The organism is Cellulomonas sp. H30R-01 (assembly GCF_010119915.1).
GTDB classification, from domain to species: Bacteria; Actinomycetota; Actinomycetes; order Actinomycetales; family Cellulomonadaceae; genus Cellulomonas; species Cellulomonas algicola.
Window position 1 is genome coordinate 2,248,897 of sequence record NZ_CP048210.1, and the last position, 112,833, is coordinate 2,361,729.

Sequence of the window (112,833 nt, forward strand, 5' to 3'; positions counted from 1 at the left end):
CGTCGCGGAGCTCGAGCCCGAGCCGCTGCGCGACCGCGCGGGCGGCGTGCAGCTTGCGCTCGGACGGCACGTGGTCGACGGGCCCGAGGACGAGGCCGACGCGGGTGTGGCCGAGCGACGCGAGGTGGCCGACCGCCTGCTCGATCGCGACCTCGTCGTCGCACGACACGCGCGGGAACGGCAGGTCCTCGATCGACGCGTTGATGAGCACGACGGGCAGGTGCCGGCCGGTGAGCCGCTCGTAGTGCTCGTGCGTGGCGTCGCGCTGCGCGTAGTGCCCGCCCGCGAACACGATGCCCGAGACCTGCTGGCCGAGCAGCAGCTCGACGTAGTCGGCCTCGGAGACGCCGCCCGCGGTCTGGGTGCACAGCACGGGCGTGAACCCCTGCTGCGCGAGCGCACCGCCGACGACCTCGGCGAACGCGGGGAAGATGGGGTTCTGCAGCTCCGGCAGGACGAGTCCCACGAGGCGTGCGCGCTCGCCGCGGAGCTTGGTGGGGCGTTCGTACCCGAGGACGTCGAGCGCGGTGAGCACGGCCTCGCGCGTCTGGTCGGAGACGCCGGGCTTGCCGTTGAGCACGCGGCTGACCGTCGCCTCGGAGACGCCGACCTTGCGTGCCACCTCTGCGAGTCGCCGTGACATGCGGACCACTCTAGCGACTTCTCGCGCAAGTGACTTGCAGGATCGCGCAAGCGGCTGTCATCTCGGCCTGGTCACGATGGGGTGAAGAGGCGCGCTCGACGTGCGGCGCCCGGGGCAGGCTCCTAGCGTCGTGGTGCGGCGGACGCGCCGCCGACCCGTCGAGAGCATCCCCGAAGGACCGTCCCGTGCCACTCACCGACCTGCGCAGCCCGGCCGGCGCCACGCTCGGGCGACGGTACCGCCTGGGCGAGGCGCTCGGGCACGGCGGCTCGGGTGCGGTCTTCCGGGCGACCGACCGTCGGCTGGACCGCGAGGTCGCCGTCAAGCTCTTCGACCTCGGCTCGGCCGACGGCGACGAGATCCGCCGCTACGCCGCCGAGGCGCGCGTCCTCGCGGGCCTGTCGCACCCCAACCTCGTCGCGCTGCTCGACGTGGGCGCCGACCAGGTCGACGGCGTCGGACCCGTCGCGTACCTCGTCATGGAGCTCGTCGACGGCCGCACGCTGCGCGAGTGCGTGAACGACGGCCCGCTCCCCCGCGGCATCACGGCCGACGTCGGACGGCAGCTCGCGCTCGCGCTCGGCCACGCCCACGCCGCCGGGATCGTGCACCGCGACGTCAAGCCGTCCAACGTGCTCGTCTCCGACTCCGCCGCACCCCCCGGACGCCAGGACGCGCCGACGCTGCCCGTGGTGCTCGCGGACTTCGGGATCGCCGTGAGCGCCGTCCGCGCGGCGGGGACGGACCGCCGCAGCTCCTCCGGGACGGCGAGCTACCAGAGCCCGGAGCAGGCGCTCGGCCGCGGCGTCGGGCCCGCGAGCGACGTCTACTCGCTGGGTCTCGTCCTGCTCGAGTGCCTCACCGGCGAACGCGCGTACCCCGGCGACCCGCTGACGAGCTCGCTCGCCCGACTGCTGCGTCCCGTCGACGTGCCCGAGGACCTCGGGCGGGACTGGGTGCGGCTGCTCGGCGCGATGACGACCGCCGAGCCGGGCGACCGGCCCTCGCCGACCGCGGTCGCCGCGGAGCTGCGCGCGCTGCGCGACACCGACCCGCGCTAGGACGTCTCAGACGTGCGCGGGCGCAAGCGCGTCCGCGATCTCGCCCGCCCACCGCGCCACCGCCGCCATGTCCCGGTGGTCGCCCTCGCGGGCCCGCGCGGCGGAGATCGTCGCGCGCTCGGCGAACGACAGGACCGACCGGTCCAGCCGGCCGTGGAAGCTGCGGTGCCCGCGCGCGCCGACGCGCTCCGCGAGGGCCCGGATCTCGTGCGGGGAGTTCGCGTTCGCCGCGGGCTGGGTCGCGAGACCCGACGACAGCAGCCAGACGGGTCGCGTCGCGAGCTCGTCGGCCAGCCGGTCGGCGAGGTCGCGGGCCGCGGGCATCCAGTGGGCGACGTAGACGGCGGAGCCCAGGACGACGGCGTCGACACCCTCGAGGTCGGCGACGTCGTCGGGCGGCGTCATGGTCACGTCGTGACCCCGCTCGCGCAGCGTCTGCGCGACGACCTCGCCGATTCCCCACGTGCCCCCGTGCCGCGAGGCGATGGTGACCAGGATCCGCATGCCCGCTCCCTCCCTGCCGCCGTCCGGCTCTCGGACCGCTCGTCCATCGTCGCCCGGCGCTGGCCTGGACGGATGGGCCCGAGGTCCTGAGAGACGAGGGTCACGACGGGTCCGGGATGCCCGGTTGCGCGGCGCGCAGCTTGTCGGTGAGGCGGCGCAGCTCGGCGAGCTCGTCGGCGTCGAGAGCACCGCCGACGAGACGCCGGATCGAGCGCACGTGCCGGCGCCCGATCTCGCGCTGCACGCGCTCGCCCTCGGGGGTCAGGGTCACCGCGACCCCGCGCGCGTCGCCCCGCACCGGGCCGCGCACCACGAGGCCCGCGGCCTCGAGCCGCTCGACCATCCGGGACAGGCTCGGCTGGGTCAGCAGGCTGCTCTCGCCGAGCTCCTTGAGCCGCGCCGTGAAGCCCGGGCAGCGGGACAGCGTGAAGAGCACGTCGTACTCGCGGATCGTCAGCGGGTCCCACACGTCGTCGCGCTGGAACCGGCGCATGAGCGCCACCTGCGCGCGGAACAGCGCCTCCCACGCCTCGGCCGCCTCACGCGTGCTCGCGGCGCGCCCGACCGGTCCCTCGACCATCGACTCCCCCTCCGGCGATCGCAACGCCGACGCTATCGAAACTGCAGGCCACGACGTGCCGAAATGATTCAGCACCTCCCCGGCGAACGCATGCCACGAGCAGTGTGCACGCGGCACTCGCACCATGAGGAGGACTCCATGCCCACCACACCACCCGCACCTTGCCGTACGACCCGCCGTTCCCGCACGACGTTGCGCACGTCGGTCGCCGCAGCCGCCGCGACGCTCGTCCTCGGGACGGCGGTGGCGCTGCCCGCGCACGCCGCCACGACGATCAAGGAGGCGGCCGACGCCGCCGGCAAGGACATCGGCTTCGCGCTCGACCCGAACCGCCTGTCCGAGTCCGCGTACAAGTCGATCGCCGACACCGAGTTCAACCTCGTCGTCGCCGAGAACGCGATGAAGTGGGACGCGACCGAACCGTCGCAGAACAGCTTCAGCTTCGGCTCCGGCGACCAGGTCGCGAGCTACGCGGCCGCGACCGGCAAGGAGCTGTACGGCCACACGCTGGTCTGGCACTCGCAGCTGCCCGACTGGGCGAAGAACCTCAACGGCAGCGCCCTCGAGAGCGCGATGGTCAACCACGTGACGAAGGTCGCCGACCACTTCGAGGGCAAGGTCGCGTCGTGGGACGTCGTCAACGAGGCGTTCGCCGACGGCGGCGGCCGGCGACAGGACTCGCCGTTCCAGCAGAAGCTCGGCAACGGCTACATCGAGACGGCGTTCCGGGCCGCGCGTGCGGCCGACCCGACCGCGAAGCTCTGCATCAACGACTACAACGTCGAGGGTGTCAACGCGAAGAGCAACTCGCTCTACGACCTCGTGAAGGACTTCAAGGCGCGCGGCGTGCCGATCGACTGCGTCGGCTTCCAGTCGCACCTCATCGTCGGGCAGGTCCCGGGTGACTTCCGGCAGAACCTGCAGCGGTTCGCCGACCTGGGCGTCGACGTGCGCATCACCGAGCTCGACATCCGCATGCGCACGCCCGCGGACTCCTCGAAGCTCGCGACGCAGGCCGCCGACTACAAGAAGGTCGTCCAGGCCTGCCTCCAGGTGACCCGCTGCCAGGGCGTGACCATCTGGGGCATCACGGACCGGTACTCGTGGGTCCCGGACGTCTTCCCCGGCGAGGGCGCCGCCCTGGTGTGGGACGACGGCTACGCGAAGAAGCCCGCGTACGCGGCCGTCCTGGAGGCGTTCGGCGCGACCCCGACGCCCACCCCCACGACGCCCACCCCGACGCCGACGACGCCGACCCCCTCGCCGACGACACCGACGCCGACCCCGACGACCACCCCCACGACGCCCGTCGGCGCGTGCCGCGTCGTCTACGGCGTGAACCAGTGGAACACCGGGTTCACCGCCAACGTCACGATCACGAACACGTCGTCGTCGGCGCTCGACGGCTGGGCCCTGACGTTCGCGTTCCCGTCCGGCCAGACGATCACGCAGGCCTGGTCGTCGGTGTCGTCGCAGTCCGGCTCGCAGGTCACGCTGCGCAACGCCGCGTGGAACGGGTCGCTCGCGCCCGGCGGCAGCACGCAGATCGGCTTCAACGGTGCCCACAACGGCACCAACACCGCGCCGGGCGCCTTCGCGCTCAACGGCACGCCCTGCTCGGTCGCCTGACCCAGCGGCACGCCACGACCGCACCGGTGCCCGCCGCTCACGCGGGCACCGGTGCGCGTCCGTGCCACGGCCCCGCCCGTCGCTACGCTGACGCGATGAGCACCGACGCGGCAGCCCGCACCACCTACCTGCTGGTCGACGGCGAGAACATCGACGCGACCCTCGGGTCGTCGATCCTCGGCGGGCGGCCGACGCCCGACCAGCGCCCGCGCTGGGAGCGGGTGCTCGGGTTCGCGGAGCAGACGTGGGGACAGCCCGTGAAGGGCCTCTTCTTCCTCAACGCCTCGAACGGCAACCTGCCGATGTCGTTCGTCCAGGCGCTGCTCGCGATCGGGTTCCAGCCCATCCCGCTGTCCGGGGAGTCGTACGAGAAGGTCGTCGACATCGGCATCAAGCGCACGCTGCAGGCGATCGCGTCGCGCGGCGGCGACGTGCTGCTCGCGAGCCACGACGGCGACTTCGCACCCGAGGTCGAGACGCTGGTCGACGAGGAGGACCGCCGCGTCGGGCTGCTCGCGTTCCGCGAGTTCACGTCCACCGCGCTCGCCGGCCTCACCGCGCGCGGCCTGCAGGTGTTCGACCTCGAGTCCGACGTCGCGGCGTTCAACGTCCAGCTGCCGCGGCTGCGGATCATCCCGCTCGACGAGTTCGACCCGCTGCGCTACCTCTGACGCGGCCGCTCGCGGGCGCCGCCTGCGTGATCGGGGTCACAGACCCATAACAGTTCGGTCGCATGTCCGGTTCGTCCGCTTCTGGCGGTCGTGCGAGCACCGTCCCGACTGGTAGACAGTCCCCCGCGCGCCCTCCCGGCCGGGGCCGCCGTGCTCGACGTCAACGGCGACGTCGGGTGCGGCGGCCTCCCGGGAGGGCCTTGTCGTCCAGCCGCCGGGCTCCCGCGTGCCGCCGTCGGCCGCGGAACACCCACGCGGCGTCGTTCAGCCGCCGAACCCCTGCGCGAGCACCCCGTCGACCGCGGCCTGCACCTGGTCGCGGTGCGCGGTCGCGAACAGCTCGACGCCGTGCGCGCCGCCCGGCAGCTCGAGGAACGTCGTCGGGTCGTCGAGCCGCGACACCCAGCGCGACGAGCCGACCGCGACGTCCCCGTCGTTCGTCGACGCCACGACCAGGAGGGGCCCGTCGTACGTGCTCGTCTCGGCGCGCGCGTCGACGCCGTCGAAGTCGGCGGGGGGCCCCAGAGCGACGACGGCGACCGCGTCCACCTCGTCGGCGAGCGCCGCGACGTACGTGCCGCCCTTGGACGCCCCGACGAGCGCGACCTGCTCCGCGCCGACCGACCGGAGGACGGCGACCGCTCCGAGCAGCGACGCCGCGGAGTCGGAACCCCACGAGAACGACGCGACGAGGTAGCCCGCGTCGGACAGGCGCGTCAGCTGGTCGGCCCACTGGCACGGCCCGCCCTGGTTCTGCGGCGCGAGGACGACGGCCCGCGTGCCGGAGCCCCGCCAGGCGACGAGCGTCGGGTCGTCCTCCGGGCCGATCGCGGCGGCCGTGGTGCCGTCGGGGAGGCACGGCGGCGCCTCCGCAGGGCGCGACGACGGCGACGGTCCGCCGGCGGCCGCGGCCGAGGGGCCGTCGCTCGCCGGCTCACCACCGCCCGTGCACGCCCCGAGCAGCAGCAGGCCCGCCAGCCCGACGCCCGCGGCACGCACGCCGCCGCGGACGCTCACCCCGTGAAGCCCTGCGCGAGGACGCCGTCGATCGCGACCTGGACGTGCGACGCGTGCTCGCCGTCGAGCAGCGCGACGCCGTGCGCTCCCCCGCTCAGCTCCATGAAGGTGCTCGGGTCGTCGGCGCGCGCGACCTCGCGCGACCCGTCGACGCTCACCTGGCTGTCGTCGGTCGAGGCGATCACGAGCAGCGGACCGTCGTACGTGCTGGCCTCGGACGACGCGTCGATGCCGTCGAACGTCGCGGGCGGCCCGAGCGCGACGACCGCGACCGCGTCGGCCTCGTCCGCGAGCGCGGCCGAGAACGCCCCGCCCTTCGACGCGCCGACGAGCGCGACGTCCTGCGCGCCGACCGACCGCAGCGCGTCGACCGCACCGAGCAGCGACGCCGCCGAGTCGTCGGCCCACGAGAAGGACGCGACGAGGTAGCCCTCGCCCGCGAGGCGGGTCATCTCGTTCGTCCACTGGCAGTAGTCCGCCTGGTCCTGCGGCGCGAGCACGACGCCCTTGCTGCCGGCGCCGGTCCACACGACGACGGTCGGGTCGTCCTCGGGGCCGGTCGCGGCGGCGGCCGAGCCCTCGGGCGCGCAGTCGGGGACGTCGACGGGCCGGATCGCGGGCGACGGCCCGACCGAGACGGTCTCCTCGGGTGCGGCGTCGGGCTCGGGCTCGTCGCCGCCGCTCGTGCACCCGGCGAGCAGGAGCGCTCCCACACCGACGGCGAGCACGCCCGCCCTGACCTTCACGACACTGTGCATGCGGGCATTCCTAGGGGTCGCCCGGACGGCGCACAACCCCGTGTCCACCTGCTGGTTCGTCCCCGCACGGGGCGTGGGCGGGTCGCGTCAGGCCGTCGCGACGCCGTCGGGCACGGCGTCCGCGGCGACGGCGTCGTACCGGTCGAGCACGATCTCCGCGAGGCGGGGGTCCGGTGCGAGCGGGACGCTCACGACGTCGGCGCCGGCCTCCCGCACGCGGTCGTAGAAGTAGCCGGGGGCGAGCAGGTAGGACGCGACGACGACGCGACCGCCCGGACCGAGGTCGGCACGCGCGGCGGCGACGGCGGCGGGCACGCGTGGCTCGGCGCCGGCGCCGTACCCGATCGTGACCGGCTGCGTCAGGCGGTCGGCGAGGCCCGCGGCGACGGCCTCGACCGCGAGCGCGGCCGACGGGTCCGTCGAGCCGGCCGCGGCGAGCACGACCGAGTCGCCCGAGGCCAGCCCGGCGTCGTGCAGCCGTTCGACGAGGACGTCGACGAGGCGCGGGTCGGGGCCGAGCGGCCCGGACGCGACGGCACCGGGCCGGTCGACCGCGGCGGCGATGTCGACCTTCACGTGGAAGCCGACCGACAGGAGCAGCGGCACCACGACGACGCCGCCGCGCTGCTCGGCGAGCGCGTCGGCGACGACGGCTGCGACCTCGGGCACCTGCACGTCGACGAACGCCTCGCGCACGCGCAGCCCGGGACGGGTCGCGGCGACGTCGGCGAGGATCGACCGGATCGCCTCCCGGCCGCCGAGGTCGTCGGTGCCGTGCGAGCACCCGACGAGCACCGGGCCGGTCACCGCCGCTGGCGTCCCCTCGGCGTGCAGCGCGCTGGTCATCGTGCCTCCTCGAGCTCCAGCCGGTAGCCCCGCTTGACCACCGTGCGGATCAGGGCGCGGCTGCCCGACGCCTCGCGCAGCCGCGCGATCGCGACCTCCGCGGCGTGCGGGTCGGTCGAGTCGCCCGGCAGGACCGCGAGCACCTGGTCCCGCGGGACGACGGAGCCGCGCGCGCCGGCGAGCAGCCGGAGCACCTCCAGGCCGCTCGGGGTGAGCGGCAGGACGTGCCCGTCGAGCACCGCCGCCCCACGGTAGACCCGCAGCGGGCCGGCGACGGTCGCGAGGTCCTGCATGCCGCCGTAGTAGGAGACGACGGCGCGGACGAGCGAGCCGAGCCGGCCGCGGTCCGGGACCAACGGCTCGACGCCGCGCTCGAGGAGCGGGCGGGCCGTCACGGGGCCGACGGCGGCCATCACGACGGTGCCCGCGCGGCAGTGGTGCACGATCTCGTCGGCGACGCCCTCGGCCTCGGCGGCCTGCCACCACGCCTCCGCACCCGGGGCCGACGTGAAGACGACCGCGTCGACCTCGCCCGCGGCGACCGCGCGCACGGACGCGGTGACGACGGCCGGGTCAGGCGGCGGACCCCAGCGGTAGACGACGAGGCTCCGTACGCGCGCGCCTGCCGCGGCGAACGCCTCGTCGAGCCCGTCGGCGCCCGCTCCGTGGTGCTGCACCGCGATGTCGTGGCCCGCGACGCCCTCGTCGAGCAGGACCTCGGCGATCTCCGCGCTGGTCTCCGACTCGGCGACCCAGTCGGCCGTGAGCCCCGCGGCCTGGATCGCGCCGCGTGCCTTGGGGCCGCGCGCGACGATGCGGGTGCCGCGGAGCGTCTCGACGAGCGGCTCCGCGAGCCCTGCCGCGTCGGCGGCCTCGATCCAGCCGCGGAAGCCGATGCCCGTCGTGACGACGACCGTGTCCGGGGGGTCGGCGAGCAGCGACCGGGTGCCGGCCAGCAGGGCCGCGTCGTCGATGTGCGGGACCATGCCGAGGGCGGGCGCGTGCCGGACCGCGGCGCCGCGCCGGCCCAGGGCGGCGGCGAGCTCCGCGGACCGGCGGTCCGCGGTGATCAGGACGACGCAGCCGGCGAGGGTCTGGTCGATCGGCTCGCTCACGAGGTCATTGTGTCGCGTGCGGGGACCGCGCCCGTCGGCCGGTCCGCCGTCGGCGCGTCGCCGCGCGCGTCCGGCGCGGCCGCGTCGAGCAGCCCCTCGGCGGCGACGGCGCCGACGACGAGCACGGCGGGTGCGCGGACACCGACCTCGGCCGCACGGGCGGCGACGTCGACGAGCGCGGCGCGCGTGACGCGCTGCGTCGGCAGCGTGCCGTCCTCGACGACCGCGACCGGTGTGAGCGGGTCGACGCCCGCCGCGACGGCCTGCGCGGCGAGATCGGCCAGGACGGTGACGCCCATGAGCACGACGACCGTGCACGACGCGTCGCGCAGCCCGGTGAGCGCCGCGGACGACCAGCCGTCGTGGCCGTTCATCACGTGCACGGCGCCGACGGTCCCGCGGTGCGTGAGCGGGATGCCCGCCGCCGCGGGCGCCGCGAGCGCGCTCGACACGCCCGGCACGACGTCGACGTCCACGCCGGCCTCGCGGCAGGCCAGGACCTCCTCGCCGCCGCGCCCGTAGAGGAACGGGTCGCCGCCCTTGAGCCGCACGACGACGCGGCCCCGCTGCGCCTGCTCGACCAGGATGCGGTTGATCTCGTGCTGCGGCACGGGGTGGTGGCCGGGCGACTTGCCGACGTCGATCACCTCGACCTCGGGGGCGAGCTCGTCGAGCACGCCGACGGGTCCGAGGCGGTCGGTGACGACGACGTCGGCCTGGGCCAGCGCGCGACGCGCGGCGAGGGTCATCAGGTCGACGCGGCCCGGCCCACCCCCGACGAGCACGACGCGCCCGCCGCCGGGGCGCCGCCGTCGGAGGTCGATGCGCCCCTCGCGCAGGTGCGCGTCGACGGCGTCGCGGACCGCGGCGGTGCGGCGCGGGTCGGGGGCACCGGTCGACACGACGCCGACAAGGACCTCGTCGTGCCGGGTCGTCGCGGGCGTGCGGGCCGAGCCACGTGTGCCCGTGCCCGCGTCGACGCAGAACGTCGCGCGCTCGGCGGCCCAGGCGACCACGGCGTCGTCGGTCGCGCGGTCGCCCGTCGCGGTGTGCACGAGCCACGCGCCGTCGAGGTCGCGCGCCTCGACCTCCCGCGACCGCCACTCGACGAGCCCCCAGCGGTGCATGTCGGCGAGCACCTCGCACAGCGCGGGCGCGACGACCACGACCGACGCGGCGTCGGCGAGCAGACCCTGGACGCGGCGGGCGGCGACCGGTCCCCCGCCGACGACGACGACGCGCCGGCCGGCCAGGTCGACGCCCAGCATCGTCGTCACGGGGCCACCGGGATCTCGACCTCGACCACGTCGTCGACGACGCGCACCGGGAAGGTCCGCAGGTCGGCGGGCAGGTCGCGCACGGGCGTCTTGCCGACGCTGTCGAGGCATCGGCCCGTCGTCAGGTCGAACACCTGCTTGTACATGGGCGACGCGACCGTCGGGACCTCGACGTCGTCGACCCAGCGGGACCCGACGATGCCGCGCGACATGACGAAGGCGTCCGAGAACGGGTCGTGCTGGTCGACCGCGAGCACGCGGTCGTCGACGAGCCGGAACAGCGCGACCTGGTGCCCGCCGAGCAGCGCCGCGGCGCCGCGCTCGGGCGCGAGGTGCCGGAGCGCGCAGACGGGCTGCCAGCCGGTCTGGTCGAGCTCGGGCAGCGTGGGGGTCTCGGAGACGGTCATGCGCGCACCTCCAGGGTCGTGCCGGCGACGAGGACGGGTTCGCCGCGGAGCGCGGCGTCACGCTCGTCCGCGGTGGCGGGGCGGGCCTGACCGCGCTCGGGCACGTACGCGAGCGACGGGTCGGGCGTGGCGGGCGCGTTGACGAACGACGCGAACCGGCGCAGCTTCTCGGGGTCCTCGAGGGTCGCGCGCCACTCGTCCTCGTAGGTGTCGACGTGCTGGGCCATCTGCGCGTCGAGGTCCGCCGCGATGCCGAGCGTGTCGTCGATCACGACGCCGCGCAGGGCGTCGACGCCGCCCTCCAGGTCCTCGAGCCAGGGCGCGGTGCGCTGCAGGCGGTCGGCGGTGCGGATGTAGTAGAGGAGGAAGCGGTCGATCGTGCGGATGAGGTCCTCGGTCGACAGGTCCTCGGCGAGCAGCACCGCGTGCTTCGGGGTGAAGCCGCCGTTGCCGCCGACGTAGACGTTCCAGCCCTTGTCGGTCGCGATGACGCCGACGTCCTTGCCGCGGGCCTCGGCGCACTCACGCGCGCACCCCGAGACGCCCATCTTCAGCTTGTGCGGCGAGCGAAGGCCGCGGTAGCGCAGCTCGAGCAGCACCGCGAGCGCCACCGAGTCCTGCACGCCGAACCGGCACCACGTCGACCCGACGCACGACTTCACGGTGCGCAGCGACTTGCCGTACGCGTGCCCCGACTCGAACCCGGCGTCGACGAGGCGCTGCCAGATGACGGGCAGCTGGTCGATGCGCGCGCCGAACAGGTCGATGCGCTGCCCGCCGGTGATCTTCGTGTAGAGCCCGAAGTCCTTCGCGACCTCGCCGATCGCGATGAGCCCCTCGGGCGTGACCTCGCCGCCGGGGATGCGCGGGACCACCGAGTACGAGCCGTCCTTCTGGAGGTTCGCCATCACGTGGTCGTTGGTGTCCTGCAGCGCGGCGCGCTCGCCCTCGAGGACGTGCGCGGGCGCGGTCGTCGCGAGGATCGACGCGACGGCCGGCTTGCAGATGTCGCAGCCGCGGCCCTCGGCACGCGTCCCGAACCGCTCGACGACCTCGGTGAAGGACCGCACGCCCGAGACGCGGACGGCGTCGTAGAGCTGCGCACGGGACAGCGCGAAGTGCTCGCAGAGCGCGTTGCTCACGGTGATGCCCTGCTTGGAGAGCTCGGTCGTGACGAGCTTCTTGACGAGCGGGAGGCACGAGCCGCACGACGTGCCGGCCTTCGTGCACGCCTTCACCGCGCCGACGTCGGTGCAGCCGTGCTCGGTGACCGCGCCGCGGATCGTCCCGGCGGACACGTTGTTGCACGAGCAGACGCCCGCGTCGTCGGGCAGCTCCAGGTCGGGGACGCCGCCCCCGCCGCCCTCGGGCAGCAGGAACGCGGCCGGATCACCGGGGAGCTCGCGGCCGAGCATCGGGCGCAGGCTCGCGTACGCCGACGCGTCGCCGACGAGGACGCCGCCGAGCAGGGTGCGCGCGTCGTCGGACATGACCAGCTTCTTGTAGACGCCCGCGACCGGGTCGGCCCAGACCAGCTCGAGCGCGCCCTCGGTCCGGCCGAACGCGTCGCCGAAGCTCGCGACGTCGACGCCCGACAGCTTGAGCTTGGTCGCGGTGTCCGCGCCCGGGAACTCCGCCGCGCCGCCCAGCAGGCGGTCCGCGGTGACCTCGGCCATCGCGTAGCCGGGGGCGACCAGGCCGATGCACGCGCCCTGGATGCAGGCGACCTCGCCGACCGCGGAGACGTCCGGGTCGGACGAGACGCAGGTGTCGTCGACGACGACGCCGCCGCGCGGTCCGACCTCGAGGCCCGCCGCGCGGGCCAGCTCGTCGCGCGGCCGCACCCCCGCGGCCACGACGACGACGTCGGCGTCGACCCGGCCGCCGTCCGCGAGGTCGAGACGGCCCACCCCGCCGCGGCGGTGCGGGCGGATCCTCACGGTCATCGCGTTGACCCGGACGCCGACACCGATCGTGTTGATGAGCCGACGCAGCGCCTCGCCGCCGCCCAGGTCGAGCTGCGTGTCCATGAGGTGCGAGCCGACCTGCAGCACCGTCGCCTGGGCACCGAGCGCGTGCAGCGCACCCGCCGCCTCGAGGCCGAGCAGGCCGCCGCCGAGCACCGCGCCCCGCACCGGGCGGACCAGGTCCTGCTGGAGCTTCTCGACGTACCCGCGCAGCGCCGCGACGTCGTCGACCGTGCGGTAGACGAACACGCCCGGCAGGTCCGCGCCCTCGGTCGGCGGCACCCACGCGTAGGAGCCCGTCGCGAGGACGAGGTGGTCGTAGGCGTACGTGCGGCCCGACGCGGCGGTCACCGTGCGCGCCGCGCGGTCGATCGCCGTCACGGCGTCGTCGCGGACGAGCGTGACGAGCGGGTCGTCCCACAGCGCGGGGTCGCCGAGCTCGAGCTCCTCGGGCCTGCGGCCCGAGAAGTAGCTCGTGAGCGCGACACGGTCGTACGGGCGGCGCGGCTCCTCCGCGAGGACCGTGATGCGCCAGGCGCCCGCGGTGTCGCGGTCGCGCAGCGCCTCGACGAGCCGCTGGGCGACCATGCCGCCGCCGACGACGACGAGGTGACGTGAGTTCATGGGGGGCTCCGTCGGGTAGGGACGAGGGCGTGCTCCGACGGTAGGAACCGCGTGTTTCGTCCACGGGTGCGCGCGCGTTACCTCGGCGGAACGGTTCTCTCACTCGGACGCGCCCCGGGCTGTGAGCCCGCCCGACGTCGGACGTCGGTGCCAGGCTGTGCGGCATGAGCGCCGTCATCGCCCTGCTGCGGGCCGTCAACGTCGGAGGGCGGACCATGAAGGCCGCCCAGCTGAAGGCCGTCGCCGAGGGCCTGGGTCACGAGCAGGTCGCCACGTACGTGAACAGCGGGAACGTCGTGCTGGTCCCCGCGGGCGGCCAGTCGGCGTCCGACGTCGCCGCCGGGCTGTCGCACGCGCTCGCGCAGGAGGTCGGGTTCGACGTGCCCGTCGTCGCGCGCACGACGGCCGAGTGGGACCGCGTCGTCGGCGTGCTGCCCTTCCCTGCGCAGGCGCGCGAGGACCCGTCGCACCTCGCCGTCGTCTGCTGGGACGACGTGCCCGACGTGGCGTCCGTCCGCGAGTTCGACGCGTCGCGGTACGGCGACGAGGTCGTCGTCTGGCACGGCCGCGAGACCTACGCCTACTACCCGCACGGGCAGGGCCGCTCGAAGCTCACGATCGACGTGCTGTCGCGCGCCGCGGGCCGCGTCGGGACCGCGCGCAACTGGAGAACGGTCCTCGCGCTGCAGCGGCTCGCGCACGAGCGGGACGGCTGATCTCCACCCGAAGACGGAGGGAGCGCCGCGGACGCTCTGCTTGGATCGGTGGGTGGCCACCCTCGCGTTCGACGCGCTGACCAAGGCGTACGGCGACGTCCAGGCCCTGCGGGGCATGACGTTCGACGTGCGCGCCGGCGAGATCTTCGGGTTCGTCGGCTCCAACGGCGCCGGCAAGTCCACGACGATGCGCATCGCGGTCGGCGTGCTCGCCGCCGACTCGGGCACCGTGACGTGGGACGGCCGGCCCGTCGACCACGCCGTGCGGCGGCGCATCGGGTACATGCCGGAGGAACGCGGGCTGTACCCGCGCATGAAGGTCGGCGAGCAGCTCGTCTACCTCGCGCGGCTGCACGGCCTCGACCCCGCCGCGGCGCGCGCGTCGATGGAGCACTGGACCGACGTGCTGGGCGTCGCCGGGCGCCGCGACGACGAGGTGCTCAAGCTGTCGCTCGGCAACCAGCAGCGCGTGCAGCTCGCCGCCGCGCTCGTGCACCGCCCCGAGATCCTGGTGCTCGACGAGCCGTTCTCCGGCCTCGACCCCGTCGCCGTCGACGTCATGAGCACGGTGCTGCGCGAGCAGGCCGCGTCCGGGGTGCCCGTGATCTTCTCGTCGCACCAGCTCGAGCTCGTCGAGCGCCTGTCCGACCGCGTCGGGATCGTGCGTGCGGGCTCGATGGTCGCGGTGGGCGGGATCGACGAGCTGCGCAGCACCGGTGACCGGCGGTGGGTCGTCGACGGACCGCCCGCGGCCGTGTGGCTGCCCGCCGTCCCCGCCGCACGGCTCGGCGACGGCGGCACCGGGACCGACGAGCGCCGCCGCGCGGGAGGCGACGCCGCGGCTGCCGACGGGCGTGTCGTCGTCGAGGCCGTCGCCGGCGCACCCGCGGACCTCGACCAGCAGCTGCTGCGCGCCGCGCTCGCCGCCGGTCCCGTGCGCGAGTTCGCGGTCGTCCGGCCCACGCTCACCGAGCTCTACCGGCACGTGGTGACGGCGGAGACCCCCGAGCAGGCAGGAGCCCGCGCATGACCACGACGCACGACACCGACCTCACCCCGGGTGCCGCGGTGCGGCTCGTCGCGGGCCGCGAGATCAGCACACGCCTGCGCTCGAAGCCGTTCCTGTGGACCACGCTCGCGCTCGTCGCCGCCGTGGTGCTCGCGGGCGTGGTCGCGGGCCTCGTCGGCAACCGCGAGCCCGAGCCGCAGGTCGTCGGCGTCGTCGCCGACGCGTCGGCCGTCGCGGACCCGCTCGTCGCGACCGCGCAGGCGGCGGGCGTACCGGTCGAGGTGCGCGACGTCGACGGGACCGACGAGGGCGAGGACCTCGTGACGTCCGGTGACGTCGACGTGCTCGTCACGGGCGTCGACCCCGCGCTCACCGTGGTCGTGCAGGACTCCGTGCCCGAGCCGCTCCAGCCCGTGCTCGCGTCGCTCGCGCAGCAGGTCGCGCTGGCCGGTGCGGTGACCGACCTCGGGGGTGACCCGGCGGAGGTCGCGGTCGAGGTCGCCGGTGCGACGCCCTCCGTGACGACGCTGGGCTCGCCGCCCGAGGTCGACGGCGCGCAGATCATCGCGGGTTACCTCGCCGGCATCCTGCTGTTCATCGGCCTCATGACGGCCGGGCAGCTCGTCGCGCAGGGCGTCGTCGAGGAGAAGACCAGCCGCGTCGTCGAGCTGCTGCTCGCGACCGTCCGGCCCTGGCACCTCATGGCGGGCAAGGTGCTCGGCATCGGCATCATCGGGCTCGCGCAGGTCGCGCTCGTCGTGCTCGCGGGCGGCGGGACCGCCTGGGCGTTCGGCCTGCTCGACACGACGACGCTCGACCTCGGGGCCACCGCGGCGTGGGCGCTCGTGTGGTTCGTCATCGGCTTCCTCATGTACGCGCTGCTGCTCGCGGCGCTCGCCGCCCTGGTGTCGCGGCAGGAGGACGTCGGCTCCGTGATCTCGCCGGTCCTGTTCGTCATGGGCATCCCCTACGTGCTGGCGATCTCGGTGACGCCGTGGGACCCCGACAACGCGCTCGTGACCGCGCTGTCGTTCGTGCCGTTCTGCGCGCCGATGATCATGCCCGTGCGCGTCGCGCTCGGCGCCGTCGAGACGTGGGAGGTCCTGCTCGCCGCCGGGCTGTCCCTCGCGCTCGTGCCGTTCCTCGTGTGGTTCGCCGGGCGCGTCTACGCGAACGCGGTCCTGCACTCGGGCGGCCGGATGAAGCTCACGGACGCCCTCCGCGGGACGCCCACCGCGGTCTGATCCGGTGCGGTCGTCCGAGATCGCCCGCGAGCGCTTAGCGTGGCCCCATGACGACGCTCTTCACCCAGATCATCGAGGGCGAGATCCCCGGCCGGTTCGTGTGGGCGGACGACGTCGCCGTCGCGTTCACGACGATCGCGCCGATCACCGACGGGCACACGCTCGTCGTGCCGCGTGACGAGGTGGTCGAGCTCACGCAGGCGTCCGACGACCTGCTCGCGCACCTCACGCGCGTCGCGAAGGTCGTCGGTCAGGCGCAGCAGGCCGCGTGGTCGGCACCGCGCGTCGCACTGCTCGTCGCGGGCTTCGAGGTGCCGCACCTGCACCTGCACGTCCTGCCCGCCTGGGACGAGTCGTCGCTGACCTTCGCCAACGCCCGGCACGACGTGCCCGCCGAGGACCTCGACGCCGCCGCCGAGCGGGTGCGCGCGGCGCTGCGTGACGCCGGGCACGGCGCGCACGTCCCCGCCGCGCTCGCGTCGCCCGCGCTCTGACGGCTCGCGCGCCGTCCGTCCGGACCGCTCGCCGGCCCGCCCGTCCTGCCCTGACCCTCGATCCCGCCCCCGCGGGCCGACCGCCTGGAGGCACCCGTGCGACGCAGCGACGGTGCGGCCGCCCTCGCCGGGCTGGCCTCCGGCGTCGTCACACTGGGCGTCGGCTCGCTGGCCGCGGCGCTCACCGGTCCGTCGACCGACCCGCTGATCGCCGTCGGCGCCGCGTTCGTCGACGCGACGCCCGGGTGGCTCAAGGACTGGGCCGCGTCCACGTTCGGGACCGCCGACAAGGTCGTGCTGGGGATCGGCGAGGTGCTCGTGCTCGCGGCGCTCGCCGCGCTCGCCGGGGTGCTCGCCCACCGGCGCTGGGCGTGGGGTGCGACCGTCGTCGTCGCGCTGGGCGCGGTCGCCGGTCTCGCCGCCATGGGGCGTCCGGACGCGGGTGTGCTCGCTCCCCTGCCGGCGGTGCTCGGTGCGGCCGCCGGGCTGCTCGTGCTGCGCGCTCTGCTGCGCCGGATCCCCGCGGGACCGCCCGCCGTCGCCGCGCGCACGCCGGCGGCGACGACCACGGACGTGGACCTGGACGAGGCACGCGACGCCCCGGGCGTCCACGCCTCCGCACCGGCGGCACCGCTCGCGTCCGGCCCGACCGTGGGGTCGCCGTTCCCGCCCGTCCCGCTCGCGGACGGTGACGGGTCCGCGCGCGGCGCGTCGCGGCGCGGGTTCCTCGTCGGAGCCGGTGTCGCCACCGCTGCCGGCCTCGTCGCCGTCGCCGTCGGGCGCGCGCTCACCGGGACGCGGCGGGGCGTGCAGGCGGCGCGCGACGCGATCCGCCTGCCCACGCCCGTGCGGTCGGCGGCGCCGGTGCCGGCGGACGTGCAGGTCGACGTCGCGGGCGTCGGGCCGTGGCGGACACCCGCCGGCGAGTTCTACCGGATCGACACCGCGCTGGTCGTGCCGCAGGTGGACCCCGAGTCGTGGGTGCTGCGCGTGCACGGGCTCGTCGAGCAGGAGGTCGAGCTCACGTGGGCCGAGCTGCTCGCCTCCGACCTCGTCGAGGCGTGGGTGACGCTCGCGTGCGTGTCGAACCCCGTCGGCGGCGACCTGGTCGGCAACCAGCGGTGGCTCGGGCTGCCGATCCGGGAGGTGCTGGCCCGCGCGCGCCCCACGGCGGACGCCGACATGGTGCTGTCGCGCAGCGCCGACGGGTTCACCGCGTCGACGCCGCTCGAGGCGCTGACCGACGACCGGGACGCGCTGCTCGCGATCGCGATGGACGGTGAGCCGCTGCCGCCCGAGCACGGGTTCCCCGTGCGGATGGTCGTGCCCGGGCTGTACGGCTACGTGTCCGCGACCAAGTGGGTCGTCGACCTCGAGGTCACGCGGTTCGACGCCGCGACGGCGTACTGGACGGACCGCGGCTGGTCGGAGCGCGGGCCGGTCAAGACGCAGTCGCGCATCGAGGTGCCGCGGCCGTCCGCGCAGGTCGAGGCGGGTGACGTCGTCGTCGCCGGGACGGCGTGGGCGCAGCACCGCGGGATCGTGCGCGTGCAGGTCCGGGTCGACGACGGTGACTGGCAGGACGCGGACCTCGCGGGCGACGGCGGCGTCGACTCGTGGCGGCAGTGGCGCTGGACCTGGCCGGCCGAGCCGGGCGAGCACCAGCTGTTCGTCCGGGCGTTCGACCCCGACGGCCCGCAGACCGGCGCGCAGCAGGGCGAGATCCCCGACGGCGCGACGGGCTACGACTCGGTCCGCGTGACGGTCGGCTGACGTCACGCCGGGTCGGCACGGCGCACGCCGATCGACGAACGCGCCATCAGCACCGCACGAGCGGGTCAGGCGGACGTGAGGGCGCGTTCGCCGACGGATGGCTGCGCGAGGGCGTCAGTAGACGTCGCGCGCGTACCGGCGCTCGGACGACAGCCGCTTGACGTAGGCGGCCGCGTCGTCGGCGTCGAGCCCGCCGTGCACCGCCACGACCTCGCGCAGCGCCGCGTCGACGTCCTTCGCCATGCGGGACGCGTCGCCGCACACGTACACGTGCGCGCCGCGCTCGAGCCACGCCCACAGCTGCGGACCGTTCTCGCGCATGCGGTCCTGCACGTAGACCTTCGACCGCTGGTCGCGCGAGAACGCCGTGTCGAGCCGCGTGAGGAGGCCGTCGGAGCGCATCGCGTCGAGCTCGTCGCGGTAGTAGAAGTCCGTCGCCGCGTGCTGCTCGCCGAAGAACAACCAGTTGTCGCCCGTGTGCCCGAGCGCGCGTCGCTCCTGCAGGAACCCGAGGAACGGCGCGACGCCGGTACCCGGACCGACCATGACCATCGGCGTGGTCGGGTCGGCCGGAGGGTGGAAGTGCGCGGACGGCTGGACGTACGCGGAGACCGACAGGCCCGGGCCGGCGTCGGCGAGGAACGTCGAGCACACCCCGCCGCGTGCCGCGCCCGACGGCCCCTCGTACCGCACGACGGACATCGTCAGGCGGACGCGGTGCGGGTCGACGAGGGGCGACGACGAGATCGAGTACTGCCGGGGCTGGAGGCGGCGCAGCACGTCCACCCACTCCTGGGCCGTCGCGTCGACCCGCAGCTCCGCGACCACGTCGACGGCCTGCCGGCCCCACAGCCACTTCGCGAGGTCGTTGCGGTTCTCGGAGCGCAGCAGGCGGCGCAGCCGCTCGCTGCCGGAGCGCTCGTGCACGAACCGCAGGAGGTCCTGCGACGGGCGCGTGGCGTCGAGCTCGTCGCGCAGCGCGACCGCGAACGGGACGGTGCCGACGCCCTCGACGGTGACCGGCGCGTCGGCGGCGACACCCGTCACGGCGAGCCACTCCTCGACCACCGACACGGCGTTGACGGGCCGGACCGCGAGCGCGTCACCGGCCGCGTACGGCATCGGCAGCGGCGACTGCGACGTGTCGAACCAGACCTCGCGGACCTCCTTCGCGGAGCCCGGCAGGCTGAGCAGCCGGTTCCCGACGAGGCGCGCGACGCCGGGACGCGCGCGCGTCGCGCGTGCGGGAACGGCCGTGGCCCGCCCGGTCGGGGCGAGGGGGCGCTCGACGACGGTCGCAGCGCCGACGAGCGGCTCACCCGGGCCGCGCGCGTCGAGCGGGTCGCCCGTGGGCCTGACGTCCGGACCCGCTCCCGGGATCGCGCCGGCGCCGGTCACCGCTCCGTCGGCGGGCGGGGCGTCGTCGGCGGGCGCGGCGGGCGCCGCGGGTCCACCGGTGAGGACCGCGACGACGTGCTCGGTCCACCGCTCGGCGGTCTCCTCGTCGCCCGGCTCGCACTCGCCGCGGTCGACGAGCCGCTGCGCGCCCAGCTCCTCGAGCCGCCGGTCGACGCGTCGCCCGTGCCCGCAGAACTGGTCGTAGCTGGAGTCGCCGAGCGCGAGGACGGCGAACCGTGACCCGTCGAGCCGCTGCGCCTCGGGGTCGGCCAGGGCCTCCCAGAACGCGGTCCCGTTGTCGGGTGCGTCGCCGTCCCCGAACGTGCTGGTCACGACGACGAGGTCGGCCCGCCGCGGCAGCGCGCCGACGGCGTCGTCCATCGCGAGGACCTCGGGCGTGCGCCCGCCGTCGGCCAGGCGGGCGGCCACGCGCACCGCGATCTCCTCCGACGTGCCGGTCTGCGACGCCCACAGCACGACGAGCGGCCGGACGGGTGCCGCCTCGCGGACCGGTCCGGCGGTCGCGGCGCCGCGCGACGACGACTGCGGTGCGCGCGAGAACATCCCGGCGAGCAGCCCGTCGACCCAGAGCGCGGACGTGCCGTCGAGCGGTGCGGTCGGCGGCAGGACGGGGGTTCCGGTGACGTCGCCGCCGCCGAGCCCGGCCAGGAAGCCCGCGAGGTAGCGGCGCTCGTCGTCGCCCAGCACGGGGGGTCCGAAGTCCTCCAGCCCGAGCGCGCCCGCGAGCGCGCGCATCGCCCGCGCACCGTCGGTCACGGCGTCGTCGCCCGTCGACCCGTCGGGGCCGTCAGGACCGTCGGGAGCGTGCGAGAAGCGGGCCGGTGTCGTGCCCGCGACGGGCGCACCGGTCGTCGCCGGGGTGGTCGCCGTGGGTGCGGGCGGCGGCGCGACGAGCGTGACGGACACCGCGCACACCTTGAGCTCGGGCTGGTACGACAGCGGGTCGACGGCGTCGTTCGTGACGGCGTTGACGGACAGGTACTCGCCGAACAGGTCGTTCCAGTGGAACGGCGCGAACAGCGACCCGGGCCGCACGCGGTCCGTGACCGCGGCGGGCAGGACGGCCCGGCCGCGGCGGGACGCGACCTCGACGGTCGCGCCGTCGAGCACCCCGAGCCGCGACGCGTCGTCGGGGTGCAGCTCGACGAACGGGCCCGGGTTCAGCTTGCTCAGCTTGGCGACGCGGCCCGTCTTGGTGAGCGTGTGCCACTGGTGCTGGAGGCGGCCCGTGTTGAGCAGGAACGGGTAGTCGTCGTCCGGCATCTCCTTCGCCGGCAGGTGCGGGCGCGGGTGGAAGACGGCCCGACCCGACGGGGTCGCGAACCGCAGCCGCGGGACGGTGCCGTCGTCGCGCACGAGGAGCGGCTGGTGGACCCCGTCGTTGAGGTAGCGGACGGGGTTGCGGGCCGGCCCGTCGGGCGACGCCGACGGCCACTGCACGGGCGCGGCGCGCAGCCGGTCGTACGTCACGCCGCGCAGGTCGTAGCCGGTGCGCGGGTTCGTGGTGCGCCGGATCTCCTCGAACACCTCCTCCGAGGAGGCGTACGCGAAGCCCGGGTACCCCATCGCGGTCGCGACGCGCGCGATCAGCACCCAGTCGGGCAGCGCGTCGCCGGGCGGGTCGAGCGCGCGCCGGGCGAGCGTCATGCTGCGCTCGCTGTTCACCATGACGCCGTCACCCTCGGTCCACATCGCCGCGGGGAGCACGACGTCGGCGTACGCGTTGGTCTCGGTCTCGGCGTACACGTCCTGCGTGACGACGAGCTCGGCGTTCTCCAGGCCCTCGATGACCGTGCGCCGGTTGGCGACGGACGCGACGGGGTTGGTGCAGATCACCCAGCACGCCGTGATCTCGCCGTCGGCCATGCGCTCGAACATCTCGATCGTGCCGCGCCCGACGCCGTCGGACCGGATCGTGCCCGCGGGCAGGTCCCAGAGGTCCTCGACGAACGCCCGGTCCGCGGGGTCGAGCACCGTGCGCTGGCCGGGGAGGCCGGGGCCCATGTAGCCCATCTCGCGGCCGCCCATGGCGTTCGGCTGGCCCGTCAGGGAGAAGGGCCCGCTCCCCTGCCGGCAGATCGCGCCCGTGGCGAGATGGAGGTTGACCAGCGCGTTCGTGTTCCACGTGCCGTGCGTCGACTGGTTGAGCCCCATCGTCCAGCACGACACCCAGTTCTCGGCCCCCGCGATCAGCGCCGCCGCAGCCCGCAGGTCCGCCTCCGGGACACCGGTGATCCCCGCGACGACGTCCGGCGGGTAGTCCGCGAGGAACGACGGCATCGCGTCCCAGCCCTCGGTGTGCGCGGCGACGAAGTCCTCGTCGACCGCGCCCGCCTCGACCAGCAGGTGCAGGAGGCCGTTGAGCAGCGCGATGTCGGTGCCGGACCGCACCTGGAGGAACAGGTCGGCCTTGTCGGCGGTCGCCGTGCGCCGCGGGTCGACGACGATCAGCTTGGCGCCCGCCTTGACGCGGTCGAGCAGCCGGAGGAACAGGATCGGGTGGCAGTCGGCCATGTTCGCGCCGATCACGAGGAAGACGTCCGCGTGGTCGAGGTCGTCGTACGACCCGGGCGGCCCGTCCGAGCCGAGCGAGAGCTTGTACCCGGTGCCCGCGCTCGCCATGCACAGCCGCGAGTTCGACTCGATCTGGTTCGTCCGCAGGTACCCCTTGGCGAGCTTGTTCGCCAGGTACTGCGCCTCGATGCTCATCTGCCCCGACACGTACAGCGCGACGGCGTCGGGCCCGTCCCGGTCGACGATCTCCCGCAACCGCCGCGCGACCGTCGCGATCGCCTCGTCCACGTCTGTCGGGACGGGCTCCGACCCGCGCTCGGGGCGGACGAGCGCGGTCGACAGCCGCCCGCCCGCCGCGAGCAGGTCGGCCGTCGTCGCGCCCTTCGTGCAGAGCCGCCCGTGGTTCGCCGGGTGCGTCTTGTCCCCGCTCGCCCTGCGGACCGTGCGGCCCGCGCCGTCGTCGACGACGTCGAGCAGCACGCCGCAGCCCACACCGCAGTACGAGCACACGGTCGCGACCTGGGTCGTCGCCGTGTGCTCGTGCTGCGCGGTCGCGATCGCCGTCACGCTGGGATGTCCTCCGGGGCCGGGGGCGGGGTCAGATGACGGTCGAGCCGAAGGCCGAGCCGCGACGCCGGTAGACCGCCCACGTGGTGAGGGCCATGACCGCGTACGTCCCGACGATCACCCAGAGTGCGGCCTGGATGTTCCCGGTCAGTGACGTCGAGACGGCGAACCCGCGGGGCACGAGGAACCCGCCGATCGCGCCGACGGCGCCGGCGATGCCGATGCAGCCCGCCGCGGCCTTGGCGCGGCTCGCGCGCGTCTCGTCGGTCGCTCCGAACCGGAACACCGCGGGGATCATCCGGTAGACCGAGCCGTTGCCCGCGCCCGTCGCGACGAAGAGCAGCAGGAACGACAGGAAGAAGCCGAGGAAGTGGTGCGCCCGCAGCGCGACGATCGCGCCGACCGTCCCGGCGGCCATGACCGCGAAGGCGGCGATCGTGACGGTCGAGCCGCCGAACCGGTCCGCGAGGATGCCGCCGACTGGCCGCGCGACCGAGCCGACGAGCGCCCCGGCGAACGCGATCGACAGCGTCACCTCGGGGAACTGGGCCTGGAGCAGCGTGGGGAACGCCCCGGAGAACCCGATGAACGAGCCGAACGTCCCGATGTAGATGAACGAGATGATCCACGTGTGCTTGTCGCGCGTCGCGACCCCGTACGCCCGCGGGTCGGCCTTGGCGTTCGACAGGTTGTCCATGAACCGCCAGGCCAGGAACGCGGCCAGGATCGCGAGCGGGATGAACATGAGCCCCGCGCGCTCGAGCTGCAGCCCGGCCGCGCCGACGACGACGAGCGGGACCGCGAGCTGCACCGCGGCCGTGCCGATGTTGCCGCCCGCGGCGTTGAGGCCGAGCGCCCGGCCCTTCTCCGCCTCCGGGTAGAAGAACGAGATGTTCGCCATCGACGACGCGAAGTTGCCGCCGCCGACGCCCGCGAGCGCCGCGATGCCGAGCAGCGCGCCGAACGACGTCTCGGGGTTCTGCACCGCGATCGCGAGCGCGCTGGTCGGCACGAGGAGCAGGAGCGCGGACACGATGGTCCAGTTGCGCCCGCCGAACAGCGGGACCGCGAACGTGTAGGGGATGCGCAGCGACGCACCGACGAGGCTCGGCACGGCGATCAGCCAGAACATCTGGTCGACGGTCAGGTCGAAGCCGGCGGCGGGCAGCCGCGGCACCACGATGCTCCACAGCGCCCAGACGGCGAACCCGAGGAACTCGGCGAAGATCGACAGGCCGAGGTTCCGCGCGGCGATCGCCTTGCCGACCGAGCGCCACTGGGCGGTGTCCTCGGGGTTCCAGCCGTCGATCCAGCGGCCGGGGCGGACGGTGAGCGGCGCGCCGGTCGCGACGGGGGTCGCTCCGGTGGTGGTCGTGGTCGACGCCTCGGCGTCGGGGGTCGCGAGCGGTGTCGCCATGAGGACCTCCGGGAGGGATGGGGGCTCGGACGCAGGCGACGCTACGAACGGCATGTTTCGTCCCACCCACCGGGTGCGTTGCGCGCCGGGAACAGTTCCCGCACGGGGTGCCGGACGCGGCTGTGAGGTCGCGGCCGCGTCAGGGCAGCGGGCGGAGGCGCTGCTGGGTGTGCGGCACGGTCAGCACGAGCGGTGCACCGACCCGCAGGTCGAGCACGGCGAGGTCGGCCGGGCGGACGTCGACCAGGACGTCCCCGCTGGTCCGGACCCGCACGCCCGTCGTCCCCGGCTCGAGGTCGACGACGCGGGTCTCCCAGCGTGCGACGCCCGTCGCGGGGACGTCCGCCCGCGCGGCCCTGTGCACCTCCACCGCGGACGGCGCGAAGGTCAGCCGGGCGGGTGTCCCGGCGACGAGGCCCGGCGGGCACGGGACGCGCAGCCCGTCGGCGGTGACGAGCACCGGGCCGGACCTGTCGTCCGCGACGGCCCCGAGCAGGAGGTTCGTGCCGCCCAGCGCCGCGGTGAACGGGTGCGCGGGGTCGGCGAGCACGTCGACGGGCCGGCCGCGCTCCACGAGCGTGCCGTCGACGAGGACCAGCACCTCGTCGGCGAGCGTGAGCGCGTCGACCGCGTCGTGCGTGACGAGCACCGTCGCGGTCCCGGTGGCGCGGACCTGCTGCCGGACGACGTCCCGCAGCGCCGCGGCGGTCCGGACGTCGAGCTGCGCGAACGGCTCGTCGAGCAGCAGCGCCGCAGGGCGGGCGGCGAGCGCACGCGCGAGCGCGACGCGCTGACGCTGCCCACCGGAGAGCGCGGCCGGTCGTCGGTCCGCGAGCCCGCCGAGGTCGACGCGGGCGAGCCACGCGTCCGCCTCCGTCCGTGCCGACCGGGCGTTCCCGCCGCCGCGCGCCCGCGCCGCGAAGGCGACGTTCTCGCGCGCGGTGAGGTGCGGGAAGACGAGCGGGTCCTGGCCGAGCAGCCCGACGGACCGGCGCTCGGGACGCACGACGGTCGCGCGGCCCCCCGCGGGGACGTCGGTGAGGACCCGGTCCCCCGTCCGGACGGTGCCGTCGTCCGGGACGAGCAGGCCCGCGAGGACGTCGAGCAGCGTCGACTTTCCCGCACCGTTCGGGCCGAGCACCGCGACGACCGTCCCGGGCTCGACGTGCAGGGCGGCGTCGAGCGTGAACCGTCCGCGGCGGACCCGGACGTCCGCGACGAGCGCACCCGGTGCCTCCGGCCGCCCGCTCACGCCGCCCGCCCGGGTCGCCACGCGCGCGCCGCGAGCAGCACCGCGACCGCGGCGGCGACGAGCAGGAGCGACAGGGCGACGGCGGTGCCCTGCGAGACGCCCGCGCCGTTGAACGCGGCGTAGATCGCGAGCGGCATGGTCCGGGTGACGCCCGCGGTGCTGCCCGCGAACAGGGCGGTCGCGCCGAACTCGCCGAGCGCGCGTGCGAAGCACAGCACCGTGCCGCTGACCAGGCCCGGCGCGACGAGCGGCAGCGTCACGCGGCGCAGCACCGTCCACCGGCCCGCGCCGAGCGTCGCCGCGACCGTCTCGTAGCGGGTGCCGATCGTGCGCAGCGCCCCCTCGACGCCCAGGACGAGGAAGGGCATCGCGACGAACGTCTGCGCGATGACGACGGCGAGCGTCGTGAACGGGACGGTCACGCCGAACCACGTGTCGAGCGCCTGCCCGAGCAGCCCTCGTCGGCCCAGGAGGAACAGCAGCGCGATGCCGCCGACCGTCGGCGGGAGGACGAGCGGGAGGGTCACGAGCGCGCGCAGCACGTCGGCCGTCCACCCGCGGGACCGGGCGAGCACCACGGCGAGCGGCACCCCCAGCAGCAGGCACGCGACGGTCGACACGGTCGACGTCGCGAGGGACAGGCCGAGCGCGGACAGCGCCTCCGGCGACGTGACGTCGGCGGGCAGCGACCCCCAGTCGGCGCGCACGACGAGCGCGACGACCGGCAGCACGAGGAGCGCGAGCGCGAGCGCCGCGGGCAGCCGCAGCAGCAGCGGGGTCACGCCGACCGGACGGTCCGCGGGCCGCGACGCCGGCACGTCCCCGGCCGTCGCGGCCGAGGTGCCGGGGGGTGGCGCCACGGTCGTCACGGCGCGACGAACCCCCGGTCGGCGAGGACCCGCTGCCCGGTGTCCGAGAGCACGAGGTCGACGAACGCCTGCGCGACCGCGGCGTCCTGCGACGCGCGGTCGCCCGTGCCGAGGACGGCGATCGGGTAGCGGTTGACGACGTCCGCGGCCTCGTCGACGTCGACCCCCTCGACGTCGTCACCGGCCGCGAGCACGTCGGTGCGGTAGACGAGCCCGGCGTCGGCCTCCCCCGCCGCGACCTTGGTGAGGACGGCGGTGACGTTCTGCTCCTCGCTCGCGGGTGTCAGGCTCACACCGGCGGACTCCACGACCTTCTGCGACGCGGCGCCGCACGGCACCTGGGCGGCGCACAGCACGACGCGGCCGCCCGACGACGCGAGCGCCGCGAGGTCGGCGACGGACGCGACCCGGTCCGGGTTGCCGGCCGGGACGACGATCTGGAGCGTGTTCGTCGTGAAGACCGTCGGTGCACCCTCCACGAGGCCCGCGTCGTCGACGGTCGCCATGGTGTCCTCGTCCGCGGACGCGAACACGTCGGCGCGGGCGCCCTCCACGAGCTGCGTCGCGAGCGTCGAGGAGCCGTCGTAGGTGACCGGCTGCACGTCGACGCCGGGGTGCTCGGCCGCGAAGCGGGCGGTGAGCTCGTCGAAGGCGCCCGTGAGCGACGCGGCCGCGAAGACCGTCAGGGTGCCGGTGAGGTCGTCGCCCGTCCGGCTCGCCGACGAGGCGCGCGTCGGGCCGGCGTCGGGCGACGAGGTCGCGCACCCGGCGAGCACGACGAGCCCGACGACGGCGCCGACGACGGCTCCGACGAGCGTGCGGGCGGCCTGACGACGACCGGTCATCGGCCGCCTCGCGACGTCTCGACGACGACGTTCGTCGCCTTCACCACCGCGACCGCGAGGGACCCGACCTCGAGGCCGAGCTCCCGCACCGCCTCGGTCGACATGAGCGACACCACGCGGAACGGGCCGCACTGCATCTCGACCTGCGCCATGACCGTGTCGGTGACGACCCGCGTCACGAGCCCGGGCAGCCGGTTGCGCGCGGACGTGCCGCGCGACGTGGGGTCGGCGGGCGCGTGGGCGCGCTCGACCGCGACGACGGCGAGCGCGGCACCGTCGACGGTCGCGCGGCCGGCGTCGTCGGGCGCGGCGTCGAGCACACCCGCGTCGACCCAGCGGCGGACGGTGTCGTCGCTCACGCCGAGCAGCTCCGCAGCCTCGCTGATCCGGAAACGCGTCACGAGCAGCGATCGTAGTCCGCATCTGCGGCTCGAAGGGCGTCAGCGTCCCGCATGGGCGGAGATCGTGGGATCGAGCCGCGCGGAGCCCCGACCAGCAGTAGCGTCCGGTCATGGCGAAGAAGGGCAAGGGCGCCAAGCGCCACGACGGGAAGATCTCGAACGACGTCTACGAGGCCGAGCTGTTCCGCCTCCAGGCCGAGCTCGTCAAGGTCCAGCAGTGGGTGCGGCACACCGGGGCACGCGTCGTCGTGATCTTCGAGGGACGCGACGCGGCCGGCAAGGGCGGCACCATCAAGCGGATCAGCGAGTACCTCTCCCCCCGCGTCGTGCGCATCGCGGCGCTGCCCACGCCGACCGAGCGTGAGAAGGGCCAGTGGTACTACCAGCGCTACGTCGCACAGCTGCCCGCCGCGGGCGAGGTCGTGCTGTTCGACCGGTCCTGGTACAACCGCGCGGGCGTCGAGAAGGTCATGGGCTTCTGCACGCCGCAGGAGTACTCGCGGTTCATGCGGCAGACGCCGATCTTCGAGCAGATGCTCGTCGAGGACGGGATCCTGCTGCGCAAGTACTGGTTCTCGGTGTCCGACTCCGAGCAGCTGCGGCGGTTCAAGTCACGCCTGAACGACCCGGTCCGGCAGTGGAAGCTGAGCCCGATGGACCTGGAGTCGATCAGCCGGTGGGAGGACTACTCGCGCGCCAAGGACGAGATGCTCGTCCACACCGACGTCCCCGCGAGCCCGTGGTACATCGTCGAGTCGGACGTCAAGAAGCACGCGCGGCTCAACATGATGTCGCACCTGCTCTCGACGATCCCGTACACCGACGTGCCGCACGAGGAGGTGCACCTGCCCGACCGGCCGGCGGCGTCCAACGGCTACCAGCGCCCCCCGCGCGAGCTCTCGACGTACGTCCCGGACCACGTCGCGCAGCTCATGGGCGACCCGGAGAAGCACCTCTGAGTCACATCCCGAGCGGTCACGTCCCGAGCGAGATCTCCAGCCCCAGCGACAGCAGGTACAGCAGCGCGGCACCGATCGACAGGCACAGCCCGACGACCGAACGCGCCATGCCGACCGCCGTCGGGTGCCCGTCCCGCCGGATCGCGCGCGCCCGCGCCACACCCTTCGCCCCGACCCAGATCGCGAGCCCCGACGCGACGACGTACGGCGTGAACAGCATGATCACGAGCACCACGACGCCCGCGACCAGCGCCCACGTCGCGAACTTGTTGGTCGCGTCGACGGGCGCCCCCCACGGCGCACCCGGCGCGGTCGGCGTCCCGCCCCACGGTGCGGGGTTCGCCGGGACCCGGCCGAACGCACCACCGGGCGCGTAGCCGCCGACGGTCGACGCGGCCGCGTAGCCCCCCGTCGACGCCGGTGCGTAGCCCCCGCCCGTCGACGCCGGTGCGTAGCCGTCCACCGTCGACGCGGGCGCGTACGAGCCGCCTGCGGCGGCACCCGACGCGTACGTGCTGCCGGGGGTCGCGGGGCCGGCCGACGGGGAGCCCGTGGCGCCCGGGGCGGACCACCCGGACTGCTGCGGGCCCCACGTCTGCGCCGCCGCGACCTGCGGTACGACGGCCGTCGCCGCGGTCGGCGCGGCCGGTCCGGCAGCGGGGAACCCGGGCGCGACCGCCGCCGTGACGGGCCGCGGCTCGACGTGCTCCGTCCAGCGACCGCCGTCCCACCACCGCAGCTGCGCCGCGTCGTGCGGGTCGGGGTACCAGGCGGCGGGCGGGGACGCGGGGGTCGTCATGGAGGGCTCCTCGGCGGCGGGACGGACGGACCTTAGCGTCGGGACGTCGCGCGCGCGGCGGCCGCGGGCCAGGACCACCGGATCGGCCCAACCGGACGACGACCGTGGTGGACGAGGCCCGCACTCCACAGGACGCCGGACCAGGGGCTGGTACGCGGCGCGCGTGCGCCGGCGCCCGAGCGCCGGGCCCGGATTGCGGTCGGGCCGCCGCACCTGCGACGTTGGGCCCGTGACGGCTCCCCCCACGACGCCCGGGCCGGCGCTGCGCGTCCGCGTCCCCGCCCTCAACCCGTCCGTGCGCCGCTTCCTGTCCACCGAGGCGGGCAGCGCCGTCGCGCTCCTCGCCGCGACCGTGCTCGCGCTCGTCTGGGCGAACAGCGCCTGGGCCGACGCGTACGCGGCGCTCTGGGAGACGACCGCCGGCTTCCACATCGGCCCGATGTCGCTCGACCTGGACCTGCACCACTGGGTCAACGACGCCGCGATGGCGGTGTTCTTCGCGGTGGTCGGGCTCGAGATCTCGCGCGAGGCCACGAGCGGCGAGCTGCGCGACCGGCGGACCGTCGCGGTCCCCGCGCTCGGCGCGCTCGGCGGGCTGCTCGTGCCCGTGCTCATCTACCTCGCGTTCACGGCCGGGACGGACGCGGCGCACGGCTGGGGCGTGGTCATGTCGACCGACACCGCGTTCCTGGTCGGTGTGCTCGCGCTGTTCGGACCGCGGTGCCCCGACCGGCTGCGGCTGTTCCTGCTGACGCTCGCGATCGTCGACGACATCGGCGCGATCACCGTCATGGCGGTCTTCTACTCCGACGACGTCGACCTCGCCGCGCTCGGCGTCGCGGCGCTCGTCGTCGTCGGCATGGCCGTCATGCGCTGGCTGCGGGTCTGGCAGCTCACGCCGTACGTGCTCGCCGGCGTCGCGCTCTGGATGGCCGTGCAGGCGTCCGGCGTGCACGCGACCCTCGCGGGCGTGCTGGTCGGGCTCCTCGTCCCGGCGACCGTCCCGCAGCGCGAGCAGGTCGAGGCCGTGCCCGTCTACGCAGGCGACCTCGTCGACGACACGACCGCCGAGCGCGAGCACCTCGCCGAGCTCGCCGCGCGCGCGGCGGTGCCGACGAGCGACCGCCTCCAGCGGATCCTGCACCCGTGGTCCGCGTACCTCGTCGTACCGCTGTTCGGCCTCGCGAACGCGGGCGTCGTGCTCGACGCGCAGACGCTGTCCGACGCGGCGGGCTCGCGTGTGACGATCGGCGTCGCGGTCGCGCTCGTCGTCGGCAACGCGGTCGGCATCACCGGTGCCTCGACCCTCGCGATCCGGGCCGGGCTCGGCGACCTCCCCGGGCGCGTCCGGTACGGGCACCTGCTCGGCGGCGCGGTCCTCGCGGGCATCGGGTTCACCATCTCGCTGTTCATCGCGCAGCTCGCGTTCGGCGACCAGCCGGAGGTCCTGTCGGAGGCGAAGATCGGCATCCTCGCGGGCTCGCTCGTCGCCGCCGTCGCGGGGTCGGTCCTGCTGCGGTGGCTCGGCGAGAAGCTGCCGCTGTGCTCCCCCGCGACCGACGGCCCCCCGCCCGCGCTGCCGCCGCTGCCGTGGCGCGCGCCGGAGTGACGCCCACGCGCCGCTGACCGGACCGTCGCCCGTCAGCCGCCCGGCCGGAGCCTCGGCGCGGGGGTCAGGCGAGCGGGTCGTCCTCGCCCCACGTCGGCAGCCGCAGCCGCCGCGCGTCGGTCGCGAGCAGCCGCTCGGCGGCGGCCCGCAGCGAGGCGGGCGTGTCGGCGCCTGCGCGCACGAACCGGCCCGACAGGTCGTCGAGCTCGCCGTCCCCGAACGCGCGCACCAGCTCGGCGACGTCCTCGACGGGCGTCCACGCGGTGCGACCGTCGTGCGCGGGCATGCCGCCCGTCATGTCGGTGGCGACGACGCCGGGCGCGAGGTCGAGCACGCGAAGGCCCTGGTCGCGGTACTGCGCGTCGAGCATCGTCGTGAGGCGCGCGAGCGCGCCCTTGCTGATGTAGTACCCGGTGTACGCGCCGCCCGGGTTGACGCCCGCGCCGGAGTTCATGTTGAGCACGCGCCCGCCGCCGCGCGCGAGCATCCCGGGCAGCACCGCGCGCGTGACCAGCAGCGGACCGCGCACGTTGGTCTCGACGACACGCCACGTGTCCTCGACGTCGTCGTCGGCGAACGGCACCTCGGCGCGCTCGATGACGCCCGCGTTGTTGACGAGCAGGCCGACACCGCCGAGGTCCTCGAACGCGGTCTCGACGCGCGCGACGGCGTCGAGGACGGCGGTCGCGTCGATCAGGTCCCCCGCGGCGACCGTCACGCGCGCACCCGTCTGCGCGACCTGCTCCGCGACCGCGTCGAGGTGCGCCCGGGTCCGGCCGACGAGCGCGACGGCCCAGCCCGCCCGTGCGAGGCCGAGCGCGACGCCGCGGCCGATGCCGCGGCCGGCGCCGGTCACGAGGGCGGTACGAGGGACGGGCAGGGCGGCGTCGGTGGTCACCGGGCCATGCTGCCGCAGGTCGCGCAGGTGCGCCGGGCGACGGCCGGGGACGCACCGGACGACGCCCGGGTGCCGGACGGGCGCATGCGGCGGGACCGTCGCCGCCGCGGTCAGACGGGGATGCCGCGGCGGCGCGCAGCCGCGACGACGGCCGCGCGCAGCGTCTCGACCTGCGGCTTGCCGGCCTGCACCACGCCGTCGACGAGGATGGTCGGCGTGCCGCGGACACCCTGCTCGACGGCCGCGAGGTAGTCGGACTCGACGGCGGGCGCGAACGCCTGCGCCGCCTCGCCCGCGACGAGCGCGGGGTCGATGCCGAGGTCGCGGGCGTACCGGCGCAGGTCGGGCTCGGCGAGGCGGTCCTGGTGCGCGAGGAGCACCGCGTGCAGGTCCCAGAACCGCCCGACGCTCGCCGCGGCCTCCGACGCGAGCGCGGCGGTGAGCGCGTACGGGTGCACCTCGAACAGCGGGAAGTGCCGCCAGACGAGCCGGGCGAGCCCGTCGGACGTGTCCACGACCTCGCGCAGCACGGGCGCCGCGGCCCGGCAGTACGGGCACTCGAGGTCGCCGAACTCGAGGATCGTCACGGGGGCGTCCGGGTTGCCGTAGACGTGCCGCTCGGGGGCGAGGTCAGGCGTCATGCGTCGATCCTGCCCGACGTGGTCACGCGACGTGGTCACCCGACGTGGTACCGACGTGGGTGCTCAGCGCCGGCGCGGGAGGCGGCGTGGCAGCAACGGCGGGCTCGCGGTGCCCGCGCCGTCGACCATGCCCCCGACGACGTCCCGCAGCGCGTCGATGCCGGACCACGTCGCGCGCCAGCCGAGCTCGCGCTCGGCGCGCGACGTGTCGAGGATCGGCGCGTTGACCGCCATGTCGAGCCACCCCGGCCCGACGGGGACCACGCGCGCGTGCCACGCGGTCGCGAGGGCCGCCCGGACGACGGGCACGGGCACCTCGCGCACGGGCGTGTCCTGCCCTCCGACGACGCGCGCGACGTCCTCGGCGTGCAGGACCTGCGGCGCGGCGACGTTGAACGCGCCGCGGACCTGGCGCACCACGGCCTCGCGGTAGGCGCTCGCGAGGTCGTCGGCGTGCACGGCCTGCAGGCGGACGCCCGCGGGCCACGGCAGGACCGGCACCTTGCCGCCGAGGACCCGCTCGGGCACGAACGGGCCGAGGAACAGCCCGGTGATCTCGTGGCCCGCGGCCCGCTGGAAGACCAGCGCCGGCCGGAGCCGGGCCACCGCGAGGTCGGGGTGCGTCTCCTCGTACTCGTCGAGCAGCCGTTCCTGCGCGGCCTTGTCGACGCTGTACTGCGAGCTCCGCACGCCGTCGGTCGCCCAGCCCTCCGACCGCGGGACGTCGTCCGGGGCCGGCGAGTACGCACCGACCGACGACGCGGCCACGACGTGCGGCACCCCGGCCCGGACCGCGGCCTCGAGCACGCGGCGCGTGCCCGTGACGTTGACGTCGGCGAGCCGGCGCCGGTCGTGGCTGGGCTGGATCGCCCACGCGAGGTGGACGACCGCGTCGGCGCCCGCGAACGCCCGCGCCAGGGCCGCGACGACCTCGTCGTCGGGCACGCGCGCCCCGATGTCGACGGGCACCCACGACGCGACGTCGTACGGCGGGGGTGGCGTGGTGCGCGGTGTGCGGCGTGCGACGCCGACGACCGACGTCACGGTCGCGTCGTCGCGCAGCCGCCGCAGCACCGCGGTCCCCACGTTGCCGCTGGCCCCCACCACGACGACCCTCATGCCACGCCCCCGCCTCGGCTCATGCGCCCGGGTCCAGGACGACCTTGATGCAGCCGTCCTCCTTCTTCTGGAACATCTCGTACGCCGCCGGGGCGTCCTCGAGCGGCACCCGGTGGGTGCGCAGGTCGAGCACGCCGAGCGGGTCTGTCGGGTCGGCCGCGAGCGGCAGGATCGCGTCGGTCCACCGGCGCACGTTCGCCTGACCGAACCGGAAGGTGAGCTGCCGGTCGAAGATGTCCATGAGCGGGAACGGGTCGACCGCACCGCCGTACACGCCCGACACCGACACCGTGCCGCCGCGCCGCACGCCCTGGATCGCGGTGCGCAGCGCTGCGAGCCGGTCGACGCCGGCCTTCTCCATGAACGACCGCGCGACCGCGTCGGGCAGGACGACCGCGGCACGCTGCGCCCCCGCCGCCACGGGCGAGCCGTGCGCCTCCATGCCGACCGCGTCGATCGCGGAGTCCGCGCCGCGGCCCTCGGTGAGCTCGCGCACCCCCTCGACGACGTCCTCGCGCGCGTCGACGACCTCGATGCCGTGCCGCCGCGCCATCTCCAGGCGCTCGGGGACGAGGTCGACGCCGATCACGCGCGCCGCGCCCCGGTGCCGTGCGATCCGCGCGGACATCTGGCCGATGGGTCCGAGGCCCACGACGAGGACGCTGCCGCCCGCGGGGACGTCGGCGTACTCGACGGCCTGCCACGCGGTGGGCAGGACGTCCGAGAGGTACAGGTACCGCTCGTCGGGCTCGCCGTCGTCGGGCACCACCACGGGGCCGTAGTGCGCCTGCGGCACCCGGAGGTACTGCGCCTGCCCGCCCGGCACGCTGCCGTACAGCGACGTGTAGCCGAACAGCGCCGCGCCCTTGTCCTGCTCGTGCACCTGCGTCGTCTCGCACTGCGACTGCAGGCCGCGGCGGCACATGAAGCACGTGCCGCAGGCGATGCCGAACGGCACCACGACGCGGTCGCCGACACGCAGGTTCTGCACCCCTGGCCCCACGGCCTCGACGACGCCCATCGCCTCGTGCCCCAGGACGTCGCCCTTGGCGAGGTACGCCCCGAGGAACCCGTACAGGTGCAGGTCGGACCCGCAGATGGCCGTCGAGGTCACACGGATCACGGCGTCCGTCGGTTCCTGGATCGTCGGGTCGGCCACCGTCTCGACCGACACCTTCTCGCGGGCCTGCCAGGTGAGGGCCCGCATGCTCAGCCCTCCCGCGGGTTGAGGTTGGCGGGGTCGGCGTCGGGGTCGTCGTACCCGGTGCCCTCCTCGCCCGACGCGGACGCACCGGTCCGCGGGTTCAGCATGCCGGGGTCGGCGTCCGGGTCGGGCGTCTCGCCCTCGACCGACCGGGCCGTCGGCGTGCTGGTGTCGTCGGGCGGCAGCGTGCCGTCGTCGGGGGTGGTGGGGGTGTCGTCGGGAGTCGTCATCCAGCCACGGTCACACCGTGCGCGGTGCGGCGCATCTCGAGCGGACGCGGGCCCGACGGTCACGGTCCCGGCCGATCTGCGGGCACCCCGACCGCTCCGCGTGCGCCGCCGACGACCGAGCGCCACCATGCGTCCATGCAGGTCCCACGCCGCGCGGGCCTCGGTGCGCTCCTCGTCGCCGCCGCGCTCGCCGGATGCGCCGTGCCGTCGACGCAGACGCCGGCCGACGACGCCCGCGCGCTCGCCGACGCGCTCGCCCCCGTCACGTCGGCGGTGGAGACGTCGCTCGTCGCGACCGACCTCCTCGACCGTGACCGCGCCACCGCCTCGACCGTCGACACCGCGCTGCTCGACCAGCTGAACGTGCTCCAGGACGCCGCCGGCGCCGTCGCGATCCTCGTCCCCACGCCCGGTCCCGGCACGGCCCAGCAGGCCGAGGCGCTCGCCGCGGTGCACGACGCGGAGGCCGCGGTCGCGGCGGCGCGTGCGTGGGCGACGGGCGCGGGAGGGTCCGTCGACGAGGTGACCGCCGCGCTGGAGGACGCCGCGACGACCGTCGACGACCTGAGCACCGCGCTGGAGCAGGCGTCGTGAAACGGCTGCTCGGCGTCGCGCTCGGCGTGCTCACCGCGATCGGCGGCTTCCTCGACATCGGCGACCTCGTGACCAACGCGGTCGTGGGCTCGCGGTTCGGGCTCAACCTCGCGTGGGTCGTCGTCGTCGGGGTGATCGGGATCTGCCTGTTCGCGCAGATGTCGGGCCGCGTCGCCGCGGTGTCGGAGCGTGCGACGTTCGAGATCATCCGCGAGCGGCTGGGCCCCCGCACGGCCGGCGCGAACCTCGTCGCGTCGTTCCTCATCAACCTGCTGACGCTCACCGCGGAGGTCGGCGGCATCGCGCTCGCGCTGCAGCTCGCGTCGAGCGTCGAGCCGCGGCTGTGGATCCCGGTCGCGGCGCTCGCCGTGTGGCTCGTCATCTGGCGCACCAAGTTCTCGGTGCTGGAGAACGTCACAGGGCTGCTCGGGCTCACGCTCGTCGTCTTCGCCGTCGCGCTGTTCCTGCTCGGCCCGGACTGGTCGGAGCTCGCCGACCAGGCACTCTCCCCGACCGTGCCCGGCGACGAGGGGCCCGCGTCGTACTGGTACTACGCGATCGCGCTGTTCGGCGCCGCGATGACCCCGTACGAGGTGTTCTTCTTCTCGTCCGGCGCGCGCGAGGAGCGGTGGACCGTCAAGGACGTCGCGCAGTCGCGCGTCAACGTCCTCGTCGGCTTCCCGTTCGGCGGGATCCTGTCGATCGCCATCGCCGGCTGCGCCGCCGTGGTGTTCCTGCCGCGATCCGTCGAGGTGTCGTCGTTGTCGCAGATCGTGCTGCCCGTCGCGCTCGCGGGCGGCAAGCTCGCGCTCGCCGTGGTCATCGTCGGGATCGTCGCCGCGACGTTCGGCGCCGCGCTCGAGACCGGGCTGTCGTCCGGGTACACGCTCGCGCAGTTCCTCGGCTGGTCGTGGGGCAAGTACCGCAAGCCGTCGCAGGCCGCGCGGTTCCACCTCACGATGATCATCGCGCTGCTCGTCGCCGTGCTCGTGCTCATGACGAGCGTCGACCCGATCCGGGTCACCGAGCTCTCCGTGGTCTTCTCGGCCGTCGCGCTGCCGCTCACGTACCTGCCGATCCTGCTCGTCGCGAACGACCCCGAGTACATGGGGAAGCACGTCAACGGGCGCGCGACGAACGCGCTCGCGCTCGTCTACCTCGTCATCATCCTCGTCGCGTCCCTCGCGGCGATCCCGCTGCTGATCGCCACCGGAGGCGGGTCATGAGCCCACGTGTGCGCCGCTCCGCGCTCCCGCACGACCCGTCCGAGCCGCTCCCGGTGGGACCGCGCCCCGCCGGACGCGTCCTCGACGCGCGCCTGCACCTGCTGGACCGGCAGACGCTCGACGTCGACGACCTCCAGGTCGCGACCGTCGACGACCTCGAGCTCGCCCCGCCCGCGGGCACGTCCGGCCCGCTCACGGGCGACGCCCCGGTCCACGTCGTCGCGCTGCTGTCCGGGCCGGTCCTGGCGACCCGGATCTTCGGCGGCCGCCCGCCGGCGTCACGCCTGCACCGCATCCTGTGGCGGCACGTCGCCGACGTCGGCACGACCGTCCGGCTCGGCGTCCGGGGTGAGGACCTCGACGTCCTGTGGGTCGAGCGGTGGGTCCGTGACCACGTGATCGGCCGCATCGCGGGAGGCCGCCGTGCTCCTGAGTGACCTGCTCGACACGCCCGTCCGCAGCCCGTCCGGGGAGCCGCTCGGGTTCGTCGTCGACGTGCGCCTGGTGCTCGACGGCCCGCTCGACGGCGGGCTCCTCGTGCAGCCGCGCGTGCACGGGCTCGTCGTCAGCCCGCGCACCGGCACGTCGTTCCTCGGCTACGAGCGTTCGGACGTCCGCTCGCCGGCAGTCCTGGCCCGCTGGCTGCGGTGGCGGCACCGCGGCACGTTCCTCGTGCACTGGGAGGACGTCGCGACCGCCGACACCGACGCCGTCGTCCTCGCCGACGGCTACCGCCGCTGGTCCCCCGCGTTCCCGGAGGGCGCGCACCGCCGCTCCTGACGCGTGACCCGCTGTCAGTCCTCGAGGCCCAGGGCGTCGAGCAGCGCGGGGATCCGCGTCCGCAGCGTCTCCCACACGAACTCGTCGTTCACCTTGTCGTCGTGATGCGCCACGAGGTTGCGCATGCGCTGGACCTTGACCCACTCGACGTCCGGGTGCGCGGCCTTGAGCTCTGCCGGGAGCTTCTCGACGACGGTCGCGACCTTGACGATCTGCTCGCGACCCGCAGTGCGCAGGATCTGCCCGTCGACGCCGTCGTCGAGGTAGGCGTCGCGCCCCTTGGCGACGATCGCCGCCCCGAGGCGCCCGATCCGAGCGAGGTCCGCCACCCGGAGCGCGACGCGATCGTCAGAGGGAGCGCGGTCGACACCGCTCACAGCGGGACGGCCTCGCGACGGGCCCGGTCCATGACCGGCCCGGCGCCCCTGCCCGAGATGACGTCGACGTGGACAGGCCCAGCTCGAACGGGTAGAGGTGCGTCGCACGTCAGCCGAGGCCGCGGTGCAGCGACCAGAGGACGGCGGCGCGGTCGGCGGCTGCGGCGACGAGGTCGCGGAGCTCCGGGCGGTCCGGGACGTGGAAGGAGACGTAGGCACCGCGGCCGCCCGCGACGGGTCGGCCGTACGCCTTCGCGGCGAGCGTGCCGTCCGGGAGCAGGCGCACGTTGAGCGTCTGGAGGCGGAACTCCTCGCCGCGGCGCTCGTCGGTCCACTGCAGGTGCTCGGGGATCGTGACGTTGATGGCGAGGGCGCTGACGACGACGTCGTCGTCGTCGGGTGCGGTCATGCCGCCATCTTCGCGCGCCCCGGTCGGCCGGGTCGTCAGAACAGCGTCGCGTCGGCGGCGACCGGCGGGCGCTCGAGGTCGAGCAGGAACCGCTTGCGGTCGACGCCCGCGGCGAAACCCGTGAGCGTGCCGTTCGCGCCGATGACGCGGTGGCACGGGACGACGACGGCGATGCGGTTGGCGCCGTTCGCGGCACCGACGGCACGGGACGAGGTGCGCGGGTCGTACCCGATGTCGGCGGCGAGCGCGCCGTAGGACCACGTCTCGCCGTACGGGATGCGGAGCAGCCCCTCCCAGACGCGCACCTGGAAGGCCGACCCCTGGAGCGCGACGTCGAGGTCGAACTCGTGGCGCTCACCCGCGAGGTACTCCGTGAGCTGCGACCGGGCGGCGGTCAGCGCGGTGTCGTCGCGGTCGCCGTGCGCGCCGGACGCGGTCACGTTGCGCTCGCGCGTCGACGGCAGCAGCAGGCCGGTGAGGACCTCCCCGACGCCGATCAGCGTGACCGGCCCCATGCGGGACTCGACGACCGTGTGCACCGTCGGCCCGTCCGGCCGCTCGACCACCCGCACACCCATGCCGCTCATCCTGCCCGCTCCCTCCGACACCCCGGCACGCGACCGCCGCGCGCCCTCCTGACGGGAAGACGCGCGGCGGCCGCGGTGCGTGAGGTCAGTCCGTCGAGCGGACGATCGTGCGCACCCCGACGACCAGACCGACGGCCGCCGTCGCCAGCGCCGCGAGCCAGCCCCACCCGACGGCCGTCGCCGACAGGTCGCCCGCGAACAGCGCACGCTCGGCGTCGACGACCCACCGCAGCGGGTTGACGGTCGACGCGGCCCGCATCCACGCCGGGCCGGTCTCGAGCGGCAGGAGCATCCCCGACAGGATGAGCAGCGGGAACAGGAACGTCTGCTGCACGACCCAGAACATCCACTCCTGCTTGCGGACGGCGATGGCCAGCGCGTAGGACAGCGAGCCGATGCCGATGCCCAGGACGGCGAGCATGAGGATCCCGACGACGCCCCCGACGGGGTCGGCGCGGAAGCCGAACGGCAGCATGACGAGGACGACGACCACGGCCTGCGCGGTGAGCGGCACCATCTCCTTGAGCGAGCGCCCGACGAGCTGCGACGAGCGGGACAGCGGGGTGACGAGCATCCGCTCGTGCGCGCCCGTCTGCATCTCCTGCTGCAGGTTCGCGCCGGTCGTCGACGTGCCGAACAGCGTCGTCATGACGAGGATCGCGGGCACGAACCACTGCCACACGTCCGCGCCGGACAGGCCCTGCTCCCCCACCGACCCGACGAGCAGCGGGCCGAACAGGCCGAGGAAGACGAGCGGCTGGACGAGGCCGAAGACGACCGAGAACGGCTCACGGACGACGGGCCGCAGCTCGCGCGTCATGACGAGCCAGACGTCGGAGAACCACGAGCGACGGGCGGCCGGCGTGGCGGTCGGCGTGGTGACGGGCGGGGTGAGCGTGGCGGTGCTCATGCGGCGTCCTTCCGGGTCTGCGGGTCGGTGGCGGTCGGGTCGGCGGCCGGGTCGGCGCCGGTGGAGTCGGGGGGTGCGCCCTCGTCGCGCAGGCTGCGGCCCGTGAGCGCGAGGAAGACGTCGTCAAGGGTGGGTCGGATCGCCTGTGCGGTGGCGACCGTGATCCCCGCGGCGGACGCGGCGACGACGACGCCGGGGACCGTCGCGGGCGCGTCGGCGACCCGCGCGCTCACGGTGAAGCCGTCGACGGCCACGTCGCGCGCTCCGGGGACCCGGTCGACGAGCTCCGCGAGCCGCGCGGCCGCGGGCCCGACGCCCGCGGGCCGGCCGTCGTCCCCCGCGACCTCGAGCACCAGGCGGTCGCCCGCGAGGGTGCGCTTGAGGCCGTCCGCGGTGTCGTCCGCGATGACGCGCCCGTGGTCCACGACCACGACCCGCTCGGCCATCGTGTCGGCCTCGTCGAGGTAGTGCGTCGTGAGGACGATCGTCATGTCGCGCTCGGCGCGCAGCCGCAGGATGTGCTCCCACAGGTTGGCGCGTGTCTGCGGGTCGAGCCCGGTGCTGGGCTCGTCGAGGAAGAGCAGGCGCGGCGCGTGCACGAGGCCGAGCGCGACGTCGAGCCGGCGCCGCTGACCGCCCGACAGGTCGGACACCTTGCGTCGGGCGAGCGGGCGCAGGTCGAGCGCGTCGAGCAGGTCGTCGGCACGGCGTCGCGCGGTGCGCGCGTCGAGTCCGTAGATGCGGCCCTGCGCGACGATCTCGTCGGCGGCGCGCTGCACGTGCCCGGCGCCGTTGCCCTGCCCGACGTAGCCGATGTTCCGGCGGACCGTGGCGGGGTCCGTGGTGATGTCGGCGCCCGCGACGGTCGCGGTGCCGGCGGTCGGGCGGATCAGCGTCGTGAGCATGCGCATGGTGGTCGTCTTGCCGGCGCCGTTCGGGCCGAGCACGGCGACGAGCTCGCCGGGCGCGACGTCGAGGTCGATGCCGCGCACGGCGTGCACGGTCTCGGTGCGGCTGACCACGAAGTCCTTCGTGAGCCCGCGGGTGCGGATCATGGGCCTCTCCCCTGTCGTCCGGATCGGTACGTCACCCATGCTTGCGCGGGTAGCGGTCAGATCCTGTCCGCTATCTCGTGGCAGTCTGAGGAGATGCCGACACCGTCCGCCCGCCTGCTGTCCCTGCTGTCGCTGCTGCAGTCCCGCCGCGACTGGCCCGGCGACGTGCTCGCCGACCGGCTCGGCGTCAGCCCGCGCACCGTGCGGCGCGACGTCGACCGCCTGCGTGACCTCGGCTACCCGGTGCACGCCACCAAGGGCCCTGACGGCGGCTACCGCCTCGACGCCGGGAGCCAGATGCCGCCGCTGCTGCTCGACGACGAGCAGGTGGTCGCGCTCGTCGTCGCGCTGCGCACCGCGTCGACGGGGATCGCGGGCGTCGACGAGGCCGCCCTGCGCGCCCTCACCACCGTCCGTCAGGTCATGCCCGCGCGACTGCGCGCCGCCGCCGACGCCCTGCAGGTCACGGCCGTCGCGCGCGCCCCGCGCCGCGAGCAGCCGCAGGTCGTCGCCGACGTCCTGCTCGCCGTCGGCACGGCCGTGCGCGCCCGGGAGGTGCTGCGGTTCGACTACGCCGGCGGGTCGTCCGACGGCGGCGCCCCGGACACGGCCCTCCCCCCGCGCAAGGCCGAGCCGCACCACCTCGTCACCTGGGGCGGCCGCTGGTACCTCGTCGGGTGGGACCTCGACCGCGCCGACTGGCGCACCTACCGCGTCGACCGGATGACGCCGCGCACGCCGACCGGTCCGCGGTTCGGGCCGCGCGACCTGCCCGGGGGCGACGTCGCCGCATACGTCGCCGACAAGTTCGGCCAGGCGGTGCCGTGGCCGTGCGTCGGCGAGGTCGAGCTCGACATGCCCGCCGACGACGTGCGCCGCTGGGCCGGTCGGGGCGCGGTCGTCGAGGACCTGGGCGACGGCCGGACGCGGCTCGTGCAGGGCGCGTGGTCGTGGGACGGGCTCGCGGCGATGTCCGCGCTCTTCGGGGTGCCGCTGCGCGTCGTCGGGCCACCCGACCTGCGCGACGCCGTGCTCCGCCTGACCGGTCGACTCACCGCCGCGCTCGGCTGAGCGGTCCGCCGCGACGGTCGGGGACCGGCACGCGCTGGTGCATCGCCCCGCGCTGGGCCGTCGCCGCGCGCCGGTCAGCGACCGCGGTCGACGAGCGCCGGGTGCGCCGGGTCGTCCACGCGCACGACGACGTCGGCGACGCCCTCCGGCCCGACCTCCGTGGCGTAGCGGGCGGCGGCCGGCAGGGTCCACGCGTCGACGTCGGCGGTGCGCCGCACGAGCGTCGCGGGCCGCACCGCGAGGTGCACCGAGAGGTCGGCGGTCAGGCCCAGGCCCAGCAGCAGGTCGCCGTCCAGGACGAGGACCGCACCGTCGGGCGCCTGCGCGTACGGCGCCCGCGTCGCCCGGTCCGTCACCGGGTCCCACAGCGTCGGCAGGTAACGGCCCGACGCGACGAACGGCGTCAGCACCTCCCGCTCGAGCGCCCGCACGTCGACGCGGTCCTCGAGGTACGCGTCAGGGTCGTGCCGCCCGTGCTCGAGCCGCAGCGACGCGGGCCGCAGGAAGTCGGCGACGCGCACCCGGACCACCGCCCGACCCGCCGCGCGCAGGGGCGCCACCAGCGCGTCGGCCAGCTCACCGGGCGCCGTGGCCGCGGCGCCGTCCACCAGGACCACCCGCCGCCCGCCGTCGGGCACCCGCGCGACGACGTGCGCGACGACGCCCTCACGTGTCACCGGCCGGACGACGACCTGCCCGTCGCCCGGCCGCGTCACCCGCGCGTCCCCGGGTCGGTCTCCTCCGCGTGCTGCTCGCGCTCGTCGAACACGTCCTGACCGGGACCCTGGAACGACCGCGAGCGCTCGAGCGCCTCGATGCTGCCCGTGAACAGGCGCGCGTCCTGCGCGGCCGGCGGCATGAGCAGCGTGTCCTCGACGGCGTCCCGGGCGCGCTCCCGGCGCGTGCGCGGGGAGCTGTCGTCCGGTGCGGGCTGGTCCGGCCGCGTGAGGTCGACGGGCCGCGTGAGGTCGTCCTGCCGTGCGCGGTCGTCGGGCCGTGCGCGGTCGTCGGGCCGTGCGCGGTCGTCGGGCCGTGCGCGGTCGTCGGGCCGTGCGCGGTCGTCGGGCCGTGCGTCGCCGCGTCGGTCGGGCGGCTCGGCGAGCGGGCCCCGCGCCTCCCAGCGCGTCCGCGGCAGCCCCTCGGGCGCCTCGCGCTGGAGCCAGCCCACCAGTCCTTCGCGCACGTAGCACCGCAGGTCGAACAGCGTGGGCGCGTCGCGCGCGCTCGCCAGCACCCGGACGCGCACCGCTCCGCCGACCGCGTCGGTGACCTGGAGGATGCCGACGCGCCCGTCCCACAGGTCCGTCGCCTCGAGCAGCCGGCTGAGCTCGGCACGCATCGCGTCGACCGGGACCTCCCAGTCGAGATCCAGCTCGACGGTCCCCAGCAGGTCGGCCTGGCGGCGCGTCCAGTTCTCGAACGGCGTCGTCGTGAAGTGCGTCGACGGCAGGATGAGGCGCCGGTCGTCCCACACGTGCACGACGACGTACGTGAGCGTGATCTCCTCGATCCGCCCCCACTCGCCGTCGACCACGACGACGTCGTCGACGCGGATCGCGTCGGTGAACGCGAGCTGCATCCCGGCGAACACGTTGGCGAGCGAGCTCTGCGCCGCGAGGCCGGCGACGATCGACAGCAGCCCGGCCGACGCGAGCAGGCTCGCGCCGAAGGTCCGCGCCGACGGGAAGGTCAGCAGGATCGCCGCGATCGCGCAGACCACGAGCACCGCGACGGTGATGCGCCGGAGGAGCTGCACCTGCGTGCGCACGCGTCGGGCGCGCCGGTTGTCCTCGACGTCGATCCGGTAGCGGGCGAGGGCGGCGTCCTCGAGCACGAACGCGAGGCTCCCGACCAGCCACGCGAGCGCGACGATCAGCAGGATGAGCAGCACGTGCTCCACGGCGACGCGCCACGGCGCCGGATCGGTGCTGAGCCGCAGCGCGACCCACACGCCGACGACCAGCAGCACCGCGCGCGTGGGGCGTCGCGAACGGCGGGTCAGGTCGGCCGCGACGGGCGAGCGGCGCGCGAGCCGTCGGACGAGCACGCCGACGAGCATCGCGACGAGGTACGCGGCGACGACGCCCGCCGCCACGGCGAGCACGGGCCCGACGACGTTGCCCACCTCCTCGACGACGGACTCGTCGGGCGTGGGCGTGGCCTCGGGGGCGGGGACGGTCAGGCGGGGGCGCAGGGCCGCGGTCGGCAGGGTCGGCGGCATCCCGCCAGCGTAGGAGGGCGGGCGCGGGCGCACCTGCGCAGGCGTGAGGCACGGGCTCGAGCGGCGTCCTGACGCGGGTCGCGGAGGGTGGTGGCGTGGCCGAGCGGTCCGGCGTAGGCGGCTCGTCCCGGGCGGATGGTCCCAGGCGGATGGTCCCGGGCGGACGGCGCCGCGCGGATGGTGCCGGGCGGACGGCGCCGGGCAGGTCGTGCCGGGGTGCCGACAAGCAGGCGCCCCGCCCCCGACGTACGGGGGCGGGGCGCTCGAGAGGCGTCTCGCCGGCACGAGGCGTGGCGCACTCCTGAACCCTGACGGGCGGCCCTGCTCTCGCCTGGGCCCTCGACTCGCGGTCGTGATCCGCAGATGGCCGAACCCCGGCTGCGTCGGAGGATCGGCTGAGACCATTTGACCACTGCTTGGCGTGGCGCGCACCTCAGACGGACGTCCAGCAGCACTCGACCACATGTCGGTGCTCTCTTCTACAGTCACGCGGTGACCGCTTTGCCGCCACTGGGGCCGCCGCACGCGTGGACCGTGCACGCCGCGGTCGACCCCGCGCCCCTCCTCGCATCCCTGCGGGCCCACGCCGTCCCGGGCGTCGAGACCGTCGACGGCAGCACGGTCCGACGACTCGTCCCCGTCGGCCCGCGGCTCGTGCCGGTCGCGGCCGACCTGCACGACGGCCAGGTGGTCGTGCGCGGCGACGCCCCGACGGCGGTGCTCGACGAGGTCGCCCGTCGGTGGTTCGGCCTGGACGACGACGTCGACGCGGTCGCGGACGTCCTCGCGCACGACGCCGTCGTCGGACCGCTCGCGCGCCGGCGGCCGCACCTGCGGGTCCTCGGCCACCTCGACGGCTTCGAGGCGACCGTGACGACCGTGCTCGGGCAGCAGGTGTCGCTGGCCGCGGCCCGGACGTTCGGCGGGCGGCTCGCCGCCGCGTGGGGGCGTCCGGGCCCTGACGGTCTGCTCGCGTTCCCGCGGCCGGACGACCTGGCCGACGTCGACCCGACGGAGATCCAGTCCACCGTCCGGATCACGCACGCCAGGGCGCGGTCGCTGCGCGCGGTCGCGGACGCGTTCGCCCACGGGCTCGACCTGCGCCCCGGCGCCGACCCGGTCGAGGCCCGTCGTCGGCTGCTCGCACTCCCCGGGATCGGCCCCTGGACCGTCGAGTACCTCGCGCTGCGGGTCCTGGCCGACCGGGACGCGCTGCCCGCGGGGGACGTCGTGCTGCGGCGCGCGCTCGGCGTCGACTCGACGGCTGCCGTCGAGGCCGCGTCCGCGCACTGGCGCCCCTGGCGCGCCTACGCGGCGATCCACCTGTGGACGTCGCGCGCCTACGCCCTGTGAGGCCTGCCGGACCGACACGCCGGTGTGAGAGCCGTGCCCTTCCTTGCACAGGTCAGGGCCCCGATCCGGTGACGAGCACGTCACGATCCGGCCACATCCGGGCCGTCGCGTCACGATCGGGACACCCCGTCCCCGCTGCCCGCCGTGGCGCCCTAGCGTCGCCGCCATGACCGCCACCATGGACCGACGCTCCCCTCGCCGCTGGGCCGTCCTCGCCGCCTCGGTCGCGACCGCCGCCGCGCTGCTGACCGCCTGCTCGGGCGGCGGCGCCGGCGACCAGGCCGCCGACGGCGCGCAGTCCGAGGTCGGGTCCGCGGGCGGTGACGGGGCTGCCGCCGACGGGGGCGTCGCGGCACCGGGCGACGTGGGACCGGGCGACGCCGACGCCGCGGAGAGCGAGCGGCAGGTCGTGCAGACCGGGGTCCTGCGGCTCACGGTCGAGGACCCGCGCACCGCCGCGGACGCGGTCGTCGACCTCGCGGAGCGCAGCGGCGGGCGGGTCGACTCCCGGTCCGAGCACGCGGCGTCGCAGGAGCGGGCGGGCTCCGCGGCGCTGACGATCCGCGTGCCCGCGGACGAGGTGTCGGCCACCGTCGACGCGCTGCGGGAGCTCGGCCGGATCGACGAGATCGACCTCGACGCGCAGGACGTCACCGCCGCCGCGCAGGACCTCGACGCGCGCATCCGCGGGCTCGAGCTGTCGGTCACCCGGATGTCCGACCTCCTCGCCCGCACCACGACCACCGAGGACGTCGTCGCCGCGGAGGACGCGCTGACCGAGCGGCAGACGCGGCTCGAGGAGCTCCAGTCGCAGCGTGCACGCCTCGCCGACGCGGTCGCGCTGTCGACGCTCACGGTCGAGCTCGTCGGGCCGGGTGCCGTGCCCGCCGCGTCCCCGGGACCCACGTCGTTCCTCGGGGGCCTGGCCGTCGGCTGGCAGGCGTTCGTGGTGACGCTGCGCGGCCTGCTCGTCGTGCTCGGCGTCCTGCTGCCGTGGCTGGCGTTCACGGGGGCGGTCACCGCGGGTGTGGTCGCGGCCGTCCGTTGGCGGCGCCGGCGCCGCGGTCCGCGGCCCGGTCCCGTGGGCCCTGGGGGTCCGCCCTGGGCGGTCGCGCCCGCCGGCCCCGCGCCTGCCGGCCCTGCGCCCGCCGGGCCGCCCGCTGCCGCGACGCACGCCGCCGGGGGCGAGACGCCTCACCCGACGGCGGACACCACCCCGTAGCCGACGGCGGCAGCCGCGACGGCGAGCACGAGCGTGAGCGCGGCGTTGCCGACCGCGAGGCGGTAGGCGCCGGCCTGCGCGAGCCGCACCGTCTCGAACATCGACGTCGAGAACGTGGTGTAGCCGCCGCAGAACCCGGTGGCCGCCGCGACGTACACCGTCGCGGGGAGCAGACCCTGCACGTGCGCCGCCGCGAGCGCGCCCAGCACCGCCGACCCGGTCACGTTGACCACGATGGTCGACACCGGCAGGTGCCGCGGCACGCGGGCCCGGATCTCCCCGTCGACGCCGAAGCGCAGCGCGGCACCGAGGCCGCCGGCCAGCGCGACGAGCAGCAGCGTCACGCGGCCACCTCCCGGTGACGTCGCGCACCGACCAGCACGCCGCCCGTGCACGCCGCGACGCCGAGCACGACGCTCCCGAGCGCGTAGGCGAGGGCGAGCCCGGTCCGCCCGTCGGCGAGCCGGTCGGCGACCTCGAGCGCGAACGTCGAGTAGGTGGTGAAGCCCCCAAGGACGCCCGTGCCCAGCCCCAGCCGCGCGACCCGGCGACGCCCGGTGTCCGGGCCGGACCGCGCGAGCGCCTCGAGCAGCAGCCCGAGCAGGAACGCGCCGACCAGGTTCTCGACGAGGGTCGCGACGGGGACGCCACCCCGGTCCGGCACCGCGTGGGACAGCCCGTACCGGGCGAGCGTGCCGACCGCACCGCCGACGGCGACGACCACGACGAGCCACGGGTCGCGGTGGAGGTGCACGCCGTCACCCTACGGCGGGCGGCGCCTACCCTGACCCGGTGGCCGTGACCATCGAGACCCGCACCCCCGTCGACGTCTCCGCCGCGGAGCTCTACGCGCTGCTGCGCCTGCGCGTCGACGTGTTCGTCGTCGAGCAGGCCTGCGCCTACCCCGACCTCGACGGCCGTGACCTGCTGGACGACACCCTCCTCGTCTGGGCGCACGACGACGGGGACCTGCTGGGCACGATCCGCGTCCTCGGGGCCCACGGCACCGCACCCGCGATCGGCCGGGTCGCGACGGCGCCGGCGGCGCGCGGACGCGGGGTCGCGCGCGCACTCCTCGAGCACGGCATCGGCCTGTGCCGGCCGGACGCCGAGATCCACCTGCACGCCCAGGCGCACCTCGAGGAGTGGTACGGGCGCCTCGGGTTCGCGCGCGCGGGCGAGGACTACGACGAGGACGGCATCCCGCACGTCCCGATGACGCTCACCCGGCGCTGACCTCGTCGCCGCGGACGACGGCCGCACGGTGCGGGCCGTGGGCAGCCGCCGCACGGGTCGTCGTGCGGCCCGCGGGCAGCCGCTGCGCAGCCGTCACGCGACCGCGGCCGGTCCGGCCCGAGGGGCGCTGGAGGTCGAGGAAGCCGTCGACGCCGTGCCTCGTCGGACGGGCTCCGGTGAAACCGCGCCGCTGCTCCGCGAACGTCACCGTCGTCCTGTGCGCGTGGACCGTCACGGGCCCGCACGCCTCGACGAGCGCCACCACCCGGTGCCAGAGCTCGACGTGCGCCGGGTCGGCGTCCCGGAGGTGGTCGTCGACGGTCCAGGTGCGCGGTGCGTCGTCGGGCATGCGCACGATGGTCTCCTTCTCGCCCGCACGGCCACTCCGGGCCCGCGTCGGACCGGGACCGACCACCTCGGCCCTCGCCCGATCGAGTCGGACCACGTCGGACCGCGGCGGACCGTGGGCGCGACGATCACCCGCGCTGGGCCCTTGCCCTCGTCCGTCCGGATTGTCATGCTCCTGGGACGGCGGTCCACCCCCTTCCGCCGCGCACGGCACCGGTCATCCGACAACGACGTAGGAGCCTTCCGTGGCACGTCACACCCGTTCGCCCCTCGCAGCGCTCGCCGCGGCCGCCGCCGTGGTAGCGCTCTCACTGGTCTCAGCCGCGCCCGCGACGGCGCACGGCCGCCCCGGTCCCGGAGGCCCGTCGTCGACGACGCGGCTCTACACGCCGCCCCCCAACGAGGGCGCCGTCGCGCAGATCAAGCAGCTCGTGAAGGACCGCCGGTACGCGGACGCGAAGGCCGTCACGACGATGGTCGCGACCCCGCAGGCGGTGTGGTTCACGAGCGGCACGCCCAAGGAGGTGCGCAAGTCCGTCGAGAGGACGGTCAAGGGCGCCAAGCAGCAGCGCGCCGTCCCGGTGATCGTCGCCTACAACCTGCCGTACCGGGACTGCTCGCAGTACTCCGCGGGCGGCGCGCTCGACACGGCGTCGTACCTCGCGTGGATCGACGGGCTCGCGAAGGGCATCGGCAAGAGCGAGGCCGTCGTCGTGCTCGAGCCCGACGGCCTCGGGATCATCCCCTGGTACACGTCCATCACGGGCGCGACCGAGTGGTGCCAGCCCGCCGAGGCGGACCCGGCCACGGCGGCGTCCGACCGCTTCGCGCAGCTCAACGGTGCCGTCGACCGGCTGTCGGCGCTGCCGAACGTGCGCCTGTACCTCGACGGCACGCACTCCGCGTGGCTCGGCGTCGGCGACGTCGCCGACCGGCTGCACAAGGCGGGCGTCGAGAAGGCCGACGGGTTCTTCCTCAACGTCTCGAACTACGAGCTCAGCGAGCGGCAGGCGAAGTTCGCGAGCTGGATCTCGCAGTGCCTCTGGTACGGCACGAACGACGCCGAGGGCGGCTGGCGGCTCGGCCACTTCGACTACTGCGCGAGCCAGTACTACCCCGCGGACCCGAACGACTTCAGCACGTGGGGCCTGACGGACCAGTGGTACGTCGACAACGTCACGAACGCCGCCAACCCGCCGGCCGGGCCCGAGGTGCTCAAGCACGCCGTCGTCGACACCAGCCGCAACGGCCAGGGCCCGTGGACGCCCCCGGCGGACCACCCCGAGGGCGACCCGCAGGTGTGGTGCAACCCGCCGGACCGCGGCCTCGGCCTGCGCCCGACGACCAGCACCGGCGACCCGTACGTCGACGCGTACCTGTGGATCAAGATCCCCGGCGAGTCCGACGGCCAGTGCACGCGCTGGGCACCCGACGGCGGCATCGACCCGGTCCGCGGGTACGCCGACCCCGCGGCCGGGCAGTGGTTCCCGCAGATGGCGCTCGAGCTCGTGCACAACGCCAACCCGCCGCTCGGTGGCCACAGGAGCTGACCGACGCGCACCGCACGACGGCCGTCCGGACGCACCGGGCGGCCGTCGTCGCGTCCCGGCGGCTCACGTCTGGACACGGGTGCCCCGGCCCGGGACGCTGGCCGCATGGGCGTGACGCAGGCGCCACCCTCCCCGCCGACCGCCACCGCGCCGTGGCGGTGGTCGCTCGCGGGCGTCACCGCGCTGGGCCTGGGCGTCGCCGCCGCGCTCGCCGCCTACGCGGACGCGCACCCCGGCGACGGCGCCACGCTGCTGACCCTGTGGTTCAGCGGGATGCTGCAGCTCAAGGCGTGGTTCACCACGGCCGCGCTCGTGCTCGTCCTCGTGCAGGTGCTGTCCGCGCTCGCGATGTGGGGCCGGCTGCCCGGCGTCCGCGGAGGCGCGCCCGCCGGGGTGGCGCTGCTGCACCGGTGGAGCGGCGTCGTCGCGTTCCTGCTCACGCTGCCCGTCGCGTTCCAGTGCGTGTGGTCGCTGGGCTTCGAGGACGAACCGGCGCGCGTCCTGGTGCACAGCGTCGCCGGGTGCCTGTTCTACGGCGCGTTCGCCGCGAAGATGCTGGCGCTGCGACTCCCCCGGCTGCCGTCCGTCGTGGTGCCCCTGCTGGGTGCCACCGTCGCGACGCTGCTCGTCGTCGTGTGGTTCTCGTCGGCGCTGTGGTTCTTCACCCAGCCCGGGCTGCCCCGGGTCTGACGGCGGGAGGTGCGCGTGACGGACGGGACGTCCGGGGGATTCCGGCGGCGCGAGGTGCTCGAGGCCGTCGGCGTGACCGTCGCCGCGGGTGTCGTCGGGTTCGTCGGCATGTCCGTGCTCGCGCCGGCGGAGGGCGACGACGGCGGCTACCGGGCACCGGACGACGGGCGCGGCGACCACGCGGACGGCGGCGAGGACGGCAAGGGGGACGACGAGCCGGACGCCGCCGAGGGCGGGGTCGGCACCACGAGGGACGGCACGGTGCTCGCCGCGCTGTCCGACGTCCCCGACGGCGGCGGGCTCGTCCTCACCGACCGCCAGGTGGTGCTCGTCCGGGACGGCGACGACGTCGAGGGCTTCAGCGCGGTCTGCACGCACCAGGGCTGCCTGGTCGACGAGGTCGCGGACGGCGAGATCCGCTGCCCGTGCCATGGCAGCGTGTTCGACGCGCGGTCGGGCGACGTCGTGCGCGGACCCGCCCAGCGCCCGCTCCCGGAGGTCGACGTCGACGTGCGGGACGGCCAGGTGGTGCTGCGGTGAGGCGCTCGTTCTGGCAGCGGCTGCCGACGCTCGTGTGGCTCGCGGGTGTGGGCCTCGTCGTGGGTGCGGCGCTCGCGTCGCTCCTGCTCGACTGACGGGACCGGCCGCCCCGACCGCGCAGGCCGCCCCCGGTTGCGGCTCGCGCGGGCCCGCCGCACGGTGGTGGCACGTCCGGAGGCGGGCGGCCCGGCACACCGGAAGGTCGAGCCATGCGACCCGTCGCCCACCCCCACGGCACCGCCCACGCGCACCGCGTCCCGACGCGGCACGTCCGCGCGCTCGCGGCGGCGCTGACCGCGCTGCTCCTCGGGCTCGTCGGTGCGCTCGCGCTCACGGGGCTCACCGCGCAGGCGTCGCTTGCCGCGACCGACGACCCGTCGGTCGAGCAGCCCGGCACGCTCCCGTCGGTCGACGAGACGCCCAGCACGACCGACCCGAGCCCGAAGCCGACCGAGACGTACGGCGAGGGCGGGGCAGGTCCGCACCAGGAGTCGGGCGAGGACCAGCTCGGCCCGCTCACGCAGGGCAAGACGTTCGCCATCCTCGGGATCATCGCGGCGACGCTCGCGATCATCGCGGTGATCGCGTTGCGCTCCCGCCGCCGCAACCGTGAGGCGCGCGGTGGCGGCGCCTGACGTGGCGCGACGTCCGGCCGTCGCCCGACCGGACCCGCTCACGACGCGGCACCGCGCGCCGACGCTCTCCGACGGCGTCGGCGCCGTCCTCGCGAGCCTTGTGGGCGCCGCGGGGCGCCGGACCGGGCGTCGCCCCCTCCACCCGCGGGGCATCGTGCGGGGGGCCTCGCTGCGGATCGGCGTCGACCCCGACGCGCCGGGGGCGGTCGAGGCGTTCGCCGGCCCCGCGGTCGTGCGGCTGTCGCGCGCCGTGGGACTCCCTCGCCCTTGGCCCGACGTGCACGGCCTCGCGGTGCGGTGGGAGCGCGACGGGCGCACCGAGTCGCTGCTGCTGTCGGGCACCGGCACGGGCACGCTGAGCCGGTTCGTGCTCGCACCGCGCCGCCGCGTCGTCGACGGTCCGTTCACGACGCTCATGCCGTTCCGCTCACCCGACGGACCGGTCGTGATCGCCGCGCGCCCTTCCGCCCGTCCCGACGGCGGGATCGACGTCCTCCTGCTGTCGTCGCGGCTGCGGGGGCCGTGGTCCCGGTGGGGCGTGCTGCGGGTCGACCCCCCGGACGGCGCCGCGACCGACGACGACGTGCGGTTCGACCCCGTGCTCGACTGCCCGAGCGGCCTCGCGACCTACCGCTGGGCGGCTGCGCTGCGCCTGCCCGCCTACCGGCACGCCCGACGGACCGTGCCCCACCCGGGGAGCCTGCCGTCGTGAGCGGTGTCGACGTGACCCTCGTCGCGGACGGCGTCGTCCGGCTGCACGCGGCGGCCACGGAGTGCTACGTCGCGCGCGGCACGGGCGGCGTGCTGCTCGTCGACGCAGGTCTCCCGGCGATGTGGCTCGCGCTCGACGAGGCCGTCCGGCTGCTCGGCGCAGGTCCGCGCGACGTGAAGGCGCTCGTGCTCACGCACGGCCACTTCGACCACGTCGGCTTCGCGCGGCACGCGGTGTCGACCCTCGGCGTCGAGGTGTGGGCGCACGAGGCGGACGCCCGGATCGTCGCGCACCCCTACCGCTACGCGCACGGCCGGCCGCGGGCCTGGTACCCGGTGCGCCACCCGCGCAGCATCCCGGTGCTCGCCGCGATGGCGGCGAAGGGAGCGCTGCGGGTGCACGGGGTGCGGACGACGCACCCGGTCGACACCGACGGCGTCCTCGACGTGCCCGCCGGTCCGCACGCGATCCGCACGCCCGGCCACACCGACGGCCATCTCGTGCTGGACCTGCCGGACCGCGGGCTGCTGTTCACAGGCGACGCGCTGGTCACGCTCGACCCGTACACCGGACGCACGGGGCCACGGGTCGTCGCGCGGGCAGGCACCGCCGATGCGGACACAGCGCTCGCGTCCCTCGACCGGCTGCCGGTGGGCGTCCGCACGATCCTGCCGGGGCACGGGGACCCCTGGACCGGCGACGTGCGCGAGGCCGCGCGGCAGGCACGCGCCGCCGGCGTCGCCTGACGCTCCCCCGTCTGCGGGCACCGGAAGGCCGTCGAGAAGATCGCCGGACGGGTGGAGGACTCGCCGCACCGGGAGTGACGTCACCCGGCTGGGGGGTCCCGCGGCGGACCCCTCAGCGGGTCGTCGGCCCTGCCGATGGGGTCGGTGTCGGCACGTGTCACCGGGCCGGCGCCAGGACCAGCACCACCGGGACGGACCGACCATGCACGACCTCGAACGATGCGCGCTCACGGTGCGCGACCGCGCCACCGTGGTCGAGGGGTACGTCGCGGCGTTCGACGGCGAGACCATGACGGTCGCGGCCGAGCACGGGGTCGTCCCGGGCGGGGTGCGACCCGGCGACGACGTCCAGGTGCTCGTGCTCGACGAGGTGCGCGGCGAGGTCCGCTACGTCGGGACGGTGTCGCGCGTGGGCGCGTCGACGGTCGCCCTGGTCGACCTCGAGCTCGTCTCGATGCTGCAGAAGCGGCAGGGCGCGCGCGTCCGGACGCTGCAGCTGTGCACCGGGGTCGCGACCGGCCCGGACGGCGCCGGTCCGGGCCGGCCGATCTCGTTCGTGGTCGTCGACATCAGCGCGCACGGCATGCGCCTCTCGACGACGTCGACGCTCGCGGTGCACGACCGCGTCGCGTTCGAGTTCCCGACCGGCCGCGGCGCGGTGAAGCTCGACGCCGAGGTCCTGCGCACGCAGCGGACCAGCACCGGCGGCACCCAGTACGGGTGCCGGTTCGTCGACATCCGCGAGAGCGACGTCGACGCGCTGTTCCGGTTCGTGCTGCGCACGCAGGGCGCGCAGCGGCGGATGCGCCTCGACGCCTGACGGAGCCCGGCCCGGGCGGCCGGTCGGCCGTGCGCGCGGCGGGGCGCAGGTCGAACCGCCCCGCCCGCACACCCATCAGGCCGTGGCGCGCTCGCCGCTCCGCCCGGTCGCGGCCACCTCGGCGGCCTCGCGCCGCAGCCGACGCCGCTCACCGCGCCGCTCGAACAGCGTGTACAGCACCGGGACCACCACGAGCGTGAGCAGCGTCGAGCTCACCAGCCCGCCGATGACGACGAGCGCGAGCGGCTGGGAGATGAACGAGCCGCCGCCCGTGATCCCGATCGCCATGGGCGTGAGCGCGAAGATCGTCGCCGCGGCCGTCATGACGATGGGCCGCAGGCGCTTGCGCGCACCCTCCGCCACCGCGTCCGCCAGCGGGCGGCCCCGCTCGCGGTACTGGTTGATGAGGTCGATGAGCACGATCGCGTTCGACACCACGATGCCGATGAGCATGAGCAGGCCGATGAGCGCCGGCACGCCGAGCGGCGTCGACGTCACGAGCAGCGCGATCAGCGCGCCTGTCGCGGCGAACGGCACCGACACGAGCAGGATCAGCGGCTGCACCAGGCTGCGGAACGTCGCGACCATGACGAGGTAGACGATCGCGATGGCGACGAGCATCGCGAGGCCCAGGTCCGCGAACGCGTCGGCCTGGTCCGCGGCGACACCACCGACCTCGACGGTCGCGCCCGGCGGCAGGTCGAGACCGTCGACCTCGGTGGTCAGCGCCGTCGTGAGGGCGCCGACGTCCTGGCCCGACGGCTTGACGGAGACGGTCGCGCTGCGCTCGCCGTCGACGCGCGTGACCGACGTCGGGACCTCGACCTCCTGCACGCTCGCGACCTGCGTGAGCGGCACCGGCCCGGCGGCGGTGGGCACGACGAGCGCCTCGACCTCCGCGACGGTCGCCGGCGCGTCACCGACGGCCACCTCGACGTCGACCGGTCCGTCGCCCAGGTTCACCGTGCCGATGGGGCTCGGGGCCATGAGCGAGGCGACCGTGCCGGAGACGGCGGTCTCGGTGAGGCCGACCGCCGCGGCCGCGTCGCGGTCGACGGCGACCTGCACGACGCGCTGGTCGCTCGCCAGGTTGTTCGTCACCTCGGCGGCGCCGTCGACGTCGCGCACGGCCTCCTCGACCTGCGCCGCCGCGTCGGCGAGGACGTCCGTGTCGGTCGCCCGCACGACGAGGTCGACCGTGCTGCTGCCGAACCCGGAGTCGCCGCCGGCCACCGTGATGCCCGTGGACGGCGCCTCCGACAGCCCCTCGACGGCCTCGCGGACGGACTCCTGCGCGGCCACGCCGTCGGCGTCGGCGTCGAGCGTCACCGCGAACGTCGCCTGCGGGGTCGCTCCCCCGCCGAAGAACGCGGCCGTCGCGGCGTCCGCCGTGCCGACGGTCGTCTGGACGGTCTCGACGTCGTCGAGCGCGAGCAGCGAGCCCTCGACCTCGCGCGCCGCCTCGTCCTGCGCGGCGAGCGTCGTGCCGGGCTCGAACGACTGCGTGACGGTCAGCGTGTCCTGCCCGGAGTCGCCGATGAAGTTCGTCTCCAGACGCGGGACCAGCGCGAGCGTGCCGCCGAGGACGGCGACCGCGACCAGCAGCGTGATCACCGGGTGGCGCAGCGACGCGGCGAGCGTCGGGACGTAGGCGCGCTGCCAGACCCCGCGGCGCTCCTTCTCCTCGGCCTGCGCCCGGACCTCGGCCGCGTCGGCGACGCTCCCTGTCGGGGCCTTGATGAACCAGTACGCGAGCACGGGGACGATGCTCAGCGCGACGAGCAGCGACGCGCCCATCGCGATCGCGACGGTGAGCGCGAACGGCCGGAACAGCTCGCCGACCATGCCGCCGACCAGCGCGATCGGCAGGAACACCGCGACCGTCGACACCGTGGAGGCGGTGATCGCGCCGCCGACCTCGCGCACCGCCGTGAGGATCGCCTCGCGCTTGCCCTCCCCGTAGGAGAGGTGTCGTTTGATGTTCTCGATGACGACGATCGAGTCGTCGACGACGCGGCCGATCGCGATCGTCATCGCGCCGAGCGTGAGGATGTTGAGCGTGTAGCCGGTGACGTTCATGACGACGAACGTGACGAGCAGCGACAGCGGGATCGAGATCGCGGACACGAGCGTCGAGCGCAGCGACGCGAGGAACAGCAGGATCACGATCACGGCGAACAGCAGGCCGAGCAGGCCCTCCGTCGCGAGCCCCTCGATGGACTCCTCGATGAACGGCGCCTGGTCGAACACGACGGCGACGCGCACGCCGTCGGCGTCGAGCTGCTCGGCGAGGTCGTCCAGCACGTCCTGCACCGCGTGCGACACCTCGACGGTGTTGCCCGCGGGCGTCTTCGTGACGGCGACACCCAGCGACGGCGCACCGTCGAGGCGCGAGTACGACGTCGGCGCGGCCGGCCCGGCCTCGACGGTCGCGATGTCGCCGAGCGCCACGACGTCGCCCGTCGGGCTGCTGAGCGGGAGCGCGGCCAGGTCCTCGACGGTCGTGATCGGCGAGCCGATCTGCACGCTCAGCTCGGTGTCGCCGTCCGCGACGGTGCCCGCGGGGATCACCACGCCGTTGTCCTGCAGCACGGTCGTCACCTGGGCCGGCGAGAGCCCGGCCGCCGCCGTCGCCGCGACGTCGAGGTCGACCAGCACCTCCTGGTCCGCGATGCCCGAGACCGCGACGCTGCGCACGTCGGCGACCTGCTCGAGCCGCGGCTGCAGGACGTCCGTGACGAACGCCGCGAGGTCGTCCTGCGACGACCCGCCCGACACCGCGAGCTGGATGACCGGCAGGTCGTCGATCGACCCCGTGACGACCTGCGGCTCCACCGCGGACGGGAGCTGGCGCTGGATGCGGTTGACCGCGCTCGCGAGCTGCTGGCTCGCGAGGTCCATGTCGGTGCCGTAGGTGAACTCGACGGTCGTGACGGACAGGCCGGTCGACGACGTCGACGTGACCTCCTCGACCTTGTCGACGCCCTTCGCCGCCGCCTCGACCGGCACGGTGACCTGGTTCTCGACGATCTGCGGCGCCGACCCCGGGTACACGCCGAGGACGACGGCGGTCGGGATCTGCAACGACGGGATGAGCTCCTGACGCAGCGACCCGAGGCTCACCACCCCGAACACCGCGACGGCGACGGTCATCAGCGCGACGACGGCGCGGTTCGCGAGCGACAGCCTGGCCAGACGGTCCACGGGGCTTCCTCCCGGGTCGTGCGGGCGCACGCCGGGGACGTCGGCGCGCGGGATCTGGTCCGCACCCTAGGCGCGGCCCGCCTCCCCAACGAACGACACCGGCGACGAGTTGCCGTGACCTGCGGCACGCACCAGCCTGGGCGCGTGGACGACGAGCGCACCGTGCTGCACCGCTACCTCCAGAGCGCGCGCGACGCGCTGGTCTGGAAGCTCGACGGGCTCGACGAGCGCGAGGTACGCCTCCCCCGCACCCCGACGGGCACCAACCTGCTCGGCCTCGTGAAGCACGCCGCGGGCGTCGAGATCGGCTACTTCGGCGAGACGTTCGACCGCGACTTCCCGGGCCTGGCCGAGCTGGCCTGGTACCTCGACGAGGCGACGCCCAACCTCGACATGTACGCCACGGCCGACGAGTCGGTCGACGAGATCGTCGGCCTGTACCGCCGCGTGTGGGCCTTCGCCGACGAGCTGGTCCTGTCCGCGCCGCTCGACACGCCGGGCCGCGTCGCGTGGTGGCCCGAGCACCGCAACCCCGTGTCGCTGCGGCTCGTGGTCGTGCACGTGACGAGCGACCTCGCGCGGCACGCCGGGCACGCCGACATCCTGCGCGAGCAGGCCGACGGGGCCGCGGGCCTGCGCGTCGACAACAGCAACCTGCCCGGGATGACGGCCGACGAGTGGGCGGCCTACGTCGCGGAGCTCGAGCGCATCGCGGACGCCGCGGGTCGCTGACGACCTGGCGCGACGCCGAGCGCCGCGGTCGGGTGGCCGGGCGCGACGCCGAGCGCCGCGGTCGGGCGGCCGGTCAGGAGTCGGAGCCGGTGCCCGCCGCGGCGACGAGCGTCCGGACCGACGACTCGACCTGCACGGGCGTCCGCCCGAACGGACGGCCCCACGTGACGAGCCGGTCGACGTACCGCCCGTAGTCGTCGGGGTGACCGTCGCGCAGCGGCAGGTCCGCGTCCCGCGCGAGCCACCCCCGGACGTCGTCGTCAAGCACGGGCACCGCGTGCGGCGCGTAGGGGTCGCGGCGCGCCGACGCGAAGTGCAGCCACGCCGTCAGGCCCGCCGGCGCGAGCCCGTGCAGCCGGTGCTCCACGATCCGCCGGTGCGCCGACCGGGCGGCGTCACCCGCCACGCCGCCGTGCCCGGCGGGCGTCGAGCGCACCGCGGACCCCGTCGCGGCGGACGCCGCGCCCGCCGTGGGCGCAGTCGCGGCGCGCACGCTCGCGGTGGGCGCGGTCACGTCGCGGGCCGTCCCGACGGCGTCCTCGAGCGCGGCGACGACCTCCGGCTGCACCGCGGTCGGCCGACGACGGCCTCCGAGGACGGTCGCGGTGCGGTACGGGCCGTCGTTCGCCGGTCCGTACGCCCAGACCATCGCCGCGACGAACGCGGGCACCGTCCTGCCGCGCTCGAGCTCCTCGTGCACCAGTGCGGCGGCGTCCTGACGGTCGACCTCGTGGTCGACGTCGGGCAGCCGGAAGTCCGGGCCCATCCGGTCGGCCCACTGCTGCCAGTGCGCACGGCGCCACCGGACGGGCGGCGCGGGCGTGAACGGCGTCGTGAGCAGGGCGTGGAGCGACACGGGGACGGTCGTCATGGGGGCATCGTGGCACCGTCACGGCCTCGCGTGACCAGTCCTGGGTCCCGATGTCCGCCTGAGGGACGACGGGATGGAGAACGTTGTCACCCGCGCGACTGATTCTTGCCGCTTCCGCCGGGTTCCGACCGGCCGGCCGGCGGCTCGGCGGCTTGGCGGCTCGGCGGCTTGGCGGCTCGGGGACGCAGCGGCTCAGGGGCTCGGCGGCGCAGGGGCTCGGCGGCTCAGCGGCTCGGCGGCTCGGCGGCTCAGTAGCTCAGTGGCTCAGGAGACGCAGCCCGACGACCCGCGGCGTGCACCCGCCCGCGACGGCCCGGACGCGCACGGTCCGCCGCGCACGGTCGAGCGTGCCCACGGTCGGGCCGAGGTCGAGGTCGACGTGGCGCAGCCCCGCACCGGCCGCGGCGGTGACCGTCCCGACGACGGTGCCGTCGACCACCACGTCCGCCGCACCGTCGACGTCGCCACCGCGGTAGGCCACGCGCAGCAGGCCGGCCGCCGACGCCGGGTCGGCGAGCGTGTAGCCGAACCACCCGTCGGCGGCCCGCCACCGCACGCCGTCGGTCGCGCCGGTCCACGTGCCGTCGCCGGCGAACGCGTGCTCGACCTCGGGCTGCTGCCGGCCGCACGCGACGTCGTCGACCGTGCGGGCGGCGAGCGCCAGGTCGTCGGACTCCGCGGCGGCGAGCGCGGCGCGCCGCTCCCCCGTCGTCCCCGGCACGGTGAGCGGGAAGTAGAGCGTGTAGCGCGCGTCGTGGAGCGCGTGGAACGGCTCGAGCGTGAGCGGTCCGCGGTCGGTGCCGAGGCGGAACGTCATGCCGTCGAGCGGGCCGTGCACCTGGTCGGAACCGTCGGCGTGCGACGCGACCACGGGCGTGCCCGCGAGCGCGTGCAGCGGTCCGGACGCGACGTGACCCATGCGGGAGTCGTCGGCGCGCAGGCCGGGCAGGTCGTCCGAGCCGCCGCGCGCGGCCAGGACGACGGCCCCGTACCGGAAGGCGACCCAGTCGGAGCCGTCGGGCAGCCGCTCGGCCTCGACGCGCGCGGCGAGCCGCCACGAGAGCACGTCGCCGTCATGCCACGTCCGGCGCACCGCGACGTACGGCCCGGGTCCGGGCGCGACGGGCACGGGCACGCCGCCGACCGCGAGGTCGAGGTCGCCCACCGCCCAGGACGGGCGGCGTACGTGCACCGTGAAGGTCTGCGCCGCGGGGAGGTCGAGCCGGAGCGTCACCTCCCCGCCGGTCGACAGGTCGGGGAGGTCGCTCGTCAGCGTCACGACGGCGCCGCGTGCGGCCCACGTGGCCCGGACGGGGACGACGACGTTGACGAGCAGGTCGTCGCCCTCGTCGCGGGCGGTGGCGGGCTGCGTGCCGAGCGCGAGCTCGCCGAGCCGGGCGTACGTCTCGAGCCCTGTGCCGACGCAGCACCAGAACCCCACCTCGGCCTGCGAGTAGACGCGGTAGTGGTCGGGCCGTGCGGACGTGAAGTACACGAACCCGCCGTCGGGGTGCTGCGCGGACAGGACGTGGTTGACGAGCGCGCGCTCGGCGAAGTCGAGCAGCGCGGGGTCGAGGTCCGTGCGCAGGAGCCGTCGGACGAGCTCGAGCATGTTCGCGGTGTTGCACGACTCCGGCCCCTCGGGCGACGTGAGCGCGCCGCGGAAGTCGTCGACGGGGTGGAAGTGCTCGGACACCGAGTCGCCGCCGAAGACGAGCGACCGCCGCCGCACGACGGTGTCGGCGAACGCCCGCGCGGCACGGTCCCAGCCGCCGTCGGGGTCGGACTCCGCGAGCGCGGCCCAGCCGACGACCTTCGCGATCTGCGTGTTGGCGTGCAGCCCGTCGAGCTCGTCGCGGCCGTCGAGCAGCGGGTCGAGGAGCGTGCGGTCGGCGAACCGGACCGCCATGGCCCGCAGGTCGGACCGCCCGGTGAGGTCGGCGAGGTCGGCGAAGGCCTCGCACATGCCGCCGAACTCGGTGCGCAGCATCGCGGCAAACTGGTCGTCGTCGAGGCGGGCCGCGAGCGGCAGCCACCAGTCCGCGAACCGCACGGCGACGTCGCGTGCACGCGACGCGGTCGGTGCGGGCGCGTACCGGGCGGCGTCGACCAGCCCGGCCACGGTCTTGTGCAGGTTGTACCAGGGCACCCACGCGCCGTTGAGGCCGAACGAGTCGGCCGACAGGTCGCCCGCGGCGATCCGCTCGAACAGCGCGACGCCCTGCGGGACGCCCCCGACGTACCCGGTGCCGCGCGCGTCCTGGCACGTGGCGAGGCCGTCGACCAGGTCGGCGGCGAACCGGGCCGCGCGTGCGTCACCCGTCGCGGCCCACAGGAGGCTGGCGGCCGACAGCGCATGACCGCCGACGTGCCCGTCGAGTCCGCTCGACTCCCAGTTCCCGTACGGCTCGGCGACGGGCGGCAGCCCGGCCTCGCGGCGGTAGGGCGCGAGCAGGCGCTGCGGGTCGTGGCGCAGCAGGTACGCGAGGTCGGTCTGCTGCGCGGCGCGGAACGGGCCGTCGAGCAGGCGGACGTCGGACAGCGGGAGGAGATCCACGGGTGCTCCGGGTGCCGGGTCGGTGGGTGGGGTCTCGGGCGGCGGGTGGACGCGGGCGACGGGTCAGGCGGGGTCGAGCGCGAACCAGCGGACGCCGTGCGACGCGACGAGGACGTCGAGCGCACCGTCGAGCCGCACGGCCTCACCGGAGCTCCACAGGTCCGTCGCGCGCCACGGCCGGCGGGCCGCGACGGCGCCCACGACCGAGGCGAGCGGCACGGTGAGCCGGCGCTCCGTCGGCCCGGTCCAGAAGACGGCGACCCAGCGCGTGTCGTCGTCGCCGGACGCGGCGGTCCAGACCACGAGCTCGCCGTCGTCGACGGGCTCACGGACGATCTCGCGGTTCTCGGTGCTGCGGGCCAGCACGGTCGCGAGCGCGGGGTTGGCGAGCAGGTCGAGCGTCGCGTCGTGGGTCTCAGGCAGGTGGCCGCCGACCATGAGCGGTGAGCGGCCCATGACCCAGAGGGTCAGGAGCGTGCGCTGCTCGTCGGGCGTGAGGCGGCTGTCGCGCGGCTCGCCGCGCTCGGCCCGCACCCCGATCCGCCCGAGCGGCAGCATGTCCGCGTCGGCCCACCCGCCGGGCCGCTGGTACGGAGCCCACCGGGCGAGGCGCGCGAGCTGGGCGTGCACGTCCTCCCACCGGTCCCAGAGGTCGTCGCTGATGCGCCACATCTGGGCGTGCTCGCGCAGGTGGCCGAGGTGGGTGGTCGACAGGTGCGTCCCGGGCGACAGCGACAGCACGATCTCGCGCCCGCTGCGCGTGATCGCCCGGGCGACGGCCTCGACGTCGCGGTCGTGGTACGGCGCGAGCATGTCGTCGACCTTGAGGAAGTCGACGCCCCAGTCGGCGAGCTGGCCGATCAGCGCGTCGTACCAGGCCTGCGCGCCCGGGTGGTCGTGGTCGACGCCGACGTTGTCCGGGTTCCACGCGCACGCGTCGTCCGGGGCGGCGACGTCACGCGCGCTCCACGTCGTCCCGAGGATCGGCAGGTCGCGCTCGACGGCCAGGCGCGGGATGCCGCGCATGAGGTGCACGCCGAACTTCAGGCCCATGCCGTGCACGGCGTCGGCGAGCGGGGCGAACCCCGCGCCGCCCGCGGCCGACGGGAACCGGTTCGGGGCGGGCAGCTGGCGGCCGTGGTCGTCGAGCACGAGCGGGGCGCCGTCGTTGTAGCCGTGCGCGCGAGCGGTCGGGTCGTACCAGGCGATGTCGACGACGACCGTGTCCCAGCCCGCCGGGAGCAGCCGGTCCCGCAGCACCGTCGCGTTCGCGAGCACCTCGTCCTCCGTGACGGTCGTGCCGAAGCAGTCCCAGCTGTTCCACCCCATCGGGGGCGTGGCGGCGAGCCGTACGGTGCGGCGCTCGCGTCGGGAGGTGGGGACGTCGGGGTCGACGGTGGTCACGGCGGCTCCTCTCGGCACCCCGTCGGCGGTGACCGGGGTGGGCTGCGCACCACCGTACGACACATTTCCAACGTTGTAGAGCGCGCCCGCGCTCGTGGGACGGCACGGGTGCGGCGGCTAGGCTCGCCGCGTGACGCCCGGGATCCACGCCGTCGGCCTGGTGCTCCGCCAGCCGACCCGGCTGCTGGGGCTCGAGGCCTTCTCCATGCAGCTCATCGCCGGCATCGAGGAGTCGATCTCCGCCGAGGGCCGCTCGCTGCTGCTGCACATCGTCGGCTCGCTCGACGCCGAGCTCGCGACCTACCGACGGTGGGCCGAGCAGCACCAGGTCGAGGCCGTCGTGCTGCACAACCTCACCGTCGACGACCCGCGCCTCGACGCGCTCGCGGCGCTGGGCGTGCCCGCCGTCGTCGTCGGCGGCCCGTCGCGCGACCTGCCCGTCGCGAACGTGTTCGTCGACAACGCCGCCGAGGCGCACGAGGCCGTCGACCACCTCGTCGCGCTCGGCCACCGGCGCCTCGCGCGCGTCACCGGCCCGCACGACCTCGCGCACACCCGCACGCGCACCGACGCGTTCGTCGAGCGCTGCGCCGCGCTCGGCGTCGACGGCACGGTCGTCGAGGGCGACTACGGCGAGGCGTCCGGCGCCGCCGCGACGCGCGACCTGCTGGCGCGCGACCCACGGCCCACCGCGATCGTGTTCGACAACGACGTCATGGCCGTCGCCGCGCTCGACGTCGCACGCGAGGCCGGCCTGCGCGTACCCGCGGACCTCTCGCTGCTCGCGTGGGACGACTCGCCGCTCGCGCGGCACGCCGCACCGCCGCTGTCCGCGATGGCGTTCGACGTGCACGCGCTGGGCGTCCAGGTCGGCGACTGCGTGCTCAACGTCGTCGCCGCCGGGCCGGTCCGCTCCTACACGGTGCCGCCGGCCCACCTGGTCACCCGCAGCTCGACCGCACCGGCCCCGTCGTCCTGAGGCCGGTCACGTCGCGGTGACCGCCGCGCGGCGGACGGCACCCGGTGCCCGGCCCGTCTCCCGGCGGTACGCGCGGCTGAACGCGGCCTCCGAGTCGTAGCCCGTCGCCGTCGCCGCGCGCGCGACGGGCTCCCCCGCGGCGAGCAGGTCGGTCGCGACGTGCATGCGCCACGACGTCACGTACTGCATGGCCGGCACGCCGACGACCTCGGTGAACCGCGCCGCGAACGCGGAGCGCGACATCGTCGCCTCGCGCGCGAGCGCCTCGACGGTCCACGGGCGGGCCGGGTCGCGATGGACGGCCGCGACGGCGACGCCCACGTGCGGGTCGCGCAGCGCGCCGAGCCATCCCGTCGTCGCGGACTGCGCGTCGACCCACGCGCGGATCGCCTGGATGACCAGGATGTCGGCGAGCCGGGTCGTGACGGCCTCGCCGCCGGGCCGGGTGCGCGTGAGCTCGTCGGCCATGAGGCCCAGCGTCCCGGCGATCCACGGCGCCGCGCCGTCGTCGGCGGGCACGTGCACGACGGGCGGCAGGAGCTCGAGGAGCAGGCGCGACGCCGGGCCGTCCACGGACAGCACGCCGCACACCAGGTCGGTGCGCGGGCCGCCGCCGTCGTACCGCAGCACCGAGTAGTGGTCGCTCACGTAGTCCTGCGGGAGCTCGTCGACGCGGCCCATCGACGGCACGCCGGGTGCGCTGCGCAGGACGTGCCCGCGGCCGTGCGGTACGAGCGCGAGGTCCCCCGCCCGCAACCGCACGGGTGGGACGCCGTCGACCTCGACCCAGCACTCGCCCTCGGCGACGACGTGGAAGCTCACGCACTCGCCGAACGCGGGCATGTCGACGGCCCACGGGCCGGTGGCCTCGGTGTGGCAGTAGAAGAAGCCGGTGACGCGCAGCCGGTGCAGGGCCTCGCCGACCGGGTCGACGGAGCCCCACGGGACCTCGGGGGCGAGCGCGCTCATCGGGCACCTCCGACGCTGGACGATCTGTCATGTTCCGGCGACTCACGAGCATAGACCGTCCAGCGCCCCGAGCGGTGTGCTGGGAGCACCACGGAGCAGCACCCGCCGCTCCCCCACCGAAGGAGCCCAACATGAAGGTCCTCGTCGTCGGAGCCACCGGAGGGTCCGGCCGCGCCGCGGTCGCCGAGCTCGTCCGCCGTGGCCACGAGGTCACCGCCCTGTCCCGCCACGCCGCCGCGCTCACCGGTCCGCACGTCCGCGGCGTCGACGGCGACGCGACCGACCCCGCCACGGTCGACGCGCTCGTCGCCGGGCAGGACGCCGTCGTCGTCACGCTCGGCATCAGCGAGAACCCGCTCCGGGTCCGCCTGCGCGGCCCTGCCGGCACCCCCATCGACGTCCGCTCGCGCGGCACCCGCAACGTCGTCGCGTCGATGCGCCGGCACGGGGTCCGCCGGATCGTCGTGCAGTCGTCGTACGGCGTCGGCACCACGCGCGACCGGCTGCCGTTCTCCGCGAAGCTGTTCTTCGGGCTGCTCATCGCACCGCAGATCGCCGACGAGGAGCGGACGTCCGCCGAGCTGCGCGCGACCGAGCTCGACTGGGTCGAGGTGCAGCCCGTCTACCTGTCGGACGACGACATCCCCCACCCCGCCTTCACGACGACGAACGGCGACGTCAAGGGCATGAAGGTGTCGCGCGGGCAGGTCGGGCGCGTGCTCGCCGACGCGGTCGAGCGCGACGACCTCGCACGCCGGTCGATCGCCGTCTCGCAGGACACCGACGCCGTCCCGGGCGGGCGTCGAGCACGCGCGGGCGCCGCCGCCTGACCGGCCCGGTCGCGCGGCACGCAGGCCGGGGTCACGGCGGACGCTGACCCCGGCCTCAGCCGTCGCACAGCGTGCGCCCAGCAGGCCACGGCTGACTGGTCACCACGCCCGACCAGTCAGGAGCCACCGCATGTCCCCCACCGTCCTCTACGCCGCCGACCTCGTCGCGGTCCTCGTGCTCACGTTCGCCCTCTACCTGCCCCGGCACCGGCGCCGCGACCTCGCGGTCGCCTACCTCGGCGTCAACGTCGGCGTGCTGGCCGTCGCGGCGACGCTCGCGAGCAGCACGGTCGGCGCCGGCCTCGGCCTCGGGCTGTTCGGCGTCCTGTCGATCATCCGGCTCCGCTCCGCCGAGCTCAGCCAGACCGAGGTCGCCTACTACTTCGCGTCGCTCGCCCTCGGCCTCATCGGCGGGCTCGCGGCGGCGCCCGTCGGGATCGCGCTCATGGCGGTCGTCGTGCTGGTCCTCGCGATCGCCGACAGCCCCCGGCTGCTCAGCCGGTACCGGCAGCAGACCGTCGTCGTCGACCGCGCCGTCGCGGACGAGACCGCGCTCGTCGCGCACCTCGAGCAGCTGCTCGGCGGGCGCGTGCGGCGCGTGTCGGTGCAGCGGCTGGACCTCGTCAACGACACGACCTGGGTGGACGTGCGGTACGACGCCGACCCGCGCGGCACGGTCGTCCCCACCGCGCGGCGGGCCGACCCGGTCGCCGCGACCCCGCGGCCGGACGAGGCCGACCGGTGGGCGGTGGCGCAGCGATGACCCCCGACGTCCTGCACCGGCTCACGCCCGTCACGCTCGACGAGCTGCTCGCGGACGCCGCGCTCCAGACCCGCGTCGACCGCAAGTACGTGCTGCCCGTGAGCGCGCTGGACCTGCTGCTCGACGAGCTCGACCCCGCGACCCGGGTCCTCGAGATCGACGGCCGACGCACGTCCGCCTACCGGTCGGTGTACTTCGACACCCCCGCGCTGAGCAGCTACCTGGGCGCCGCACGCCGTCGCCGCCGGCGGTTCAAGGTCCGCACCCGCACCTACGTCGACGACGGCGCGTGCTGGGTCGAGGTCAAGACCCGCGGCCCGCGCGGCACGACCGTCAAGGACCGCCGGCCGCACACCGGCCCGGCCGCGCTCGACGACGCGGCCTGCTCGTTCGCGGCGGCGGCGCTCGGCGACGAGCGGTCGGCGACGCTCGACGGCCCGCTGCTGCCGACGCTCGTCACGACGTACGACCGGGTGACGCTGCACGTGCCGGGTGCGTCAGGTGCTCGGGACGTCCACGTGCCTCGCGACGCCGACGCACCACGCGCGGCCGCGGGCGGTGCGCCGGGTGCGGGACCGTCCCGCGCGTCGGTCGGCGGGCCGGCCGAAGTCGGTGCCGCACGCCCGACCGCGACCTGGCGCTCCGGCACCGCCGCGTCGCGGACGACCGTCGACACCGGGCTCGTCTGGACCGACCCGTCGACGGGCCGCTCGCTCCCCCTGCGCGGCCTCGCGATCGTCGAGACCAAGACCGGCTCGACGCCGTCCTCGACCGACCGGCTGCTCTGGCGGCACGGCCACCGGCCCGTGCGCGTCTCGAAGTACGGCACCGGCCTGGCCGTCCTGCACCCCGACCTCCCCGCCACGCCGTGGCGCCGCGTGCTGGACCAGCACGTCGCCGCGGCGACCCGCTGACCTCCCACCACCCACCCGATCGGAGCACCACCGTGCGACACCACCGCGGGCGCCTCGTCGCCCCCACCGCCCTGCTCGCCGGCCTCGTGGCCGCGACCCTCGTCGGCTGCTCGGCGGCCGACGCCGCCTCGAGCTCGTCCGGCACCTCGGCCGGCACCGCGACCGCGACGGCCACCGACGCGGACGTGACCGTCGAGAGCACGCTCGCCGACAACACCGCCTGGCACGAGACCACGGCGACCGACGACACGTCGTCCGCGACGACGATCACCCTGGACGGCACGACGGTCACGGTCGACGGCGACGGCGCGACGGTCGACGGATCGACCGTCACCGTGACCGCCGCCGGCACGTACGCCGTCTCCGGCACCCTCACCGACGGGTCGCTCGTCGTGGACAGCCCCGACGACGGGACGGTCGTCCTCGTCCTCGACGGCGCCGACCTCACGAGCTCGACGACGTCCCCGCTCCAGGTCACGGACGCCGGCGACGTGGTCGTCGTGCTCGCCGACGGGTCGACCAACCACCTGGCCGACGCGACGACGTACGTGTACCCGGACGCCGGCACCGACGAGCCGAACGCGGCCCTGTTCAGCACCGCGGACCTCACGATCACGGGCAGCGGGACGCTCGACGTCGAGGGCCGCTCGAACGACGGGATCGCGAGCAAGGACGGCCTCGTGGTCGAGTCCGGGACGATCACGGTCGACGCCGTCGACGACGGGATCCGCGGCAAGGACTACCTCGTCGTGCAGGACGGCACGCTCGACGTGACGGCCGGCGGCGACGCGCTGAAGTCCGACGAGGCCGACGACGCCGCGCTCGGCTACGTCGCGGTCCTCGGCGGCGACCTCACCCTGGTCTCCGGCGACGACGGCGTCACCGCCGCGACCGACGTCGTGCTCGCCGACGGGACGGTGACGCTCACCGCGGGCGGCGGGCACGACGCGACCGTCGCCGACGACGCCTCCCCGAAGGGACTGGTCGGCGACGTGTCCGTCGTCGTCGGCGGCGGCACGCTGCGCGTCGACGCGGCCGACGACGCCGTGCACTCCGACGGTGTCGTCGCGGTCACCGACGGCGACGTCACGCTCGCGACGGGCGACGACGGCATCCACGCCGAGGGCGCGCTGCGCGTCGCGGGCGGCACGCTCGACGTGGCGACGGCGGTCGAAGGGCTGGAGGCGCCGGTCATCACCGTCGCGGGCGGCGACACCTCCCTGACGACGAGCGACGACGGCGTCAACGCGACGGCGGGCTCGACGACGACCGACGCCGCGGACGCGGCCGATGGTGCGGGCACCGCGGCAGGCTCGGGCACGGCGGCGGGCTCCGACCCGGCGGCCGGCTCCGACCCGGCGGCCGACGGCACCGGCACCGACCCGCGCGCGGGCGGCATGCCCGGCGGCGGCGAGTTCTCCGCCCAGGACGGCGTCCTGCTGGAGATCACGGGCGGCACGCTCGTGGTCGACGCCGAGGGCGACGGCCTCGACTCCAACGGCTCGATCACGATGAGCGGCGGGACGGTCGTCGTCGCGGGCCCGACGAGCTCGGGCAACGGCGCGCTCGACTACAACGGCACGTTCGAGATCAGCGGCGGCGAGCTCCTGGCCGTCGGCGCGTCGGGCATGGCGCAGACCCCGTCGGACGGCTCCCCGCAGTCGTTCGTCGGCCTCACGCTCGACGGCACGCAGCAGGCCGGCACGGTCGTGCACGTCGCCGCGGAGGACGGCACGGTCCTCGCGTCCTTCACGGCGCCGAAGTCGTTCTCCTCGGTCGTCTACTCGTCAGCCGACGTCACCGACGGCGCGACGTACACGGCGCTCGTCGGCGGCGCGACGGGCACGCCGGACACGACGGGCCTGTCCCACGACGGCGACGCGTCGTCGGCGACGACGTCCGCCACGGCCACGGCGGGCGAGGCCCAGGCCGGCATGGGCGGCGGCCCCGGAGGCGGCCAGGGCGGACGCCCGTCCCGCCCCTGACACCCCCCTCCCCGCGCGAGATCGACATGGTGGCCGTCCCGAGCTGTCGGACGGCCACCATGTCGGTGTCGACGGAGCGACGGAGCCGGGTCAGCGGCGCAGGATGCGGCGGGAGAGCCGGTTGCCCAGGGACTGGGCCAGCTGGACGAGCACGATGATGACGATCACCGTGATCCACACGACCGCGAAGTTCCACCGCTTGTACCCGTAGTCGAGCGCGAACGCGCCGAGCCCGCCGCCGTCGAGCGTCCCGGCGAGCGCGGACATGTCGACGAGCGCGACGAACACGAACGTGAACCCGAGGATCAGCGGACCGAGCGCCTCGGGGACCAGCAGCGTCAGCACGATCCGCCACCGCGAGGCACCCGTCGCGCGGGCCGCCTCGATGACGCCGGGGTCGATGGCGACGAGGTTCTGCTCGACGATCCGGGACACCCCGAACGTCGCCGCGAACGACAGCGGCACGATCATCGCGGTGCTCCCGAGCCGGGTGCCGATCAGCCCGACGGTCACGGGCGCGATGATCATCAGCAGGATGAGGAACGGGATCGGCCGGAACACGTTGACGACGAGGTTGAGCACGCCGAACACCGGCCGGTTGGACAGCAGCCCGCCCCGACGCGTCGTGTAGAGCGCGATGCCGAGAACGAGCCCGAGGACCCCGCCGATGAGCAGCGTCGCGGACACCATGTAGAGCGTCTCGCCCGCGGCCTCCAGCAGCTTGGGGCCGTGGAAGGCGGGGTCGAAGTCCCCGGCAGCGGGGAGGACCGTCGCGGCGGACGGCGACGCGACGGCCGGCAGCCCGGTCGCGAGGGCCGACGTGAGCGCGGTCATCGGACGGCCTCCTCGACGGGCGCGACGGCGCCCAGCTGCGCGACGAGCGCGTCGACGGCCGCGTCGGGCCCGTCGAGCGCGAGCGTGAGCGACCCGAACGACTGGTCCTGCAGGGTGCCGATGCCGCCGTACACGATCTCGAACGCGACGCCCGACGCCCCGGCCGACGCGAGCACCGACCCGAGCCGCGAGCTGTCGGTCATGGTGACGGTGACGATCCGCCCGGTGTGGGTGCGCTGGAGCCGCTCGAGGACGGTGCCGCGCGGCCGGTCGTGCACGACGGTCGACACGAACCGCTGCGTGACGTCCGCCTGCGGGCGCGTGAACACGTCGAACACGCTCCCCTGCTCGGCGACGCGCCCGTCCTCCAGGACGGCGACGCGGTCGGCGATGGACCGCACGACCTCGAGCTCGTGCGTGATGACGACGATCGTCACGCCGAGCTCGCGGTTGACCTTCTGCAGCAGGTGCAGGACGTCCTGCGTGGTCTGCGGGTCGAGCGCGCTGGTCGACTCGTCGGCGAGCAGGATCTTGGGCTGCGCCGCGAGCGCCCGTGCGATGCCGACGCGCTGCTTCTGCCCGCCGGACAGCTGGTCCGGGTAGGAGTGCGCGCGGTCGAGCAGGCCGACGAAGTCGAGCAGCTCGGCGATGCGCCGGTCGCGGTCGGCCTTGGGCCAGCCGGCGACCTTGAGCGGGAAGGCGACGTTCCCGGCGACGGTGCGCGACGAGAACAGGTTGAACTGCTGGAAGATCATGCCGATGTCGCGGCGCTTGCGCTCGAGCGCGCGCTCGGACAGCGACGCGACGTCGTCGCCGTCGACGACCAGCTGCCCCGACGTGACGCGCTCGAGGCCGTTGATGAGCCGCACGAGCGTGCTCTTGCCGGCGCCGGAGTAGCCGATGACGCCGAAGATCTCGCCCTGCTCGACGGCGAGGTCGACGCCGTCGACGGCGCGGATCGGCCCGTTCGGGCCGTCGAACACCTTGGTGACGTCGCGGAACTCGATGATGGGGGTCACGTGGGGGGACCTTTCACGGAAGGACGACGGCCGCGCGGCCCGGTCCCCGGGGGTGGTGGGGACCGGACCGCGCGGACGGCTCAGCCAGCGGCCTTGAGGTTCTCCTGCGTCTGCGCCAGGACGTCCTGGAGCTTCGCGGCGTCGTAGCCCTCGACGATCGTGGCGGTGCCGCCCGACGACTCGACGACCGACTCGAGCACCTTCGGGTCGTGGTACAGCTCGACGATCTTCTGGTACGTCGGGTTGTCCACGTCGTCCGGGCGGGCGGCGATGATGTTGATGTACGGCTGCGCCCCGGCCGAGCTCGGGTCGTCCGCGAAGACGTAGCTGTCGAGGTCGAAGCCCGCGTCCGTCGCGAAGTTGTTGTTGACGATCACGCCCGCGACGTCGGGGTCGCCGATGAGGCCCGCGGTCTGCGACGCCTCGACAGGGCGCACGACGACGGTCGACGCGTCGGTGTCGACGTCGTCCGGCGTCGGGACCTTCGGCTCGCCGGTGAACTCGATCAGGCCGGCCTCCTCGAGCACGAACAGCGCGCGCGCCTGGTTGGTCGCGTCGTTGGGGATCGCGACCTGCTCGCCCTTCGTGAACTCGGAGACGTCCGTGTGCTTCTGCGAGTACAGCGGCAGCGGGACGATCAGCGTCGAGCCGATGGGCTGCAGGTCGTCGCCGGTGTTGTTGTTGTGGTCGGCCAGATACAGGATGTGCTGGAACGCGTTGAGGTCGATCTCGTCCTCGGTGAGCGCCGGGTTCGGCTGCGTGTACTCGGAGAAGCCGACGATCTCGAGGTCGATGCCCTCCTCCGCGGCGAGGTCCTTGAGGATCTCCCAGTGCGGCTGGCCGACGTCGGTCGTGCCGAGGCGGACGACGGTCGCGCCGTCACCGGCGGCGGAGTCGTCGGCGTCGGGACGCGTGAACGCGAAGACGAGCGCGCCGACGAGCACGACGACGGCGACGACCGCGCCGACGACGAGACCGGTGCGGCGCTTGCCGCCGTTCTTCGCCGGGAGGACGGGGACGTTCTCGGACATGGGGTGTCTCCTTGCGGTGTGCCCGACGGATCCGGGCGGGTCAGGGACAGGCGTCGTGGGACGCCGGCCGCGTGGCCGTGGGCCGGTGCGGCGGTGGGACGAGGACGGCGGGAAGCCGTCGGTCGAGGCGCGCGGCGTCGTGCGCCGGGCGGCTCAGGTGCGGCGGTGGCGGCGCTGTGCCGGTGTCAGACCAGCTGGCCGTGGGTCGCCGGACACGCGGGCATGCGACACATGACGGCCGTGGCGGCGGTCATGGTGCGGGCCTCGCGGGTGTCCATCGATCGACCTCTTCCTCGCGCGCCGGCGACGGTGTGCCGGGCAGTGGCGTCAGTGAAGCGAACCTGCTGGACACGTGTCAAATTCCGACCGGTAACGTCGGGATAAGTCTCGCGGGCGGCGCCGACGGGCCGGGCGACGAGCGCGCGGGCGACGGGCTGCGGGGTCATGCGTCCTCCTCGGGCGCCAGGGCGCCGGTCGACTTGTGGGCGCCGCCGTGACGCACCACCGGTTCTCGCCCCGGGGCACCCCGCTCGATCAGGAGGGTTGCCGTGCAGCCAGCCGGGTACTTGACGCTGCAGCTCGTGAACCAGGGCCCAGGATAGTCGACGGGCCGCTTCGTCTCGACGAGACGCTGGTCACGGCGGTCGGCACCAGCGCCGTCTCGGACCTCTGCGACACCTCCAGGCTGAGCAGAACCGCAGACAGGTCCGCGTGCGCCGCAGCGCCCGGACGCGCTGAGGCCCCCGACGCGGCGTGCGCGTCGGGGGCCTCGTGAGCACACGGGCCTGAGGCCGGGCGCCCGGGTCAGGCGTCGGCGGACGGCTCGTCCGTGGACGGTGCCGCACCCTCCCCCGCGAGCAGCAGGTAGAGGTCACGACGGGCTCGGTCGAGCACGGCGACCGCGGCGGTCGCCTGCTCGGGCGTGCCGGTGCGCGCCACCTGGACGGCGGCCGCGGACAGCGCCTCGACCGCGGGCCGCAGCGCCTTGCCCGGGTGGACGGGCCGCTCGGCCGCGTCGAGCCACGGGGTGCCGAGCGCCTCGCGGTTCTGCTCGACGTAGCCCGCGCCCGCCTCGGTCAGCCGGGCCAGGCGTCGCCCGCCCTCGGCGGACAGCGTGACGAGACCCTCGTCCTCGAGCATCGCGAGCGCCGGGTAGACGGCGCCCGGGCTCGGCCGCCAGCGACCCTCGGACCGCTCGCCGATCTCCTGGATGAGCTGGTAGCCGTGCATGGGCTGCTCGGTGAGCAGCAGGAGGACGGCCGCGCGGATGTCGCCGCGACCGGCCCGCCCGCCGCGGCGTCCGCCGTGGCGCGGGTGGGGGCCGCCGTGGTGGCCGCCGAAGCCGCGGCCGCCGCGCGGTCCGGGACCGCCGGGGCCGAAGCCGGGACCGAAGCCCGGGCCGAACCCGGGACCGAACGGCGGGCCGGACGGGCGCCCGCCCGCGTCCTCCTCGAACGCGTCGGGGCCGGCGGGGTGGTGGTGGAAGTGGTGGTGTCGCATGGACGAGCTCCTCGGGATCGTGGGGGCCGGCGGGGATGCGGGGCACGGCTCGACCGGGTGTCCCGGGAGGGGTGCAGCGCGATGCCGACGTCGTGAACGATATATCGTTGATACATCGTTCGCAAGACCCGGCGCGACGATCAGGTCCCACCGAGTGGCGACCAGAACGACCAGGGCTCCCCCTCCGGCCCGATCGCCCCGTACTCGCGCACCCCGTACGGCTGGTCCGTCGGCGGGTACGTCACCGTGCCGCCGCGTGCGACGACCGCCGCGTGGTGGGCGTCCACGTCCCGCACCGTCACGACGAGCATCCCGGTCGCGGCACCGAGCGTCGCGGGCGACACCAGCCGCCACTCCGGCGCCACGCGGTGCAGCATGACGATCCCGTCGGCCGTCCGGACCTCGCCGTGCACGACCGTGCCCGCGTCGTCGCGGTGCACCGGCCCCGGCTCGAGCCCGAAGACCTCGACGAGGTGCCGGTGCGCGGCCTCCAGGTCGGCGTACACGAGGACCGCGACGCGCCGCAGCGGCTCGGTCGACGCGACCGCGGTGTCCTCCAGGAGGGCCAGCAGCCGGCGGCACACGTCCACGTCGCCCGCGACGTCGTCGCCCCGTGCCGCCCCGTCGGCGGCGACGTCGGGACGTGTCGCCGCGAGCCGGTGCAGCAGCCGCTCCATGCGCAGCACCTGGTCCTCCAGCTCGACGAGGTGCGTGCGCAGCGCCCCGTCGAGCGTCCACCCCGGGTCGTCGAGCGCCGCCGCGATGTCGTCGAGCGACACCCCGAACCGCCGCAGCACGCTGATCCGGTACAGCCGCTCGAGGTGCGCCCGCCGGTAGACGCGGTGACCGGCGGCCGTCCGGTCGGGCCGCAGCAGCCCCACGTCGTCGTAGTGGTGCAGCGTGCGGACGGTCAGCCCTGTGAGCGCGGCCAGGTCGCCCACGCGCCAGCCCGCGCCGCCGGTCCCCTCGCCCGGCGCGACGCCGTCGTCCGCCTGCTCGCTCACCCCGCCCGCCTCACGCTCGTCGGGACCCGTCGGCCCGTGTCGCCGCGGTTCAGAGCGGCGAGTGGATCGCCCAGCGGTGACCGAACGGGTCCACGAGCCAGCCGCGCCGCTCGTCGCCCTGGTCCGCGGGCTCGCGGTCGACCGTCGCCCCCGCCGCCACCGCGCGCGCGTACACCGCGTCCACGTCGTCGACCTCCAGCACGACGGCCGCCGTCGCGTGCCCGAGCGTGGCCGGGGCGTAGGCGCCGTAGTCGTGGTACTCGTCGGAGAGGTAGAAGGGCAGGCCGTCGATCGCGAGCGCCGCGAACCCCACGCGCCCGTCGTCCTCCGTGTACCGCTCGCCGCTCTCCGTCGCGCCGAACGCGGTCGCGTAGAAGTCGATCGCCGTCGCGGCGTCGTGCACGGTCAGGTAGGGCACCAGCTGGGTCATCGCATCCTCCCGGGCGGACGTGCCGCGGGCACCGGCGCCCGCACCGCCGACGCTAGGCCCTCACGTCACGTGAGGTGCAAGGGCCCGCTGCCGCTCGTCCCGGCGCCGCAGGACGCCGAGCAGCGCGGGCATGAGGACGACGCCCCCGGCGAGGAGCCACACGAGCCGGACGGCCGGCGGGGCGACGTGCACCCCGGCGAGCGTGACGACGACGAGCGCGGGCGCGCCGATCGCGACCGCCCGCTGCGCGCTCGCCCGCCGCTGGTCAGGGCCGGCGCCGGCCCGGCCGTCCCGCACGGCAAGGGCCACGTGGATGCTCGCCGCGACGAGCGCGTACGTCGCGTAGGCGCCGACGGCGAACCAGCGGTCGCGGTCGGGCACGAGGGCGTGCGGCTCGGCGACGAACGGCGCGAGCGTCGCGGCGACCGCGGCGAGCGCGCACGTCGAGACGAGGTGCGCCGCCCACGCGAGCCGCGGCTCGAGCGACCCCGGTGGCAGGAGCGCGACGCCCGCCGACCCCCACCGCACGGCCACGGCCCACAGGCCGACGAGCAGCGCGAACGCGCCCAGGCCCGCGACGGCGAGCGTCCGGCCCCACTCCGCCTCGCTCGCGCCGTCGATCACCTGGATCAAGGACTCGCCGAGCACGATGAGGACGAACAGGCTCATGCGCTCGCCGAGGTGCGGCACGTCGGCGCCGAGCACCTGGAGCGTCGTCGGCACCTCACGGCGGCCGGGCCCGCGCTCGCCGTCGCGGCCGACGCGTGGACCACCGGGGCGCGGCGCGTCGGGGCGGGCTCCACGCGCGCGTCGCGCGCCCGCGGCACGGTCGCCCGACGGGTGGCCGCGGCGGTCGTGGCGCTCGTCGCGCCTCCGCTGCCACGCCGCGATCGCGCGGTCGAGGCGTGCCTGCGCCGACGCGAGCACCCGCGACCGTGTGCTCGCGAGCAGCACACCGAGGTCCAGCGCGAGCCCGACGGCCCACAGCGCGTAGACGGCGGGGCCCTCGACCCACCACGACACGACCCACGGCAGCACGCCGGCACCGGTCTGGACGAGCGGGAGGTCGACGACGACCGACGCCCGGCGCCACGGCCGGGACGCGACGACGCGCCCGACGACGTACGCGACCGCGAACGCGCGCTGGTGCTCGCCCTCGATCCCGGGGACGGCTGCGGTCATGACGCCGAGCGCGAGCATCCCCGCGAGCATCGTGACCGTGCGCGTGGTCTCCCCGGCGATGTCCGCGTAGGTCGTGAAGCACGCCCACACCAGCCAGAACGCCGCGAACGCGAGCACGTAGACGCCGAGGCCGACGCCGGTGCGCTCGTGCGCGAGCAGGTGCGCGAGCGCGCCGATGCCCGCGACGGCGACCAGGTCGAAGAACAGCTCGAGCCACGACGCGTGGCGCTCGACCGCGACGCCGTCGGCGACGGGCGTCGCGCCGCCGGGACCGTCGGCCGGCTCGGTGCTCCCGAGATCTCGGTGACCAGCAGGTGTCATGTCGGCATGCTCCCGCGCCGGGCGCCGTCGCGTCAGCCCGTGCCCGCACGGGGATCGGCGGCCGTCCCGTCGGGTCCCCCGACGGCGACGGGACGGCCGGTCCGGACGTCAGGCGGGCTGGGGCACCGACGACGTGGCGGTGAACCCGGCGGCGCGACGCTCGTCGGCCGCCGACCACAGCGTCGTGCCGACCTCCGCCTGCACGAGCGGCACGACCTCCTCCGCGAACCGGCGCAGCACGTCCTCCTGACGGGACGGCTCGAGCAGGTGGTTCACGGAGACCGACTGCAGGTCGTGCCCGTAGGAGCGGTGGTAGTCGAGGATCTTCTCGGCGACGCGCTCGGGCGACCCGACGAGCGCGGGTCCGCGCTCGACGGCCTCCTCGATCGTGCGGAAGCTCGTCACCTTCCCGACGGCCGCGGGGTCGTGGCGGCGTGCGCCCTGCGCGCGGACGAGCCCCTCGTACAGCGGCCGGTACTGCTCGACGGCCTCCTCGGTGGTGTCGGCGAGGAACAGCCCGCCGGACCCCGAGCCGACGTACGCGTACCGCGGGTGGTGCCCGTGCGCGGCGTACTGCTCGCGGTAGTGGTCGATGAGCACCTGGTAGCTCTCGCGCGGCTGCAGCGCGTTCGCGGAGACGATCGGGTCACCCCACCGGGCGGCGAGCTCGACGGCGAACCGCGACGTGGCCGAGCCGTGCCAGATGCGGAACGGCCCGGAGAACGGCCGCGGGAGCGTCGTGGCGTGCTCGAGCGACGGGCGGTGCCGCCCGACCCACGAGACGTCCTCGCCGGACAGCAGCAGCCGGAGCAGCTCGTAGTTCTCCTCGAGGTACTCGTACTGCCGCGCGATGTCGAGGCCGAGCAGCGGGTACTGCAGCACCTCGTTGCCCTTGCCGATGACGATCTCCAGCCGGCCGCGGCTCAGCTGGTCCACGGTCGCGAGGTCCTCGGCGACGCGCACCGGGTCGAGCAGCGACAGCACGGTGACGCCCGTCGACAGCAGGATGCGGGAGGTGCGGGCGGCGACGGCCCCGAGGATGACGGTCGGCGCGGACGACAGGACGTCGCCCGCGTGCCGCTCCCCCACGGCGAACGAGTCGAACCCCAGGTCCTCCGCGAGGACCGCGTGGTCGATCACGCGCTGCAGCCGGTCGGCCGGTGGGACGGCCTCGCCCGTGACAGGGTGCGGCGGGTTGAAGACGATGTCGAGCAGCTGGAAGCGCATCGCCGGTCCCTCAGGCGGCCTTCGCCGCGGCGGCGTCGCGCTCGGCGACCCCCTCGCGGACGAGCGGGATGACGTAGCGGCCGAAGTCGGCGGCGTCGTGGAGCAGGTCGTAGCCGCGCGCGGAGATCACGCGCACGCCCAGGTCGTAGTACGCGAGCAGCGCCTGCGCCACGGTCTCGGGCGTGCCGACGAGCGCGTTGGAGTTCCCGGCTCCCCCGGTCGCCTTGGCGGTCGCGGTCCACAGCGCGGTGTCGAACCGCTCACCCTGAGCGGCGATCTCGAGGAGGCGCTGCGACCCGGCGTTCTGCGGGGCGTCGATCGCGTGTCGGCGGCTGAGCGTGCCGCCGAGCGCCGCCTTGCGCGCCTCGATGCGGTCGAGGATCGCGTGCGCCTTCTCCCAGGCGAGCTCCTCCGTCGGCGCGATGATCGGCCGGAACGCGGCGTGGATGCGTGGCGGCGTGCTGCGCCCCGCGGCAGCGGCCTCGCGGTGGATGCGCGCGATCTGCTCGGCGGTGCGGTCGAGCGGCTCGCCCCACACCGCGAAGATGTCGGCCTCCGCCGCGCCGACCCGGTACGCGGCGTCCGAGGAGCCGCCGAACGAGACCGTGGGCGTGCGCCCCTCGTACGGCGTGACGTCGAGCACGAAGTCACGGAACTCGTAGAACTCGCCGGTGTGGTCGAACGCCTCGCGGCTGGCCCACGCCTTCTTGACGATCTGGATGTACTCCCGGGTGCGCGCGTACCGCTCGTCCTTGGTGAGCGTGTCGCCCTCGCGCTGCTGCTCGTGGTCGTTGCCGCCCGTGATGAAGTGCACCGACAGCCGCCCCTCGGACAGCTGGTCGAGCGTCGCGAACGACTTCGCGGCGAACGTCGGGTACGACACGTTGGGCCGGTGCGCGAGCAGCAGCTCGATCGTCTCGGTGCGCGCGGCGGCGTGCGCGAGCAGCGCCGAGGGCTCCGGCCCCGACGAGCCGTACGCGAACAGCACGCGGGTCCAGCCGTACTCCTCGTGCGTGCGGACGATCCGCTCGAGGTACTGCCGGTCGAACGGGGCGGTGGTGCGCTCGGACGTCTCGGAGGCGTCGCTCGTGGTGGCGATGCCGAGGAACTCGACGGGCACGGGTCTCTCCTGCTCTCGGGTGGGGCGCGGTGGGTCGGGTCAGGTCGTCGGTGGGCCCGGGGGCGGGCGGCTCGGGCGGACGGGCGGTCAGACGGTCGCGGCGACGGGCTCACGGTCGTCGAGGGCGGCCGGCGTGCTCGCGTTCCACGCCTGTGCGATCAGCTCGAACGACCGCACGCGCGCTGCCGGGTCGTGCACCTCGGTCGTCAGCAGCAGCTCGTCGGCGCCGGTCGCCCGCTGGAGCGCCTCGAGCCGCTCGACGACGGTCGCGGCGCTGCCGACGAAGCGCGTGCTCACGCGGTCGAGCAGCAGCGCCCGCTCCCGCTCGGGGCGGGCCTCCCACGGCGTGCCGGTACCGGGACGCGGGTAGACGGCCGCGCCGCCACCACCGCGGATCGACAGCACCCAGTCGGCGAACCCGTCGGCGAGCTCCGCCGCGCGCTCGTCGGTCTCCGAGGCGAGCACGTCGGCGGACACCACGACGTAGGGCGCGTCGAGCACGCCCGACCGGAACGCCGCGCGGTACTGCTCGACGGTCTCGAGCACGGTCGCCGGGCTGACGTGGTAGTTCGCCGCGAGCGGCAGGCCGAGCTCCCCCGCGACGCGCGCGCTCTCGCCGCCGCTCGACGCGAGCACCCACAGGTCGAGGTCGGCGCCCTGCACGGGCGGGCTCACGTAGGGGCGCCCGTCCGCGTCGCGGAACGTCCCCGCGCGCAGCCCGAGCACGACCTCGAGCTCCTCGCGGAAGACGCCCGACGTACGGCTGGCCCCGATCACGCGGGTCTGCGCCAGGAAGCGCTCGCGCAGCGCGGAGTCACCACGGTCGAGCGGCGGCGTCGCCGGGACGTGCAGCCCGTCGACGTCACGCGCGGGCTGCGGCTCGCGGCGCGGCGGCGCGGCCGCCGCGACCGTGGCGACCGGCGCGTCCCCGGCGATCGAGTCCTCCGCGGCGACCGAGTCGTCCGCGGCCACGGCCGCGGACGCGACGACGGCATCGGACGCGGTGGCACCGCCCGGCGTCGGCGGAGGCGTGAAGGCGCGGCCGAGGCCGAGGTCGACGCGCCCCGGGTGCAGCGCCGCGACCGCGCCGAACTGCTCGGCGGCGATGAGCGGGCTCGTCGTGCTGAGCAGCACCGCACCCGACCCGACCTTGATGCGCTGCGTCCGCTCCGCCGTCAGGGCCGCGAGCACCGCGGGCGACGCCGACGCGACGCCGGGCGCGAGGTGGTGCTCGGCGAACCAGAACCGGCGGTAGCCGAGCGCGTCCGCCTGCACGGCGAGGTCGAGGCTCGCGCGGATGGCGTCATGCCCGGTCGCGCCGTCGGCGACGACGGCGAGGTCGAGGATCGAGAGCGGGACGCGGCGGGCGGTGGTGGTGGTGGGGCTCATGGTGGTCCTGTCGTCGTGGTGCTGCGGAGGCCGTGGGACGCGGCGCGCTCCGGCGCGTCGGTGCGGAGGGACGTGCGGGCGGTGTCGCGACGTGCGGCCGGGCTCGGGTGTCGGGGACGGGTGGTCAGGTCAGGGCGGGCCGGGCGGTCCGGTGCAGTGCGAACCGCGCGGCCGCGGCACGCGTCGGCCCGTCGGGGTCCTCGGTCGAGAGGTCGGCGAGGACGCGCCCGACGGCGGGCGCGAACTTGAACCCGTGCCCGGAGAACCCGGCGGCGACGACCACGCGGCCTCGCCGGTCGAGCACGAAGTCGTGGTCGGGCGTCGTGGTGTAGGTGCAGGACACGGGCTCGAAGGAGTCGGGGTCGGCGCCCGGCACCCACGTCCGGACGTAGTCCCGCAGCCGCGCGAGCTGCCCGGGCTCGGGCTCGTAGGTCCGCCGGTCGGGGTCGGTCACGGGCCCGACGCCGTGGAAGCCGATCTTGAGGCCCTCGACGGGGTCGACCAGCCCGTACGTGCCGCTCGGCCAGCCGTCGGGGTCGAGCGGCTGGTGCGTGAACACCGGCCACGACTCGGGGGTCGGCGCGGCGGTGCGCAGCGCGAAGTGCGCGGGCTGCTCCTGCGTGACGACGAGGGACGGCATCCCGTCGGCGACGGCGGCCGCGTCGACGAGGCCGGCACCCGCGCCCGCCAGCAGACGGTGCGTCCAGGCACCGACGGCCACGACGACGCTGCGCGCGACGATCTCGTCGGTCGCGGTCCGGACGAGGACGCCGCCGGGGACGTCGACGAGACCGGTCACCTGCGTGTCGTGCCGCACGACCGCGCCGTGGGCCGCGGCCGCCGCCTGCAGCGCCGCGACCGCACGGTCGGCGTGCAGCCGTCCGGCGGTGCGGCTCTCGTGCAGCACGCGCGTCTCGAACCGCAGGCCGGGCCACCGCTCGGCGGCCTCGTCGGGTTCGACCCAGCGCGCGGTGACGCCACGCGCGCGCAGCGCCTCGGCGATCTCGTCGGCCGCGGGACCGCCGTGGCTGATCCCGTCGGCGTGCTTGAGCACGGGTGCGACGCCGGCCTCGGCCGCGGCGGCGGACCACAGCGGCAGCGCCTCCTGCGCGAGGTCGAGGTAGTCGGCCTGGGAGTACGTCGTGCGGTAGATCCGGCCGCTGCCGTGCGACGCGCCGTGCGCGTGCCCGGGGCCGAACCGCTCCAGCAGCACGACGTCCCGCCCGCGCCGGGCGAGCTGCCAGGCCGCCGCGGCGCCCATGACGCCGCCGCCGACGACCACGTGGTCCACGGCTGCACTCATCGCTGTCTCCTTCGGTCGCACGGGGGATGCGACGGGTGGGGGGACGGGGCCGGTCGGGCATCGCACCCGACCGGCCCCGCGACCGGTCACCGTCCCCCAGGGACCGGTCGGGTCGAGGAGGTCCTGACGCGGACGCTCACTCGGTCTTGGGCAGCCCGGGCGGGTTCTCCTCGGACTTCTCGATCGCCTCGTCCTGCAGGCCCCAGCGCTCGAGGACCTTCGCGTAGGAGCCGTCCTCGATCGCGTGGTTGAGCGCCGCGGTGAACGCGGCCGACAGGCCGTTGCCCTTGAGGGTCGCGGCGGCGATCTGCGCGGTGTTCGGCCAGCCGCCGTTGAGCGTGCCGACGACCTTGAACTCGTCGGGCGAGACCCGCACCTTGTACGCGGCGGTCGCGTTGGGGCCGAACGAGACGTCGATGCGGCCGGACTGCAGCGCGAGGATCGTGTCGCCGTCGTTCTCGAAGTACTCGACCTTCACGGGGTCGAGACCGGCGGCCTTGTTCTCCTCGTCCCAGGCCAGCAGGATCTTCTCCTGGTTGGTGCCGGAGCCGACGGCCACCGTCAGGCCCGCGATGTCGGCGGGCTCGGTGATCGACTCGAGGTCGGAGTCCGCGCGGGTCAGCCAGCCGAGCTGGTCGACGCGGTACGACGCGAAGTCGTAGAGCTCCTTGCGCTCCTCGGTCACCGTGATGTTCGAGATCGACGCGTCGACGTCGCCGGACTGCAGCGCGAGCGGCCAGTCGGCCCACGCCTTGACCTCCCACTCGACCTTCTTGCCGAGCGCGTCGCCGATGAGCTGGGCGATGTCGGTCTCGTTCCCGATGGGCGTCTTCTCGTCGTCCGCGAGGAACGCGAGCGGCGCGACGTACGCGGACACGGACACCTTGAGCGTGTCGACGTCCTTGTACGCGTCGGGCAGGAGCGCGATCGCCTCCTCCGACTCGGTCGTGTGGATGCGGTCCTGGTCGGCGGTCGTGTTGACCTCGAGCCCGGCCTTCTCCGCGGCCTCGGCGAGGTCGCTGCCACCGGCCGGCTCCTCCGCGTCCGCGCTCGACGAGCAGGCGGCGAGCGTGGCGAGCAGCGGGAGGGCGACGGCTGCGGCGAGGAGCCGCGTGCGTCCGGGGGCTCGGCGTGCGCCGATCGTGCGGGTCATGGGTGGTGCCTCTCGTGTGGTCCCTCGGGGCGGGGACGGTCGGGACGGTGCTTCTCGGGGTCGTGCGAGGGGTGGAGCAGGGGTCGACGAGGTCACAGGACCTTGTCGAGGAACGCCCGGGTCCGGGCGTGGGCGGGGGCGTCGAGCACCTGGGCGGGCGGGCCCTGCTCGACGATGCGGCCGCCGTCCATGAAGACGACGGTGTCGGCGATCTGCCGGGCGAACGCGATCTCGTGCGTGACGAGCACGATGGTCGTGCCGCCGTGCGCGAGGTCCTGGATGACGTCGAGGACCTCGCCGACGAGCTCGGGGTCGAGCGCGGACGTCGGCTCGTCGAACAGCAGCACCCTGGGTCGGGTCGCGAGCGCGCGGGCGATCGCGACGCGCTGCTGCTGCCCGCCGGAGAGCTGCCGCGGGCGCGCGTCGGCCTTGTCCGCGAGCCCGACGCGGTCGAGCAGCGCCCGGGCCTCGGCCTCGACCTCGGCGCGCGGCCGGCCCTGGGCCGAGACCGGCGCCTCGGTGACGTTCTCGAGCGCCGTGAGGTGCGGGAACAGGTTGAAGGACTGGAAGACGAACCCGATCTGCGTGCGCTGCCGCAGGATGTCCTTCTCCTTGAGCTCGCGCAGCGAGTCCCCGCGGCGCGCGTACCCGATGAGGTCGCCGTCGAGCGCGACGAACCCGCGGTCCACCTTCTCGAGGTGGTTGATGACGCGCAGCAGCGTCGACTTGCCGGAGCCGGACGGGCCGATGACGACGGTCACCTCACCGGGGCGGACCACGAGGTCGACGCCCTGGAGCACCTCGAGCGTGCCGTACGACTTGTGCACGCCGTGCACCTCGAGCAGCCCTCCGGCGGCCGGCGGCGTACCCGTCCGTGTGCTGGTGGTCGTGGCGGTCATGCCGCACCTCCCTCGTCGCGTCGCTGCCCGCCCGAGCGCACGCCGGCCAGGCCGCGCTGCCCCCCGCGCGAGCCGAAGCCCGGCGGCACGCTCGCGTGCACGGGCCGGCCCGCGACGCGGGACCAGGCGAGCAGCACGTTCCAGCGCGCCTTCTGCAGCGGTGTGGGGGGCAGCGTGCGCAGCGCGCCGCGGGCGTAGTACCGCTCCAGGTAGAACTGGGCGATCGTGAGGGCCGTCGTCAGGACGAGGTACCAGATGCCCGCGACGAGCAGCAGCGGCACGACCTGCAGGTTGCGCCCGTAGATCACGCCGACCGTGTAGAAGAGCTCGCCGTACGCGAGGACGTAGACGACCGACGTGCCCTTGACCAGGCCGATGATCTCGTTGACCGACGTCGGCACGATCGTGCGCATGGCCTGCGGCAGGACGATCCGCCACTGCTGGCGGGCGCGCGGGATGCCGAGCGCGGCCGCGGCCTCGTGCTGGCCCTGGTCGACGCCGAGGATGCCGGCGCGCACGATCTCGGACGAGTACGCGGCCTGCGACAGCCCGAGGCCCAGGATCGCGGCGCCGAACTTGTCGACGACGTCGAGCGTGCCGAACTCGGTGAACGACGGTCCGAACGGGATCCCGAGCGACAGCGTCGGGTACAGGTACGCGAGGTTGTACCAGAGCAGCAGCTGCAGGATCAGCGGCACCGACCGGAACACCCACACGTACGCCCAGGCGACCGACTGCAGCAGCGGCGAGCGGGACAGGCGCATGAGCGCGAGGACCGTCCCGAGGCCGAACCCGACGACGGCCGCGACGGCGGTCAGCCGGACCGTCCCCCACAGCCCTTCGAGCACGGACGGCCAGGTCAGGTACTGCCCGACGACGTCCCAGCCCCACTTGTCGTTCGACAGCAGCGAGCTGACGACCATCGCCAGCAGGACGGCGACGGCGGCGGTCGCGACCCACCGGCCGGGGTGGCGCGCGGGCCGGACCCGCAGGCGCTCGAGCTCGTCGCGCGCGCCCGTCCCGGCGGGCACGCGCGCCCCGTCGGGGACGGCGACGGGGACCGGGACGACGTCGGCGACGCGGCGCTGCACGTCGTCGTGACGTAGGTCGATGGTGCTCACGAGGTCCTCCTCACAGCCACTTCTCGAAGGGCAGCGGTCCCGTGGTGGGCGGGTCGCTCGGGTCGAACAGCGGCCGGTAGCCGGTCGCGAGGTACAGCGCGGCGGCCTCGGGCTGCCGGGGGCCGGTCGTCAGGTAGAGCCGCCGGTACCCGGCGGCCTCGGCACGCGGCTCGAGCTCGGCGAGCACGCGGCGGGCGAGGCCGCGGCGGCGGTGCGCCGACGACGTCCAGATCCGCTTGAGCTCCGCCGTCGGCAGCGCAGGACGCCCCTCGGCGTCGCGGGCCGCGGGCCGCTCCAGCAGCTCGACCGGGCCGAGCTCGGGCTCGGTGCGGTGCCGGAACGCACCGCCCGCGACGGGCTCGCCCGCCTCCAGCAGCAGCACGAGCTCGCCCGCCGGCGGCACGAACTGCTCCGCCGGGTACCGGTCCATCTCCTCGCGCAGGTCGCGCTCGCCGAACAGCTCCGCGTACCGCGTGAGGTACTCGGTCGCGAGCTCGTCGAGCAGCGGCTGCACGCGCGGGTCGGACAGCGGGACGGAGACGACCTCGAGCACCGCGTCCGTGGCGGGCGCCGTCACGGCCGTGCCCCGAGCGGCGCGCGCTCCCCCGCCTCGACGGCGAACGGCAGGTGGTTGCCGAGCACCGGCGACGGGCACGTGCCGAACTCCGTGAACGCGTACGGCAGGTTGAGCGTGCGGTTGAGGTCGAGCCGGATCGTCGCGGAACCCTCGGCCGGGCGCGCGGTGTGCAGCACGCGCCACCCGGCGACGTCGTCGGCCTCGTCGGAGAAGAGCAGCGCGACGCCCTCCTTGCCGGGGGCACCGACGAGCCGCAGCGTCCGTGCGACGCCGCCGCGCTCGACGTCGACCTCGCCGACCAGGGTCGCGTCGTGCACGAGGCCGGCCTGGGCGGCCCCGACGACGACCCGCTGCGGGGCGTCGTACCAGCGCACGGGCGCGTCGAGCACCCAAGACTCGTCGTAGGCGAACGTCGGCACCCCGGTGAACCGGGCGCGGGTCGCGGCCTGCGGGTCACGCAGCCGCAGCGCGTAGCGCCCGGTCCGCCTGACCAGCTCGACCACGACCTCGACCTCGTCGGGCGCGGCCAGCGGGTCACGGCCGGCCGGCAGGAAGCGCGCGACGACCGTCGAGCCGTCCTCGACGACCTCCCACGACCGCTCGCCGCGCAGGGTCGTGCCCGCGTCGGCCGGGTCGACCAGCCCGTCGTCGTCGACCGCGAGGACGTGCGCGCCCTCGTCGTCGGCCCACCACAGGCCGGGCACGCCCGGCAGCGTGCGGCGCTGCGCGCGCAGCCAGAGCAGCGCGACGGGCGTGAGCCAGCCGTGCGGGGTCGCGAGCGTGCGCTCGCGCTCGGTGTGCCAGGCGGCCCACTCGTCACGGGCGGCGGCGGTCCCGGTGTCGGCCGGGCGGATCGCGGTGTCGGTCATCGTGGGGGGGCTCCTTCAGCCGACGGGCTGCTGGTCGAGGTGGGCGGTGCGGGTGCGGCCGGGGGCGGGCCGGTCGAGACCGAGGTGGTCGCGCAGCGTCGGGCCGCTGTACTCGGTGCGGAACGAGCCGCGCTCCTGCAGCAGGGGCACGACGCGGTCGAGCACGTCGTCGAGCCCGTGCGGCGTCAGGTGGGGCACGAGGATGAAGCCGTCGCTCGCGTCCTCCTGGACGGCCCGGTCGATCGCGTCGGCGACCTGCGTGGGCGTCCCGACGAACCCGCCGCGCGTCGTGACGGCGATGACGAGGTCGCGGATCGAGAGCCCGTCGGCCTCGGCGCGGGCGCGCCACTGCGCGACGACGGGACGCGGGTCCTTGACGTGCCGGACGCGCCCGCGCGTGATGTCGGCGTTGTCGACGTCGGGCTCGACGTCCGGCAGCGGTCCCTCGGGGTCGTACGACGTGAGGTCGACGCCCCACACCTGCTCGAGGAACGCGATCGCGCCCGGTCCCGAGACCTGCTGGCGCCGGATCACCCGGGCCCGCTCCTGGGCGTCGGCGAGCGTGTCGCCGAGCACGACGGTCGTCGCGGGCAGGATCTTGAGGGACTCCTCGGTGCGCCCGAGCGCGGCGAGCCGGCCCTTGACGTCCCGGTAGAACGCCTGACCGTCCTCGAACGTCGAGTGCATCGAGAAGACGACGTCGGCGGTCGCCGCCGCGAAGTCGCGGCCGTCGGCCGAGTCGCCCGCCTGGAACAGCACCGGGTGGCCCTGCGGACCGCGCGGCGTCGGGAACGTGCCGCGCACCTGGAAGTGCGTCCCGACGTGCTCGACCTCGCGCACGGCCCCGTCGCGCAGGAACGCGCCGGCGGCCCGGTCGCCGAGCACGGCGTCGTCGTCCCACGAGTCCCACAGCGCGCGGGCGACCGCGACGAGCTCGGCGGCCCGCTCGTACCGCTCGGCGTAGGGCAGGAACCCGCCGCGGCGGAAGTTCGCGCCGGTGAACGCGTCCGACGACGTCACGAGGTTCCATGCGGCACGGCCGCCGGACAGGACGTCGAGCGTCGCGAACTGCCGGGCGATCTCCCACGGCTCGTTGAAGGTCGTGTTGATCGTGCCGACCAGGCCGAGCCGGTCGGTGACCGCGGCCAGCGCGGCGAGCACGGGCAGCGTGTCCGGGCGGCCGACGACGTCCAGGTCGAAGATCTCCCCCTTGTGCTCGCGCAGGCGCAGGCCCTCGGCGAGGAAGAAGAAGTCGAGGCGGGCGTCCTCGGCCTTGCGGGCGAGGTGCTCGAACGACGCGAAGTCGATCTGGCTGCCGGAGTCGGGCTCGGTCCACACCGTGGTGCTGTTGACACCCGGGAAGTGCGCGCCGAGGTGGATCTGCTTGCGGGGGCGGTTCGTCATTTCGGCGGCTCAGGCGATCGCGGTCGCGTAGCGGCTGACGGGGCGCGCCAGGCCGAGCGTGTCGCGGAACGTCGTGCCCGGGTAGGACTCACGGAACACGCCCGCTGCGCGCAGCAGCGGCACGACCTCGTCGGCGATGCCGTCGACGTCGGTGTGCAGCGCGGCGGGCCGCAGCGTGAAGCCGTCGACCGCGCCGGTCGTCGTCCAGTCCTCGATCGTCGCGGCGAGGTCCGCCGCGGTCCCGACGTGCGCGGCACCCTCGTGCGTGCGCCGACCGGGGGCCGTCAGCGCGTCGAGCAGCGCGAGCCGCTCGCGGGCGGCGTGCTCGGTCCCGCCGAGGACCACGAACAGGTCGGCCACCACGCGGAGCTCGTCGGGGTCGCGCCCGACGGCGGCCGCAGCGGCCCGGATCTCGGCGCGCTGGCGCGCGGCGTCGCCGCGGTCGGCGGGGCGGATGCGCACGACGTCGGCGCGGTGCGCGGCGAGCGCGAACGACGACGAGGACCCGACGCGCACGACGACGGGCGGCTGGCCCTGCGGCGAGCGCGGCGTGATCGACGAGCCGCGCACGGCGAACCGCACGCCGTCGTGGTCGATGCGGTGGATCTTCTCGCGGTCGACGAACCGGCCGGTCGGGACGTCGCGGATCTCGGCGTCGTCCTCCCAGCTGTCCCAGAGCTTGCGCACGACGTCGACGGCCTCGTCGGCCTCGGCGACCGCGTCGGCCTCGTCCTGCGCGGGCTTGCGGCCGAACGCGGCGGCGACCTCGTCGGTCGTGGACCAGCCGACCTGCCAGGCGGCGCGACCGCGGCTCACGTGGTCGATCGTCTGGATCGCCTTGGCGACGTGGAACGGCTCGGTGTGCGTGGTGTCGACGGTCGCGACGAGCCCGATCCCGGAGCTGCGCGGGGCGAGCCGGGCGGAGACGAGCGCGGCGTCGAGCCGGCCGCGCAGCGTCGTGTTGCGGCTGGTGTGCAGCGCGAACGCGTCGTCGAACAGGACGTAGTCGAGCGTGGCGCGCTGCGCGGTCGCGACGAGCTGGCCGAGGCGCTCGGGGTCGAACAGGCGGTGCGGCTCGGAGCCGGTCGCGCGCCACGCCTCGGGGTGCGCGCCGGCGTCGGAGAGGTCGAGGCCGAGGTGGGTGCTGGGGGTCACGGTCATGGTGCGGGTCCGTCTCTGGGGTGCACGGCGGTTGCGGGCGCGCCGAGGGCGCGTCCGTGCCGGGACGTGGCGGTGGGGTGGGACGAGGGAGCCCGCGTCGGCGGGCGGCGGGGTCGGGGCGCTGCGGCCCCCGACCGTCGGTGCGGCGGTAGCGCGGGTGTCAGCGCGTGCGACAGGAGCGCAGGGGGCGACAGCGACACGTCAGGACGGCTGCGCGTCCGGGGGCTCGCCCGCTCATCGCTCTCTCCTCACGGCAGGCCGTGGGCCTGCGTCCGCGCCGTTGCCGTGCGCGGTGCGCTCACGGCCTGGTCGTCACCCGGGGCACCCCGCCGCGCGGGAGGGTTGCCGTCCAGCGAGCCGGGGCTTGGTGCTGGAGCTCATGACCCCGAGGTCGCGTGACCCCGGTGACGAGCACACTAGAAATCCCGACCTGATAGGTCAAGTATCGTCGGGCCCGGTTCTCACATGCCGGACAACGGTGTCCACGATCCGCACCCCGCGGTGCCACACTGCCCGGCATGTCCGCACCCGAGCCGCACGCCTTCGCCGCCGCCTGGGTGGCCGCCTGGAACGCGCACGACGTCGAGGCCGTGCTGGACCACTTCGCGGACGACGTCGTGTTCACGTCGCCCGTCGCCGCCCGGCTCCTGCCCGCGACGCAGGGGGTCGTGCACGGCAAGGACGCCCTGCGGGCCTACTGGACGGAAGGCCTCCGGCAGGTCCCTGACCTGCGGTTCTCCGTCGAGCGCGTGCACGCGGGAGTCGACGTGCTCGTCCTCGGCTACCGCAACCAGTCGGGCGGCGTGGTCGACGAGGTCCTGCGCTTCGTCGACGGGCTCGTGGTCGAGGGGCACGGCACCTACCTCGTCGAGCCGCCCGCCCCGCAGGCGGGCGGCTGACGTCCGGACATCTCACCCCGCGTACCACCGTTCGCACGGGCCCGCCCGACGTGCGGCGCGCCCCTGGTCGCACGACCATGAAGGAGTTGCGACTGGAGAACGCGGTCGTGGACGTCCGGCGGCCAACCCCGGCCACCGGGTCGAGAGAGGCAGTCAGATGGCTCTGTGGCTCATCCTCATCATCGCCGGCGTGGTGATGATCGTCCTCGGCGTCGCCGTCGAGGCCGCGAAGGTCCTGCTGTGGATCGGCATCATCCTGCTCGTCGTCAGCCTCATCGGCTGGCTCGTCGGCAGAGGCCGTCGCGCCGTCTGACACCCCCGCCCACGACCGCCCGCACGAGAGGAGAGACCCATGGGTCTGGACGACAAGATCGAGCACGCCGCCGAAGAGGCGAAGGGCAAGGTCAAGGAGGGCACCGGCCGCGCGACCGGCGACGAGCGCCTCGAGGCCGAGGGCCAGGCGGACCAGACGTCCGCGAACGTCAAGCAGGCTGGCGACAAGGCGAAGGACGCCGTCGACGACGTCAAGGACGCCTTCAAGTAGACCGCTGCACCGGCTCGGCCGGTCAGCTCCGACGGGGACGGTCCGTGCGGGCCGTCCCCGTCGTCGTCCCCGCCGGTCCCCCGGGCGTCTCCGCCCGCGCCGCGCGCATCCGCAGCCCGGCGACGCACTCGACCACGCCGACGGCGGCGAACGCCCACTGCACGGGCGACGTCCAGCCGACGAGCGGCAGCTGCACCGCGACCCACCCGGTCAGCGCCGCGCCGCCCACCGCCGCGACGACGGGCGCGTCCGCCGTCCGTCGCAGCGCGGTCACGAGCACGAGCGTCTGCGGGACACCGACGAGGACCGCGAGCGCGACGGCCGGCACGACCGGCCCGGTGAGGGGCAGCACCTGCTCGAGGTCGTCGACGAGCGGCGCGAACGCGCCCGACAGGAAGCCCTGCACCCCCGCGACGACCCCGACGAGGGTGAACGCGGAGAGGCCCACGACCCACCGGCGCGCTGCACGTCCCATGGTCCGACGCTGCCACCGCCGCCACCGCTGCGGACCGGACCTCCGTCCCGGGCCGTCAGGACACGAGGATCTGCGTCGCCGACTCCTTGAGCATCGCGTCCGCCCAGCGCGCCTGCCGGATCGTCTCCGAACGGCAGCGCTGCGACAGGTCGACGAGGTCCCGCGCGCGCACGCCCTGCGCCGCCTGGCCGATGAGCTCCCAGTCGGAGGCGACGCCGTGCGCGAGGACGTACACGGTCCGCAGGTCCGACAGCAGCGCGAGCTCGGGCGCGCGGGCACGCCCCAGCGCCTCGGACAGCCGTTCGCGGACGCGCCGCGTGACGCCGGGGTCGCGCACCGGGTCCGGGTCGAGGTCCTCGCCCTGGTCGTGCGCGGCCTCGGCGACCTGCCGCACGTGGTCCGCCGACCACGCGGCGAGGTCCCGCGCCAGGAGGTGCACGTCGTGGACGACCGCGTGCCGCTCCGACAGGTGCAGCAGCGCCTCCGCGAGCTCGGTCTCGGAGCGGTGCACCTCGCGCAGCGCGAGCCCCAGCTTCACGTCGCCACCTCCTCGTGGACCTCCGCGCGCGTCCCGCCGGCGGTCGGCCGCACGCCGACGCGCACCGGGGCGGACGCGCCCGTCGTCGGGGCGGGCGCAGGTGTGCCCGCGCCGTCGGCGACGCGCTCGACCTGGCACACGGCGGTCTTGAACAGCGGCTGCTTGGAGACCGCGTCCCACTCGGTCGGCGTGAGCTCGTTCGCCGCGCGACCGGCACCGCCGGGCTCGTGGCCGGGCTCGTGGCCGGGCTCGGTGTCCCAGTAGCCGTAGTGGAACGGGACGAACACGACGCCGCGCCGGACCTCGCTCACGCGCGCCGCACCCTCGACCGACCCGCGCGCCGTGCGGACCCGCACGCGGTCGCCCTCGGCGATGTCGCGCGCCTGGGCGTCCTCCGCCGAGAGCTCGATCCAGACGTCCGGGGCTGCGTCCCGCAGCTGGGGCACCCGGCCGGTCTTGGTCCGGGTGTGGAAGTGGTAGATCGTCCGGCCCGTGACGAGCTGCAGCGGCAGGTCATCGGACGGCAGGTGGTGCGGCGGCACGTACGGCACGGCGCGCAGCAGAGCCCGCCCCTCGGGGTTGAGGGCCTGGTACTGGTCGGCCTCGAACGGCGCGCCGGTCACGAGGTCGCGGCCGTACGTCTCGGCGTAGCCCGGCGCCGCCGGGAAGCGGCCGTCGCCGTAGAGCCGCTCGGTCCCGCGCGGGTGCTCGTCGGTGCAGGGCCACTGGACGCCCCCGCCGCGTAGCTGCGCGTACGTGAGCGCCGAGTAGTCGCACGGCCGACCGCGCGAGCACTCCTTCCACGCCTCGAAGGCCTCCTCGGGCGTCGACCACGGGACCAGGGGTCCGCCGTCCTTGTCGCGCAGGTCCATGCGCCGCGCGAAGTCGAGGACGATGTCGAGGTCGGGCCGCGCCTCCCCCGGCGGGTCGACCGCCTTCTCGGACAGGTGCACGGTCCGGTCGACGTTCGTGAACGTGCCGGTCTTCTCGCCCCACGTCGCCGCGGGCAGCACCACGTCCGCGACCTGCGCGGTCTCCGACAGGAACACGTCCTGCACGACGAGGAACGTGCGGTCCTGCGTGAGGACCGACCGCACGCGCTCGAGCTCGGGCAGCGAGACCAGCGGGTTCGTCGCCTGCACCCAGAGCATGCGCATCGAGCCGTCCTCGAGGTAGCGCAGCATCTTCATGACGTGCGTGGGCGGCGACCAGTGCGGGATGACGTCCTGGTCGACGTTCCACACGCGGGCCAGGTCCGCGACGTGCTGCGGGTTCGACCAGTTGCGGAACCCCGCCATGTCGCCGTCCGCGCCGCACTCGCGCGTGTTCTCCGCGGTCGGCTGCCCGTTCATCTGGAGCAGCCCGCGTCCGGGCTCGCCGAGCATGCCGCGCAGCAGGTGCAGGTTGTTGACCTGCACCGCCGCCGCGGTCGCCTGGTGCGACTGGTAGAAGCCCTGCAGGACCGTCGACATCAGCCGGTCGGCGGTGCCGACGAGCTCTGCTGCGGCACGCAGGTCGTCCTCCGGCACGTCGCAGATGCGCGCGACCTTCTCGGGCGGGTACTCCGCGACCGTCGCGGCCAGGTCGTCGTACCCGACCGTGTGCGCGGCGACGTAGTCCTCGTCGACCCAGCCGCGCGCGACGACCTCGTGCAGCAGCCCGTTCATGAGCGCGACGTTCGTGCCGGGCCGCGGTGCCAGGTGCACGGTCGCGGCGCGCGCGACGGCCGTGCGGCGCGGGTCGACGCACAGCAGGCGCGGCGGGTCGTCGCCCGCGAGCCGGTCGAGCACGCGCATCCACAGCACGGGCTGCGTCTCGGCCATGTTGTGCCCGAACAGCGCGATGGCGTCCGCGTGGTCGACGTCCGAGTACGACCCGGGCTGCCCGTCGGCACCGAACGACTCCTTGAGCGCCTCCGCGGCGGTCGCCGTGCACAGCCGGGTGTTCCCGTCGACGTGGTTCGTGCCGATCCCCGCGTGCGCGACCAGCGCCAGCGTGTAGTACTCCTCGAGGAACAGCTGCCCCGACGTGTAGAACCCGATCGCCGACGCGCCCTGCTCGTCGAGCAGGGCCTTGGTGCGGGCCACGACGAGGCCCATCGCCTCGTCCCACGACGCCTCCTGCAGGCGTCCGTCGCGCCGCACCAGCGGACGGGTCAGCCGGTCCGGTGACGCGTTCGCCTGCCACGCGAACAGGTCCTTGGGGCCGAGCCGGCCGTGGTTCACGCGGTCCTGCGCGCGGCCGCGCACCCCGACGATCCGCCCGCCCGCGACGGCGATGTCCATCGCGTCGCCGTTCGAGTGCAGCAACGACGCCGCGGGCACCCACCGGTCGACGTCGTCGGTCGTGCTCCCGGGCTCCAGGAACGTGTCCACCCGGGTCGGCCACCGTGTCCCGCGCGCGTACGGGGTCCTCGTCCCCCACGGCTCGGCGATCCGGTCGACGTGCATCGCACCTCCAGGCAGGGCTGCGACGGGCCCGCTGCCGGACCGTCGTCCAGTCAACGCCGACCGCCTGGCCGTCGCCACCGCAGCGGCGCGCTGGTCAGGCCAGACGCGGCAGGACCTGGTCGTCGTCGAGCACCGTCCGGAACGGGTCGCCGCGCTCCTCGACCCGGTCGAGCACCGTGCGGACCGTGAACGCGTCGGGCCGCAGCCACGGCGCGTCGAGCTCGTCCCACGTGATCGGCGCCGACACGGGCGCACCGGCTGACGCGCGCGGGCTGTACGGCGCGACGAGCGTCTTGTTGATCGCGTTCTGCGTGTAGTCGAGGCGCGCCTGCCCGCCCCGCTCGCGCACCTCCCACCGCCAGCTCACGAGGTCGCGGACGACCGCCCCGACGGTCTTCGACAGCCGCTCGACCCACGCACGCGTCTCGGCGAAGTCCGGGCCCACCGCGACCGGGATCCACACCTGGATGCCGCGCCGCCCCGTCAGCTTGGGCGCCGCCCGCACGTCGAGGTGCGCGAGCGCGTCCCGGTGCAGTCGCGCGAGGAGCAGCACCTCGTCCCACGTCGTCGACGTGCCCGGGTCGATGTCGATCAGCGCGTACGTCGGCAGGTGCGGTTCGTCCGTGCGGGACGTCCACGCGTGCCACTCGAGCGCGCCGAAGTTCGCCGCCCACACGAGCGCCGCAGGCTCGTCGGCGACCAGGTACGTCGTCGTCTCCCCCTCGTCCGCGTCGGGGTTGTCCACCGCGGCAGCCAGTCCGGCGCGTGGTCCGGCACCTGCTTGTGCCAGAACCCGGGGCGGTGCGCACCCTCCGGGTAGCGGTGCAGGTTGAGCGCCCGCCCTCGCAGGTACGGCAGGACGACCGGCGCGATCCGCGCGGTGTACGCGAGCAGCTCGCGCTTCGTGACCGGCGGCTCGTCGTCGCGCGCCGGGAACAGCACCTTGTCGAGGTTCGTCACGCGCAGGCGGCGGCCGTGCACCTCCCACGTGCCGCCCGTGCCCAGGTCCGCGAGCGCGTCGAGCTCGTCCTGCGTCGGGCCGGGCGCCGCCTCCGCGCGTGCCATCGCCGTCCACCTCGTGCTGCGTGCCGTCGGCCGTCCTGCTCACGGCTCGAGCCCAGCGTCCCCGAGGTCCGCTCCGGCCGCCCGCCGGACGCGCCGCCGCGCCTCGCCGACGAGCCACCCAGCCGTCGACCCGCGGGGGGAGCGCGCTGCCCCGCGTCCCGGTCGCGCACCGGGGCTGCCGAGCGCCGGGAGGCAGCCGCTACGGTGACACCGCCCGCCGCTGCCCGTCCCGGAGGACGCGATGAAGGCCGTGGAGTACACGGAGTACGGCTCGCCCGACGTGCTGCGCGTCGTCGACGTCGACCGCCCCGAGCCGGGGCCCGACGAGGTGCTGGTCGCCGTCCGGGCCGTCTCGGTCAACGGCTCCGACTGGGAAGGGCTGACCGGGAGGCCGGCCTACGCGCGGCTCGGCGGGCTGCGCCGGCCGCGTCGGCGCGTGCTCGGCTCGGATGTCGCCGGGACCGTCGTCGCGGTCGGTGCCGACGTCACGACGTTCGCGCCCGGCGACGACGTGTACGCCGACCTCCTCGACCGGCTCGGCTGCTTCGCCGAGCACGTGTGCGCACCCGCCCGGTCCTTCGCCCCGCTGCCCGACGGGATGTCGTTCGTCGAGGCGTCGGCCGTGCCGCAGGCCGGGGTCATCGCGCTGCGCGGCATCGTCGACCGCGGCCGCGTGCGCGCCGGGCAGCGCGTGCTGGTCAACGGCGCGGGCGGCGGCGCGGGCGCGTACGCGGTGCAGCTCGCGGTCCTCGCGGGCGCCGAGGTCACGGCCGTCGACACCGCGCACAAGGCCGACCACCTGCGGTCGCTCGGGGCCGTGCGCGTCCTCGACCACCGCGTCGACGACTGGACCCGGACCGGTCCCTACGACCTGGTCCTCGACCTGGCCTGCTACCGGTCGGTCGGTGCGATCGCGCGCGGCGTCGCCCCCGGTGGCACCTACCTCGTCGTCGGCGGCGCCGTCCGGTCGCTGCTCCAGGTCCTGCTGCTCGGGCCGCTCGTCGGCCTGGCGGGGCGCAAGCGGCTGCGCGTGCTCGCCGTGCCGCTCGGGGTCCGGCACGTCGGACCGCTCGTGGACCTGCTGCAGGCCGGCGCCGTGCGGACGGTCGTGGACCGGACCTTCCCGCTCGAGCAGACCGCCGAGGCGCTGCGCCGCCATGGCTCGGGCCGCTCCGTCGGCAAGGTCGTCGTCACCGTCGACCCGACCTGACACCTCGCGCAGCCGCCCGTCGACGTCGGCCGTCAGTCGTCTCGCGCGCCGAGGGGCCGGCATCCGTCACCTCGCGCCGACGGGCCGGCGTCCGTCACCGCGTGTCGGCGACCGCCGACGACCGTCAGCCCTCGTCCGTCTCCGCATCCTCGTCGGGTGCCTCGTCCTGCGACGCGTCGTCTCCCGGGCCGTCGTCCGGCGCGGCGTCGTCCGCCGGGGCCCCGGCCGCGAGCGCCGCAGCCACAGCCGCCTGCGCCGCCGCGATCGTCGCCGCGTCCATCACACCGGTCGCGGGCACGCCGAGGTCGGTCTGCAGCGCGACGACCGCCTGCGTGAGCGCGTCCGTCCACGTGCCGTCGACGGGCCCGTCCCAGTAGCCGAGCAGGTGCAGCGTCTGCTGCAGCGCGGCCGTCGACGCGACCGCCGCAGTCGCCGCTGCCCCGCCCTTCGCCTCGAGGTCCGCGCGCAGGGCGGCGTCCGTCGCCTTGTCGACCGTGCCGGTCACGGGCAGCCCGTGCGCGGTCTGCAGCGCCTCGACCGCGGCGACCGTCTGCGGGCCGTAGATCCCGTCCACGGGCCCGGCGTAGTACCCGGCGTCGGCCAGCGACTGCTGGAGCGTCGCGGTGTACGCGACGAAGGCCTCGTGGGCAGCGAGCGCCTCGTCGTCGCCGAGGCAGCCCGTCGTCGCGAAGAGCCGCAGCCACGCGGCCTCGAGCGCCACCGCGGCCGCGTCGAACTGCTCCGACGCCTGCGCGAGCGGCGTGTCGTCGCCGATGCCCTCCTTCACCGCGGAGAGCTCGGCGTCCGCCTGCCGCACGCGCTCGACGAGCTCCGCGGGCGCGAGCGGGGTCGCCGTGGCCGTCGTCGGCTCGACGGGTTCGACCGGCGCCCCGGACGCCGCCTCCGACGCCTCGAGCTCCGCGAGCGCCGCCTGGGCCTGGGCCAGGTCGTTCTCCGCGTCCGTCACCGCCTCGTGCGTGGTCTGCGCCTCCTGCGCGTCGTCGACGACCTGCGCCCGCGGCGCGCGCAGGTCGTCGCCCGCGGTGACGACGTCGCCGACCGTCGGTGCGGTCGAGACGAGCAGGTCGCCGTAGCGGTCGAGCGCGTGGATGTAGTCCGTCGCGCTCGCGCAGAACGCCTCGGTCGCCGCGGCCGACGCCTCCTGCGCCTCCGTCAGCGCGCGTTCCTTCGCCGTGACGTCGGCGCGCGCGCGGTCGAGGTCCGACGGCTCGTCCTCGTCCTGCGCGCACCCCGCGACCAGCGCCACCAGCAGCGCGACCGTCCCGCCCCGCACCCATGTTCGCGTCCCCACGACGTGCTCCTCCCCCGACAGGGTCGGCGCTCCCACGACCGCCGACCGCCCGGGCCACCCCCGCGGCCCCCGCCCATCGTCGACGGGCTGCCGAACGCACCGCCCCACCCGTCGCGGGTGGTCTCGCCCAGCCGCCGGCGCGCACGCCGGCACGACGTCGGGCGGCGTCATGCCGGGCTCGCCCTCGCCACGTCGGAACCGCCCGCGTCACGCCGGGGCGACCCCCGTCAGGCGGGGTCGCACGTCGCCGGGCGGGGAACCGCTGTCAGGCGGGCGCGAGCGTCGTCACCGTGCCCGTCGACCCGCGGAACTTGAGCGCGCCGTCGGCGACGAACAGGACCCCGCCGGTCGACGCCGTCGCCGGCGTGGCGCTGCTGCGCAGGAACAGCCCGCCGTCGGTGCCGAGCTGGTTGACCGCCCGCCGGTAGAGCTGCGTGTCGCGCGCCGCTGCACCGGTCCCCCACTGCTGGGTGCCGTCGACGAGCGTGACGAACCGCCGCTGCGCGTCGCCTGTGACGTCCGACTGGTAGGCGCGCGTCGTCGCGTCGACGCCCGTGACGAGGGCCCCGTGCCCGCCGGCCTCGAGCGGTGTCACGGTCAGCGCGATGCCGCCGTTCCGCACCACGCGCAACCCGGCCGACGTGCCCCGCTGTCCGCCGACCGTGACGAGACCGGTGGCACGGTCGACGCCGAACGGGGTGTCCACGAGGACGTTGCCGTTCTGGTAGCGCAGCAGCTCGAAGTTCGACCGTCCCGCCACGGTGCGCGCGACCCACCGCGGCTCGCGGACCGTCCCCACCCGCGTGGCCCACACGACGTCCCGGTGGTTCTCCTCGCCGCCCACGACGCGCAGCTGCTCGCCGCGCTGGCTCGTGCCGACCTCGAAGTCCGCCATGTTGGTGCGGATCGCGGTCTTGTCCGTGCCGATCTTGCCCGTCACCGGGTCGATGAACTTGATCTCGAGCCTCGTCTGCAGCTGGCCCAGCGAGTCCGGGACCTCGAAGCCGATGTGCCCGTGCTGCAGGTTCTTCGCGAGGCTCGACGGGTCGTCGTTGTTGAGGAAGTGCGCGCCGAGCCACGCGACGGACTGCGGTCCGTTCGGGTGCCCCGCGACCCACGTGAAGTCGCCGTCCGGGTAGTGCGGCGTGGGCCACGCCGCCCGGTACGTGAGCATGCCCTTGGCGCGCGGGTCCTTGAGCTCGACGCGGATCGACTCGCCGAAGTGCTGGAAGTGCGGCTGGTACGTCTCGAGCACCAGCCGCCCGGTCGAGTCGAAGATCCCGGGCCCGCCCTCGGTTCCGCCCGCCGCGGACGACCGGATGAACAGGCTGTGCGGGTGCGCGGCGCTCCCCACGACCAGGTCGTCGTCGATCGTCTGCGCCGCCGGCAGCAGCACCGACCCGACCCGGCTCCCGCGCGCCGGTGCCGCCGCCGCGCCCTGCTGCCCCGCGACGACCGCCGCAGCCGTGCCGAGCACCATCGCACCGGCCCGGAACGCGGCACGCCGCGTCAGCCCCCGCCCGGCCCCTGCCGCGACCACCGGGTCGCCCGGGACCGGCAGGGCGCCCGGTGCCGCCGCCGTCGTGGCGGCCGCCGTCTCGTCCCGCGGCGCCGCGGCCGTCGCCTCCTCCGCCGTCGTGACCGGGATGATCACGCGCACGTCGTCGCCCTCGTCACCGGGGAGGCGGAACGTGTGCCGGACGGGCGGCTCGCCGTCGAGCTCGAGCGTCACCGTGTACGACCAGCTGGTCACGGGCCGCCCGGCGCCGTCGCTGAACCCGGGCTGGTCGGTCGTCGGCAGGCGCAGCGTCGCACCGCCGTGCTCGTCGAGCGCGACCACCGCGGGTCGCGGGTGGACCGTCGCCCCGCTCGCGTCCCAGACGCGTGCGGCCGACGACCGCACCGTGACGCGGCCTGTCCACGGCGACCCCAGGTCGTCGAGGAACGGACCGAGGCGCACGGTGGCGGTGCGGATCTGGCTCGGCAACATGGAGGCCCCCTCACGTCGCGTGGTGGGCCGATCATGACCACGCGAGGGCACGGACCGCGGGGAGGCGCGCGGGACGACGAGCACGCTGCCCGCCGACGGGACGCGGGAACGCCGACGGCCCGGACCTCTCGTCCGGGCCGTCGGCGTGCGCGCGGGTCCGTCAGCCGGTGCGGCGACGCTGCGCGCGCCCGCCGCACCGGCCTCGCGGTGTCAGCGCGTGGTGCAGGGCGTGCCGTTGAGCGAGAAGCTCGTGGGCGCCGGGTTGCTGCCGCTGTAGGCGCCGTTGAACCCGAACTCGACGGTGCCTCCGGTCGCGATCGTGCGGTTGTAGTCGACGTTGCGCGCGGTCACCTGCGCACCGTTCTGCGTGGTGGCGGTGCTCCACGCCTGGCTGATCGTCTGGTTGCCCGGGAACGCCCAGGTGAGCGTCCACCCGTTGACGGCCGCGCCGTTGTTGGTGATCCGCACGTTCGCGGTGAAGCCGGTCTGCCACTGCGACGGCGCGGCGTACGTGACGGTGCACGCCCCGGTCGGCTGCGGCGTGGTCGGCGTCGGGTCCGGCGTGGTGGGCGTCGGGTCAGGCGTCGTCGGCGTGGGGTCCGGCGTCGTCGGCGTCGGGCTGGGCGTCGCCCGGTTCAGCGTGTCCAGCACGGACGTGTAGGCGGCCTTCTTGTTGCCCGACCCGTCGAACAGCAGCGGCGTGCCGCCGGACCGCCACGAGTCGGTGTCGCGCACGCCCCAGACGGTGATGCCGGTGCAGCGCGAGACGTTGAGGCAGGCCTGCACGACCCGCTGGTAGTTCTGCGCCTGCGACGAGCCGGAGCCCTCGATGTCGAGCTCGGTGATCTGCACGTCGACACCGAGAGCGGCGAAGCTGCGCAGCGTGGTCTCGTAGTTCGAGGGCACCGGGCTCTGGGAGTTGAAGTGCGACTGGAACCCGACGCAGTCGATCGGCACACCCCGGGACTTGAAGTCCCTCACCATGGTGTAGACGCCCTGGGTCTTGGCGTGCGACCAGTCGTCGGTGTTGTAGTCGTTGTAGCAGAGCTTCGCACCGGGGTCGGCGGCCCGGGCGGCACGGAACGCCGCCTCGATCCAGTCGTTGCCCGTGCGCTGCAGGTTCGAGTCACGACGACCACCCGAGGAGCCGTCGGCGTAGGCCTCGTTGACGACGTCCCAGGCGTAGATCTTGCCCTTGTAGTGCGTGGCGACCTGCGTGACGTGGTTGAGCATCGCGTTGCGCAGGTCGGTGCCGGACATGTTCTGCATCCAGCCCGGCTGCTGCGAGTGCCACGCGAGCGCATGCCCGCGGACCCGCTTGCCGTTGCTCTGCGCCCAGTTCAGGATCCGGTCGCCGCTGGAGTAGTTGAACAGGCCACGGTTGGGCTCCGTGGCGTCCATCTTCATCTCGTTCTCGGCCGTGATCATGTCGAACTCACGGTTCGCGATCGTCTGGTACGTGCTGTCGTTCAGCCGGCCCGCCGCGATCGCGGTGCCGAAGTACCGCCCGCTCTGCTGCGCCGCAGCACCGAGCGTGCTCGCCGCCGCCTGGGCGGGCTGTGCGGCCGTCAGGCCGACGATGGTCGTGGCGACGGCCAGCGTCGCGGCCGCGAGAGCTGTCCTCCCGCGGCGCTGGGTCCCTGTCATGTGGCGCCTCTCCGTGGGCACCCGCGCACCGCGGGTGGGGCTGTCGACGACGGGCTCGCGTGCGTCGCGTCGTCGGCGTCTTCACCGATGAAGAAGCGCTCGCCGGTACCCGTCGTCCTTGTCGTCGCTCACCTTGCAGCGCCGCCGCCGCACCAGCCATCGTCTAAACATTTCAGCAGCGACCGCACGACCGTCGCGAGCGACGCGGCTCCGGACCGCACGACCGTCGTGAGCGACGCGCACCCGGACCCGACCGGACGACCCCGGCCTGCGTCAGCGGTGCTCGGGCGCACCGCGACGGTCGGCGTCGCGCGTGGCCGCCGTCAGCGCGGCAGCTCGACGCCCGTCAGGTCGGCCAGCGCCGCGAGCAGCGTGTCCTGCACGTCGACGTCCGAGGCCGCCGGGTTCGCGACGAGCTGCTCGAACCGCTTGAGGTAGACGCCGCTGACGCGGGCCGCCGCGTCGTCGGACGTCGCGAGCCACACCTGCGTCGCGGCACCGTCGCCGACCTCGTCCCACGCGTCCGGACCGCCGAGCTTGGTCTTGATCCACCCGGGGTCGACGGCCGTCGCGAGCACGTCCGGCCACAGCCGCGCGACCGCGAACGCGAGCACCACGTCGTACAGCTTGGAGTCGGAGTACGCCTGCATGCCGTCCCACGGACGGTTCAACCACTGCAGGTCGTCGAACGCGACCCGGCCCTGCGCCTCGAGCCCTGACGTGAGGTAGACCAGCCGGGCCGGGCGCGGCGCGAGCGCCGTGAGCACGTACGGAGCGACGGTGTTGACCTGGAAGATGCGCTCGAAGCCGTCGGCCGTCTCGACCCGCTCGGGTGCCCCGCCACCGATGCCGGCGTTGTGCACGACGGCGTCGAACGGCCCCGCGTCGGCGATCGCGGCGGCCAGCGCCCGCGTCTGCGCGAGCGACGCGAGGTCGCCGGTCAGGACGTCGCGCAGCCCCGGAAGCGCCGCGCGCAGCTGCTCCGCCCGGGCCGCGTCACGCGCGTGCCCGACGACGTCGTGCCCGGCGTCGATCAGCTGTCGGGCGGTCTCCCGCCCGATCCCGTCGGACGACCCGGTGACGACGACACGCGACATGACCACTCCTTCATGACGGGAGACCCCGGCCGCGGGCTGCTGCACGGCACCGTGGACCACCAGCAGAACGACGAAGGCCCGGACCGTGTGGTCCGGGCCTTCGTCTTCTTGTAGCGGGGGCAGGATTTGAACCTGCGACCTCTGGGTTATGAGCCCAGCGAGCTACCGAGCTGCTCCACCCCGCGTCGGCTCGACAACTCTACGACACCCTCCGGACCAGACCAAATCCTCCCGCGTGAGGCCCGTCACAGGCCGGGCCGGGCACCGCGGGAAGCCCCACGACGCCCGGCCCGGCCGGCGGTCACCACGACGGTCAGCCGCCCGCGGCCTCGAGGTCGGCCTCGGCCTTGATCGCGTCCTGCACGGCCCGCGACAGGCGGTCCTGAGCCTCGCCGTACTTCGTGAAGTCGCCGGTCTGGAGCGCCGCCTGGCTGTCTTCCAGGGCCTGCCGCGCCTGCTGCAGCGCGAGGTCGAGCGACGCCCGCGCGGCGGCCGCGTCCGGCGGGACGCCGTCCGTCGGGCTCTCCGTCGGTGTGCCGGTCGGCTGCTCGCCCGGGGTCTCGGCGGGCGGTGTCGCACCGTCGTCGGGGTTGGTCCCGGCGTCGCCGGCCTCGGCGCCCGAGTCGCCGCCGAACACCTGGTCGAGCGCACCGTCGAGCGTGCTCGCGAACCCGATCGAGGTGCCCCACGCGACCAGCACGCGCTGGAGCAGCGGGAACGCGGTGCCCGACGCGGCCTGCACGTACACGGGCTGCACGTAGAGCAGACCGCCGCCGACCGGGAGCGTCAGCAGGTTGCCGCGGACGACCTGCGAGTCCCCGCGCGCCAGGATGTTCAGCTCGTTGGACACCGTCGGGTCGGCGTTGAAGTTGTTGTTCACCTGGCCGGGGCCCGGCACGGTCGAGTCGCGTGGCAGCTCGAGCAGCCGGAGCTTGCCGTAGTCCTCGGACGGCTTCCCCGCCTCCGACCCCGCTTCCGCGTCCACGGCCAGGTACCCGGTGAGCACCTCGCGCGCCCCGGAACCACCGGGGATGAACGTCGACATGAGCGCGAACCGCGCCTCGTCCTGGTCGGGCATGCGCAGCGTCAGGTAGTACGGCGGCTGCGGCACGTTGACGTTCGGGTGCGTCGGGTCGAGCGGGTTCGCCCAGAAGTCGTTGCCGGAGAAGAACTGGTTGGCGTCCTCGACGTGGTACCGCGTGAGCAGGGCGCGCTGCACCTTGAACAGGTCCTCGGGGTAGCGCAGGTGGCTCATGAGCGGACCGCTGATCTCCGACAGCGGCTTGAGCGACGTCGGGAAGACCTCCGACCAGGCCTCGAGCACCGGGTCGGACGGGTCCCACGCGTACAGGTCGACCGACCCGTCGTACGCGTCGACCGTGGCCTTCACCGAGTTGCGGATGTAGTTCACGGTCTTCGGCTGGAGCGCCTGGATCGTCTCCGTCGTCTCCGTCAGCGCGTCACGCGTCGCCGACTCGAGCGAACGGCCGGCCGAGTACGGGTACTGGTCGCTCGTCGTGTAGCCGTCGATGATCCACTTCACGCGGCCCTCGACGACCGCCGGGTAGACGCGCCCGTCGAGCGTCAGGTACGGGGCGACCTTCGCGACGCGGTCGCGCGGGTTGCGGTCGTACAGGATCTGCGACACGTCGGTGACGCGGTTCGAGAAGACGAGCTGCTCGTCGCCGAACTTCAGCGCGTACAGCAGCTTGTTCCACGGGTTGCCGATGCTCGGCCCGGCCGACACGTCCTGCGTCGGGAAGCGCGTGAGCTGCTGGCCCTGCGCGTCGTCGGACGGGTAGTCGAACTCCCAGCCGTTCCCGCTGGGCGCGCCCACGATCGAGTACGCGGGCGCCTGCGGGCTGAAGTAGATGCGCGGCTCGTACTCGCCCATCTGCCCCTGCGAGGGGATGCCGCCCTCCCAGAAGTCGGGCGCTCCACGACCGGCCGTCGTGTTGCCGTAGGCCGCGACCACGCCGAACCCGTGGGTGTAGACGGTCGTGTCGTTGGTCCAGTTGCGCTGCGCGGAGTCGAGACCCTCGAGGTCGAGCTCGCGCACCGCGATGACGGTGTCACGGCTCTCGCCCTCGACCTCGTAGCGGTCGACCGACAGCGAGTCCGGGAAGTGGTAGAACCCGCGGATCTGCTGGAGCTGCTTGAACGACGGGCTCACGACCTGCGGGTCGAGCAGACGGATCGACGCGGTGGTCTCGGCGTCGGACCGCAGGGCACCCGCCTCGGCGGTGACGTTCGCGTCGTAGTCCGACGTCTGCACGTCCTCGAGCCCGTACGCGGCGAGCGTCGCGTCGATGTTGCGCTGGATGTACGGCGCCTCGCGGTCCTGCTGGTTCGGCTGCACCTGGAAGCGCTGGACGACCGCCGGGTAGATGCCGCCGACGGCGATCGCCGCGATCACCATGAGGCCCACGCCGATGGCCGGCAGGCGCCAGTTCCCGCGGACGGCGGTGACGACGAACATCACGGCGACGAAGATCGCGATGCCCGCGAGGATCGCCTTCGACGGGATGACGGCGTGCACGTCCGTGAACGCCGCGCCGTGGAACTTCTCCCCCGCCTTCGTGAGGATCGAGTACCGGTCGAGCCAGTAGTTCGCGGCGATGAGGAGCATGAGCACCGCGCCGATGACCGACAGGTGCACCCGAGCGGCGCGCGTGGTCCGCGGGCCGTTCCCCCGCCCGCCGCCGACCCGCAGGCCGCCGTACAGGTACTGCGTCGCGAGGCCGGCGATCCCCGCGAGGATCGTCACGGCCATGAGGAACGACACGACGAACCGGATGCCCGGCAGCGTGAACAGGTAGAACCCGAGGTCGATCCCGTACTGCGGGTCCTTCTCGCCGACCGTCTGGCCGTGCATCCAGAGCTGGACCGTCGACCACTGCTGCGACGCGGCCGCGCCGGCGAAGAGGCCGAGGACGGCGGGGCCGACGATCATGACGAGCCGGCGCAGCGGCTCGATGGCCTCGCGGTACTGGTCGAGGTTCGCCTGCTCGGGCGTCGACGGCGCGTACACCGGCCGCGAGCGGTACCCGAAGCTCAGGCTCGCGGCGACGGCCCCGGCCATGAGCCCGAAGCCGAGCACGAACAGCACCGCACGCGTGCCCCACTCGGTGCCGATCACCTGGAGGTAGCCGAGCTGGTCGAACCACAGCACCTCGGTCCACACCTGGGCGAGCACCAGGACGAGGACGACGAGCACGCCGAGGACGACGAGCGTCGGGGCGAGCGCCCCGCGCCGACGTCGGCCGGCAGGTCGTGGGCGGGGTGGGCTGGCGAAGGTCACGGAGGGTCCTCGTCGTCGTCGGGCACGGCGGACCGCGGCGGACCGCGGCCGGGCGGCACGCGCACGCGCGGACCGCTCCTCGGTGTGAACGTGCTGCTCGAGGCCCAGGTTCCCACACGGGTGCGACCATGGTCCGGTGACACAGCCCCCCACCGCACCGCACCCTGGCCAGCGCGCGCTCTCCGACGCCGTCCGCGAGGTCGAGCACCACGTCGCCACCGCTGGGTGGGACGGCCCGGTGCGGGTGTTCGCCCTGGTCAGGACCGCCTCGGCGCTTGCGACCGAGCCCGGCCTCGCGGACCAGCTCACGCACGACGTGCTCGCCGCGGCGGCCGCCGACCCGTGGCACCTCACGTCCGTCGAGCAGGAAGGGCTGCCGTCCGCGCCGGACCTCGAGACGCTGCTGGCAGGGCTCTCGTGGCCTGACGCCGTCGACGGCGTCGCGGTGACCGTCGAGCGCGTCGTGCTGCCGCCCGCGGCGGAGGCCGACATGCCGCAGGAGCCCGACGCGGCCCTCGCCTACCTGCTGGCCCACCCGGACCGCGCCGACGTCCGGCTCGCCGTCGGGGTGCTGCGCGACGGGCCGTCGTGGTGCGCGGTCCGCAGCCGGGAGCACGACGCCGACGACCAGGTCGGCCAGGGTCCGGACCTCGTCCCCGGGCTCGTCTCGGCGCTCCGCTCGACGCTCGACTGACGCAGTCCGCGACCGACGCGGTCGCACCGGGACGTCCGTCCGCGGCGCCGCCCGGTCAGCCCTCGGCGGGCGCCATCTCCTCGGCGGTGCCCGTGACCCGGACGCGCCCCTCGCGCGGGACCTCCACGACGAGGAGCGACGGCCGCCCGGTCTCCGCCCCCTGGTCGACGGTCAGCACGGTCGGCGCGTCCACGTGCCGCCCGGCGCGCAGGTACGCCCCGAGGCCCGCCGCGGCCGACCCCGTCGCGGGGTCCTCCCGGATCCCGCCGCGCGGGAAGGGGTTGCGGGACGCGAACCTGGTCGCCGACACCCGGTGCACGACCGGCACCGTGCCGTCCCACCCCTGCGCGTCCTGCAGCCGCAGCACGGCGTCGTCGTCGTGGTCGAGGCGGTCGAGCACCCCGGCCCGCACCGGGACGAGCGGGTGCAGGTTGCCCCCGTGCACGAGCGCCGGAGGCAGCAGGGGGTCGAGGTCGTCGCGGTCCAGGCGCAGCGCGGCGAGCAGGGCGTCGAGCAGGTCGCCGTCGAGGTCCTCGACCTGCGTGTCCACCGCGACGAGCGTCGCGCGGTCCGCGCTCACCTCGACGGGGACGAGGCCCGCGTTCGTGGTGAGCGTCACCACGGGCCCCGCACCGCGCGACCGCGCCAGCACGACGCCGGACGCGATGGTGGCGTGGCCGCAGAACGCGATCTCCGCGCGCGGGGTGAAGTAGCGCACGCGGGCGGCGGCGCGCTCGATCCCGGTGAGGAACGCCGTCTCGCTGAACCCGAGACCCGCCGCGATCCGCAGCATGTCGGCGTCGTCGAGCGACTCGGCGTCGAGCACGACGCCGGCAGGGTTTCCGGACGCGGGGTCCGGCTCGACGGTCGTGAACGCCCGGTACCGCAGGATCTCCATGCCCCGATCCTCCCCCGCCCGCGTCAGCCGGCGGTGGGTGACGGCGTCGTGGCGTCCTGCGTGCACGTCGGCAGGTCGCCGGCCTCGCCCGCGCCGATCGCCTCCATCGCGACACGCGCCTCGTGCAGCGTCGCGACGCGGACCACCCGCAGCCCGTCGGGCACGTGCCCGACGACCTCGTCGCAGTTGCCCGCCGGGGCGAGGAACCAGTCCGCGCCGTCGCGCTCCGCCCCCGCGAGCTTCTGCCGGATGCCGCCGATCGGCCCGACCGCACCGGTCACGTCCATCGTCCCGGTTCCGGCGATGACCTCGCCGTCCGCCTCGTCCTCGGGGGTGAGCTTGTCGATGATCCCGAGCGCGAACATCGTGCCCGCGCTGGGCCCGCCGATGTCGTCGATGCTGATCGTCACGTCGACGGGCATGTCGAACGTCGGGTCGATCAGCACGCCGATCTGCGCGCCGCCGCCCTCGCGCTCGCTCGTGACGACCGGCACGTCCACGTCCTGCCCGTGCCGCTGCACGGTGAGCGTCACGGTCTCGCCCGGCTCCACGTCCGCGAGGTCGTCGACGAGCGACTGGTAGTCCGGGAGCGGCTCGCCGTCGAACCCGACGAGCACGTCGTTCTCCTCGAGCTTGCCCGCGGCGTCCGTGCCCTCGACCGTGCCCGCGACGAGCAGCGTGGCGGGCACCTCGTACCCGAGCTCCGTGAGGGCGGCGACCGTCGCGTCCTCCTGCGAGGACACCATCTCGGCCTGGTTGGACTCGTCGATCTGCTCCTGCGAGACGTCGGGCGGGTAGACCTGCTCGACGGGCAGCACGACGGACGACGCGGAGAACCAGCCGCTGACGACGCCGAGGATGCTCGACGGGTAGCCCGGGCCGCCGGTGCTCGACACGGTCGTGAGCCGCAGCTGGCCGGTCGAGTCGTGCGTCTCGGCGCCCGAGATCTCGATCATGGGCGTGCCGTCGTGCTCGCCGAGCACGTCGCGCGTGGGGCCGGGGCTGTTGACCGCGTACGGCGTCGGCAGGACGACGAGCACGGCGAGCAGCGTCGCGCCGGCCAGCAGGGACGTCGTCAGCGTCACGGCGCGCGGCGACAGCGGCCGCGGTGCGGGCTGCTCGTCGTCGTCGAGCGGCGGGTCGGTGGCGTCGAGCACGGAGCCGATCATCCCCTACCGCGCTGTGTGCCGACGACGTCGCTCAGCCACGACGCCGGGCCCGTGCCTGGCGCCACACGGCGGCCGTGCCGATGAGCGCGACGGCCGCCCCGGCCGCGCCCAGCGCCGCCGCGTCGCGCGACCCCATGCGACGCCCCGCGACGGCGACGCGCCCCTGCACGCCCTCGAGCAGCACGTCGAGGCACTCGCGGCTCGACCAGCGCGCGGACCAGCCCGCCGCGGTCAGGCGGTCCGCGGCGACCGTCCACGGGTAGACGACGAACGCGAGCTCGGACGCGGGCGACGGCAGGACGCCCACGCGGTGCAGCCGCTCGGCCGTGCCGAACGCCGTCGCGGGTGCGAGCTCGACCCGCCGCATCCCGGCCGCGGCCTCGACCTGCGACGGCGTCAGGACGTCGGGCGCGCCGACGGTGAGAGCACCGGTGAGCCGGTGGTCGACCGCGAACCGGGCGGCCGCGGCGACGTCGTCGACGTGCACGAGCTGCCACTGCCGTACCGCGCCGCGCACCGTGAGCAGGCGCGGCGCCTCGAAGTGCCGCGTGACGAAGGTGTCGACGCCGGGGCCGACGATCGCGGCGGGCCGCAGCACGGTGACCGCCGGCGTGCGACGCCGGGACGCCCGTGCGACGACCGCCTCGACGGCGGCGAGGTCCGCGACGATCCCGTCCTGCGGCGCGTGGGCGCCGCGCGGGAGCGGGTCGTCGTCGTGCACGACCGGCCGGTCCGGCCACGCGCCGTGCACGACGGCGGAGCTCACGACGACGACGTGCCGGACCCCCACCGCGCGCGCGGCCGCGAGCGTGTGCTGCGCCCCGGCGACGGCGGCCGCCTGCCGCTCCCGGGGCACGACCCCGGCGTGCTGCGCGAGGTCCGCGGCGTGCGCGACGAGGACGACGACGTCGGCCCCGACGAGCGCGGACTGCGGTTCACGCTCCGGCAGCGCCTCGACCGACCGCGCCCCGTCCCACGCGCCGAGCATCGCGGTCGCGACGGGCCCCGCGCCGACCACCACGACGCGGTCGCTCGTCCCGTCCGCCGCCGGTCGTGCCTGCTCAGGACCCGTCGCGGGCTGTCGTCGCGGGGTGCGCGCACCCGTCGCGGCGCTCCGCTGCGCGCGCGCCGTCCCCGTCCCGGACGCGTCCGTGCGCCCTGAGCGAACCTGCCCGTCCACCCGTCCCTCGTTCCTGTCCTGCGTGGTTACCGTGGTCCCCGCCGGCCCCATCGTCGCAGGAGGTCCCCGTGAGCCCCGACAACCCCGCCGTGCCCGGGCCCGACGGGCCCGAGACCCCCGCCTGGGAGCAGATGCTCCGGGCCATGCTCGGCGACGGCGCCGACGCCGCGATCCGCGAGATGCGCGAGCGCGGGTTCGACCCCGCCCAGATGGCGGGCGCGTCCGGCCTCCCGGACGACCCGCGGCTCGTCGAGCAGGCGGTCGCGCAGGTCCAGCGCCTCCTGGCCGCGGCCGGCGACGACCCGGTGAACTGGCAGATGGCGCACGACCTGGCCCGCCAGCAGGCCTCCCTCGGCGGCGACCCGGCCCTGTCGCCGGGCCGGGCGCGCGACGTCCTCGACGCGCTGTCCGTCGCCGAGCTGTGGCTCGACGCCGCGACCGACCTCCCGCCGTCGTCCGGCACACCGCACGCCTGGAGCCGTGCCGAGTGGGTCGAGGCGACCCTCCCCACGTGGCGCACCCTGACCGAGCCCGTCGCCGCGTCGCTGTCCGGGGCGCTCGTCGACGCGCTCGGCGCGAGCCTGCCCGAGGAGGCCGCGGGTGCGCTGCCGGGCGGTCTCGACCCGTCCCACCTGCTGCGCCAGCTCGGCTCGGCCGTGTTCGGCATGCAGGTCGGGCAGGGCGCCGGCACCCTCGCACGCGAGGTCTTCGGGACGACCGACATCGGCCTGCCGCTGCTCGACTCGCCCGCACCCGCGCTCGTCCCCGCCAACGTCGACGCGTTCGCCGAGGGCCTCGACGCGCCCCTCGACGAGGTGCGCCTCTTCCTCGCGCTGCGCGAGGCCGCCGCAACCCGCCTGTTCACGCACGTGCCGTGGCTGCGCGCGCACCTGCTCGCGACCGTCGAGGCGTACGCGCGGGGCATCACGATCGACGTCGACCAGCTCGAGGAGGCCGTGAGCTCGATCGACCCCACCGACGCCGCCGCCCTCCAGCAGGCGCTGTCCGGCGGGGTCTTCGCACCGCACACGACGCCCGAGCAGCGCGCCGCGCTCGAGCGTCTCGAGACCGCGCTGGCCCTCGTCGAGGGCTGGGTCGACGAGGTCACCGCCGCCGCCGCGATCGCGCACCTGCCGCACACCGTGGCGCTGCGCGAGATGGTGCGCCGCCGCCGCGCCGCGGGCGGACCCGCCGAGCAGACCTTCGCGAACCTCGTCGGGCTCGAGCTGCGGCCCCGACGCCTGCGCGACGCCGCCGCCCTGTGGGCGCAGATCACACGCGACGGGGGCCCGTCCGCGCGTGACGCCGTCTGGGACCACCCCGACCTGCTGCCGACGACGCAGGACCTCGACGACCCCGCCGGCTACGCCGCCCGCCGCGCGGCCGCCGTCGACGAGACCGCGGAGGTCGACCGCGCGCTCGCGCAGATCCTCGGCGAGGACCCGACGGCACCGGCGGGCCCCGGCGACGAGCCGACGGACCCCGAGGACCCGCCCACCCGCTGACCTCCGGGCTCGGCCCCCGTCAGCGGCGGACGCGCGCCTTCGGCGCCGTGCGGGCGCCGACGGGAGCCCCGTCGAGGGCCACGACGCCGTCGCGCGGCTCGTCCGCACCGTCCTCGGGCTCGAGCGCGACGGCGACGTCGGTCGCCTGCATCGCGGCCGCGTCGTCGTCGATCGCGTCGTCCACGTCCGACGGCGCGTCACCGTCGACCCCGTCGACGTCGGACGGGCCGTCGGCACCGGCGCGGTCCCCCGCGTACGCGACACCCTCGAGGAACCCCCGGGCGCGCTGCGTCCGCGGGTACGCGTCGAGCTCGGCCCAGAAGTCGGGGCCGTGCCCCGCGTGCAGCAGGTGCGCCAGCTCGTGCAGCAGCACGTAGTCGACGACCCACCGCGGCATGCCGCGCAGCCGGTCGGACAGCCGGATCGTCCCGTCGCTCGGGGTGCACGACCCCCACCGGCGACCCTGGTTGCTCGACCACGCGACGCTCGTCGGGCGGGCCCGTCCGCCCAGGTAGCGGGTGGAGAGGTCGGCGGCGCGCGCCGCGAGCTCCTCGTCCGACGGCCGCCGGCGACGCTCCTGCGCAGCGAGCCGCGTCATCATCCGACGCACCCACTCGAGCTCCTGCGCACGCGTGAACCGGGCAGGGATCGCGACGATCGTCTTGTCGCCCTCGCGCCACGCCGTCACCGTGCGCGCACGCCGGCGCGAACGGCGGACCTCGACCTGCGACAGGTCGTCCGTGGGCTGCACACCTGCACGGTAGCCCTCCCGGGTGTGCTCGTCCCGCTCTTCACCCGCTCGCGCGCGGCGTGTTCCGCATGATCACGCGGTCGCAGGGGTCCTGCGCCGCTACTGTGGACGACGCTCGGGCGCACCCGTCGGGACCGCGGCCGGCCACCGGCACCGTCCCCCCGGTCCGGTGCTCGAGACCGAGGGAGGGAACCCGATGGCGGACACCTATGCAGGCGAGTTCTACTGCGTGAAGTGCAAGGAGAAGCGCGAGGCGGAGGGCGAGGTCGTCGTGTCGGACTCCGGGCGACGCATGGCGAAGGCCACGTGCCCGGTGTGCGGCACCAAGCTCAACCGCATCCTCGGCAAGGCCTGAGCACCACCGCGCAGAGGGCGCCGTCCGGTCGGACGGCGCCCTTCGTGTTCCCCGGCCCGGGAGCCTGTGGACGAGGCGCTCCGGTCCGCGACGGTCGGTGCCACAGTGGCGCGACCGTCCGAGGAGGAGCTCATGCGTCTGCGTCCTGGCCTGCGCGTGCTGCGACGCAGCAGCACCGAGGTGCAGGTCGGCACCGACCCGCGGTGGGCGGTGCGCCTGACGGACCTGACCCCGGCCCAGGCCGACGCCGTCGTCGGTCTCGGCGTCTCCGCCCGCACGTCACCGTCACCCGCGACGCCGTCCGCGGGCCCTGCGGGACGCGCTGAGCTCGCGCTCGTCTCGCCGCTGCTGGCGCAGGCGCGGCTGACCTGCACGGGCGACACCCGGCAGCTCGACGGTCCCGCGTCCGCCGACGCCGCCACGTGGTCGCTCCTGCTGCCCGACGGCGACGGCACCGCCCTGGTCCGGGCGCGCTCGACGCGCACCGTGGGCGTGGTCGGCCTGGGCCCGACGGGCCTCGGCGTCGCGGTCGCGCTCGCCGCCGCCGGGGTGGGGCGTGTCCTGCTCGACGACGAGCGGCCGGTCCGCTCGTGCGACGTCGGCGTCGGCGGCTACCGCTGGGGTGACGTGGGGTCGCGTCGCGGGGTGGTCGCCGCTCGCGTCCTGCGTGACGCCGCGCCTCGCGTCGACGTCGACGGCCGGGCGACCCCGGACGTGGTGGTCGTGGTCGAGCACGGTGCGGCCGACCCGGCGCGCGCGACGCTGCTCGTCGGCTCGGGCACACCTCACCTCTCGGTCGTCGTGCGGGAGGGCGACACGCTCGTCGGCCCGCTCGTCGACC

At 75.2% G+C, this 112,833-nt stretch carries 107 protein-coding genes, 1 tRNA gene, 2 pseudogenes and 2 riboswitches (2 of these 112 cut by a window edge); of the genes and pseudogenes, 39 read left to right on the forward strand and 71 right to left on the reverse strand.

Annotated features, from left to right (window positions below; all coding sequences use genetic code 11):
- Positions 1–643, reverse strand: partial view of a LacI family DNA-binding transcriptional regulator gene (locus GXP71_RS09970; protein ID WP_162352527.1) — the 5' portion only. It extends 377 nt beyond the left edge of the window; only the first 643 of its 1,020 coding nucleotides appear in the window; the start codon lies at positions 641–643; the stop codon falls past the left edge of the window.
- A 185-nt stretch (positions 644–828) separates the two neighbouring features.
- On the opposite strand from GXP71_RS09970, the gene GXP71_RS09975 reads away from it, so the two are divergent.
- Positions 829–1,704 carry a serine/threonine-protein kinase gene (locus tag GXP71_RS09975; RefSeq protein WP_162352528.1) on the forward strand — a complete coding sequence of 292 codons (876 nt, stop codon included), beginning with the start codon at positions 829–831 and terminating at the stop codon, positions 1,702–1,704.
- A 6-nt stretch (positions 1,705–1,710) separates the two neighbouring features.
- Here the strand turns inward: GXP71_RS09975 and GXP71_RS09980 are convergent, their stop codons facing one another.
- Positions 1,711–2,208, reverse strand: coding sequence for a flavodoxin domain-containing protein (locus tag GXP71_RS09980; RefSeq protein WP_162352529.1), 498 nt, complete (start codon positions 2,206–2,208; stop codon positions 1,711–1,713).
- 100 nt (positions 2,209–2,308) lie between these two features.
- Entirely contained in the window at positions 2,309–2,788 is a 480-nt protein-coding gene (locus GXP71_RS09985) for a MarR family winged helix-turn-helix transcriptional regulator (protein ID WP_162352530.1), read from the reverse strand.
- A gap of 192 nt (positions 2,789–2,980) precedes the next feature.
- Between GXP71_RS09985 and GXP71_RS09990 the strand changes: the two genes are divergently transcribed.
- Positions 2,981–4,417: an endo-1,4-beta-xylanase gene (locus tag GXP71_RS09990; protein WP_238402366.1), complete on the forward strand. Its 1,437-nt coding sequence runs from the start codon at positions 2,981–2,983 to the stop codon at positions 4,415–4,417.
- Positions 4,418–4,512: 95 nt separating this feature from the next.
- Complete coding sequence (locus tag GXP71_RS09995) at positions 4,513–5,088, forward strand: NYN domain-containing protein (protein ID WP_162352532.1); 576 nt, start codon at positions 4,513–4,515, stop codon at positions 5,086–5,088.
- Positions 5,089–5,352: 264 nt separating this feature from the next.
- Here the strand turns inward: GXP71_RS09995 and GXP71_RS10000 are convergent, their stop codons facing one another.
- The 7 genes from GXP71_RS10000 to nirB form a co-directional block, all read right to left on the reverse strand.
- Positions 5,353–6,105, reverse strand: coding sequence for a S9 family peptidase (locus GXP71_RS10000; protein ID WP_162352533.1), 753 nt, complete (start codon positions 6,103–6,105; stop codon positions 5,353–5,355).
- Positions 6,102–6,863, reverse strand: coding sequence for a S9 family peptidase (locus GXP71_RS10005; protein ID WP_162352534.1), 762 nt, complete (start codon positions 6,861–6,863; stop codon positions 6,102–6,104). Before GXP71_RS10005 ends, GXP71_RS10000 begins: the two co-directional genes overlap by 4 nt.
- 87 nt (positions 6,864–6,950) lie before the next feature.
- Positions 6,951–7,709: a sirohydrochlorin chelatase gene (locus tag GXP71_RS10010; protein WP_162352535.1), complete on the reverse strand. Its 759-nt coding sequence runs from the start codon at positions 7,707–7,709 to the stop codon at positions 6,951–6,953.
- A complete protein-coding gene (locus GXP71_RS10015; RefSeq protein WP_162352536.1) occupies positions 7,706–8,824 on the reverse strand; it encodes a uroporphyrinogen-III synthase in 1,119 nt (372 codons plus the stop codon). The genes GXP71_RS10010 and GXP71_RS10015 overlap by 4 nt, the downstream gene beginning before the upstream one ends.
- The gene (gene cobA / locus GXP71_RS10020; protein ID WP_162354294.1) at positions 8,821–10,092 is read right to left on the reverse strand and encodes a uroporphyrinogen-III C-methyltransferase; all 1,272 of its coding nucleotides are present in this window, start codon (positions 10,090–10,092) and stop codon (positions 8,821–8,823) included. Before cobA ends, GXP71_RS10015 begins: the two co-directional genes overlap by 4 nt.
- A gap of 5 nt (positions 10,093–10,097) precedes the next feature.
- Entirely contained in the window at positions 10,098–10,508 is a 411-nt protein-coding gene (gene nirD / locus GXP71_RS10025; RefSeq protein WP_162352537.1) for a nitrite reductase small subunit NirD, read from the reverse strand.
- Positions 10,505–13,099, reverse strand: a complete 2,595-nt coding sequence (gene nirB, locus GXP71_RS10030) for a nitrite reductase large subunit NirB (RefSeq protein ID WP_162352538.1) — start codon at positions 13,097–13,099, stop codon at positions 10,505–10,507. Before nirB ends, nirD begins: the two co-directional genes overlap by 4 nt.
- A gap of 164 nt (positions 13,100–13,263) precedes the next feature.
- On the opposite strand from nirB, the gene GXP71_RS10035 reads away from it, so the two are divergent.
- From GXP71_RS10035 to GXP71_RS10055, 5 genes are all read left to right on the forward strand, one after another.
- A complete protein-coding gene (locus GXP71_RS10035) occupies positions 13,264–13,815 on the forward strand; it encodes a DUF1697 domain-containing protein (protein WP_162352539.1) in 552 nt (183 codons plus the stop codon).
- 52 nt (positions 13,816–13,867) lie between these two features.
- A complete protein-coding gene (locus GXP71_RS10040) occupies positions 13,868–14,845 on the forward strand; it encodes an ABC transporter ATP-binding protein (protein ID WP_202924231.1) in 978 nt (325 codons plus the stop codon).
- A complete protein-coding gene (locus GXP71_RS10045) occupies positions 14,842–16,068 on the forward strand; it encodes an ABC transporter permease (RefSeq protein WP_162352540.1) in 1,227 nt (408 codons plus the stop codon). Before GXP71_RS10040 ends, GXP71_RS10045 begins: the two co-directional genes overlap by 4 nt.
- Before the next feature lie 47 nt (positions 16,069–16,115).
- Positions 16,116–16,562: an HIT family protein gene (locus tag GXP71_RS10050; RefSeq protein ID WP_162352541.1), complete on the forward strand. Its 447-nt coding sequence runs from the start codon at positions 16,116–16,118 to the stop codon at positions 16,560–16,562.
- Between the two features lie 96 nt (positions 16,563–16,658).
- Positions 16,659–18,335: a molybdopterin-dependent oxidoreductase gene (locus tag GXP71_RS10055; RefSeq protein WP_238402368.1), complete on the forward strand. Its 1,677-nt coding sequence runs from the start codon at positions 16,659–16,661 to the stop codon at positions 18,333–18,335.
- Between the two features lie 114 nt (positions 18,336–18,449).
- On the opposite strand, the gene GXP71_RS10060 is transcribed toward GXP71_RS10055, so the two are convergent.
- The 6 genes from GXP71_RS10060 to GXP71_RS10085 form a co-directional block, all read right to left on the reverse strand.
- A complete protein-coding gene (locus GXP71_RS10060; protein ID WP_162352542.1) occupies positions 18,450–22,835 on the reverse strand; it encodes a bifunctional nitrate reductase/sulfite reductase flavoprotein subunit alpha in 4,386 nt (1,461 codons plus the stop codon).
- A 31-nt stretch (positions 22,836–22,866) separates the two neighbouring features.
- Positions 22,867–24,252: an MFS transporter gene (locus GXP71_RS10065; RefSeq protein WP_162352543.1), complete on the reverse strand. Its 1,386-nt coding sequence runs from the start codon at positions 24,250–24,252 to the stop codon at positions 22,867–22,869.
- A 139-nt stretch (positions 24,253–24,391) separates the two neighbouring features.
- A complete protein-coding gene (locus GXP71_RS10070) occupies positions 24,392–25,504 on the reverse strand; it encodes an ABC transporter ATP-binding protein (RefSeq protein ID WP_162352544.1) in 1,113 nt (370 codons plus the stop codon).
- Positions 25,501–26,322: an ABC transporter permease gene (locus tag GXP71_RS10075; protein ID WP_162354297.1), complete on the reverse strand. Its 822-nt coding sequence runs from the start codon at positions 26,320–26,322 to the stop codon at positions 25,501–25,503. Before GXP71_RS10075 ends, GXP71_RS10070 begins: the two co-directional genes overlap by 4 nt.
- A gap of 47 nt (positions 26,323–26,369) precedes the next feature.
- Positions 26,370–27,218: a molybdate ABC transporter substrate-binding protein gene (gene modA / locus GXP71_RS10080; protein ID WP_162352545.1), complete on the reverse strand. Its 849-nt coding sequence runs from the start codon at positions 27,216–27,218 to the stop codon at positions 26,370–26,372.
- Positions 27,215–27,619 (reverse strand): molybdopterin-binding protein, encoded by a 405-nt coding sequence (locus GXP71_RS10085; protein ID WP_162352546.1) that lies wholly within the window; start codon positions 27,617–27,619, stop codon positions 27,215–27,217. Before GXP71_RS10085 ends, modA begins: the two co-directional genes overlap by 4 nt.
- Positions 27,620–27,729: 110 nt before the next feature.
- Between GXP71_RS10085 and ppk2 the strand changes: the two genes are divergently transcribed.
- A complete protein-coding gene (gene ppk2, locus GXP71_RS10090; RefSeq protein ID WP_162352547.1) occupies positions 27,730–28,578 on the forward strand; it encodes a polyphosphate kinase 2 in 849 nt (282 codons plus the stop codon).
- Positions 28,579–28,594: 16 nt separating this feature from the next.
- Here the strand turns inward: ppk2 and GXP71_RS20135 are convergent, their stop codons facing one another.
- Complete coding sequence (locus GXP71_RS20135) at positions 28,595–29,377, reverse strand: DUF2510 domain-containing protein (RefSeq protein WP_202924232.1); 783 nt, start codon at positions 29,375–29,377, stop codon at positions 28,595–28,597.
- Positions 29,378–29,606: 229 nt separating this feature from the next.
- Here GXP71_RS20135 and nhaA point away from each other — a divergent pair, with 229 nt between their 5' ends.
- Complete coding sequence (gene nhaA / locus GXP71_RS10100; RefSeq protein ID WP_162352548.1) at positions 29,607–30,986, forward strand: Na+/H+ antiporter NhaA; 1,380 nt, start codon at positions 29,607–29,609, stop codon at positions 30,984–30,986.
- A 64-nt stretch (positions 30,987–31,050) separates the two neighbouring features.
- On the opposite strand, the gene GXP71_RS10105 is transcribed toward nhaA, so the two are convergent.
- The 5 genes from GXP71_RS10105 to GXP71_RS10125 all read right to left on the reverse strand — a co-directional run bounded on the left by GXP71_RS10105 (position 31,051) and on the right by GXP71_RS10125 (position 35,078).
- Entirely contained in the window at positions 31,051–31,884 is an 834-nt protein-coding gene (locus GXP71_RS10105; protein ID WP_162352549.1) for an SDR family oxidoreductase, read from the reverse strand.
- A 110-nt stretch (positions 31,885–31,994) separates the two neighbouring features.
- The gene (locus GXP71_RS10110; protein WP_124341982.1) at positions 31,995–32,525 is read right to left on the reverse strand and encodes a thioredoxin domain-containing protein; all 531 of its coding nucleotides are present in this window, start codon (positions 32,523–32,525) and stop codon (positions 31,995–31,997) included.
- Between the two features lie 63 nt (positions 32,526–32,588).
- Complete coding sequence (locus tag GXP71_RS10115) at positions 32,589–33,644, reverse strand: NAD-dependent epimerase/dehydratase family protein (protein ID WP_162352550.1); 1,056 nt, start codon at positions 33,642–33,644, stop codon at positions 32,589–32,591.
- 19 nt (positions 33,645–33,663) lie between these two features.
- Complete coding sequence (locus GXP71_RS10120) at positions 33,664–34,851, reverse strand: zinc-dependent alcohol dehydrogenase (RefSeq protein WP_162352551.1); 1,188 nt, start codon at positions 34,849–34,851, stop codon at positions 33,664–33,666.
- 2 nt (positions 34,852–34,853) lie between these two features.
- Complete coding sequence (locus GXP71_RS10125) at positions 34,854–35,078, reverse strand: hypothetical protein (protein WP_124341979.1); 225 nt, start codon at positions 35,076–35,078, stop codon at positions 34,854–34,856.
- A gap of 135 nt (positions 35,079–35,213) precedes the next feature.
- Between GXP71_RS10125 and GXP71_RS10130 the strand changes: the two genes are divergently transcribed.
- The 4 genes from GXP71_RS10130 to GXP71_RS10145 are packed head-to-tail and all read left to right on the forward strand — an operon-like array spanning position 35,214 to position 37,678.
- Positions 35,214–35,672, forward strand: coding sequence for a hypothetical protein (locus GXP71_RS10130; protein ID WP_162352552.1), 459 nt, complete (start codon positions 35,214–35,216; stop codon positions 35,670–35,672).
- On the forward strand, positions 35,669–36,898 hold the full coding sequence (locus tag GXP71_RS10135; protein WP_162352553.1) for an Nramp family divalent metal transporter: 1,230 nt from the start codon (positions 35,669–35,671) through the stop codon (positions 36,896–36,898). The genes GXP71_RS10130 and GXP71_RS10135 overlap by 4 nt, the downstream gene beginning before the upstream one ends.
- Complete coding sequence (locus GXP71_RS10140; RefSeq protein ID WP_238402369.1) at positions 36,895–37,335, forward strand: hypothetical protein; 441 nt, start codon at positions 36,895–36,897, stop codon at positions 37,333–37,335. The genes GXP71_RS10135 and GXP71_RS10140 overlap by 4 nt, the downstream gene beginning before the upstream one ends.
- Positions 37,322–37,678, forward strand: coding sequence for a PRC-barrel domain-containing protein (locus GXP71_RS10145; RefSeq protein WP_162352554.1), 357 nt, complete (start codon positions 37,322–37,324; stop codon positions 37,676–37,678). The genes GXP71_RS10140 and GXP71_RS10145 overlap by 14 nt, the downstream gene beginning before the upstream one ends.
- Positions 37,679–37,692: 14 nt before the next feature.
- Here GXP71_RS10145 and GXP71_RS10150 read toward each other — a convergent pair whose 3' ends face one another.
- The 5 genes from GXP71_RS10150 to GXP71_RS10170 all read right to left on the reverse strand — a co-directional run bounded on the left by GXP71_RS10150 (position 37,693) and on the right by GXP71_RS10170 (position 41,016).
- A complete protein-coding gene (locus tag GXP71_RS10150) occupies positions 37,693–38,007 on the reverse strand; it encodes a DUF86 domain-containing protein (RefSeq protein ID WP_162352555.1) in 315 nt (104 codons plus the stop codon).
- Between the two features lie 157 nt (positions 38,008–38,164).
- Entirely contained in the window at positions 38,165–38,464 is a 300-nt protein-coding gene (locus tag GXP71_RS10155; protein ID WP_162352556.1) for a hypothetical protein, read from the reverse strand.
- 35 nt (positions 38,465–38,499) lie between these two features.
- Positions 38,500–39,042, reverse strand: coding sequence for a methylated-DNA--[protein]-cysteine S-methyltransferase (locus tag GXP71_RS10160; protein ID WP_370520927.1), 543 nt, complete (start codon positions 39,040–39,042; stop codon positions 38,500–38,502).
- Positions 39,043–39,136: 94 nt separating this feature from the next.
- On the reverse strand, positions 39,137–39,961 hold the full coding sequence (locus tag GXP71_RS10165; protein ID WP_162352558.1) for an ABC transporter permease: 825 nt from the start codon (positions 39,959–39,961) through the stop codon (positions 39,137–39,139).
- On the reverse strand, positions 39,958–41,016 hold the full coding sequence (locus GXP71_RS10170; protein WP_162352559.1) for an ATP-binding cassette domain-containing protein: 1,059 nt from the start codon (positions 41,014–41,016) through the stop codon (positions 39,958–39,960). Before GXP71_RS10170 ends, GXP71_RS10165 begins: the two co-directional genes overlap by 4 nt.
- A gap of 93 nt (positions 41,017–41,109) precedes the next feature.
- Here GXP71_RS10170 and GXP71_RS10175 point away from each other — a divergent pair, with 93 nt between their 5' ends.
- Positions 41,110–42,087, forward strand: a complete 978-nt coding sequence (locus tag GXP71_RS10175; RefSeq protein ID WP_162352560.1) for a YafY family protein — start codon at positions 41,110–41,112, stop codon at positions 42,085–42,087.
- 74 nt (positions 42,088–42,161) lie between these two features.
- Here the strand turns inward: GXP71_RS10175 and GXP71_RS10180 are convergent, their stop codons facing one another.
- Both GXP71_RS10180 and GXP71_RS10185 read right to left on the reverse strand, forming a co-directional pair.
- Complete coding sequence (locus GXP71_RS10180; RefSeq protein WP_162352561.1) at positions 42,162–42,803, reverse strand: uridine kinase; 642 nt, start codon at positions 42,801–42,803, stop codon at positions 42,162–42,164.
- The gene (locus GXP71_RS10185; protein ID WP_162352562.1) at positions 42,800–44,308 is read right to left on the reverse strand and encodes a mechanosensitive ion channel domain-containing protein; all 1,509 of its coding nucleotides are present in this window, start codon (positions 44,306–44,308) and stop codon (positions 42,800–42,802) included. Before GXP71_RS10185 ends, GXP71_RS10180 begins: the two co-directional genes overlap by 4 nt.
- Positions 44,309–44,800: 492 nt before the next feature.
- On the opposite strand from GXP71_RS10185, the gene GXP71_RS10190 reads away from it, so the two are divergent.
- Complete coding sequence (locus GXP71_RS10190) at positions 44,801–45,661, forward strand: DNA-3-methyladenine glycosylase (protein ID WP_238402370.1); 861 nt, start codon at positions 44,801–44,803, stop codon at positions 45,659–45,661.
- Between the two features lie 166 nt (positions 45,662–45,827).
- Positions 45,828–46,883: a DUF4349 domain-containing protein gene (locus GXP71_RS10195; RefSeq protein ID WP_162352563.1), complete on the forward strand. Its 1,056-nt coding sequence runs from the start codon at positions 45,828–45,830 to the stop codon at positions 46,881–46,883.
- Here the strand turns inward: GXP71_RS10195 and GXP71_RS10200 are convergent.
- Together GXP71_RS10200 and GXP71_RS10205 are read right to left on the reverse strand one after the other, a co-directional pair.
- Positions 46,856–47,227, reverse strand: a complete 372-nt coding sequence (locus GXP71_RS10200; protein ID WP_162352564.1) for a CrcB family protein — start codon at positions 47,225–47,227, stop codon at positions 46,856–46,858. The genes GXP71_RS10195 and GXP71_RS10200 overlap by 28 nt on opposite strands.
- Positions 47,224–47,637 (reverse strand): CrcB family protein, encoded by a 414-nt coding sequence (locus GXP71_RS10205; RefSeq protein WP_162352565.1) that lies wholly within the window; start codon positions 47,635–47,637, stop codon positions 47,224–47,226. The genes GXP71_RS10200 and GXP71_RS10205 overlap by 4 nt, the downstream gene beginning before the upstream one ends.
- Before the next feature lie 38 nt (positions 47,638–47,675).
- Here GXP71_RS10205 and GXP71_RS10210 point away from each other — a divergent pair, with 38 nt between their 5' ends.
- Positions 47,676–48,119, forward strand: coding sequence for a GNAT family N-acetyltransferase (locus GXP71_RS10210; RefSeq protein WP_162352566.1), 444 nt, complete (start codon positions 47,676–47,678; stop codon positions 48,117–48,119).
- Here GXP71_RS10210 and GXP71_RS20140 read toward each other — a convergent pair.
- A complete protein-coding gene (locus tag GXP71_RS20140; RefSeq protein ID WP_202924234.1) occupies positions 48,106–48,468 on the reverse strand; it encodes a hypothetical protein in 363 nt (120 codons plus the stop codon). The two genes, GXP71_RS10210 and GXP71_RS20140, sit on opposite strands and share 14 nt — an antisense overlap.
- A gap of 244 nt (positions 48,469–48,712) precedes the next feature.
- Here GXP71_RS20140 and GXP71_RS10220 point away from each other — a divergent pair, with 244 nt between their 5' ends.
- The 7 genes from GXP71_RS10220 to GXP71_RS10250 all read left to right on the forward strand — a co-directional run bounded on the left by GXP71_RS10220 (position 48,713) and on the right by GXP71_RS10250 (position 54,160).
- The gene (locus GXP71_RS10220) at positions 48,713–50,017 is read left to right on the forward strand and encodes a glycoside hydrolase family 6 protein (RefSeq protein ID WP_162352567.1); all 1,305 of its coding nucleotides are present in this window, start codon (positions 48,713–48,715) and stop codon (positions 50,015–50,017) included.
- Positions 50,018–50,122: 105 nt separating this feature from the next.
- On the forward strand, positions 50,123–50,707 hold the full coding sequence (locus GXP71_RS10225; RefSeq protein WP_162352568.1) for a DUF6529 family protein: 585 nt from the start codon (positions 50,123–50,125) through the stop codon (positions 50,705–50,707).
- Positions 50,708–50,722: 15 nt separating this feature from the next.
- Positions 50,723–51,247 carry a ubiquinol-cytochrome c reductase iron-sulfur subunit gene (locus tag GXP71_RS10230; RefSeq protein WP_238402371.1) on the forward strand — a complete coding sequence of 175 codons (525 nt, stop codon included), beginning with the start codon at positions 50,723–50,725 and terminating at the stop codon, positions 51,245–51,247.
- Positions 51,248–51,456: 209 nt separating this feature from the next.
- Positions 51,457–51,882 carry a hypothetical protein gene (locus GXP71_RS10235; protein WP_162352569.1) on the forward strand — a complete coding sequence of 142 codons (426 nt, stop codon included), beginning with the start codon at positions 51,457–51,459 and terminating at the stop codon, positions 51,880–51,882.
- 154 nt (positions 51,883–52,036) lie between these two features.
- A complete protein-coding gene (locus GXP71_RS10240) occupies positions 52,037–52,594 on the forward strand; it encodes a hypothetical protein (protein ID WP_162352570.1) in 558 nt (185 codons plus the stop codon).
- The gene (locus GXP71_RS10245; RefSeq protein ID WP_162352571.1) at positions 52,591–53,340 is read left to right on the forward strand and encodes an MBL fold metallo-hydrolase; all 750 of its coding nucleotides are present in this window, start codon (positions 52,591–52,593) and stop codon (positions 53,338–53,340) included. Before GXP71_RS10240 ends, GXP71_RS10245 begins: the two co-directional genes overlap by 4 nt.
- Positions 53,341–53,542: 202 nt before the next feature.
- Positions 53,543–54,160 (forward strand): PilZ domain-containing protein, encoded by a 618-nt coding sequence (locus tag GXP71_RS10250; RefSeq protein WP_162352572.1) that lies wholly within the window; start codon positions 53,543–53,545, stop codon positions 54,158–54,160.
- 75 nt (positions 54,161–54,235) lie between these two features.
- On the opposite strand, the gene GXP71_RS10255 is transcribed toward GXP71_RS10250, so the two are convergent.
- A complete protein-coding gene (locus GXP71_RS10255) occupies positions 54,236–57,364 on the reverse strand; it encodes an efflux RND transporter permease subunit (RefSeq protein ID WP_162352573.1) in 3,129 nt (1,042 codons plus the stop codon).
- A 144-nt stretch (positions 57,365–57,508) separates the two neighbouring features.
- Here GXP71_RS10255 and GXP71_RS10260 point away from each other — a divergent pair, with 144 nt between their 5' ends.
- Complete coding sequence (locus tag GXP71_RS10260; RefSeq protein ID WP_162352574.1) at positions 57,509–58,096, forward strand: DinB family protein; 588 nt, start codon at positions 57,509–57,511, stop codon at positions 58,094–58,096.
- Between the two features lie 73 nt (positions 58,097–58,169).
- Here the strand turns inward: GXP71_RS10260 and GXP71_RS10265 are convergent, their stop codons facing one another.
- From GXP71_RS10265 to GXP71_RS10275, 3 genes are all read right to left on the reverse strand, one after another.
- Entirely contained in the window at positions 58,170–58,967 is a 798-nt protein-coding gene (locus GXP71_RS10265; protein WP_162352575.1) for a hypothetical protein, read from the reverse strand.
- 256 nt (positions 58,968–59,223) lie between these two features.
- Positions 59,224–61,524: a beta-L-arabinofuranosidase domain-containing protein gene (locus tag GXP71_RS10270; protein ID WP_162352576.1), complete on the reverse strand. Its 2,301-nt coding sequence runs from the start codon at positions 61,522–61,524 to the stop codon at positions 59,224–59,226.
- A gap of 63 nt (positions 61,525–61,587) precedes the next feature.
- Entirely contained in the window at positions 61,588–62,928 is a 1,341-nt protein-coding gene (locus tag GXP71_RS10275) for an alpha-galactosidase (RefSeq protein ID WP_370520928.1), read from the reverse strand.
- 130 nt (positions 62,929–63,058) lie between these two features.
- Between GXP71_RS10275 and GXP71_RS10280 the strand changes: the two genes are divergently transcribed.
- On the forward strand, positions 63,059–63,907 hold the full coding sequence (locus GXP71_RS10280) for a LacI family DNA-binding transcriptional regulator (RefSeq protein WP_162352577.1): 849 nt from the start codon (positions 63,059–63,061) through the stop codon (positions 63,905–63,907).
- 6 nt (positions 63,908–63,913) lie between these two features.
- On the opposite strand, the gene GXP71_RS10285 is transcribed toward GXP71_RS10280, so the two are convergent.
- Positions 63,914–64,876: an AraC family transcriptional regulator gene (locus GXP71_RS10285; RefSeq protein WP_162352578.1), complete on the reverse strand. Its 963-nt coding sequence runs from the start codon at positions 64,874–64,876 to the stop codon at positions 63,914–63,916.
- Between the two features lie 131 nt (positions 64,877–65,007).
- Between GXP71_RS10285 and GXP71_RS10290 the strand changes: the two genes are divergently transcribed.
- The 4 genes from GXP71_RS10290 (at position 65,008) to GXP71_RS10310 (ending at position 69,368) form a co-directional block, all read left to right on the forward strand.
- Positions 65,008–65,706: an NAD(P)-dependent oxidoreductase gene (locus tag GXP71_RS10290; protein WP_162352579.1), complete on the forward strand. Its 699-nt coding sequence runs from the start codon at positions 65,008–65,010 to the stop codon at positions 65,704–65,706.
- A gap of 130 nt (positions 65,707–65,836) precedes the next feature.
- On the forward strand, positions 65,837–66,469 hold the full coding sequence (locus GXP71_RS10295; protein WP_162352580.1) for a DUF4956 domain-containing protein: 633 nt from the start codon (positions 65,837–65,839) through the stop codon (positions 66,467–66,469).
- Positions 66,466–67,383 (forward strand): VTC domain-containing protein, encoded by a 918-nt coding sequence (locus GXP71_RS20350; RefSeq protein ID WP_238402372.1) that lies wholly within the window; start codon positions 66,466–66,468, stop codon positions 67,381–67,383. The genes GXP71_RS10295 and GXP71_RS20350 overlap by 4 nt, the downstream gene beginning before the upstream one ends.
- 32 nt (positions 67,384–67,415) lie before the next feature.
- A complete protein-coding gene (locus tag GXP71_RS10310; RefSeq protein WP_202924235.1) occupies positions 67,416–69,368 on the forward strand; it encodes a carbohydrate-binding domain-containing protein in 1,953 nt (650 codons plus the stop codon).
- Between the two features lie 90 nt (positions 69,369–69,458).
- Here GXP71_RS10310 and GXP71_RS10315 read toward each other — a convergent pair whose 3' ends face one another.
- The 19 genes from GXP71_RS10315 to GXP71_RS10405 all read right to left on the reverse strand — a co-directional run bounded on the left by GXP71_RS10315 (position 69,459) and on the right by GXP71_RS10405 (position 88,912).
- Entirely contained in the window at positions 69,459–70,202 is a 744-nt protein-coding gene (locus GXP71_RS10315) for a methionine ABC transporter permease (RefSeq protein ID WP_162352581.1), read from the reverse strand.
- On the reverse strand, positions 70,199–71,221 hold the full coding sequence (locus tag GXP71_RS10320) for a methionine ABC transporter ATP-binding protein (protein ID WP_162352582.1): 1,023 nt from the start codon (positions 71,219–71,221) through the stop codon (positions 70,199–70,201). The genes GXP71_RS10315 and GXP71_RS10320 overlap by 4 nt, the downstream gene beginning before the upstream one ends.
- A gap of 80 nt (positions 71,222–71,301) precedes the next feature.
- Entirely contained in the window at positions 71,302–72,252 is a 951-nt protein-coding gene (locus tag GXP71_RS10325; protein WP_162352583.1) for a MetQ/NlpA family ABC transporter substrate-binding protein, read from the reverse strand.
- A 185-nt stretch (positions 72,253–72,437) separates the two neighbouring features.
- Entirely contained in the window at positions 72,438–72,698 is a 261-nt protein-coding gene (locus GXP71_RS10330; protein WP_162352584.1) for a hypothetical protein, read from the reverse strand.
- Between the two features lie 26 nt (positions 72,699–72,724).
- Positions 72,725–72,839: riboswitch (SAM riboswitch) on the reverse strand.
- A gap of 217 nt (positions 72,840–73,056) precedes the next feature.
- Positions 73,057–73,752, reverse strand: coding sequence for a PadR family transcriptional regulator (locus GXP71_RS10335; RefSeq protein ID WP_162352585.1), 696 nt, complete (start codon positions 73,750–73,752; stop codon positions 73,057–73,059).
- Between the two features lie 140 nt (positions 73,753–73,892).
- A complete protein-coding gene (locus GXP71_RS10340) occupies positions 73,893–74,756 on the reverse strand; it encodes a MerR family transcriptional regulator (protein ID WP_162352586.1) in 864 nt (287 codons plus the stop codon).
- A gap of 49 nt (positions 74,757–74,805) precedes the next feature.
- On the reverse strand, positions 74,806–75,186 hold the full coding sequence (locus tag GXP71_RS10345) for a VOC family protein (RefSeq protein WP_162352587.1): 381 nt from the start codon (positions 75,184–75,186) through the stop codon (positions 74,806–74,808).
- 60 nt (positions 75,187–75,246) lie between these two features.
- Complete coding sequence (locus GXP71_RS10350; protein WP_162352588.1) at positions 75,247–76,689, reverse strand: low temperature requirement protein A; 1,443 nt, start codon at positions 76,687–76,689, stop codon at positions 75,247–75,249.
- 108 nt (positions 76,690–76,797) lie between these two features.
- Complete coding sequence (locus tag GXP71_RS10355) at positions 76,798–77,916, reverse strand: LLM class flavin-dependent oxidoreductase (protein WP_162352589.1); 1,119 nt, start codon at positions 77,914–77,916, stop codon at positions 76,798–76,800.
- A 10-nt stretch (positions 77,917–77,926) separates the two neighbouring features.
- A complete protein-coding gene (locus GXP71_RS10360; RefSeq protein WP_162352590.1) occupies positions 77,927–79,036 on the reverse strand; it encodes an LLM class flavin-dependent oxidoreductase in 1,110 nt (369 codons plus the stop codon).
- A gap of 87 nt (positions 79,037–79,123) precedes the next feature.
- Entirely contained in the window at positions 79,124–80,425 is a 1,302-nt protein-coding gene (locus tag GXP71_RS10365; protein WP_162352591.1) for an LLM class flavin-dependent oxidoreductase, read from the reverse strand.
- A 124-nt stretch (positions 80,426–80,549) separates the two neighbouring features.
- Positions 80,550–81,728 carry an FAD-dependent oxidoreductase gene (locus tag GXP71_RS10370; RefSeq protein WP_162352592.1) on the reverse strand — a complete coding sequence of 393 codons (1,179 nt, stop codon included), beginning with the start codon at positions 81,726–81,728 and terminating at the stop codon, positions 80,550–80,552.
- Positions 81,729–81,864: 136 nt separating this feature from the next.
- Positions 81,865–82,881 carry an ABC transporter substrate-binding protein gene (locus tag GXP71_RS10375; RefSeq protein WP_162352593.1) on the reverse strand — a complete coding sequence of 339 codons (1,017 nt, stop codon included), beginning with the start codon at positions 82,879–82,881 and terminating at the stop codon, positions 81,865–81,867.
- A gap of 92 nt (positions 82,882–82,973) precedes the next feature.
- Positions 82,974–83,780, reverse strand: a complete 807-nt coding sequence (locus GXP71_RS10380; protein ID WP_162352594.1) for an amino acid ABC transporter ATP-binding protein — start codon at positions 83,778–83,780, stop codon at positions 82,974–82,976.
- Positions 83,777–84,901 carry an amino acid ABC transporter permease gene (locus GXP71_RS10385; RefSeq protein WP_238402373.1) on the reverse strand — a complete coding sequence of 375 codons (1,125 nt, stop codon included), beginning with the start codon at positions 84,899–84,901 and terminating at the stop codon, positions 83,777–83,779. Before GXP71_RS10385 ends, GXP71_RS10380 begins: the two co-directional genes overlap by 4 nt.
- Positions 84,902–84,911: 10 nt before the next feature.
- Positions 84,912–85,478 (reverse strand): GNAT family N-acetyltransferase, encoded by a 567-nt coding sequence (locus GXP71_RS10390; RefSeq protein ID WP_162352595.1) that lies wholly within the window; start codon positions 85,476–85,478, stop codon positions 84,912–84,914.
- Positions 85,475–86,347, reverse strand: a complete 873-nt coding sequence (locus tag GXP71_RS10395; protein WP_162352596.1) for a DUF1684 domain-containing protein — start codon at positions 86,345–86,347, stop codon at positions 85,475–85,477. The genes GXP71_RS10390 and GXP71_RS10395 overlap by 4 nt, the downstream gene beginning before the upstream one ends.
- A 15-nt stretch (positions 86,348–86,362) precedes the next feature.
- Positions 86,363–87,751 carry an NtaA/DmoA family FMN-dependent monooxygenase gene (locus tag GXP71_RS10400; RefSeq protein WP_162352597.1) on the reverse strand — a complete coding sequence of 463 codons (1,389 nt, stop codon included), beginning with the start codon at positions 87,749–87,751 and terminating at the stop codon, positions 86,363–86,365.
- A 9-nt stretch (positions 87,752–87,760) separates the two neighbouring features.
- On the reverse strand, positions 87,761–88,912 hold the full coding sequence (locus GXP71_RS10405; RefSeq protein WP_162352598.1) for an LLM class flavin-dependent oxidoreductase: 1,152 nt from the start codon (positions 88,910–88,912) through the stop codon (positions 87,761–87,763).
- Positions 88,913–89,183: 271 nt separating this feature from the next.
- Positions 89,184–89,297, reverse strand: a riboswitch (SAM riboswitch).
- A 133-nt stretch (positions 89,298–89,430) separates the two neighbouring features.
- On the opposite strand from GXP71_RS10405, the gene GXP71_RS10410 reads away from it, so the two are divergent.
- The 3 genes from GXP71_RS10410 to GXP71_RS10420 all read left to right on the forward strand — a co-directional run bounded on the left by GXP71_RS10410 (position 89,431) and on the right by GXP71_RS10420 (position 90,355).
- Complete coding sequence (locus GXP71_RS10410; RefSeq protein ID WP_162352599.1) at positions 89,431–89,811, forward strand: nuclear transport factor 2 family protein; 381 nt, start codon at positions 89,431–89,433, stop codon at positions 89,809–89,811.
- 157 nt (positions 89,812–89,968) lie between these two features.
- Positions 89,969–90,124, forward strand: coding sequence for a DUF4175 domain-containing protein (locus GXP71_RS10415; protein ID WP_148090454.1), 156 nt, complete (start codon positions 89,969–89,971; stop codon positions 90,122–90,124).
- A gap of 39 nt (positions 90,125–90,163) precedes the next feature.
- Positions 90,164–90,355 (forward strand): CsbD family protein, encoded by a 192-nt coding sequence (locus GXP71_RS10420; protein ID WP_162352600.1) that lies wholly within the window; start codon positions 90,164–90,166, stop codon positions 90,353–90,355.
- Between the two features lie 22 nt (positions 90,356–90,377).
- On the opposite strand, the gene GXP71_RS10425 is transcribed toward GXP71_RS10420, so the two are convergent.
- The 5 genes and pseudogenes from GXP71_RS10425 to GXP71_RS20650 all read right to left on the reverse strand — a co-directional run.
- Complete coding sequence (locus GXP71_RS10425; RefSeq protein ID WP_162352601.1) at positions 90,378–90,830, reverse strand: hypothetical protein; 453 nt, start codon at positions 90,828–90,830, stop codon at positions 90,378–90,380.
- 55 nt (positions 90,831–90,885) lie between these two features.
- The gene (locus tag GXP71_RS10430) at positions 90,886–91,368 is read right to left on the reverse strand and encodes a hypothetical protein (protein ID WP_162352602.1); all 483 of its coding nucleotides are present in this window, start codon (positions 91,366–91,368) and stop codon (positions 90,886–90,888) included.
- Positions 91,365–93,818, reverse strand: a complete 2,454-nt coding sequence (locus GXP71_RS10435) for a molybdopterin oxidoreductase family protein (RefSeq protein ID WP_162352603.1) — start codon at positions 93,816–93,818, stop codon at positions 91,365–91,367. Before GXP71_RS10435 ends, GXP71_RS10430 begins: the two co-directional genes overlap by 4 nt.
- A 94-nt stretch (positions 93,819–93,912) precedes the next feature.
- Positions 93,913–94,563, reverse strand: a complete 651-nt coding sequence (locus GXP71_RS10440; RefSeq protein WP_202924236.1) for a hypothetical protein — start codon at positions 94,561–94,563, stop codon at positions 93,913–93,915.
- Positions 94,564–94,595: 32 nt separating this feature from the next.
- A pseudogene (locus GXP71_RS20650) lies at positions 94,596–94,883 on the reverse strand (ATP-dependent DNA ligase); the annotation flags it as partial.
- A 241-nt stretch (positions 94,884–95,124) separates the two neighbouring features.
- Here GXP71_RS20650 and GXP71_RS10445 point away from each other — a divergent pair.
- Positions 95,125–96,093, forward strand: a complete 969-nt coding sequence (locus GXP71_RS10445; RefSeq protein ID WP_162352604.1) for an NAD(P)-dependent alcohol dehydrogenase — start codon at positions 95,125–95,127, stop codon at positions 96,091–96,093.
- Between the two features lie 124 nt (positions 96,094–96,217).
- On the opposite strand, the gene GXP71_RS10450 is transcribed toward GXP71_RS10445, so the two are convergent.
- The 6 genes from GXP71_RS10450 to GXP71_RS10475 all read right to left on the reverse strand — a co-directional run bounded on the left by GXP71_RS10450 (position 96,218) and on the right by GXP71_RS10475 (position 105,440).
- The gene (locus GXP71_RS10450; protein ID WP_238402374.1) at positions 96,218–97,441 is read right to left on the reverse strand and encodes a peptidoglycan-binding protein; all 1,224 of its coding nucleotides are present in this window, start codon (positions 97,439–97,441) and stop codon (positions 96,218–96,220) included.
- A 229-nt stretch (positions 97,442–97,670) separates the two neighbouring features.
- On the reverse strand, positions 97,671–99,395 hold the full coding sequence (locus GXP71_RS20145; RefSeq protein WP_202924237.1) for a hypothetical protein: 1,725 nt from the start codon (positions 99,393–99,395) through the stop codon (positions 97,671–97,673).
- Positions 99,396–99,605: 210 nt separating this feature from the next.
- Entirely contained in the window at positions 99,606–101,042 is a 1,437-nt protein-coding gene (locus tag GXP71_RS10460; protein ID WP_162352606.1) for an endo-1,4-beta-xylanase, read from the reverse strand.
- Positions 101,043–101,365: 323 nt separating this feature from the next.
- Complete coding sequence (locus GXP71_RS10465) at positions 101,366–102,139, reverse strand: SDR family NAD(P)-dependent oxidoreductase (RefSeq protein WP_162352607.1); 774 nt, start codon at positions 102,137–102,139, stop codon at positions 101,366–101,368.
- Positions 102,140–102,250: 111 nt separating this feature from the next.
- Positions 102,251–102,324 (reverse strand) — tRNA-Met (locus GXP71_RS10470).
- Between the two features lie 128 nt (positions 102,325–102,452).
- A complete protein-coding gene (locus GXP71_RS10475; protein WP_162352608.1) occupies positions 102,453–105,440 on the reverse strand; it encodes a UPF0182 family protein in 2,988 nt (995 codons plus the stop codon).
- Positions 105,441–105,576: 136 nt separating this feature from the next.
- Between GXP71_RS10475 and GXP71_RS10480 the strand changes: the two genes are divergently transcribed.
- Positions 105,577–106,134 (forward strand): PPA1309 family protein, encoded by a 558-nt coding sequence (locus GXP71_RS10480; protein WP_162352609.1) that lies wholly within the window; start codon positions 105,577–105,579, stop codon positions 106,132–106,134.
- A gap of 55 nt (positions 106,135–106,189) precedes the next feature.
- Here GXP71_RS10480 and GXP71_RS10485 read toward each other — a convergent pair whose 3' ends face one another.
- The 3 genes from GXP71_RS10485 to GXP71_RS10495 are packed head-to-tail and all read right to left on the reverse strand — an operon-like array spanning position 106,190 to position 109,381.
- Positions 106,190–107,032 (reverse strand): PhzF family phenazine biosynthesis protein, encoded by an 843-nt coding sequence (locus tag GXP71_RS10485; protein ID WP_162352610.1) that lies wholly within the window; start codon positions 107,030–107,032, stop codon positions 106,190–106,192.
- Positions 107,033–107,055: 23 nt separating this feature from the next.
- Positions 107,056–108,189: a PDZ domain-containing protein gene (locus GXP71_RS10490; protein ID WP_162352611.1), complete on the reverse strand. Its 1,134-nt coding sequence runs from the start codon at positions 108,187–108,189 to the stop codon at positions 107,056–107,058.
- A 43-nt stretch (positions 108,190–108,232) separates the two neighbouring features.
- A complete protein-coding gene (locus GXP71_RS10495; RefSeq protein ID WP_238402375.1) occupies positions 108,233–109,381 on the reverse strand; it encodes an NAD-dependent epimerase/dehydratase family protein in 1,149 nt (382 codons plus the stop codon).
- Positions 109,382–109,449: 68 nt separating this feature from the next.
- Between GXP71_RS10495 and GXP71_RS10500 the strand changes: the two genes are divergently transcribed.
- Entirely contained in the window at positions 109,450–110,886 is a 1,437-nt protein-coding gene (locus tag GXP71_RS10500) for a zinc-dependent metalloprotease (RefSeq protein WP_162352612.1), read from the forward strand.
- A 157-nt stretch (positions 110,887–111,043) separates the two neighbouring features.
- On the opposite strand, the pseudogene GXP71_RS10505 reads toward GXP71_RS10500, so the two are convergent.
- Positions 111,044–111,637: pseudogene (locus GXP71_RS10505) on the reverse strand (M48 family metallopeptidase); the annotation flags it as partial.
- A gap of 196 nt (positions 111,638–111,833) precedes the next feature.
- Here GXP71_RS10505 and GXP71_RS20150 point away from each other — a divergent pair.
- Together GXP71_RS20150 and GXP71_RS10510 are read left to right on the forward strand one after the other, a co-directional pair.
- Entirely contained in the window at positions 111,834–111,992 is a 159-nt protein-coding gene (locus tag GXP71_RS20150) for a DUF5679 domain-containing protein (protein WP_124343092.1), read from the forward strand.
- Positions 111,993–112,124: 132 nt separating this feature from the next.
- A protein-coding gene (locus GXP71_RS10510; protein ID WP_162352614.1) for a ThiF family adenylyltransferase crosses the window boundary here: on the forward strand, positions 112,125–112,833 show its 5' portion. Its footprint extends 323 nt past the window's final position; the window shows 709 of its 1,032 coding nt (coding positions 1–709); the start codon lies at positions 112,125–112,127; the stop codon falls past the right edge of the window.

Excerpts from the sequence above, each read along its gene's own strand:
- GXP71_RS09980 (WP_162352529.1), bottom strand. The coding sequence starts at position 2,208 with ATGCGGATCCTGGTCACCATCGCCTCGCGGCACGGGGGCACGTGGGGA.
- GXP71_RS09985 (WP_162352530.1), bottom strand. The coding sequence starts at position 2,788 with ATGGTCGAGGGACCGGTCGGGCGCGCCGCGAGCACGCGTGAGGCGGCC.
- GXP71_RS09995 (WP_162352532.1), top strand. The coding sequence starts at position 4,513 with ATGAGCACCGACGCGGCAGCCCGCACCACCTACCTGCTGGTCGACGGC.
- GXP71_RS10005 (WP_162352534.1), bottom strand. The coding sequence starts at position 6,863 with ATGCACAGTGTCGTGAAGGTCAGGGCGGGCGTGCTCGCCGTCGGTGTG.
- GXP71_RS10010 (WP_162352535.1), bottom strand. The coding sequence starts at position 7,709 with ATGACCAGCGCGCTGCACGCCGAGGGGACGCCAGCGGCGGTGACCGGC.
- cobA (WP_162354294.1), bottom strand. The coding sequence starts at position 10,092 with ATGCTGGGCGTCGACCTGGCCGGCCGGCGCGTCGTCGTCGTCGGCGGG.
- nirD (WP_162352537.1), bottom strand. The coding sequence starts at position 10,508 with ATGACCGTCTCCGAGACCCCCACGCTGCCCGAGCTCGACCAGACCGGC.
- nirB (WP_162352538.1), bottom strand. The coding sequence starts at position 13,099 with ATGAACTCACGTCACCTCGTCGTCGTCGGCGGCGGCATGGTCGCCCAG.
- GXP71_RS10035 (WP_162352539.1), top strand. The coding sequence starts at position 13,264 with ATGAGCGCCGTCATCGCCCTGCTGCGGGCCGTCAACGTCGGAGGGCGG.
- GXP71_RS10045 (WP_162352540.1), top strand. The coding sequence starts at position 14,842 with ATGACCACGACGCACGACACCGACCTCACCCCGGGTGCCGCGGTGCGG.
- GXP71_RS10050 (WP_162352541.1), top strand. The coding sequence starts at position 16,116 with ATGACGACGCTCTTCACCCAGATCATCGAGGGCGAGATCCCCGGCCGG.
- GXP71_RS10065 (WP_162352543.1), bottom strand. The coding sequence starts at position 24,252 with ATGGCGACACCGCTCGCGACCCCCGACGCCGAGGCGTCGACCACGACC.
- modA (WP_162352545.1), bottom strand. The coding sequence starts at position 27,218 with ATGACCGGTCGTCGTCAGGCCGCCCGCACGCTCGTCGGAGCCGTCGTC.
- ppk2 (WP_162352547.1), top strand. The coding sequence starts at position 27,730 with ATGGCGAAGAAGGGCAAGGGCGCCAAGCGCCACGACGGGAAGATCTCG.
- GXP71_RS20135 (WP_202924232.1), bottom strand. The coding sequence starts at position 29,377 with ATGACGACCCCCGCGTCCCCGCCCGCCGCCTGGTACCCCGACCCGCAC.
- GXP71_RS10110 (WP_124341982.1), bottom strand. The coding sequence starts at position 32,525 with ATGACGCCTGACCTCGCCCCCGAGCGGCACGTCTACGGCAACCCGGAC.
- GXP71_RS10115 (WP_162352550.1), bottom strand. The coding sequence starts at position 33,644 with ATGAGGGTCGTCGTGGTGGGGGCCAGCGGCAACGTGGGGACCGCGGTG.
- GXP71_RS10120 (WP_162352551.1), bottom strand. The coding sequence starts at position 34,851 with ATGCGGGCCCTCACCTGGCAGGCCCGCGAGAAGGTGTCGGTCGAGACG.
- GXP71_RS10125 (WP_124341979.1), bottom strand. The coding sequence starts at position 35,078 with ATGACGACTCCCGACGACACCCCCACCACCCCCGACGACGGCACGCTG.
- GXP71_RS10130 (WP_162352552.1), top strand. The coding sequence starts at position 35,214 with ATGCAGGTCCCACGCCGCGCGGGCCTCGGTGCGCTCCTCGTCGCCGCC.
- GXP71_RS10140 (WP_238402369.1), top strand. The coding sequence starts at position 36,895 with ATGAGCCCACGTGTGCGCCGCTCCGCGCTCCCGCACGACCCGTCCGAG.
- GXP71_RS10155 (WP_162352556.1), bottom strand. The coding sequence starts at position 38,464 with ATGACCGCACCCGACGACGACGACGTCGTCGTCAGCGCCCTCGCCATC.
- GXP71_RS10160 (WP_370520927.1), bottom strand. The coding sequence starts at position 39,042 with ATGGGTGTGCGGGTGGTCGAGCGGCCGGACGGGCCGACGGTGCACACG.
- GXP71_RS10165 (WP_162352558.1), bottom strand. The coding sequence starts at position 39,961 with ATGAGCACCGCCACGCTCACCCCGCCCGTCACCACGCCGACCGCCACG.
- GXP71_RS10170 (WP_162352559.1), bottom strand. The coding sequence starts at position 41,016 with ATGATCCGCACCCGCGGGCTCACGAAGGACTTCGTGGTCAGCCGCACC.
- GXP71_RS10175 (WP_162352560.1), top strand. The coding sequence starts at position 41,110 with ATGCCGACACCGTCCGCCCGCCTGCTGTCCCTGCTGTCGCTGCTGCAG.
- GXP71_RS10185 (WP_162352562.1), bottom strand. The coding sequence starts at position 44,308 with ATGCCGCCGACCCTGCCGACCGCGGCCCTGCGCCCCCGCCTGACCGTC.
- GXP71_RS10195 (WP_162352563.1), top strand. The coding sequence starts at position 45,828 with ATGACCGCCACCATGGACCGACGCTCCCCTCGCCGCTGGGCCGTCCTC.
- GXP71_RS20140 (WP_202924234.1), bottom strand. The coding sequence starts at position 48,468 with ATGCCCGACGACGCACCGCGCACCTGGACCGTCGACGACCACCTCCGG.
- GXP71_RS10225 (WP_162352568.1), top strand. The coding sequence starts at position 50,123 with ATGGGCGTGACGCAGGCGCCACCCTCCCCGCCGACCGCCACCGCGCCG.
- GXP71_RS10235 (WP_162352569.1), top strand. The coding sequence starts at position 51,457 with ATGCGACCCGTCGCCCACCCCCACGGCACCGCCCACGCGCACCGCGTC.
- GXP71_RS10250 (WP_162352572.1), top strand. The coding sequence starts at position 53,543 with ATGCACGACCTCGAACGATGCGCGCTCACGGTGCGCGACCGCGCCACC.
- GXP71_RS10265 (WP_162352575.1), bottom strand. The coding sequence starts at position 58,967 with ATGACGACCGTCCCCGTGTCGCTCCACGCCCTGCTCACGACGCCGTTC.
- GXP71_RS10285 (WP_162352578.1), bottom strand. The coding sequence starts at position 64,876 with ATGAGCGCGCTCGCCCCCGAGGTCCCGTGGGGCTCCGTCGACCCGGTC.
- GXP71_RS10290 (WP_162352579.1), top strand. The coding sequence starts at position 65,008 with ATGAAGGTCCTCGTCGTCGGAGCCACCGGAGGGTCCGGCCGCGCCGCG.
- GXP71_RS10295 (WP_162352580.1), top strand. The coding sequence starts at position 65,837 with ATGTCCCCCACCGTCCTCTACGCCGCCGACCTCGTCGCGGTCCTCGTG.
- GXP71_RS20350 (WP_238402372.1), top strand. The coding sequence starts at position 66,466 with ATGACCCCCGACGTCCTGCACCGGCTCACGCCCGTCACGCTCGACGAG.
- GXP71_RS10315 (WP_162352581.1), bottom strand. The coding sequence starts at position 70,202 with ATGACCGCGCTCACGTCGGCCCTCGCGACCGGGCTGCCGGCCGTCGCG.
- GXP71_RS10325 (WP_162352583.1), bottom strand. The coding sequence starts at position 72,252 with ATGTCCGAGAACGTCCCCGTCCTCCCGGCGAAGAACGGCGGCAAGCGC.
- GXP71_RS10330 (WP_162352584.1), bottom strand. The coding sequence starts at position 72,698 with ATGACCCCGCAGCCCGTCGCCCGCGCGCTCGTCGCCCGGCCCGTCGGC.
- GXP71_RS10335 (WP_162352585.1), bottom strand. The coding sequence starts at position 73,752 with ATGCGACACCACCACTTCCACCACCACCCCGCCGGCCCCGACGCGTTC.
- GXP71_RS10345 (WP_162352587.1), bottom strand. The coding sequence starts at position 75,186 with ATGACCCAGCTGGTGCCCTACCTGACCGTGCACGACGCCGCGACGGCG.
- GXP71_RS10350 (WP_162352588.1), bottom strand. The coding sequence starts at position 76,689 with ATGACACCTGCTGGTCACCGAGATCTCGGGAGCACCGAGCCGGCCGAC.
- GXP71_RS10355 (WP_162352589.1), bottom strand. The coding sequence starts at position 77,916 with ATGCGCTTCCAGCTGCTCGACATCGTCTTCAACCCGCCGCACCCTGTC.
- GXP71_RS10365 (WP_162352591.1), bottom strand. The coding sequence starts at position 80,425 with ATGAGCCCCACCACCACCACCGCCCGCCGCGTCCCGCTCTCGATCCTC.
- GXP71_RS10370 (WP_162352592.1), bottom strand. The coding sequence starts at position 81,728 with ATGAGTGCAGCCGTGGACCACGTGGTCGTCGGCGGCGGCGTCATGGGC.
- GXP71_RS10375 (WP_162352593.1), bottom strand. The coding sequence starts at position 82,881 with ATGACCCGCACGATCGGCGCACGCCGAGCCCCCGGACGCACGCGGCTC.
- GXP71_RS10380 (WP_162352594.1), bottom strand. The coding sequence starts at position 83,780 with ATGACCGCCACGACCACCAGCACACGGACGGGTACGCCGCCGGCCGCC.
- GXP71_RS10395 (WP_162352596.1), bottom strand. The coding sequence starts at position 86,347 with ATGACCGACACCGCGATCCGCCCGGCCGACACCGGGACCGCCGCCGCC.
- GXP71_RS10400 (WP_162352597.1), bottom strand. The coding sequence starts at position 87,751 with ATGACGAACCGCCCCCGCAAGCAGATCCACCTCGGCGCGCACTTCCCG.
- GXP71_RS10405 (WP_162352598.1), bottom strand. The coding sequence starts at position 88,912 with ATGACCGTGACCCCCAGCACCCACCTCGGCCTCGACCTCTCCGACGCC.
- GXP71_RS10410 (WP_162352599.1), top strand. The coding sequence starts at position 89,431 with ATGTCCGCACCCGAGCCGCACGCCTTCGCCGCCGCCTGGGTGGCCGCC.
- GXP71_RS10415 (WP_148090454.1), top strand. The coding sequence starts at position 89,969 with ATGGCTCTGTGGCTCATCCTCATCATCGCCGGCGTGGTGATGATCGTC.
- GXP71_RS10420 (WP_162352600.1), top strand. The coding sequence starts at position 90,164 with ATGGGTCTGGACGACAAGATCGAGCACGCCGCCGAAGAGGCGAAGGGC.
- GXP71_RS10425 (WP_162352601.1), bottom strand. The coding sequence starts at position 90,830 with ATGGGACGTGCAGCGCGCCGGTGGGTCGTGGGCCTCTCCGCGTTCACC.
- GXP71_RS10435 (WP_162352603.1), bottom strand. The coding sequence starts at position 93,818 with ATGCACGTCGACCGGATCGCCGAGCCGTGGGGGACGAGGACCCCGTAC.
- GXP71_RS10445 (WP_162352604.1), top strand. The coding sequence starts at position 95,125 with ATGAAGGCCGTGGAGTACACGGAGTACGGCTCGCCCGACGTGCTGCGC.
- GXP71_RS20145 (WP_202924237.1), bottom strand. The coding sequence starts at position 99,395 with ATGTTGCCGAGCCAGATCCGCACCGCCACCGTGCGCCTCGGTCCGTTC.
- GXP71_RS10460 (WP_162352606.1), bottom strand. The coding sequence starts at position 101,042 with ATGACAGGGACCCAGCGCCGCGGGAGGACAGCTCTCGCGGCCGCGACG.
- GXP71_RS10465 (WP_162352607.1), bottom strand. The coding sequence starts at position 102,139 with ATGTCGCGTGTCGTCGTCACCGGGTCGTCCGACGGGATCGGGCGGGAG.
- GXP71_RS10485 (WP_162352610.1), bottom strand. The coding sequence starts at position 107,032 with ATGGAGATCCTGCGGTACCGGGCGTTCACGACCGTCGAGCCGGACCCC.
- GXP71_RS20150 (WP_124343092.1), top strand. The coding sequence starts at position 111,834 with ATGGCGGACACCTATGCAGGCGAGTTCTACTGCGTGAAGTGCAAGGAG.